Source organism: Kitasatospora albolonga, from assembly GCF_039535905.1.
In the GTDB taxonomy this organism is placed as follows: Bacteria; Actinomycetota; Actinomycetes; order Streptomycetales; family Streptomycetaceae; genus Kitasatospora; species Kitasatospora albolonga.
Genome location: NZ_BAAAYB010000149.1, coordinates 1 through 115,343 on the forward strand (window position 1 = coordinate 1; position 115,343 = coordinate 115,343).

Sequence of the window (115,343 nt, forward strand, 5' to 3'; positions counted from 1 at the left end):
CGGAACTGCAGCGCGCGCGAACGAGCCGTCAGCCCCTCCGCCTGCCCCGTCCGGCGGACGATCAATCACCGCGCCGCCGCGATGTTTCAGCGCCTGCGACGCGTGAGGCCCCCAGGCAGGCAGAAGTAGGTGGCGCGTTCCGCGCCAGCAAACCGGCGGGTTGGCCGGCGAGCCCTGCCGTGCCCCCGATCAGTAGCAGCCACCCTGAACGCATGTACGCCCGTCAGGGTCGCGAACGCCAGTGTAAGGCAGGCCCGGAACAGGCTCGGCCGCCTCACGAGTCAGCAACCCACCACCCAGCACAGCACCAATGGCGCCCCGAAACCCCCGCGACCAACGCCCGAGCCTCTCCGACCGGGAATCCCGTCCCCGCCTCCGTGCCCTCGTTCCGCCCTGCCGAGAACGCGGGCACCCACCAGAGCCCCAGTCCATCCGCGGGAGACTGTCCGTTCGTGTGATGATGTGCCCTCCGGGATAGACCCCCGTGCGCACCCTGGAACCGGCGCAAACGTGTCTGAGACCACCCTCGGAGCCTGGTAATGTTCTCGGTGTCGAACGGGGGAACACGCACCGCCTCGAGGAACTCAGACACCTAGGTCCGGATGCGTGAATGGTCAGAACGCCGCTAGCTTTGAGGTGCTATGCGCCGTTTATCGGGCGTGGGGGTTCAAAGTCCCCCCTCAGCCAAAACCACAGCATAGTAGGTCCCGTTCGGGGCATCGCGAAAGTGCCGGGGGGGTTCGAGATGATTCTCGACCGGCAATTTCGCGTTTTCGGTGCACGCCGGGCTCTGGCGTGCCCGGGTGGGCACCTCTCTCGCGGCCGGGCGAACGGCTTGCGCGGCCCGCATCACCAAAGGTCCTGTCCGCCCGTCGCACCGGGACGCGCGGGGAGCACCCTGCCACGATGTGCCGACCTACGAGGTCTTAGGGTAGACGGTGTCTAGCGGTAAGGGGACTGTCACCTGTGGACTGGGTAGGTGCTCGGGTCACCGGACGAGGGCGGGTCAACGTGGGCTCGATCGAGTGGATTGCCAGCCTGCGCTGTCGGTCGAGAGGCTCGTCCCCGACGCCGCGTCCGGTCCCGGCCGACCTGGGCAAGGACCTGCTCAAGCGCGACCCGGCCGCTTCGCCCAACGCCCGGGCGGTCTTCCAGATGCTGGCCGACCTGGAGCAGGCCGCCCGCTCGGGCAAGCCGCGCGGCACGGTCATCGGGCAGCACGTGGAGCTGCAGAACGAGCTCTACAACACCTCCTACGGGCGACTTCGCCGGCTCCAAGCCGGCCGGCTACTACTACAAGAAGGCGGCCGACATCACCGGCAAGCTGCCGGGGTTCGTCGAGACGGACCTGGGGCCGGGGTACGGGCAGTCGACCTGGGGGGTCGGCAACGAGCGGAGCTACTCGGCCGGGCGCTGGCCGTCCTGCGAGGCCAAGTGGCAGTACACCGACGACGCGGTGGACCTGCTGAAGGCGGTCTGGTCGGGCTACCCCCGTGCGGGCGGACGGCAGTTACGGGACCGGTGAGGGCGGCGCGCAGCGCAACTGCGACGGCAGCACCACGGCCCTGCCGGACAACGGCGGCGCCCCGGCCGGGATGGTCGGCATGTCCTTCCACGAGCCGTACCCGGTGCCCCGGTGAAGTCCTTCGAGAACGTGCTCTGCCGCAGCTCCCCCCGGACGACCGACCCGAAGTGGTTCGGCCGGGTGGTCGACCAGGCGGGCGGCACCCGCGAGAACAAGGCCCTGATGGAGGACCTGCGCTTCCTCGCGGACCACCTGGAGTACCTGGCCGCGCACGACGTCCCGGTGCTCTTCCGGCCGTACCACGAGATGAACAACCAGGACTGCCAGCGCAGTTTTCTGGTGGTCCGGGCAGACCGGCGCCGACTTCAAGAAGCTCTGGACGATCACCTACCGGTACCTGGTGGAGACCCGGGGGCTGCACAACCTGATCTTCGTCTGGACCCCGGTCTCCTGGGACGGTGCCCCGGGCGTCGAGCCCTGGGACTACTACCCGGGCGAGGGGTACGTCGACGTGGTCGGGGTGGACGACTACAGCGGCAGCCCGACCGACCCGATCGGCACCGGCGAGCTGTGGACCAAGCGCTACTACGACGGCCTCTCGGCGTACCGCAAGCCCCGGGTGCTGGCCGAGTCGTTCGCCGTTCCGGTGAACTCCCGTCAGCAGGACACGCTCGCGCAGACCCCGTGGACGATGTGGACGGTGTGGGGGCAGTCGCTCACCGAACGGAACGTCAGCCCCGGGCCGGTGGTGAACCGACTGTCCGACGTCAAGGACACCTACAACAGCCCGTTGGCGATCACCGGCGGGTCGGGGCGTTTCGGGGCGAACCAGGACTGGTCGGCGCTGCACTTGGACTGAGTTTCATAACGATCGCCCGGGCGACCGAACCCGGTGTCAACGGCGTCGGAACGGTGTGGCAGGCTAGCCGCATTTGACCGGCCATCACCAGGGGGGCAACCGGTGTCCTACGCGACCGAGCTCGGATACGCCGGGCGGCACGTCCGGCCGGCCGCCGTGGTGGCGGGCGGCTGGGGCGCGATCCTGCTGATCTGGGCGGCGTACAACTGCTTCGGGCAGGTGGGCTTCGTCACCTTCGTCCAGGGGATCTTCTACTACGGCGTCAGTGACGGCTCCTCGCAGGCCGAGACCAACAACCTCAACTACGCGGTGGTCTACCTGGTTTCGGCCTGGCTGATCCTCGGCGGGCGGTACTGGGCCCGGGGCGTGGTGATGGGCGTCGCCCTGGTGGAGGGGTACAACCGGCTGCGCAGCCTGACCGGCGCGCTGCTCGACGCCCCGCAGCGCGAGTGGTTCACCGGGACCGTCGAGGGCTGGCTCAAGCTGTCGACCTTCGCGGTGGGCCTCCTGGTCACGGCCGGTCTGGTGGTCGTGCTGGGCCGCTCGTTCCTCCTCGCCGACCAGCAGCGGCGGGTCGAGGAACCGATGCGCCCCGCACCGCAGTTCGGGTCGCCGCCGCAGTCGGGGTACGGTTTCCCGGGGCCGGCCCCGGGCCGGCCTCCGGTCCAGGCCGCCCCCGCGCAGGCCGTGCCGGAGCAGGGGTGGGTCCAGCAGGCCCCACCGGCCGCCCCGTACCGGCCGGAGCCGGACGAGTACCCGCTCGGGCAGCCGGCGCCCGGCCGAAGTCCCGCCGAGTGAAACGTAGTTGGAGATGACGACAGCACCTGTGCGGCCCGTGGGCACGATATCCCGTGAGGCGCAGCGACTGGCGGAACGGCACCAGGACTGGAAGCCGGGACTCCTGCCGTTCTACGTCTCGTTCCTGGTCATCTTCGGCTTCTCGCTCTGGGCCTTCGTGCCGAACCCGACGCTGCTCGGCTGGGTGATCACCATCGTCTGGTCGATGCCGATCATCGGCGTCATGATCGGCTTCCAGGGCGTGCTGATGGTCCGTCGGCGCCTGCGCAAGGTGAGCCAGATGGTGCCGCCGGCCCCGGCCGAGGACGACTACCTGATCGTGCTGGTGCCGACCATCGGCCGGCACGACACCTACCCGGCGCTCGAGCGCTCGGTGCTCTCGTACGTGGACCACCTGCCGCCCTTCTTCCCCTGGATGCGGGTGGACATCCTCACCGAGGAGGGCTGCGAGGCCGGGGAGAAGATCGACCGGCTCGCGGAGCGGAACCCGCTGATCCGGGTGGTCACCGTGCCGAAGGCCTACCAGACGCCCAACGGCACCAAGTTCAAGGCCCGGGCGAACCACTACTCGCACGAGCTGCGGATCGCCGAGGGCGAGGCCGAGGACGACGTCTGGGTCCTGCACATGGACGACGACACCGGTGTCGGGCCGGACACCGCCGCGGCCACCGCCCAGTTCGTCAACCGTCAGCGCCGGGCCGGCGACGACGCGAAGCACATGGCGCAGGGGATCCTGACGTACCCGCGCGAGAACGCGGTCAACACCTTCACCTGGCTCGCCGACGCGATCCGCCCGGCGGACGACATCGCGCGCTTCCGGGCGATGACCGGCACCGGCACGCCGACCGCCGGCGTGCACGGTGAGCTGCTGCTGATGCGGGCGTCGGTCGAGGCCACCATCGGCTGGGACTTCGGCCCGGACACCATCGTCGAGGACGCCCAGCACGCGCTGAACTTCTGCATCCGCTACCCGGGCCGCAGCGACTGGTTCAACGGCCGCTGCTACGGGGCCTCCCCGGCCGGGGTGAAGGACTTCCTGAAGCAGCGCGAGCGGTGGGCCTGGGGGCTGGTCGCCCTCTGCTTCAACCCGACCATCCCGCGGCGGTTCCGGATCTTCATCGGGATCGGCATGGTGAGCTGGGTGCTGGGGCCGCTCCAGCACGTCGGGCTGGTCATGCTGCTCGCCTGGTTCACCGGCACCATGAACACCTCGCCGGTGACCCAGTCCGTGGTCTTCATCTGGGCGGTGAACTTCGCCTACGTGATCTGGACCTACTGGGAGGGGCTGCGGCTCAACGTGATCTCCTCGGCCCAGCACCGCCGCAAGTGGTGGGAGCCGATGGCGATCGTCGCCCTCATCCCGGTGTTCTCCTTCCTGGAGGGCTGGGGCGGACTGCGGGGGCTGATCAAGTTCCTGCGGCGCGAGGAGAACAAGTTCGTCGTCATCGCCAAGCCCGCCTGACCGGCCTAGGACCCACAGTGAAGCGTCACATCATCTTCGTCGCCCCGGTCGTGATCGTCGGAGCCACCGTCGCCGTCCCGCTGGTCTTCGGCGACCACCCGATCCAGTTCGACCACGCGGTGCCGGTCGCGGCGAAGCAGGTCGTGCCGGAGCCGGGCGCGGTGACCGGTGGTCCGTCCGCCGCCCCCGTAGTGCCGTCCGCCGCCGCCACCGTGCAGGGCGGCAAGGCCGCCCCGAGCCCGGACCCGGCCGAGACCTACCGCGGGCCGAAGGTGGCCAAGCCGTGGCAGCCCGGGAGCCCGGAGTGGGGGGTGCAGGTCTACTGGCTCGACGACCCGGCCGACCCGGACAACTACGTGCAGGGCAAGGCCGACCGGATCGTGCGGTACGTGGTCGGGCTGAACGCCAACTCGATGTCGGTCTCCTTCCCCTTCTACACCAAGGGCAAGACCTCGAACCTGCTGTCGGTCGAGCCGACCACGCCCTCCCCGGACCGGGTGGCCCTGCTGATCGACGCCGCGCACCGGGCCGGACTGCGCACGGTGGTGCGGCCGATCCTCGACGAGGGCGCGCTCCAGTCGCCGCAGGGGGACTGGCGGGGGAGCATCGAGCCGTCCGACCGGAACAAGTGGTTCGCCGCGTACACCAAGCTGCTGAAGCCGTACCTGAAGATGGCGGAGGAGCACCGGGCCGCCGGATTCACCATCGGCACGGAGTTCAACTCGCTGGAGGGGGACGCGCGTTGGCAGCCGCTCATCGAGCAGGCCAAGACGCTCTACCACGGTCGGGTGGGCTACGACGCCAATTGGGACAACTACGTGAAGGGTCCGATCGGCGTGCCCGCCGAGGAGATCGGCGTGGACGCCTACTTCCCGGCGAAGAAGGCCGGGGACGACGCCCCGGTCTCCGAACTGGTGGCGTCCTGGAACTCCTGGCTGGACAAGAAGGGCAAGGGTCCGCTGCCCGGCACCACCCTCACCGAGGTGGGCATCCCGGCCCAGCAGGGCGCCTTCCAGACGCCCGGTGACTTCTACACCGTCCGGGCGAGCAACGACAGGGCGCAGCCCGCGTGGTTCACCGCGGTCTGCCAGGTGGCGGCCGAACGCAAGCTGGGCGGCGTCTACTTCTGGTCCGCGTACTTCGGGACGGACCCGGGCAAGGCGGCGAACGAGAAGACCCCGCGGATGGAGTTCGCCGGCCGCCCGTCCTCCGAACAGGCCATCCGGGACTGCTTCTCGGGCACCTACCAGGTACCCGAGAAGCAGGGCTGACCTTCCGTCAGCCGGTCGGCCGGCTGGTCGCGGTGGCCGTCCGGGAGCCGGACGGCCGGGTGGTCGGCGGCCGGGTGCTCGGCCCGCCGGGCTTGCGGGTGGCCGAGGCCGAGGGCGAGGGGGACGGGCTCGGCCCGGGGGCCGTCGGTGAGGGCGCGGCGGTGGGCTCGGGCGTGGCCGCGGGCTCGGCCGCCGGGGCGGTCAGGGCCAGGTCCAGCTGCTCCGTCAGCCAGGGGCCGACCAGCCGCTTGCCGGCGGGCGCCAGGTAGGTGCCGCTGCCGCGGGGGTTGAGCAGCGAGCCGTTCTCGTCGGTGGCGTCGCAGGCGCCCCGGGGGCAGAGCAGCTTCTCCAGGTCGAGGAGCTGGACGGCGCCGTCGGAGGCCTGGACGAAGTCCTCGACGTGGCGGTTGTAGCAGGAGCCCCACCTGAGGTTGATCGCACCGTTCCAGATGCGCTCGTTCATCAGCAGCACCTTGGCGGCGGGGGCCTGCTTGCGGACCAGGTCCACCGCGGCCTGGAGCCGCGGGTAGTAGAGCTCCCGGTACTCCGGGGCGCAGGGCGAGAGCCGGGCGCCGCCGGTGTTCTGCTCGGTGGCGTCCCAACCCACGTGGATCACCACGGCGGTCGGCGCCGCCCCGGCCAGCTGCTCGCGCCAGCGGGTCTCCCGGTCCCGGCACTCCTCGCTGGTCCGCAGCTCCTGCCCGGAGGCGACCCGGACGGAGTCCGGGCCGAACAGGCCGCAGCCGCTGATCCCGCCGTCGACCACCGTGTACCGGCTGCCGTACTGCTGGACCGAGGCGGCCAGGTCCTGCGCCAGCGAGTCGCCCAGCGCCAGCACCACGGGCCCGCCGCCCGGACGCGTCCGGGCCTCGAAGACCTGGGGCAGGTACCAGGCGCCGGCGCCGGCGGCCACGGCGGCCGCGGTGATCAGCGGCACTGCCCGGCCGATTCGCCACTCGGCCTTGCGGATCCGGTCGGTGAAGCCGTGCAGGAACCAGGCGGCCAGCCAGGAGACCGCGCCGCCGAAGCCGAGCAGCACGGCCGGGCCGGCGTTGTCGGTGTGCTGCTGGAGCACCCAGTACACCGGCAGGTGCAGCAGGAAGAGGCCGTAGGAGATCCGTCCGGTGGCCGCCAGCGGGGCGAACGAGAACACCCGGACCAGCGGGCCGCGGTCGTGGCACAGACAGACCGTCAGCACGGCCACCAGGACGGCGACCGCGGCGAGCCCGGCGTCCCGGTACAGCCAGGGCTGGTGGTACGAGGTGGTGATGACGCTCAGCCAGACCAGCCCGGCGAGCGCGGCCGTCCCCAGGACGGTGAGCACCACCGTGAGGCCGGTGGAGGAGCCGCCGCCGCGCCGCGTCCGGTGCGTGCGGCGCTGCCACTGGTGCACCAGGAGGGCGGCGGTGGCGCCGGCCAGGAAGGCCACCGCCCGGCCGTCGGTCCCGAGGTAGAGCCGGTCGCTGTTGCCGCCGTCCCAGCGCAGCGGTGCCACCGCCGCGGCACCGGCGCACAGCAGCAGGGTGAGCGCACCGGCGGCCGGCACCGACCGGCGGCACAGCAGGAGGACGCCGACCAGCAGGACCGGCCAGACGAGGTAGAACTGCGCGGTGATGCCGAGCGACCACATCGCCGCCAGCGGGTCGATCTGGGCGTAGTGGTCCCAGTACGCGCCACCCCGGTGGAGCTGGGCCCAGTTGGCCGCCTGGCCCAGCGCGGCGAGCGCCTCGGGCCGCAGGCGCCGGACCTCGTGCAGCGGACTGGTCAGCAGGGCCAGGGCCACCACCAGCAGCAGGGTGACGAGCAGTCCCGGCAGCAGCTGCTTGACCCGTCGGCGGTAGAACCGGCCGAGGGCTATTCGGCCGCTGTCGTGGAGCTCCCGCACCAGCAGCAGGGTGACCAGGAAGCCGGACAGGACGAAGAACGCGTCGACGCCGAACAGCCCGCGCTCGAACCAGTTGGTGTGGTAGAGCAGCACCGACAGGACGGCCAGGCCGCGCAGCCCGTCCACCGCCTGGTAGCGGCCGGCCGACCCGGCTGCCGCCGCGGCCGGGTCGTACGGGAGGGGGAGCGGGAGGTCGACGGCGGTACCGGCTCCGGCCGGGGACGACGGCCGACCCCCGGGCCTCCCGCATGTCCTGCAGGGTGTACGCCGGTACGGGCGTGCCGTTGTGCGGCATGTCCCCGCATTGATCCCCCTAGCTGTCCTGGTCCTCGGGCGGTGGAGGCTGCACTCCACGGCCGTCCGAGCATAGTGCGGCGTCGGCGGGCGGCTTCACCGGCCCTGGGGGCCGGACCGGTCAGAACGTCAGGCCGTAGGTCAGCAGCACCACGCCGGGGCGGACCTCCCAGTCGCGCTCCGGGGTGCGGGCGAAGCCGAGCCGCTCGTAGAGGCGGTGGGCCGCGGTCATCGACGAGCGGGTGGAGAAGGCCATCCCGGTCAGCCCGAGCTCCCGGCTGCGGGCCATCGCGGCGCGGACCAGCAGTTCGCCGACGCCGCGGCCGCGGGCGGCGCCGGAGACCGCCAGCATCCGGATCTCGCCCTCGTGCGGCCCGGCGATGTCGGCGAACGGGGTGCCGCCGGCCGCGAAGGTCACGCAGCCGAGCAGCTGCCCGTCGCCCTGGTCGGCCGCGACGAGGAGCTCGGCCTGCTCGAACCGGGGCGCGCGCGTCGAGGAGTTGGGAGGCGTAGGGGCCGTCGGCCGGGCTGTGGCCGTCACCGACGAAGGACTGGTGGGTGATGCGGCCGACGGCCTCGAGGTCGGCCTCGACGGCCGGTCGGATGACGATGTCCATCCGGTCAGTCTGCCGGAGCTCGGGTCCGAGGGGGCGGGCAGGGTGCCGCGTAGCGCCGCGCCCGGTTCGGCCTCGCGCGGATAGCCGCCGGTGGCGGTGCCAGTTGTCGCGCCCGTGGCGGGAGGTTCGGCCAGGTCGCGGCCGATCAGCAGCCGAGCAGGGCGAACGCGCCGGTCACGGCGGCGAGGGCGAGGGCGCTGTGGAGCGTCGAGGTGTCCATGGCTCCACTCTCCCGCCGGGCGCGGGCCGCCACGAGTGGCAGGAATGACCCATTGCGTCGATATCCTGCCATCGGGCAGGCTGGTCCCATGACGCTGCGCAACGTGGTCACGGTGGTGCTGGAGGAGGTCCACCCCTTCGAACTCGGGGTGGCCTCCGAGGTGTTCGGTCTGGACCGGGGTGAGGACGGCCTGCCGGTCTACGAGTTCGCGGTCGCCGGGGAGGCCCCCGGGCTGCTGCGCACCCACGCCGGGTACCGGATCGAGGTGGAGCACGGGCCGGAGAAGCTGGCCGAGGCCGATCTGGTGATCGCCGCCGCCACCCACGTCCGGGACGAGTACCCGGCGGCGCTGATCGAGGCCCTCCGGGCCGCCGCCGAGCGCGGCGCCCGCGTGCTGTCGATCTGCAGCGGCGCGTTCCTGCTCGGCGCCGCCGGACTGCTGGACGGCCGGCGCTCCACCACCCACTGGAAGCACACCGCCCGGCTGGCCGAGCGCTTCCCGCTCACCCGGGTCGAGCCGGACGTGCTCTACGTGGACGAGGATCCGGTGATCACCTCGGCCGGGACGGCGGCCGGGATCGACGCCTGCCTGCACCTGGTCCGCAAGCTCCAGGGGCCCGAGGTGGCGCGCGGGATCGCCCGCCGGATGGTGGTCGCCCCGCACCGGGACGGCGGGCAGGCGCAGTTCGTCAACCGGCCGCTTCCCGACTGCGACGAGGACTCGCTCGGCGGCCTGCTGGACTGGCTGCGCCGCCACCTGGACGGCGAACTGACGGTGGAACAGCTCGCCGCCCGGGCCCACATGTCGCCGCGCACCTTCGCCCGCCGCTTCCAGCAGGAGACCGGCACCACCCCGCACCGCTGGCTCACCAACCAGCGGCTGCTGCTGGCCCAGCGTCTGCTGGAGGGCACCAACGACCCGGTGGAGACGGTGGCCGCGTCCTGCGGCTTCGGCAACGCGGCCACCCTCCGGCACCACTTCACCCGGTGGCTCGGCACCACCCCGCAGGCCTACCGGAGGGCCTTCGGCTGACGGCGCCCGGAGAGGCCCGGCGGGGCCCGGCGGGGCCCGGCGGGCCTCAGAGGTGGTCGGTGGAGTTCCAGAGCTCCGGCGCCAGGCGGCCGCCGTGGGCGCGCCAGACGCCGGCCGAGCAGTTGGCCACCGGTGCGAGGTCCAGCAGCTGGCGCTCCGTCAGGCGGTCGAGCACGTAGCGCATCATCAGCACCGGACAGTCGTGCGAGACCACCAGCACCGGGCGGCCGTCCTCCTCCTCGGCCAGGTCGCGCAGCAGGCTGCGCACCCGCAGCGCGACGTCCAGGAAGGACTCGCCGCCGGGCGGGCGGTAGTAGAGCTCGCCCATCTTGCGGCGGCGGGCCGCCTCGGCCGGGTGCTCCTTCTCGATCGCGGCCGGGGTGAGCATCTCCAGCACGCCCAGCTCGCGGTCGCGCAGCCGCTCGTCGTGGCGGACCGTCAGCCCGACCGGCACCGCGCCCAGGCCCCCCGCCTGGGCCAGCGCGATCCGGGCGGTCTCGGCGGTGCGCACGTACGGCGAGCACCAGACCGAGCGGGGCCGGTCGGCCGGGGGCAGGGCGGCCCACCAGCGGCCGAGCGCCTGGGCCTGGGCCTGGCCGTGCAGCGAGAGCGGGATGTCGGCGTCCCGGCAGGTGATCGGGACGGCCATCGCGCCCGTCTCGGCGGCCAGCTGGAACTCGATGTTGGCGGTCGACTCGCCGTGTCTGGTGGCGATCAGCAGCGAGGGCAGGGGGGTTCGCCGGCCCTCGCCGCTGTCGGTGCGGTGCCCGTTGAGGACGGTGATGCTGCTGTGGTCCACGTGATCTCCCCGTTGGTCGTACTACCAAATGATCGCGCCGTCCTCCCAGTGTTGACCGGGAAGACGGCGCGATCACAGGGCGCGCGCGTCACGGATCGGTGCGCCGTGGCGCCGTCAGTGCGCCGCGACGGGCTCCGGGGCCTCGGGCGCACCGCTGGCCGGCTTCGGGGCCTCGGCGGTGTAGTCGGACTTGCTGGTCTCGTCGACGCCCTCGGGGGCCTTGAGGGCCTTGAACACCAGGGTGAGCACCACGGCGACCAGCACGTTGAGCACGAAGGCGGTCAGACCGATGTAGCCGATCTCGCCGACGCCGGGGATCTCGGCCGAGCTGCCGCCGAAGTGCTTGGTGGCGGCGGAGGAGACCCCGTAGGCCTTCCAGGTGCCGTAGACCATGCCGGCCGCCCAGCCCGCCAGCAGCGCCCAACGGTGGAACCACCGGGTGAACAGGCCGCCGACGATGGAGACGAAGGTCTGCAGGATCCAGATGCCGCCCAGCAGCTGGAGGTTGATGGCGAACTGCTTGTCCATCAGCAGCACGAAGGCCAGCGCGCCGACCTTCACCAGCAGCGAGGCGATCTTGGCGACCTTGGTCTCGTCCGCCGGGGTGGCGCCGGGCTTCAGGTACTCCTTGTAGATGTTGCGGGTGAAGAGGTTGGCCGCGGCGATCGACATGATGGCGGCCGGGACCAGCGCGCCGATGCCGATCGCGGCGAAGGCCACGCCGGTGAACCAGTCCGGGAACATGTTCTCGAACAGCTGCGGCACCGAGAGCTGCGGGTTGAAGCCCTTCACGCCCTTGCCGACGCCCGCCGCGATGGCCATGAAGCCGAGCAGCGCGAGCAGCCCGAGCATCAGCGAGTAGGCGGGCATGATGGCCATGTTCCGGCGCACCGTGTTGCGGGACTTGGAGGCCAGCACGCCGGTCACCGAGTGCGGGTACATGAAGAGCGCCAGCGCCGAGCCGAAGGCCAGGGTCGCGTACGTCCACTGCGCCTTGGGGCCGGTGATCAGCGAGCCGACCGGCTTGCCGGTGGCCGGGTTGACGGTGGAGAACTTCTGCGCCGCCGAGTCGAAGATGGCGCCGTAGCCGCCGAGCCGCATCGGGATGTAGATCACCGCGACGATGATCACCAGGTACACCAGGGTGTCCTTGACGAAGGCGATCAGCGCCGGGGCGCGCAGGCCCGAGGAGTAGGTGTACGCGGCCAGCACCGCGAAGGCCAGGAAGAGCGGCAGGTCCTTGACGAACCAGTTGGCGTCCGCGCTGCCGCCGACCCCGAGCACGTCCAGCACCGCCTGGATGCCGACCAGCTGGAGCGCGATGTACGGCATGGTGGCCAGGATGCCGGTGAGGGCGACCACCAGCGACAGGCCCTTGGAGCCGTACCGGCCCTTCACGAAGTCCGCCGGGGTGACGTAGCCGTGCACCCGGGAGACCGACCAGAGCCGGGGGAGGAAGAGGAAGACCAGCGGGTAGGCCACGATCGTGTAGGGCACCGCGAAGAAGCCCGCCGCGCCCGCGCCGTAGACCAGCGCCGGGACGGCCACGAAGGTGTAGGCGGTGTAGAGGTCGCCGCCGAGCAGGAACCAGGTGACCCAGGTGCCGAAGCTGCGGCCGCCGAGGCCCCACTCGTCCAGGTGCAGCGCGTCGTCGGCCCGGCGCCAGCGCGAGGCCAGGAAGCCCATCACGGTGACCAGGACGAAGAACAGCAGGAAGACCGTCAGCGCGGTCCAGTTGACCCCGGTGTGGCTCATGCGGACGCACCCTTCTCGAAGGAGGGCCCCGCGGCGGCCTTGCGGGCCTGCTCGTCACGGCGCAGCAGCAGGTAGGCCGCGACGGTGAAGACCGCCGAGAGCGGCACCCAGGCCAGCTGGTACCAGTAGAAGAACGGCACCCCGGCGATCTCGGGGGTGGCCTTGGTGTACGAGGACACCCAGAGCATCGCGACGACGGGCAGCAGCAGGCAGATCCCGGCGAGCACCCGCGCGGGGGTGACCACCGGGAGCTGCCGCGCCCCAGTGCTTTCTGACGACATGTAAGCGGCTCCTGATGAGGGGTCACCTCATGCGCCGCAACGCACGGGTATCCGCACGCCCGCCGAGCAGCACCCGGGTGATCGACTGTCAGGCGCCATCTTGGGCCCTGGCGTGACGCGTGTCACCACCCCGGTGGGAACTTTTCGGATAGCGGACGGAACCGCTCCTACTCCGTCAGGAGGCGGGTCGCTGGAGCCTGGTGATGAACTTGTAGCGGTCGCCGCGGTAGATCGAGCGGACCCATTCGACCGGGGCGCCCTCGGCGTCGAAGGAGTGCCGGGAGAGCTGGAGCATCGGCAGTCCGAGGTCGGAGCCGAGCAGGCCGGCCTCGCGCGGGTCGGCCAGGGTGGTCTCGATGGTCTCCTCGGCCTCGGCGACGGTGACGCCGTAGACCTCGCGCAGTGCGGTGTAGAGGGAGTTGTGCTTGGCGAGGTTGCGCCGCAGGGCGGGGAAGCGCTTGGCGGAGAGGTGGGCCACCTCGATCGCCATCGGGTCGCCGTTGGCGAGGCGCAGGCGCTCGATCCGCAGCACCCGGCCGCCGGGCTTGATGTCCAGGAGCGGGGCCAGCCGGTCGTCGGCGCTGATGTAGCCGATCTCGATCAGGCGGGAGGTGGGCTCCAGGCCCTGGGCCCGCATGTCCTCCGTGTAGGAGGTGAGCTGGAGGGCCTGGGCGACCTTGGGCTTGGCCACGAAGGTGCCCTTGCCCTGGATGCGCTCCAGCCGGCCCTCGACCACCAGCTCCTGCAGGGCCTGGCGGACGGTGGTGCGGGAGGTGTCGAACTGGGCGGCCAGCGCGCGCTCCGGCGGGACGGGGGTGCCGGCCGGCTGGGTCTCGGTGAGCTGGAGCAGGTGGCGCTTGAGTCCGTAGTACTTGGGGACGCGCGCGGTCGGGTCGGCCGCCGACTGCGTCGGCAGGCTCTGGGCCTCGGGTTCGGTCACCTGGGCCGTGGTGCCCCCGTCGCTGCTCATTCGGCCGTATCTCCCGCTCCTGGCGGCGCCTTCCCAGGCCCCGCCTCGTCCGTTAACGGCACACATCGTTGCACGTATGGCCTGTCAACGGGGAGCTCATCACACGATGAACGATGAGCGGTGTCGGCTTGATAACGGGTGGTCCGGTTTGCTCGGGGAGCCGTTGACACGCCCATTGGTCTAGGCCAAGCTCCAGACATCTGGTCTACACCACTGAGACCAACTCTGAATTCCCCAACCCCGTCCCAAGGGTTCGCGACACCATTCCTGCCGAAATGCACGGGTATGTCGCCTGCCCCCGGTGGGGGCAACCCGGGCATCCCTCAGGAGGATGGCGTGAAGCGTCAGCTCATCGCGGCGGTCGGCGTCGCAGCAATGGTCGTCGGTCTCGCGGCTTGTGGTTCGGACTCCAAGCCCGCCGGCGGCGACAAGGCGGAGGCCGCCCCCACCAGCCTCACCGTGTGGCTGACCGTCGACGCCCAGCAGAACTGGCCGGAGCTGGTCAAGGCCGCCGACGACGCGATCGTCGCGAAGTACCCCGGCATCAAGGTCAACCACGAGTACTACGGCTGGAAGGACAAGAACACCAAGTTCGACTCCGTCCTCGCCACCGACTCGGTGCCGGACGTCGTCGAGATGGGCAACACCGAGATGCTGCCCTACATGATCAAGGGCGCGCTGGCCCCGCTGGACGTCGCGAAGTTCGAGAACAGCTCCGCCTGGCTCGACGGCCTCAAGGCCTCCGCCACGTACAACGGCAAGACCTACGGTGTCCCCTACTACGCCGGTGCCCGCGTGGCCACCTGGCGCAAGGACATCGCCGCCGACGCCGGCGTGACCGCCGCGCCGACCACCTACGCCGAGCTCACCGCGGCGCTGGACAAGATCCAGGCCAAGCAGGGCGACAAGTTCTCCGCCTGGTACCAGCCGTCCCGTGACTGGTACGCCGCGATGTCCTTCGTGGCCGACGCCGGTGGCGCCATCGCCAAGCAGGACGGCGACAAGTGGAAGGCCTCGCTCTCCTCCCCGGAGGCGATCAAGGGTCTGACCGCGTGGAAGGACGCCGTCGGCAAGTACATGAAGGGCGACCTGACCAAGGACGACGCGGACCGCTACATCGTCTACGGCCTGGGCCAGTCCAACATGATCTACGGCGCCGGCTGGGAGGGTGGCTCCGCCGCCGACCCGAAGTTCGACAAGACCGGTGGCAAGCTCAAGGACAACCTGGTCTCCTTCGTGATGCCCGGCCCGTCCGGCAAGAACCTCTCCACCTTCCTGGGTGGTTCGGACCTCGCCGTCCCGGTGAAGTCGAAGGCCAAGACCGCCGCCGCCGAGTGGATCAACGCCTTCACCAACACCAAGGCGCAGGAGAGCCTGATCAAGGCCGGCAACCTGCCGAACAACAAGACCCAGCTCGGCCCCCTGAAGGCCGACCCGAAGACCGCGGCCACCGCCACCGCGGCCGAGATCAGCTGGTTCGTCCCGACCGCGCCGGGCTGGCTGCAGGTCGAGAAGGCGAACATCCTGCAGAACGCCCTGCAGGACATCGCCCAGGGCAAGAAGACGGTCGAGGCCGCCGCGAAGGACGCGGACACCGCGATCGACGCCGTCATCAACAAGGCCTGATCACCCGTCAGCCCGTCGGCCCCCTCAGCAACCGAGGGGGCCGGCGGGCCACGGCCGTGAGGCCCCCATCTCCATGCACGACCAGGCGTAGTTGAGGAGCACGTGATGAGTGCCGACACATCCACCGCGAAGGTGCCGCCGAAGCGGCCCTCATCATCCGTGGGCACGCCCGCCTCCGGCAGAGCCGCCAAGCCGCCGCGCGGCGGCCGGATGGGCACCGCTGCGGCCCCGTGGCTGCTGCTGGCGCCCACCATGGTCGTGCTGGCGGTCGTCCTCGGCTACCCCCTGGTCCGGCTGGTCACGCTGTCGTTCCAGGACTTCGGGCAGTCCCAGCTCTGGGGCTTCATCCCCACCGAGTGGGTCGGCTTCAAGAACTTCACCACCGTGCTCGGCGACTCGGTCTTCTGGGACGTCGTGGTCCGCACCATCCTCTTCACGGTCGGCGCGGTGGTTTTCACCATGATCGTCGGCATGCTGATCGCGATGCTGCTGGTCCGGGTCTCCGGCTGGGTGAAGACGCTGATCAACATCGCTCTGGTGGCGAGCTGGGCGATGCCCATCGTGGTCGCCGTCACCGTCTTCAAGTGGATGTTCGACAGCGACTACGGCGTCGTCAACTGGCTGCTCACCAAGGTCGGCCTGGACTTCGAGAAGCACAACTGGTTCATCGACTCCACCCAGGGCTTCACCATCATCATGGCCCTGGTGGTCTGGGGTGCGGTCCCGTTCGTGGCGATCACCCTGCACGCCGGTCTCACCCAGGTCCCCAAGGAGCTGGAGGAGGCGGCCCGGATGGACGGCGCCGGTGCCTTCAAGGTCTTCCGCTACGTCACCGTGCCGGTGCTCAAGCCCATCATCGTCATGCTGGCCACCCTCTCCGTGATCTGGGACATGGGCGTCTTCGCCCAGGTCTTCCTGATGCGCGGCGGCCACCCCGAGCCCGAGTACCAGCTGCTCACCACCTACTCCTACGACAAGGCGTTCGTGGTCAACGACTACTCGATGGGCTCCGCCATCGCCCTGCTGACCGTTCTGCTGCTGCTCGGCGTGATCGCCGTCTACATGCGCCAGATGCTGAAGATTGGAGAGGTGGAGTGACGATGACCGACACCGCCGCACCCGCCGCGTCCGAGCAGCCCGTCGCCCCGGCCCCGGCCGCCAAGCCCAAGAAGGTCAAGGAGAAGGCCCCCAAGGGGCGCCCGCTCTACAACCTGCTCGGCGTCATCACCGCCGTGGTCATGGGCTTCCCGGTCTACTGGATGGTCAACACGGCGCTCAAGCCGTCCAAGGACGCCATCTCCACCGACCCGAAGTTCCTGCCGTTCCCGCTCTCGCTGGAGAACTTCAAGCGCGCGCTGGAGGTCTCCGACTTCTGGGGCCCGGTCACCCGCTCGCTGATCATCGCCGGCTCCACCGTGGCCATCGGCCTGGTGGTCGGCCTGCTCGCCGCGCTCGCCATCTCCCGCTTCGCCTTCCGCGGCCGCAAGGTGGTCATCGTCGGCATCCTGACGGTCCAGATGGTCCCGCTGGTCGCGATGATCATCCCGGTCTTCCTGCTGCTGAACGACCTGGGCCAGTACAACAAGCTCTCCGGCATCATCCTGACCTACCTCACCTTCGTGCTCCCCTTCACGGTGTGGACCCTGCGCGGCTTCATCGTGAACATCCCGAAGGAGCTCGAGGAGTCGGCCATGGTGGACGGCTGCACCCGCACCGGGGCGTTCGTCCGGGTGGTCTTCCCGCTGCTGGCCCCCGGCATGGTGGCCACCGCGATCTACGGCTTCATCCAGGCCTGGAACGAGTACCTCTACGCGCTCCAGCTGCTCAGCCAGACCAACACCACCGCGACGGTGTGGCTCGGCAACTTCACCACCACCCGCGGCACCGAGTACGCCCCGATGATGGCCGGCTCCACGATGATGGCCATCCCCGTGGTGATCTTCTTCCTCCTGGTGCAGCGCCGGATCGCCTCCGGTCTCACCGCCGGCGCCGTGAAGGGCTGAGCCGATGAGCATCCTGACCCCCGCCGTGACCGGCAGCGACCAGCTCCACCGGGACGCCCTGACGGTCCTGCAGCCCGGCTTCGTGGGCACCGCCACCCCGCCGGACTGGGTGCGCCGGCACCTGGCCGACGGCCTCGGCTCGGTCGCCCTGTTCGGCCGCAACGTGATCGACCTCAAGCAGCTGGCGGAGCTCACCGCCCAGCTGCGCGCGGAGAACCCGGACCTGCTCATCGCCATCGACGAGGAGGGCGGCGACGTCACCCGGATCGAGGCCCCGTCCGGCTCCTCCTGGCCGGGCAACCTCGCGCTCGGCGCGATCGACGACACGGCCCTCACCGAGAACGTCGCCCGCGAGCTGGCCCGGGCCCTGGTGGCCTGCGGCATCAACCACAACTGGGCGCCCTCGGCCGACGTCAACTCCGACCCGCGCAACCCGGTGATCGGCGTGCGCTCCTTCGGCGACGACCCCGAGCTCTGCGCCCGCCACACGGCGGCCTGGGTCACCGGCCTGCAGTCGGCCGGCGTGGCCGCCTGCGCCAAGCACTTCCCCGGGCACGGGGACACCGCGATCGACTCGCACCTGGGCCTGCCGGTGGTCGACGTCGACGTGGACCTGCTGCGCTCCCGCGACCTGCCGCCCTTCCTGGCCGCGATCGAGGCCGGTGCCAAGTCCGTGATGACCGCTCACATCATGGTCCCGGCACTGGACCCGGCCCTGCCCGCCACCCTCAGCCGCTCGGTCCTCACCGACCTGTTGCGCGGTCAGATGGGTTACCAGGGCCTGATCGTGACCGACGGGATCGAGATGGGCGCCATCTCGGACACCTACGGGATGGGCAACGGCACGGTGCGGGCGCTCGCGGCCGGCGCCGACGCGATCTGCGTCGGCGGCGGCCACGACGACGAGGAGACGGTGCTCCACCTGCGCGACGCCATCGTCGAGGGCGTCCGCTCCGGCGAGCTCGCCGAGGAGCGGCTGGCGGACGCGGCCCAGCGGGTCCGCGCGCTCGGCTCCTGGGCCCGGATCGAGGCCCAGGCCGGCCAGTCCGACCCGGAGCTGGCGATCGGCCTGCGGGCCGCCCGCCGGGCCCTGAAGGTGGTCCGCGCCCCGGGCCGCCCGTTCACCCCGGTGACGGAGCGTCCGTTCGTCGCCTCGCTCTCCGCCGAGCCCAACTTCGCGGTCGGCTACGAGACCCCGTGGGGCGTCTCGGCCATGCTGGCCGACCGCTTCCCGGGCACCGAGGCCGCGAGCGTCGGCCCCGAGGACGCCACCCCGGAGGCGCTGGCGGCCACCGCCGACCGCCTGCTGGCCGGCGCCGAGGGCCGCAGCCTGGTCCTGGTGGTCCGCGACGAGCACCGCTACCCGTGGATGACGGCGCTCCTGACGAGGCTCCTGGCGGCCCGTCCGGACGCCGCGGTGGTCGAGATGGGCGTCCCCCAGGCCAAGCCCGCCGGAGCCCTGTACGTGGCCACCCACGGCGCCGCACGGGTCTGCGGACTGGCGGCCGTCGAGGTGCTCACCGGCCGGTGAGTCGAATGCAATTGACGTAACGTCAACAAAAAGCCCCCGGAAGAATTCCTTCCGGGGGCTTTTTCCGTGTTCGCGACAAGAATTCTGACGGATCATCAGGCTGCCTTAACGGAGCATTAAGGGAACCCTATGTGCCTGACCGGCAACGCATCGCACACGACTCACAACAGGTCTGCAACGTCCGTCACTTGGACACCCGGAATCCGTTGACACCGGCTTTGGTCTAGGCCAGTCTCCAGCAATCCGGTCTAAACCACAGCTTGGGCCGGGATCGATTCCAGGAGGATGGCGTGAACCGTCGGCTCATGGCGGCGTTCGGCGTCGCTGCACTGCTCGCGAGCACGGCTGCCTGCGGGAGCGGCGGTGGTTCGGGTGCCAAGAGTGGCGGTCCGAGCAGCGCGGACCCGAAGGCGATGACCGGCAGCGTCACCATCTGGCTGATGAACGAGGCCCAGCAGAACTGGCCCGAGCTGGTCCAGCAGGTCAACGACGAGTTCGCGGCCAAGTACCCCAAGATCGACCTCAAGCTGAGCTACCAGACCTGGGCCGACAAGATCACCAAGCTGGACGCGGCGCTGGCCGGCCAGACCGAGGTGCCGGACGTGGTCGAACTCGGCAACACCGAGACCATGAAGTACATCCTGAACAATTCCCTGGCCACGGTGGACAAGGCGAGCTACGACAACTCCGACACCTGGATCAAGGGCCTGGTCAAGACCTGCGAGTACCAGGACAAGCTCTACTGCGTCCCGTACTACGCGGGCGCCCGGGTCGGCATCTACAACACCGCCGCGTTCCAGGAAGCCACCGGCAGCGCCGACTTCCCGGCCACCGAGGACGAGCTGCGGGTCGCGCTCGACAAGGTGGCGGCCAAGCGCAAGGGCGACAAGACCTACTCGGCGCTCTACCTGCCCGGCCCGTACTGGTACGCCGCGATGTCCTACGTCGAGGCGTACGGCGGCACCATCGCCCGCTTCGACTCCACCGGCAAGTGGCACGGCTCGCTGCACGACGCCAAGTCCCAGCAGGGCGTCCAGCACTTCGTCGACCTGGTGAAGAAGTACAACAACGGCGACCTCACCGTGAACGAGCTCAACCAGTCCGGCGTGCTCGGCAAGCAGAAGACCGCGATGCTCTACGGCAACGGCTGGGAGATCGGCACCGCCACCGCCCCGGTCGGCGGCAACCCCGCGCTCAAGGACGTGCTCAAGGTGGTCGGCATGCCCGGCCCCAACGGCAAGCCGCTGCCCTCCTTCATCGGCGGCTCGGACCTGGCGGTCACCGCCAAGTCGCCGAACCAGGACGCGGCCAAGGACTGGATCCGGATGTTCACCAGCGCCAAGTCGCAGCAGGTGCTGGTCGACAAGGACACCCTGCCGAACAACCTGACCCAGCTCGCCCCGCTGAAGTCCAAGCCCGCCACGGCGGCGGCGGCCAACGCGGTGCCGAACGCCTGGTTCACCCCGCTGGCCCCCGGCTGGGGCGCGATCGAGAAGCAGAACGTGCTGGTGACCATGCTCACCGACATCCTCAAGGGCGGTAAGTCGGTCGACCAGGCCACCCAGGAGGCCGACGCCAAGATCGACCAGCTGATCAACCAGCCGTCCTGACGCACCGACGTCCTGACGCACCGACGTCCTGACGCACCGACGTCCTGAAGCACCGAATTCCTGACGCACCGCCAGGGCCGCCGTCCGCGCTCCACCGGACGGCGGCCCTCCGCGTGCCCGGGCCGCCGACGCTCCGTAGGCTCACCAGCGGGAAGTCCGAGGGGGGCCGACCGAGCCGGAGGCAGCGTCAGATGTCCGTCGCCGAAGGGCCCGGCCGCATCATGGCGGCGGAGACGGCCGAGCAGCCCGCCGTGCTCCGCCGGATCCTCGACGAGGGCGCCCCGGGGATCGCCGCCATCGCGGCCGAGATCGCCGCCCGCCGCCCGAGGTTCGTGCTGCTGACCGCGCGCGGCACCTCGGACAACGCCGCGCTGTACGCCAAGTACCTGGTGGAGATCCTGCTCGGCCGCCCGGCCGGGCTCAGCTCGATGTCCACCGTCACCGCCTACGGGGCGCGCCCCGACCTCACCGACGTGCTGGTGGTGACGGTCAGCCAGTCCGGCGGCTCGCCCGACCTGGTGGCCTCCACCATCGCGGCCCGGGAGGCCGGGGCCGTCACCCTGGCCGTCACCAACAACGCGGGCTCGCCGCTCGCCGAGCTCTCCGAGTTCCACGTGGACGTGCTGGCCGGGCCCGAGCGGGCCCTGCCGGCCACCAAGACCTACACCGCCGAACTGCTGACCCTCTACCTGCTGGTGCGGGGCCTGCGCGGCGAGGGCGGGGAGGCCGCCGAGGGGCTCCCGGAGCTGGCCGAGCAGGTGCTCGGGCGGCGGGACGAGGTGCGGGCGCTGGCCGAGCGCTACCGCTTCGCCCAGCGGCTGGTGCTCACCTCGCGCGGCTACGGCTACCCGACCGCCCGGGAGGCCGCGCTCAAGCTGATGGAGACCAGCTACATCCCGGCCTCGGCCTTCTCCGGCGCCGACCTGCTGCACGGGCCGCTGGCGATGGTGGACAACGTCTCACCGGTGATCGCGGTGGTGCCGGAGGGCAAGGGCGGCGAGGCGCTCCAGCCGGTGCTGGACCGGCTGCGGGGCCGCGGCGCGGACCTGGTGGTGTTCGGCGGCGAGGAGCAGGTGGCGGCCGCCTCGGCAGGGTTCGTGCTGCCGTCCGGGGTACCGGAGGAGCTGCAGCCGGTGCTGGAGATCCTACCGCTGCAGCAGCTGGCCCACGAGGTGGCCGTGGCCCGCGGGCAGGACCCGGACGCGCCGCGGGCGCTGGCCAAGTGACGGGGCGCGGGGGAGGAGCCGCGGGCGAGGGATGGGCCGACAGGGCCCGGGAAGCACTACGGGCCACGGCGCCGACACAGGACCCTCAACCTGTGCGGCACCGCAGCCCGGAGCTGTCGTCGGTCGCTCCACTGGGCCGGAGACTGTGCGGGGTCGCCGGTCCGGAGCGTCCGACCGAGGAGGCACCGCGCGCGGTCAGGGCAGTTGCGCGGGGGGTGTCTCCTTGGTGCTCTTCCATTGTGGACTAGACCAATCCTGGTTGTCCAGAGAGCTCCCGCGATCGGTGCCGACCGCTCCGGGAGGCCCCCGCCGGGCAGCTCCGGATACGCTCGCCCTGTGCCCTCGCTGAACGAACTCGTCCGCCGCCACACCACCCTGACGGGTGCCGACGTGGAGTGGCTGCACATGCTGGTCTCGGAGTGGCAGCTGCTCTCCGACCTCTCCTTCGCCGACCTGGTGCTCTGGATCCCCACCTGGGACGGCATCCGCTACGTCTCGGTGGCCCAGATGCGGCCCAACACGGGCCCCACCTCCTACCAGGACGACATGGTCGGCCACCTGGTGCCCCGGGGCCGCCGGCCGCTGCTGGACGCCGCCTACGACGAGGGGCGGATCGTCCGCGAGGGCGATCCGGAGTGGCGCGAGGAAGTGCCCGTCCGGGTGGAGTCCATCCCGGTCCGCCGGGAGGGCCGGGTACTCGGGGTGATCGCCCGCAACACCAACCTGCTGACCGTCCGCACGCCCAGCCGGCTGGAGCTCACCTACCTGCAGTCCGCCTCCGACCTGGCCCAGATGATCGCGGCCGGCAGCTTCCCCTACCCGGGCGTCGAGCAGGCCGACATGGACGCCGCCCCCCGGGTCGGCGACGGCCTGATCCGGCTGGACGCCGACGGCATCGTCACCTACGCCAGCCCCAACGCGCTCTCCGCGTACCACCGCCTGGGCCTCACCACCGACCTGGTCGGCAGTCATCTGGGCCGCGCCACCGCCGAGTTGGTGCCGCCCTCGCGCGGCGCGGTGCACGAGGCCCTGGTCAAGCTGGCCAGCGGCTGGGCGCCGCGGCAGACCGAGGTCGAGGCCCAGGGCGGCGTGGTCACCCTGCGGGCCATCCCGCTCAAGCCGAAGGGGACGCTCACCGGCTCGCTGGTGCTCTGCCGGGACGTCACCGAACTCCGGCGCCGTGACCGGGAGTTGATGACCAAGGACGCGACCATCCGGGAGATCCACCACCGGGTGAAGAACAACCTCCAGACGGTGGCCGCGCTGCTGCGGCTGCAGGCCCGGCGGATGGACTCGGAGTCCGGGCGGGCCGCGCTGGACGAGGCGGTGCGGCGGGTCGGCTCGATCGCCATCGTGCACGAGACGCTCTCGCAGGGGCTGGACGAGGCGGTGGCCTTCGACGAGATCGCCGACCGGGTGCTGGCCATGGTGATGGAGCTCTCCCAGGACGGGCGGGTGGCCACCCGGCGCAGCGGCTCCTTCGGCATCCTCTCGGCGGAGATGGCCACGCCGCTGGCGATGGTGCTCACCGAACTGCTGCAGAACGCGCTGGAGCACGCCTTCGGCCCGAGCGCCGGGGGCAACCTGGAGGTCAGCGCGCTCCGCGGGCGGGCGCCGGCCACCGGCAAGGGCTGGTCGGACAGTTGGAACACCGGGGCCAAGCCGGAGGAGTACCTGCTGATCACGGTGCAGGACGACGGCACCGGCATGCCGGAGGGCTTCGACCCGCAGACCTCGGGGAACCTCGGGCTGCAGATCGTCCGGACCCTGGCCACCAACGAGCTCGGCGGGAGCTTCGACATGGTGGCGGCGCCGGACGGGGGGACGAAGGTGATCCTGGAGATCCCGGTCCGCTGAGCCGCCGGAGGCCCGCGGGCCCAAAAGAAACGAGGCCCTGTCGACCGGGGGGGTGGGTCGACAGGGCCTCTCAACCCGTTCCGGCCGTCGGGGGGAGTCGGCCGGAACGGGGGCTCTGTGGTGTCGCGCGGCACTCGCTCGACGTGTTGCACACGGTGAGCGCCACAGCTCCACGGTATTGCTCTAAGTGAACAGTATCAAGTACCCGCAGTGCGGAAGGCCCGGCGCGCCGTACGGCGCTGCCTGACCCTTGATCGTTGGTTGATCAGGCGGGGCTGACGGTCACTCAGGCGGTGCGGGCGCGGTTGCGGGCGGCGCGGCGCTTCATCGCACGACGCTCGTCCTCGCTCATGCCGCCCCAGACGCCGGCGTCCTGGCCGGTCTCGAGCGCCCACTGGAGGCACTGCTCCATGACGGGGCAACGGCGGCACACGGCCTTGGCTTCCTCGATCTGCAGCAGAGCGGGGCCGGTGTTCCCGATGGGGAAGAACAGCTCCGGGTCCTCTTCGCGACAGACAGCGCGGTGGCGCCAGTCCATGTTCGTCCAACTCCTCCGGTCGGCAGGCTGTGGCCCGCGCGACGCAATCGATGGTGGCTTGTGAATGTGAACGCTTTCACGAATCCCGCGACAGCAAAAGGGACCAAAGGCCCCGTGGGGCCTGGGAGGTCTGTGCTGGAGGGGGTTCGGGCTATCAAGGGAGCTTGTCGCGGTATGTCCCGCTGCGACGTGTCCCGATCGCCATGTAGAGGTTCGCAAACCTCGGGCTCGGATACAACCCCCTTCGGCTGGAAATTTTTGATTCTTCGGTGTCGCCTAGCTCACAGCCCGTACTTCTATGGGGTGAAGGGGGCTTGTGCGTTCGAGAAGAAGGGCAACGGGCCCTTCTGGTCACACAATCACACGCAGTGCCCGCCGAACGCCTGTGAAACTGACGCGACTCCTGTCTCCAAGGTGGTCCCCGTCGACCTGAAACGGGGCCGGTTCCTGTGAAACCAAGGTGAAGTGTCGGACGTCGTGGTAGGAGACGAGGTGCTTGCCCGTAGGGCCGGACGGCCCTGTGCGGCCTTCCGAAGTCGTGTGCGAACGCAGAATCTGACGCACCGTTCGAGCCGTGCCGAACGCGGTCATTCGAGTGATGCCGAAGATGTCCAGGTCGGTGTCGAAGGACGCGGAGGGGGAGGGGAACACCGGTCGGCTGCCCAGGAAGGTCCAGGGCGAGGTGTTGCTGACTATGGCCAGGACGAGGCCCGGGACGGGTTCCCGGCCGTTGATTTCCAGGCTGATGGGGCCGTTGCGGCGATGATCACGCTCGGTGACGAAGTGCCGGAGCGCCTGGCTCACGTAGAGCGCGTGGGTGGACTTCTTCCCGGCCCGCCGCTGGGCCTCCACCCGGCCCACCACGCCGGCGTCGAAGCCCAGGCCCGCGGTGAAGGTGAACCAGCGGTCGGGGAGGCCCTCGGACATCGCCTTGCCCAGGCTGACCGCGCGCTCGCGGCGGTGCTCCAGGGCGTCCAGCAGGGCGCCGGTGGCCTCGACCGGGTCGTTCGGCAGGCCGAGGGTGCGGGCGAAGACGTTGGTCGAGCCGCCCGGGACGACGGCCAGCCGGGGCACCCGATCGGAGGGGCCGTGCGCGAGCAGCCCGTTGACGATCTCGTTGACCGTGCCGTCGCCGCCCAGCGAGACCACCAGGTCGAAGCCGCGCTCGGCGGCCCCCTCGGCCAGGTCGCGGGCGTGGCCCCGGTACTCCGTGTGGGCCACCTCCAGGCGGAGATCGCTGCGCAGGGCGTGGATCAGCACGTCGCGGGTGCGTCCACTGGTGGTGGTCGCCTTCGGGTTCACGACCAGGAGAGCGCGCATGGCGCTCAGCCTACGGGTCGGGGTGCGAACCGCTGCGGCTACCCTGCTGGAGTGACCACCGATTCCATGACCACCAGCCCCGCCCGGCCCACCGCGCTCGTCGTCGGCGCCGCGATCACCGCGCTGGAGGGTGCGGCGCTGGCTGGCTGGGGCCTCTACGACGTGATCGCCGGGTTCTTCTGGGACTCCCCGGCGCTGGGCCGCAGCGAGTTCGGCGGGGTGATCCTGCTGCTGCTGGGCCTGCAGCCGCTGCTGGCCGGGCGGGCCCTGCTGCGGCTGCGCCGCTGGGGTCGCACGCCGGCCGTGCTGACCAACTCGATCTGCCTGCCGGTCGCCTACTACATGTGGCAGAACGGCGGCGCGATGCAGGTGCTCGGCGTGGTGATCGGCGTCGTCGGCCTGATCGGCATCGGCGCGCTGCTCAACCCGAAGGTGACGGCGGTGCTCTACGCGCAGCAGAGCACCGCCGAGGGGTCCTGACGGAGGACGGGCCCCGAGGGTCCGTCACTCCTCGACGAGGAGCTTCTCCCGGAGCTGGGCCAGGGTGCGGGCCAGCAGCCGGGAGACGTGCATCTGGGAGATGCCGACCTCGGCCGCGATCTGGGACTGCGTCATGTTCCGGAAGAACCGCAGCACCAGGATCTTCTGCTCCCGGGGCGGGAGTTGGGCCAGCAGCGGCTTGAGCGACTCGCGGTACTCGACTCCCTCCAGCGCCTCGTCGGTGGCGCCCAGGGTGTCGGCCACCGCGGGGGACTCGTCGTCGCTGTCCGGCACGTCGAGGGAGAGGGTGGAGTAGGCGTTGGCCGACTCCAGGCCCTCCAGCACGTCCTCCTCGGAGATGCCGAGGTGCTCGGCCAGCTCGTGCACCGTGGGGGAGCGGCCGTGCCGCTGGGAGAGCTCGCTGGTCGCCGTGGTGAGCGAGAGTCTGAGCTCCTGGAGGCGGCGCGGGACGCGGACCGCCCAGCCCTTGTCCCGGAAGTGGCGCTTGATCTCGCCGACGATGGTCGGGGTCGCGTAGGTGGAGAACTCCACCCCGCGCTCGTGGTCGAAGCGGTCCACCGACTTGATCAGACCGATGGTGGCGACCTGGGTCAGGTCGTCCAGCGGCTCGCCGCGGTTGCGGAAGCGGCGGGCCAGGTGCTCGACCAGCGGGATGTGCATCCGGACCAGCTGGTTGCGCAGCTCGACCCGCTCGGGCGAACCCTCCGGCAGCTCCGCCAGCCGGACGAAGAGCGCCCGCGCGGCCTCGCGGTCCGGCGCGCCGGAGCGGTGCGCCTGGGCCGGGACGGCTCCGGCGACCGGCGGGCGCACCGGCGAGGCGGGCGGCTGGTCGTTCGTCGGGTCTGTCGGCTGGGTCATCCGATGGTTGTCCTTCGGGTGCACGTCGGCGGGGTCGGATCGGGCAGGGGGCGGGGCGGCGGCGCTCGGCTGGGCCGGCACGGTCACCTCTGCGGTGGCGGCCGGGCCCGGGCCCATGCCTGTGCGGTCGAGATCACTCACGGCGGTCACCCGTTCCGTTCCGGGAGCACTTCACTGAGGGTCGTACCGCGCTGCGGTACGGGGAGCCGTACGCGCGGCCCGGCCGCGCGCACGGCTTCGCGAGTGGACTCACACCGCGACCGGTGCTCCGCCGCGCTTCTTGTGCAGGCTGATGCTCACGGTGTTGTCCGCGCCGACCGTGGACTCCACCTCACCGGCCAGTGCGGAGAGCACCGTCCAGGCGAAGGTGTCCCGCTCGGGGGCCCGGCCGTCGGTGGTCGGGGCCGCCACGGTGACCCGGAGCGAGTCACCGACCAGGCGGAACTCGCAGCTCAGCACGGAGCCCGGGACAGCCTGCTGGAGCAGGATGGCGCAGGCTTCGTCCACCGCGATCCGGAGGTCCTCGATCTCGTCGAGGGTGAAGTCCAAACGGGCCGCGAGACCGGCCGTCGCCGTTCGCAGCACCGAGAGGTACGCCCCCGCCGCGGGCAGCCGGACTTCGACGAAGTCCTTCACTCCGGGATCGCCGTCGATCTGGGACACCCTCACCTCCTGGGTGACGCGCGGTGCTTGCGGCCGGGAGGCCGCGGCACTTCCTGTTGCTCGGTTCAACTGCTCAGCCCCAACTGTGAAGAGGGGTGGTGCGGTACGTACCGGTCATACCCATACGGGAGAGGTCGGAACGCCGCGCATCCGCCCGAGACGTTACCGCGCCGGACCGACGCTTGTCGCGATCCCCGACGTCAGTCACGGGAACGGGCGAAGGAGTTCGAACTGCCGTGGCAGGCACGGGGCTCCGCTACTCGGCGCCGAGGGCGGCCAGCGCGTCGCCGCTGAGCCGGTGCACGGTCCACTCGTCCATGCCCACCGCGCCCAGCGAGGTGTAGAAGCCGATGGCCGGCTCGTTCCAGTCCAGCACGGTCCACTCCAGGCGGGAGTAGCCGTTGCGCACGCAGATCCGGGCCAGCTCGGTGAGCAGGGCCTTGCCGTGGCCGCCGCCGCGGGCGGTGGGGCGGACGTAGAGGTCCTCCAGGTAGACCCCGTGGGTGCCGCGCCAGGTGGAGAAGTTCCGGAACCAGAGGGCGAAGCCGACCGCCTCGCCGCCGTCCTCCTCGGCGATCAGGCCGAAGACGGCGGGGTTCGCGCCGAACAGCGACTCGCGCAGCTGCTCCTCGGTGGCCACGGCCTCGTCGGGGGCCTTCTCGTACTCCGCCAGTTCGCGGATCAGGTCGAGGATCAGGGGGACGTCGGACGGCGTTGCTTCGCGGATCATACGGCGAGCCTACTCGGGCGGCCGGGGATCGCGGCTGTGGGTTTCCCGTGGCCGGACGCGCCGGTGCCCCGGCCGTTCCGTCGGGAACGACCGGGGCACCGGTGGTGGAGCGTCAGGCCTTCTTGGTCTCCCAGAAGATGCTGTCGATCTCCGCGATCAGGTCCAGCAGGGCCTGGCCGGTGGCCGGGTCGGTGGACGCCTTGGCGGCCGAGGCCGCCTTGCCCGCGTTGTTGAACAGCTCGTGCAGCTGCGGGTACTTCTCGAAGTGCGGGGCCTTGAAGTAGTCGGTGTGCAGCACCGAGAGGTGGTGCTTGACCAGCTCGGCCCGCTCCTCCTTGATGACGATGGCGCGGGCCCGGAAGACCGCGTCCTCGTTGGCCTGGTACTTCTCCTGGGTGGCCTTGACCGACTCGGCCTCGATCCGGGCCTGGGCCGGGTCGTACACGCCGCAGGGCAGGTCGCAGTGGGCGTGCGCGGTGACGCGCGAAGTGAACAGACGCATTGGGGAGTCCCTTCTGAAATCGTCTTCCCGCGCCAGAGATTACCCTTCGGTCCTGGGTTTGGCCGGACGGAGGGTGCATGACGGACCGACAGCAGCGCGACGGGCTACTGCCGTTCGGGGTGGCGCTGGTCGCCGGGCCCTCGATGCGTCCCACCCTTCGGGACGGCGACCGGGTGCTGGTCCGGTACGGCGCGGCGCTCCGCCCCGGGCGGGTCGCACTCTTCGAACATCCCCGGCACCCGGGCCTGCTGGTGCTCAAACGGGCCGTGGAGCGGCGCCCGGAGGGCTGGTGGATGGTCTCCGACAACCCCTTCGTGGAGACCGACAGCCGTCAGTACGGAGCGGTGCCCGAGGAGTTGATCCTCGGTCAGGTGCTCTGCCGGCTGGGGTGGCCGCGCCGCCAGGGCCCGGCTCAGCCCGCCGCGGCCGCCTGACGGGCCTCCTCGCGCTTGCGGGCGCGGTAGGCGGCCACGTTGGCCCGGGTGGCGCAGCGGTCGGAGCAGTAGCGCCGGGAGCGGTTGGTGGAGGTGTCCAGGTAGGAGTTGCGGCACGGCGCGGCCTGGCAGATGCCGAGCCGGTCGGCGCCCAGCTCGGTGAGGTGGATGGCCAGGCCCATGCAGGCCACCGCGGTGAAGTTGGCGGCGGCGGTCGGCGCGTTGTCGGCCAGGTGCAGGTGCCAGCGCGGGCGGCCGGCGTCGTCCAGGTAGTCGTGGCCGGAGACCAGCGGGCTGACGGGGTACTCCACCAGCAGGCTGTTCAGCAGGTCCACCCCGCGCACCTCGTCGCCCTCGGCCGCGGCCTCGAAGACCCCGCGCAGCCTGGTCCGCACCGCGCGCAGCCGCGGCAGGTCGCTCTCGTCCGCCAGCCGGGCCGCCTGCGAGGAGGGGCCGAACAGCGAGCGCACGGCCTCGACCGAGGTCAGCGAGTCGGTGCCCCGGTCGGGCTCCTCGCTGTTCACCAGGCGAACGGCGAAGTTGGCGTACGCGGCGAGCTCCACGGTTGGTCCTTCCAGGGCCGGTAACGGGTGAGCTGCTCCTAGGGTATTACCTCGGTGAACGGAAAGGGGAGCCCCGGTGAGCCGGAAGGGCTCACCGGGGCTCCCCGGGGGCGCGCCGCGTCAGAGCACGCGGGACAGGAAGGCGCGGGTGCGCTCGTGCTGCGGGTTGGTCAGCACCTCGCGCGGGTGGCCGGACTCGACCACCACGCCGCCGTCCATGAAGACCAGCGCGTCGCCGACCTCGCGGGCGAAGCCCATCTCGTGGGTGACCACGATCATGGTCATCCCGTCCCGGGCCAGCTGGCGCATGACGTCGAGGACGTCGCCGACCAGCTCCGGGTCGAGCGCCGAGGTGGGCTCGTCGAAGAGCATCAGCTTGGGCTCCATGGCCAGGGCCCGGGCGATCGCCACCCGCTGCTGCTGGCCGCCGGAGAGCTGGGAGGGGTAGTTGCCGGCCTTGTCGGCCAGGCCGACCCGGGCCAGCAGCTCCAGGCCCTGGGTCCTCGCCTCGGCCTTGCTCCGGTTCTTCACCTGGACCGGCGCCTCGATCACGTTCTCCAGCGCGGTCATGTGCGGGAAGAGGTTGAAGCGCTGGAACACCATGCCGATGTCCCGCCGCTGGAGGGCGACCTCACTGTCCTTCAGCTCGTAGAGCTTGTCGCCCTTCTGCCGGTAACCGACCAGCTTGCCGTCCACCCAGAGGCGCCCGGCGTTGATCTGCTCCAGGTGGTTGATGCACCGCAGGAAGGTGGACTTGCCGGAGCCGGACGGACCGACCAGGCAGAACACCTCGCCCTGCTTGACCTCGAGGTCGATGCCCTTGAGCACCTCGACCGGGCCGTAGGACTTGCGCACGCCCTCGGCGCGGACCAGCGGCTGGTCCGTGGCGGGCTTGTCGAAGGAGGTCATCGGGCACGCCCCAGGGAGGTCAGGTTGGCCTTGATCTTCTGCAGCGGGGTGGCCGGCAGGTTGCGGGAGGAGCCCTTGGCGTAGTGCCGCTCCAGGTAGTACTGGCCGATGCTGAACACCGTGGTGAGCACCAGGTACCAGAAGGAGACGACGAAGAGCAGCTCCATCACCGCGAGGTTGTTGGTGTAGACGTCCTTCGCCTTGGTCATCAGCTCGGGGTAGGTCACCACGTACGCCAGCGAGGAGGTCTTCAGCATGTTGATGAACTCGTTGCCGCTGGGCGGCACGATCACCCGCATGGCCTGCGGCAGCACGACCCGGTACATGGTCTTCACCCGGGACATGCCGAGCGCGTGGGCGGCCTCGGTCTGCCCCTCGTCGACCGACTGGATGCCGGCCCGGACGATCTCCGCCATGTAGGCGCCCTCGTTGATGCCGAGGCCCAGCAGGGCTGCGACGAACGGGGTGATCACCGTGTTGGTGTCCTGGCCGAACATGGTCGGGAAGATCAGGGCGAGGTTCCACCAGAGCAGCAGCTGGACCAGCACCGGCGTGCCGCGGAACAGCCAGATGTAGCCCCAGGCCACGGTCGAGGTGACCGGGTTGTGGGAGAGCCGCATGACCGCGGCGAGCACGCCGAGCAGCAGGCCGAGGGCCATCGAGCAGACGCTGATCAGCAGCGTGTGCCAGGCACCCAGGAGGGTGTCCGACTTGAACAGGTACTCACCGGTGGTGGACCAGGTGATGTTGCCCTGGGAGAAGGCGTAGACGAGCCAGGCGAGCAGGGCGATCACCACGACGGCGGAGATCCAGCGGCCGTAGTGCCGGACCGGGATCGCCTTGATCACGTGGTGCGCCGGGACCGTGCCCGGCTCGGAGGAGGGGGTACTCATGCGGAGGGCCTCTCGGGCGTGGCGAGGGGGTGGAACGGAGCCGGGCCCGCGCTGTGGTGCGGGCCCGGGCTGACGACGGGTCAGGAACCGCCGTTGACCGTCACGGAGTCCACCGCGCCGAGCTTCACGTTGTACTTGTCGAGGATCTTGGCGTACTCGCCGTTGGCGATCAGCGCTTCCAGGCCGGCCTTGACGGCGTCGCGGAGCTGGGCGTTCTCCTTGGAGACGCCGATGCCGTACAGGCCCGGGTCGATCTGCTCGCCGACCACCTCGAAGTCCTTGCCGCCGCCCGAGGTCTGCGCGTTGTACGCGGCCACCGGGTAGTCGTTCAGGTCGGCCACCGCGGCGCCGGACTTCAGCTTGAGCAGGGCCTCACCGTCGTGCTCGTAGCCCTGGATGGTGATCTCGGCCTTGCCCGCCGCCTTGCACTTGTCGGACTGCGCCTTGGCGGTGTCCTCGTTGACGGTGGCCTTCTGCAGCGCCACGGTCTGGCCGCAGAGGTCCTCCAGGGTCTTGATGCCCTTCGGGTTGCCCTTCTGGACCAGGATCGAGGTGCCGGCCTTGAAGTAGTCGACGAAGTCGACGCCCTTGCCCTGGCGCTCCTTGTTGTCGGTCATCGCCGACATGATCAGGTCGATCCGCTTGGTGGAGAGCGAGGTGATCAGGGTGTCGAAACCGGCGTCCTGGATCTGGAACTTGACGCCCAGCTGCTTGGCCAGCGCGTCGGCCAGGTCCGGGTCGATACCGGTGATCTTGCCACCGTCCTTGAACTCCACCGGCGCGTACGCGACCTCGGAGCCGACCTTGACGACACCGGCCTTCTGGATGTCGGCCGGGAGCTTCGAGTACAGCGGGGCCGAGGAGCCGGCCGCCGAGGTGTCGTCCTTCTTGTCGTCGCCGCAGGCGGTGAGCACCAGCGAGGCGGTCGCGATCAGGGCACCGGCGGCGAGGAGGCGGGTGCGCGGGTTACGGACGGTCATGGGGGGAGTCTCCTCCTGTGGGAGAGGCTGGGCGGAGCGCGCCGCGCTGGCGGCGTACACGGGGGGCCGGGGCTGTCGCCACCCTCCGCCGAGGTGGGCTGTAGCGATCCGAGTTGGTGGGAATCCTGCCACCAGGCATTCGGTAACGGACCACTATTCAGATCAAAATCGGATAACGAGGGGTCAGAGCGTCCGCTATCCGGACGAATACCGTGTCCCTGTCACTCCGTGTATAAGTATGCGGACCGAAGGGCTCCGGAGGGTCAGAACCCGCCGTTGACCACGGCGTTCTGTGCCGCGCCCGCGGAGACGTTCCACTTGGCGAGGATCTTGTCGTACTCGCCGCCGCGGATCACCCGGTCGAGCGCCTTCACCAGCGCGTCGCGCAGCGCGGTGTCGCCCTTGGTCAGCGCGATCCCGTACGGGCCGGGCTGGATCTGGGCGCTGGCCACCTCGAAGGTCCTGCCGCCGTCCTGCTGCTGGGCCACGTAGGCGGCCACCGGGAAGTCGTTCAGGTCGGCCACCGCGCGGCCGGCCTTCACCTCGGCCAGCGCCTGGTCGTCGGTGTCGAAGAGCTTGACCGTGAGGGGCTTCCCCGCCTTGGTGCAGGCGGTGGTCTGCCGGGCGATGATCGCGTCCTGGGTGGTGCCGCGCTGGAGCGCGACGGGGTGGCCGCAGAGGTCGTCGATGGACTTGACGCCCTTCGGGTTGCCCTTCTTCACCAGGATCGAGGTCCCGGCGATGAAGTAGTCGACGAAGTCCACTCCCGGATTCACCTGGGTGCCGTTGTCGTCGGTGCCCTCGCGGCGCTGGCGGTTGTCGCTCAGCGCGGACATCACGACGTCGTACTGCTTCGCGTGCAGGCCGGGGATGAGCTTGTCGAAGGGGGTGTCGACGAACTCCACCCGCAGGCCCAGCTGCTTGCCGATCGCCTCGGCGATCTCCGGGTCGAGGCCGGCGGCCTGGCCGTTGGCGTCCTTGAACTCCACCGGGGCGTAGTTGAGGTCGGAGCCGACCTTGAGCACGCCGGCCTCGCGGACGGCGGCCGGGAGCATCGAGCGCGGGTCCTCGGACGGGGCCTTCGGCGTCGATCCGGCGCCGCAGCCGGTCAGCAGGAGCGATCCTGCGGTCAACGCGGTGGCGGCGCGGGCGACATGACGGGATATGGGGGAACTGTGCTGCATGGGGGTACTGCTCCTCCTGTGGGAGAGGTCGTGCGGGTCCGGAGTGGGCCGGAGTCCGGAGTCTTCCATCCCGCCCTGCCGGGGCGGGTCTCGGATGTGTCAGAATCGGGTATCGGGTGACCCCCGATCAGAACCCCAGGCCGCCGGGTCGCGACAGACCCGGGGCGCGCAGAACCGGAAGTCGGGTACGCAGACTCCGGATTCGAGGCGCCAGCTCCCCTCCGTGTCTGGTGTTCACCTCCTGCGGGTGTGCGTGCACGATCACCAGGGTCCGAGCAGGGCCGCCGGTACTTCCGAAACCGACGGTCGTCAACTGCCCGACCTGGGGATGACGGGCACGTGAAAAGGACAAAAAGGCATAGGTGCGATGCCTCCGTCCGGCCTAGGCTCGTGGTCCGGTACCCACCGGAACCGGCCAGGGCAGACCGGCAGTACAACCGCAGAGACACCCATAAAACCCTCATTCGAGGGCGCGGCCCGACGGCAGCGCCCCGACCCCTCGTCCGGGTCCGTTTCGGCGGCCCGGGTTTTTCGGCATCCCGTCCGGGACGCCCCGAGCGGGTCCCGGCCCGTCGGTGTGCGCGCTCTCGCTGATCAAATGACGAAGAGGTCATCGTGGCAGCGGAGATCATCCACACCAGCACTGAGACCGACGACCCGGTCGACGCCGTTTTCGCGCTCCACCGGGGCGGCAAGATGGAGGTCCGGGCGACGGTTCCGGTGCGCGATGCGGACGACCTGTCCCTCGCCTACACCCCCGGTGTCGCCAAGGTCTGCACGGCCATCGCCGAGCAGCCCGAGCTGGTCAACGACTACACCTGGAAGTCCAACGTGGTCGCCGTCGTGACCGACGGCACCGCCGTGCTCGGCCTGGGCGACATCGGCCCGGAGGCCTCGCTGCCCGTGATGGAGGGCAAGGCCATCCTGTTCAAGCAGTTCGGCGGCGTGGACGCGGTGCCGATCGCGCTCGCCTGCACCGAGGTCGACGAGATCGTCGAGACCGTGGTGCGGCTCGCCCCGTCCTTCGGCGGCGTCAACCTGGAGGACATCTCCGCCCCGCGCTGCTTCGAGATCGAGAGCCGGCTCCAGGAGGCCCTGGACATCCCGATCTTCCACGACGACCAGCACGGCACCGCGATCGTCACCACCGCCGCGCTCTGGAACGCCGCCAAGGTGACGGGCCGTGAGATCGGCTCGCTGCGCGCTGTCATCTCCGGCGCGGGCGCGGCCGGCATCGCCATCGCCAAGATGCTGCTGGCCGCCGGGATCGGCGACGTCGCGGTCTGCGACCGCAAGGGCGTGGTGTACGACGGCCGGGGCGACCTGACCGACGTCAAGGCCGAGATCGCCGCCCTCAGCAACCGGTCCGGGCTCCGGGGCTCGCTGGCCGACGCGCTGGCCGGCGCCGACGTCTTCATCGGCGTCTCCGGCGGCACCGTCCCCGAGGACGTCGTCGCCACCATGGCCGAGGGCTGCTTCGTCTTCGCGATGGCCAACCCGAACCCGGAGATCCACCCCGAGGTCGCCCACCGCTACGCGGCCGTGGTCGCCACCGGGCGCTCGGACTTCCCGAACCAGATCAACAACGTGCTGGCCTTCCCCGGCATCTTCGCCGGCGCGCTCCAGGTCCGGGCCACCCGGATCACCGAGGGCATGAAGCTGGCCGCCGCCGAGGCGCTGGCCGCCGTGGTCGCCGACGAGCTGACCCCGCAGCGGGTCATCCCCTCGCCGTTCGACCCCCGGGTCGCGCCGGCGGTCACCAAGGCGGTGGCCGAGGCCGCCCGCCGCGAGGGCGTCGCGCGGATCTGACGCACTGTTCGACACCACGGGACACGGGTGTGCTGACGGGTTGGTTACCGTCGTCACACCCGTGTCCCGTTCCGGTTAGCAGTGGTTCACCGCTAGTGTCCGGTCCATGTTCGCCGCCTACGCAGCCCGCATCGACGCCGACGACCCGCTCAGCGCACTGGAGTTGGGCGAGCTCCCGGAGCCGCAGGCCCGGCCCGGCTGGAGCGTGGTGACGGTCAAGGCCGCCACCCTCAACCACCACGACCTCTGGTCGCTGCGCGGGGTGGGCCTGCCCGCCGAGCGGCTGCCGATGATCCTCGGCTGCGACGCCGCCGGGATCGACGAGCACGGCAACGAGGTGGTCATCCACTCCGTGATCGGCCAGAGCGGCCACGGCGTCGGCCCGGACGAGCCGCGCACCATCCTCACCGAGAAGTACCAGGGCACCTTCGCCCAGCGGGTCGCCGTGCCGACCTGGAACCTGCTGCCCAAGCCCGCCGAGCTCTCCTTCGCCGAGGCGGCCTGCCTGCCCACCGCCTGGCTCACGGCCTACCGGATGCTCTTCACCAAGGCCGCCGCCAAGCCCGGCCAGACCGTCCTGGTGCAGGGCGCCGGCGGCGGCGTGGCCACCGCGCTGATCGTGCTGGCCAAGGCGGCCGGCCTGCGGGTCTGGGTGACCGGCCGGGACGAGGCCAAGCGGGCCCGGGCGGTCGAGCTCGGCGCCGACGCCGCCTTCGAGAGCGGCGCCCGGCTCCCCGAGCGGGTGGACGCGGTGATGGAGACGGTCGGGGCCGCCACCTGGTCCCACTCCGTCAAGTCGCTGAAGCCGGGCGGCTCGATCGTCATCTCCGGCTCCACCTCGGGCCCCAGCCCGAAGGCCGCCGAGCTGAACCGGATCTTCTTCCTGGAGCTCAACGTCCTGGGCTCCACCATGGGCACCAAGGAGGAGCTGGCGGCGCTGCTCGCGCTCTGTGCCACCTCCGGGGTGCGGCCGGTGATCGACACCGTGCTGCCGCTCACCGAGGCCCGGGACGCCTTCGCCCGGCTCGCCAAGGGCGAGGTCTTCGGCAAGCTGGTCCTCGAACCCTGACGCCCGGCTGCCCGCAGGGCCGAGCATCGCGCTCCGCGCCCGGAGGCCCGCCAGGGCCGACAGGGGCGCGGGGAACTGCGCGCAGGGGAACGCGACGACCCGTGTGCCGGGTACGGACACTCACGTGCAAGTGGCTCTCCGTACCCGGCACACGGGTCTGCTTCTTCCGTCTCGCGCAGTTCCTCGCGCCCCTGACCGCCCTCCGGGCGCCCTGACCGCCCTCCGGGCGGTCAGCCGCGGGGGCGGCGCAGCCGTTCGGCGGCGGCCGCCAGGGTGGTTTGGGCGTCGGCGAGGCCGGCCCGGGTGACGCCGTGGTCGCGGGCGGCGTCGCGGACCTGGTCGCGGAAGCGGTCCAGCAGGCGCTCCAGCTCGCGGGCCGGATCGCCGGCCGGGTCGGTGACCGCCCAGCCGGGCAGGTCGGCGGGCTTCTCGGTGGTTCGCTCCGTGCTCCGGTCCTTGTCGAAGTCGACCCGGGAGACCTTGATGTCCTCGGCGACCGAGGTGGCGCCCCACTTGGCGGCGTCGGCCAGGCCGGAGAGCGAGCGGGTGATCTCGGACAGGCCCTCGGCCAGGCCGGTGGACCAGTCACCGCGCGAGGCGGCCTCCTTGACGTGCTGCTCGACCCGGCGCTTGATCCGCAGCGCCTCCTGCTGGGCGGCCGTCCGGGAGGCCTTGGCCTCCTCGCGCAGCCGGCGGGCCTCCGCCTCGGCGGCCTTGGCCTGCTGCTTGGCGGCCCGCTCCTGCTCCTTGGCGCGCTTGGCCTGCTCCTTGGCCTCGGCCTTGAACTGGGCGAACTCCTGCTTGGCGCGCTGCCAGGACTCCTTCTCGCCCCAGGGCCCGGCCCACGGGTCGGTGCGGGGGCCGTCCTCGCCGGCCTCCCCTTCGGAACCCGCGGACTTCGGCGCGCCCTTGGCCGCGCCCCAGATCTCCTCGCGCAGGTCCTTGGCGGTGTCCCGGACGTCCTCGCGGATCGCCCCGGCCAGCTGGGCCACCGAGTCCCGGATCTCCACCTCCAGCTCGGCCAGCTCGGCCTGACGGGCCGCCAGCTCGGTGCGTCCGGCCTCGGTCAGCCGGTACACCTTGCGGCCGCCCTCGGTGCTCTGGGTGACCAGGCCCTCCTGCTCCAGCTTGGCCAGCCGGGGGTAGACGGTGCCGGCCGAGGGCGCGTACAGGCCCTGGAAGCGCTCCTCCAGCAGGCGGATCACCTCGTAGCCGTGGCGCGGGGACTCGTCCAGCAGCTTGAGCAGGTACAGGCGCAGACGGCCGTGGCCGAAGACGGGGGTCATGTCAGCCCTCCTGGGCGGTGTCGTCGGTGGCCGGGGCGTCGGCGGGGGCGGCGGGCAGCTCCTTGGTGAAGCGCACCTGGCCGTCCTCGGTCTCGGGGCGGCGCAGCACGGTGACGGCGCCGGAGACGGTGTTCACCTGGAGCCGGCCGGTGCCGGAGCCGAGCTGGCCGGAGAGCTTGCGGGTGCCCCAGCTGCCGCCGAGGGTCAACTCCTCGAAGGTGCTGGAGAGTTCGCCGCCGGTGGTGCCGGCCTCCACCTTGGCGTCGGCCTGCGAGGGCAGCCGGACGGCGACCGGGCCGCTGACCGTGGCCACGTGCAGGTCGGTCGGGGTGGTGGCGTCCAGGTCCAGGGTGACGGAGCCGCTGACCGACTTGGCGTGCAGCTTCTCGCCACTGCCGGCCACCACGGTGAGGTGCCCGGAGACGGTGTGGACCTTCAGCTCGCCGGCCACCGACTGGGCGTTGACGTCGCCGGTCACCGAGTTCACGTCGGCCCGGCCGCGCAGGCCGACCAGGGTGGTCTCGCCGCTGGCGCCCTGCACGCCGACCCGGCCGGCCACGCCGGAGACGGTGGTGTCGGCGGAGACCGAGCCGACCTTCACCTCGGCGGCGGCCGGGACGGTCAGCGAGACCACCGCGCGGCGCTTGCGGCGCAGGCCCTCGAAGAAGCTCTTCACCTTCTCGACCGACTTGGCCGACTCCGTCAGCTCGCTCCAGGAGAGGTCCTTGTAGGTGACCGTGAGGACGCCGTCCTCCAGCGAGACCAGCAGCGGGTCCCCTTCGAGCTCGGTGACCTCCAGGCGGGCCGGGCCCTCGGCGGCGACCACGTTCACCGCGCCGGCCACCACCCGGACCTGGAGCACGTTCACCGGCTCCTCGAAGCTGATCTTCTCCGGCCCCTCGACCGTCCACTTGCCCATGGTTCCGTCCCGCCTCCCGTTGTCGGATACGCGATGTATCGCGTCCCCCTGAACAACACGATATATCGCGTGGAAGTGAAGTCAAGGACGCCTCGGGCGGTCTCAGGGGCTTCTCGGGGTTCACCCCGAGGAAGCGCTACGGGCCCGGGCGGCCGTAGCCGTCCGGGCCCGTAGGGGTCCCGCTGGAGACCCGCGGGTCAGTCCTCGTCCTCGTCGTCGAGCCGGGCCAGCCAGGTGGCCAGCCGCTCGACCGGGACCTCGAAGTCCGGGTTGAGGTCGACGAACTCGCGCAGCCGGTCGGCCAGCCACTCGAAGCTGACCTCCTCCTCGCCGCGACGGTTCTGCAGCTCCTCGATGCCTCGGTCGGTGAAGTACACGCTCTGCTCCGGTCGCTCGTGGTGTGACCGGGACAGGATAGTCCTCAGCCCTGGTGCCGGTAGTAGGTGACCGAGCAGGTGGCCATGCCGTCGGTGTCGCCCAGCGCCACCGTGCGCAGCACCGCGACCGAGCCGGTCTCCCGGTCCCGCACGCAGAACGACCGGCCGGCCGGCACCTGTTCGAACTTCACCGGCCCGGTGCCCGGCGCGCTCTCGATCCCGGCCACGCAGGCCAGGACGGTCAGCCGGGCCCCGTCGTGCGGCAGGTAGACGTCCGAGCCGGAGCTCACCCGGAACTCCGGGCCCGCGGTGGAGACCGCCCAGGAGGAGGAGTTGGCCGGGACCACGGTGCCGTCGTTCAGGTCGAAGTCGAAGGAGCCGTTCGGCGGGATGGTCAACTGCCGGTCCCGGTAACCGATCCGGAACGGACCGGTGGGCTCGTCCGGATCCGGCCAGAGCGCGACCGCGCCCAGCAGCACCGCCGCCAGGGCCACCGAGCCGACCAGCAGCGCCCGGCGGCGGCCGGACGCCGCCCGGGGCGGGGCGGGCCGGACCGGGGGCGGCGGCAGGAGCGGCGGGGGCGGCACGGCGGGCGGCGGCAGCACGGGCCGCGGCGGGGCCGGCACCGGTGCGGTGGCGGGCGCGGTCGGCACCGGCCCGGCGACCGGTCCGGTGTGCGTCCCGGTGTGTGGTCCGGTGTGCGGTTCGGGCGGTGGCCACGAGGCCGTCCCGGTGTCCGGCCCGGCCGGAGCGGACGGGCCGGTGGGCAGCGGGAGTTCGGCCCGCCGACGGAGCGCCAGGGTGACCGGGTCCGGCAGCCAGTGCCCGGTGAAGCGCAACTCGCCGCCCACCAGCGGGTGTTCGCGGGCGGCCCGGACCAGCTCGGCCGGCCCGGGCCGGTCCTCGGCCCGCTTGGCCAGGCAGGCGGTCACCAACTCCCGCAGGGCGTCCGGCACTCCGGCCAGTGCGGGCGGCTCGTGCACCACCCGGTAGAGCACCGCGGTGTCCGGACCGTCCCCGAACGGCAGCACCCCGCCGCTGACGTACGCCAGCAGCGCGCCGAGCGCGAACACGTCGGTGGCGGGGGAGACCGGCTGCCCCCGGATCTGCTCCGGGGCCATGTAGGGCGGCGAGCCGATGGTCGAGCCGGAGTCGGTCAGCACGGTGGCGTGCGCGGCCCGGGCGATGCCGAAGTCGATCACCCGGGGGCCGTCCACCGCCATCAGCACGTTGGCCGGCTTGAGGTCCCGGTGCACCACCTCGACCAGGTGGATCGCCTGGAGCGCCTCGGCGATCCCGCCGAGCAGCAGCAGCGCCGTCCGGGCCGGCAGCGCGCCGTGCTCCCGGACCACCTCCTGGAGCGAGGGCCCCGGTACGTAGGCGGTCGCCAGCCAGGGCAGCTCCTCGTCCTCCCCGGCGTCCACCACCTGCGCGGTGTACAGGCCGTGGATCCGCCGGGCGTTGGCCACCTCGTGCCGGAACCGGCGGCGGAACTCCGGATCGGCGGCCAGCCGCCGCCGCACCACCTTGACCGCGACCGGCCGCCCGCCCGGCGTGTAGCCCAGGTAGACCCGCCCCATGCCGCCGGCCCCCAGCCGGGCCGCCAGGCGGTACCCGCCCACCTCCGACGGGTCCTCCGGCTCCAACGGCCGGAACACCGGGTCCGTGGTCATGTCCTCGCTCCCCCCGCACCGACATCGGTGGGACGAACATACGGCAGCACCGCTCGGCCCGGCAGGGGAACGACCGCGGGCCCCGCCCGCCGCCGGAGCGGTGGACGGGGCCCGGGTACGGACCGACGCGGCGTCAGAGGGTGAAGATCTCCTCCAGCAGCGCCTGCTGCTCGGCGGCGTGCCGCTTGGCCGAGCCGACCGCCGGGGCGGAGGACGCGGTGCGGGCGACGCGGCGCAGGCGGGCGCCGTTGGCGGAGCGGCCGATGACGACCTGGAGGTGGTCGACCAGGTTCATGGCGATGAACGGCCACGCACCCTGGTTGGCCGGCTCCTCCTGGGCCCAGACGAACTGGACGTTCTCGCCGTAGCGGGCCAGCTCCTCCTGGAGCTCGGCGACCGGGAGCGGGTAGAGCCGCTCCACCCGGACGATGGCGGTGTCGGTGATCCCGCGCTCGGCCCGGGCGGCCTCGACGTCGTAGTAGAACTTGCCCGCCGTGATGACCACCTTGCGGACGTTGGCCGGGTCGACGGTGGTGTCACCGATGACCGGGCGGAACGAACCGCTGAGGAACTCGCTGGTGGCGGACGCCGCGGCCTTCAGGCGCAGCATCGACTTCGGGGTGAAGACGATGAGCGGCTTGTGGTGCGGGTTGTGCGCCTGCCAGCGGAGCAGGTGGAAGTAGTTCGACGGCAGGGTCGGCATGGCGACCGTCATGTTGTCCTGCGCGCACATCTGGAGGAAGCGCTCCGGGCGGGCGGACGAGTGGTCCGGGCCCTGGCCCTCGTAGCCGTGCGGCAGCAGCAGGGTGACGCCGGAGTGCTGGCCCCACTTCTGCTCGGCCGAGGCGATGTACTCGTCGACCATGGTCTGCGCGCCGTTGACGAAGTCGCCGAACTGCGCCTCCCACATCACCAGCGCGTTCGGCCGGGTGAGGGAGTAGCCGTACTCGAAGCCCATCGCCGCGTACTCGCTGAGCAGCGAGTCGTAGACGGTGTAACGGGCCTGGTCCTCCGTCAGGTACAGCAGCGGGGTGTAGTCCTCGCCGGTGTTCCGGTCGATCAGCACCGCGTGGCGCTGGCCGAAGGTGCCGCGGCGCGAGTCCTGGCCGGCCAGGCGGACGGGGTGACCCTCCATCAGCAGCGAGCCGATGGCGAGGGTCTCGCCCATCGCCCAGTCGATGGTGTTGTCCTCGACCGAGGCGGCGCGGCGCTGCAGCTGCGGGAAGAGCCGCGGGTGGACGGTCAGCCACTCCGGCAGGTTGACCTGCGAGGCGGCGATCCGCTTCACCATCTCCTCGGAGATGCCGGTCTGGATGTTGACCGGGAAGTCGGCGACCGGCTTGCCGGCGGTGGCGCCCGACTGGGCACCGGCGGCGTCCCGGACCTCGGAGAAGACCTTCTCCAGCTGGCCCTGGAAGTCCTGGAGCGCCTGCTCCGCCTCTTCCATGGTGATGTCGCCGCGACCGATCAGGCCCTCGGTGTAGAGCTTGCGCACCGAGCGCTTCTTGTCGATCAGGTCGTACATCAGCGGCTGGGTGAACGACGGGTTGTCGGCCTCGTTGTGACCGCGGCGGCGGTAGCAGATGAGGTCGATGACGACGTCCTTGTGGAACGCCTGGCGGAACTCGAAGGCCAGCCGCGCGACGCGGACCACGGCCTCCGGGTCGTCGCCGTTCACGTGGAAGATCGGGGCCTCGATCATCCGGGCCACGTCGGTGCAGTACATCGACGAGCGGCTGCTGGCCGGGGCGGCGGTGAAGCCGACCTGGTTGTTGACCACCAGGTGGATGGTGCCACCGGTGCGGTAGCCGCGCAGCTGCGACATGTTCAGGGTCTCCGCGACCACGCCCTGGCCGGCGAAGGCCGCGTCGCCGTGGATCTGGATCGGCAGCACCGGGAAGGTGGTGCCGCCCTGGTCCAGCACGTCCTGCTTGGCGCGGACGATGCCCTCGACCACCGGGTCGACGGCCTCCAGGTGCGAGGGGTTGGCGGCCAGCGAGACCTTGATGGTCTCCCCGTCCAGACCGGTGAAGGTGCCCTCGGAGCCCAGGTGGTACTTGACGTCGCCGGAGCCGTGCATCGACTTCGGGTCGAGGTTGCCCTCGAACTCGCCGAAGATCTTGCCGTACGGCTTGCCGACGATGTTGGCCAGCACGTTCAGGCGGCCGCGGTGGGCCATGCCGATGACGGCCTCGTCGAGGCGGTGCTCGGCGGCGGCGTCGATGGTCGCGTCCAGCAGCGGGATCAGCGACTCACCGCCCTCCAGGGAGAACCGCTTCTGCCCGACGTACTTGGTCTGCAGGAAGGTCTCGAAGGCCTCGGCCGAGTTCAGCCGGCGCAGGATGCGCAGCTGCTCCTCGCGCTCGGGCTTGGTGTACGGCTTCTCCAGGCGCTCCTGCAGCCACTTGCGCTGCTTCGGGTCCTGGATGTGCATGTACTCGATGCCGACCGTGCGGCAGTAGGTGTTGCGCAGCAGGCCGAGGATGTCGCGGAGCTTCATCATCTTCTGGCCGCCGAAGCCGCCGACCGCGAACTCGCGCTCCAGGTCCCACAGGGTGAGGCCGTGGTTGGTGACGTCCAGGTCGGGGTGCTTGCGCTGCTTGTACTCCAGCGGGTCGGTGTCGGCCATCAGGTGGCCGCGGACCCGGTAGGAGTGGATCAGCTCGATGACGCGCGCGGTCTTGTTGACCTCGTCGTCGTGGGTGGTGGCGACGTCGGTCGCCCAGCGCACCGGCTCGTACGGGATCCGCAGCGACTCGAAGACCTCGTCGTAGAAGTCGTTCCCGCCCAGCAGCAGCTGGTGGATCGACCGCAGGAACTCACCCGAACCGGCGCCCTGGATGACGCGGTGGTCGTAGGTGGAGGTCAGCGTCATGGTCTTGGAGACGCCGAGGCGGGCCAGCGTCTCCGGGGCGGAGCCCTGGAACTCGGCCGGGTACTCCATGGCGCCGACGCCGACGATGGTGCCCTGGTTCTGCATCAGGCGCGGCACGGAGTGCACGGTGCCGATGCCGCCGGGGTTGGTCAGCGAGACGGTGACGCCGGTGAAGTCGTCCATCGTCAGCTTGTTGGCGCGGGCCCGGCGGACGATGTCCTCGTAGGCCTGCCAGAAGCCCAGGAAGTCGAGGGTCTCGGCCTTCTTGATGGCCGCGACCACCAGCTGGCGGTCGCCGTTCGGCTTGACCAGGTCGATGGCGAGGCCCAGGTTCACGTGCTCGGGCTTCACCAGGTAGGACTTGCCGTCCTCCACCTTGTAGCTGTAGTTCATGCCCGGGTTGGCCTTGACGGCCTGGACCAGGGCGTAGCCGATCAGGTGGGTGAAGGAGACCTTGCCGCCACGGGCGCGCTGCAGGTGGTTGTTGATGACGATGCGGTTGTCGATCAACAGCTTCGCCGGGACGGCGCGGACCGAGGTCGCGGTCGGCACCTCCAGCGAGGCGTCCATGTTGGTGGCGACGGCCTTCGCCGGACCACGCAGCACGAGCAGCTCGGGGCCGGTCCCGTCGGCGGCGGGCGCGGGGGCCGGGGCGGCGGCCTTCGGCGCGGGCGGCGCGGCGGGTGCTGCGGCGAGCGGCGCGGGCGCCGGCTGGACCGGCGCGGCCGGTGCAGCGGGGGCGGGCGTCGCCGGAACGGCAGCAGGGGCAGGGGCGGCAACGGCGGTCGGCGTGGGGCCGACCTGGGTCGCGGCCTGGGTCACTGGAGTCACCTCGGTACCGGGCTTGTAGTCGGCGAAAAAGTCCCACCAGGCTCGGTCGACCGAGTTGGGATCCTGGAGGTACTGCTGGTAGATCTCGTCGACGAGCCACTCGTTGGGGCCGAAGCCAGTGGAGCTTGCCGAGCTGACGGGGGTTTCAGGGTGTGGCGACACGGGCAAACCGCCCTCTTCCGCTTCCTTTTGGGATGGTGGACAGCGGGGATTAAGGCTACGCCTACGATCACTGATCGCGCAGTCCCCCTGGGCCAGGCGTCACCCAGATCACAGTGCCGACCGGTTATTTGGCCGAAAATGTGCGTTAGAAAGTTCCAACCCCGGGGAAGCGATCGCCTCCCGAACGGGTGGAAATCCCCTCCAAGCAGGACAATACCGCAGGTCAGCGCGGTGCGGTCCGATCTGACGCAGTCCCGACCGCCGCGGCAATGTCCCAGTTCTGTGACAACTCGGCGGTAGCCGCCGGGCCGCCCGGCAGGGTGACCACGATCCGGCAGCCCCGGGCCGCCTCCGCGACCCCGATCCGGCCGCCGTGCAGGTCCACCGCCCAGCGGGCGATGGCCAGGCCCAGACCGGTGCCGCCGTCGGAGCCCGGGCCCTGGGAGGTGGCGGTGCCGCTGCGGCCGAAGCGCTCGAAGACCCGGTCGCGGTCCTGCGCCGGGATGCCGGGGCCCTGGTCCTCGACCTCCAGCACCAGTGCGCCGGACTCGTCCCCGGCCCTGGCCCGGACGGTGACCGTCCCGCCGGCGGGGGAGTGCTTGCAGGCGTTGTCGACCAGGTTGGCCACCACCTGGTGCAGCCGCTCCGGGTCGGCCCAGCCGGTCAGCCCCGCCGGGCTGACGTCCAGGGCCAGGTGGACGTCGTCGCGCCGCCCGTGGGCGCCGGCCGCGGTGGCGCCGTCGACGGTCACCCCGCGCAGCACGCCGTCCAGAAAGGGGCTGACCTCGAAGGGGCGGGTGTCCAGCGGCACCACGCCGTCGTCCAGTTTGGAGAGGTCGAGCAGGTGGGTGACCAGCCGGCCCAGCCGCTCGGTCTGCTCCAGCGCGGCGCCCAGCGTCCGGGGGTCCGGCTTCACCACGCCGTCCACCACGTTCTCCAGCACGGCGCGCAGGGCGGCGATCGGCGTGCGCAGCTCGTGCGAGACGTTCGCGACCAGCTCCCTGCGGTGGCGGTCGGCCGCCTCCAGGTCGCCGGCCATCCGGTTGAAGGTCTCGGCGAGCTCGCCGATCTCGTCCCGCGAGTTCACCTCGACCCGGATGCTGTAGTCGCCCTCGGCCATCGCCCTGGCGGCCGCGGTCATGTCGCGCAGCGGCGCGGTGAGGCCGTGCGCCAGGAACTGCATGAAGAGCAGCGAGGCGATCATCGAGAAGATCATGATGATCCGGATCTGGGTCTCGGACCGGATCGCGACCACCACCATCAGGCTGGCCAGGAAGACCGAGACGATCACCAGCAGGGTGAGCTTGCCCTTGATCGATCGGACCGGGTCCAGCGGACGCACGTCGTCCCAGAGCCGGCTGGCGGCCCGGCTGGCCAGGCCCCGGTGGTCGCCGTCGTGGTGCTGTGCCGCGCGCTTGCGCTGTTGTGGGAAGGTCATCTCGCCCTCGCGTCCTGCCCGCTGACTCCGTACGGGTGCGGCGGAGCCAGGACCCCCCGGTCCCGGCCTTGCCGTCCTCCCGGTCAGGAGAGCGGTGCCTCCAGGGCGTACCCGACGCCGTGGACGGTGCGGATCCAGCTGGCGCCGATCTTCCGGCGCAGCGCCTTGACGTGGCTGTCCACGGTGCGGGTGCCGGACGCGTCGGTCCAGTCCCAGACCTCGGCCAGCAGCTGCTCGCGGGTGAGCACCGCGCGCGGCTGGGCGGCCAGGCAGGCCAGCAGGTCGAACTCGGTCGGCGTCAGGTGGACGTCACCGGTGCCGATCCGGACCCGGCGCTGCACGTGGTCGATCTCCAGGTCCCCGAAGCGCAGGCTGCCCAGCGCGGGCGTCCGGGCGGCCTGCTGGGCCCGCTCGACCCGGCGCAGCAGCACGTTGACCCGGGCGGCCAGTTCGCGCATCGAGAACGGCTTCGTCATGTAGTCGTCGGCACCGACCCCGAGGCCGACCAGCAGGTCGGTCTCGTCGTCACGGGCCGTCAGCATCAGCACCGGCACCGGGCGCTGGGCCTGGATCCGCCGGCAGACCTCCAGGCCGTCGAAGCCGGGCAGCATCACGTCCAGCACCACCAGGTCCGGCTGCCAGGTGTGGAAGCCGTCCACCGCGCCGGGGCCGTCGTGCGCCACCGCCACCTTGAAGCCCTCGGCCCCGAGCCGGGCCGCGATGGACTCGGCGATGGTGGGCTCGTCCTCCACGACGAGCACCCGTCGCTGGGTGCCCACCGCGCTGTTGTTGTTGGTCTCCTGCTGAATCTCTGTCACGGTCACGCCACCGCCCCCAGGGCTGCGGCCCGGCTGCCTGTGGGGACAGCGGGGTCCGCTCGTAGTCGTCTTGTGTTCCGTCGGCGGGCCCGTGCCGGGGCCCGAAAAGCACCCGGACCGTCCGCCGAGGTCACGGGCTCCCGGAAGGGTGCGCAGGTGTGGTCCGCGCATCCGTTCCGCTCTGGTCGCAGCGTACGTACACCGCGAGCATCCCGGCAGGTGAACCGGGCACAACCGGCCTGTTGACCGGCCTCGCCCCGGGCCCGGGATGCGGCACGGGGCGATACCTTACCCGCCGAAAATATCGCCCGTAACGGTGCGTATGCCGTTGAAGGGATGGCAGACTCCTGGGCGGGTTCGCTACTGGTCCGTAGGCGTAGGGCTGGTCCGGACCAACGGCGGGCAGGGTTCGAACCGAGCTCACAGCGGATTCACAGGAGGCTCCCAGTACGGGGAAGTACCGTGGGCGTTCTGCGAAGTACCGTGAGCACGACAAGTCACATGGTGGCACGAGTGGACCGGAGGGCGGAATGGCTGATCTCCGGCTCCGGCTGCGCGCCCGGCTGCGGAGCGTGCTCCCCACGCCCCGCCGCAACCCCTTCGCGCTCGGGTACCTCGCACTGCTGCTCGGCACCACGCTGTTCGCCCGCTTCGGCGATCCGGCGGTCGTCGACCGGCTGCAGGCGTTCTCCAGCTCGGACGCCCACAACCTGCTGGACCACCCCGTCGGCTCCCTGCTGCTGAGCGGGACGTGGGTGGCCGGGCCGGTCTGGATGCCGTACTTCTGGGCCTTCGCCGTCACCGTGGCGCCGCTGGAGCGGCGGGTCGGCGGTCGGCGGGCGGCGGCGGTCTTCGTGGCCGGGCACGTGCTCGCGACGCTGCTCTCGCAGGCGGTGGTGCTGGTGGTCGTCGCGGCCGGGCGGTTGGACGGCGCGGCGCTCGACGGCCTGGACATCGGTGTGAGCTACGGCGTGTTGGCGTCCCTCGGGGCGCTCGCCGGTCTTCTCGCGCTCCCCGGGCGTCTGTGCGCGCTGGGTGCGGCCGGCGCCCTGATCGGTCATCAACTCCTGGACGACGCCGACCTCGTGACCGGTGTCGGCCACCCGGCGGCCCTGCTCGTGGGCGTAGCCCTCTGGCCCTGGCTGCGCCGCACCACCGGCCCGGGGCACCTCGCCCTGCGGCGGCTGGAGCCCTCGGAGGCCTGAGCCCGGGGCCGACGGACGTGGCAGCGCCACCGGGGGGACGCGAGCGTGGCTGCGCCACCGGGGGCGCGAGGAACTGCGCGCAGGGGAACGGCACCGCCTGCAACTGGCTCGCGTGCCCCGATCTCACGCTGGTCCGCCTTCCGTTCTCGCGCAGTTCCCCGCGCCCCCGGAGGGGTGGCCACTCACGTCGGGGACGGCGGCGCGTGCAACTGGCTCGTGTGCCCCGATCTCACGCTGGTCCGCCTTCCGTTCTCGCGCAGTTCCCCGCGCCCCCGGAGGGGCGGCCGCTTGCCTCAGGGGAGCTGGTGGCGGCGGGCGAGTTCGGCGAAGACGGGGCCGGTGGCGGCGGAGAGGCGGACGGGGCCTCGGGTGGCGGTGGCGCAGTCGCCGTCGGGGGTCTCCAGGAGGGTGGGCGGGCTCCAGGGGCCGGGGAGGGCGGCGCAGGCGGCCAGCAGGGCGGCGCGGACGTCCGTGGTGTCGAGCCAGGTGGGCCGGACCACGGCGGTGGGTCCGTGCGGGGCGCGGCCGGTGGTGACGGTGGCGTCGGGGGCGAGGGCGTCGACCAGTTCGCGGGCGAGCCGCTCGGCCAAGGCGGTGGCCGACGGGTCGTCGGGGTCCGCGGACCCGACGGTGACCAGCAGCCAGAGCGAGAGGTGGTCGATCAGCTCGCGGACGGCGTCCGCCGTCGTCGCCCCGGCCGGGCCGGGCTGCTCCGGCGCGGCCGGGTCGCGGCCCAGCTCGGCGTAGAGCAGTGGCCGCCCGTCGGCGTCGTCGAGCCGGGCGAAGGGTTCGCCGTCCCAGACCTCCAGGCTGGCCAGGTCGAGGCCGAGCTCGGCGGCCGGCCCCGCCAGGACGGTGCGCAGGGCCTGCTCGGTGGTGCCGCCCGGGTGCGGGGCGGCGAGCAGCAGCCCGTCCGCGTCCTCGGTGAGGGCCCGGTTGCGGAGGGCGGCGGGAAGCCTGCGGGGCTCCGGGAGGTTGACCCGGATGCCGAACTCGGTGGGCTGGATATCCACGTCCGGCACTCTGGCGCACCGCCCCCGCCTGGGGCAATGCCCTGATCGCTCAGAGCGAACAAGCTCCGGGGAACATTGGCGGCTCACCGAACCTTAGTCAGGTCAACTCAACTTCACTGACTGGGGAGAGATCATGGCATCGACGTCCACTCCGCTCACCCTGCCCGTGCTCCCCCTCGACGACGAGGTCGTGCTCCCCGGCATGGTGGTCCCGCTGGACCTGAAGGACTCCGAGGTCCGCGCCGTCGTGGACGCCGCCCGGGCCGCCGTCTCCGGCGGGGCCAAGCCGCAGGTGCTGCTGGTGCCGCGGCTGGACGGCACCTACGCCTCGGTCGGCACGCTGGCCACCGTCGAGCAGGTCGGCCGGCTCTCGGACGGTGACCCGGCGGCGCTGGTCCGCGCGGTCCGACGGGTCCGGATCGGTGCCGGGACGACCGGCCCCGGTGCGGCGCTCTGGGTGGAGACCAGCACCTTCCACGAGTCGGACGCCGGGCTGCCGGTGGCCGGCCGGGCGGCCGAGCTGGTGAAGGAGTACAAGGCGCTCTCCACCCACTGGCTGCGCAAGCGCGGCGCCTGGCAGGTGGTCGACCGGGTCTCGCAGATCGACAAGGTCGGCGAGCTGGCGGACAACATCGGGTACGCCCCCTTCGTCACCGCCGAGCAGAAGCTCAAGGTGCTGCTGGAGTCCGACCAGCTGGCCCGCCTGGAGTACGCGCTGGTCCTGCTCCGCGAGCACCTCGCGGAGGAGGAGGTCAACGACACCATCCGCAAGGACGTCGAGGAGGGTGTGGCCAAGCAGCAGAAGGAGTTCCTGCTGCGCCGTCAGCTGGAGGCGGTCCGCAAGGAGCTGGCCGAGCTGAACGGGGACCCGGCCGACGAGGAGGGCGACTACCGGGCCCGGGTCGAGGCGGCCGAGCTGCCGGAGAAGGTCCGGGAGGCCGCGCTCAAGGAGGTCGACAAGCTGGAGCGCTCCTCCGACCAGTCGCCCGAGGGCTCCTGGATCCGCACCTGGCTGGACACCGTCCTCGAACTGCCGTGGAACGTGCGGACGGAGGACTCCTACGACATCAACGGCGCCCGCGCGGTGCTGGACGCGGACCACGCGGGCCTGGCGGACGTGAAGGACCGGATCGTGGAGTACCTGGCCGTGCGCAAGCGGCGCGCGGACCAGGGGCTGGGGCAGATCGGCGGCCGGCGCGGCGGTGCGGTGCTGGCCCTGGTCGGGCCGCCCGGCGTCGGCAAGACCTCGCTCGGCGAGTCGGTCGCCCGGGCCATGGGCCGGGAGTTCGTCCGGGTGGCGCTCGGCGGCGTGCGGGACGAGGCGGAGATCCGCGGGCACCGGCGCACCTACGTCGGCGCGCTGCCCGGCCGGATCGTCCGGGCGATCAAGGAGGCCGGGTCGATGAACCCGGTGGTCCTGCTGGACGAGATCGACAAGGTCGGCTCCGACTACCGGGGCGACCCGGCGGCCGCCCTGCTCGAGGTGCTCGACCCGGCGCAGAACCACACCTTCCGCGACCACTACCTGGAGGTCGAGCTCGACCTCTCCGACGTGGTCTTCCTGGCCACCGCCAACGTGCTGGAGTCCATCCCCGATCCGCTGCTCGACCGGATGGAGCTGGTCCGCCTGGACGGCTACACCGAGGACGAGAAGGTCACCATCGCCCGCGACCACCTGCTGCCCCGTCAGCTGGAGCGGGCCGGCCTCAGGCCCGAGGACGTGACCGTCGGCGAGGACGCGCTGCGCAAGCTCGCGGGGGAGTACACCCGTGAGGCGGGCGTGCGCACCCTGGAGCGCTCGGTGGCCCGGATCCTGCGGAAAGTCGCGGCCGAAGCCGAGCTTGGGGCGCGAGAGCTCCCCGCCGCCATCGGAGCCGAGGACCTGCGGGCGCTGATCGGCCGGCCGCACCACACCCCGGAGGCGGCCCAGGAGCCGGCCGAGCGGCGCACCGCCGTCCCCGGCGTCTCCACCGGCCTCGCCGTCACCGGCGCCGGCGGCGACGTCCTCTACATCGAGGCCTCGCTCGCCGATCCGGAGACCGGCTCCACCGGCCTCACCCTGACGGGCCAGCTGGGCGACGTGATGAAGGAGTCCGCGCACATCGCGCTCTCCTACCTGCGCTCGCGCGGCGCCGAGCTGGAGCTGCCGGTCACCGGGCTGCGGGAGCGCGGCATCCACCTGCACGTCCCGGCGGGCGCCGTCCCCAAGGACGGCCCGAGCGCCGGCATCACCATGACCACGGCGCTGGCCTCGCTGCTCTCCGGGCGGAGGGTCCGCCCCGAGGTCGCGATGACGGGTGAGGTCTCGCTGACCGGGCGGGTGCTGCCGGTCGGCGGCATCAAGCAGAAGCTGCTGGCGGCCGACCGCGCCGGGATCACCACGGTGATCATCTCCAAGCGGAACGAGCCCGACCTGGACGACCTGCCGGGCGAGGTGCTGGAGCGGCTCACCGTGCACACGGTCTCGGACGTGCGGGAGGTGCTGGAGCTGGCGTTGGAGCCGGCGGCGGTGCCGGTCTCGGTCTGAGGATGTATCAGGCCCGGCAGGGCGGAGGTGGTGCCCTGCCGGGTCCCGCAGCGGGGTGCAGCTGGCTGGGTTGCCCTCAGTCGGCGAGAGGGTCTTCCGCTTCGCGCAGTTCCTCGCGCCCCTGGATGCCCCTGGCGGGGCACCAGGGGCGCGGCCCGTACCGTGAGACGGGTCTTGTGTGACGGTCCGTCAGCACGGCAGGATCCCCCGCATGGACCGCCACACGCACCTGAGCCGTCGACTCGCCGTCGACCTGGCCCGTGCGTCCTCGGCCATCTGTCACCGCGCGCTCTGATCCGCGCGGTGCCCTCCCGCCCGGCCGATCGCCGGGCTCCTCTCACGTCCCACCGGGCGGAGTGCACCCCTGTCGTGCCCCTCCTCCCGGAAACGGACCCCCATGCGCCTGCGCACCCGCGCCGCCGTGCTCGTCACCGCCGCGCTGCTGCTCTCCGCCCAAGCCCCGGCCCACGCGGCCGCCGAGCCGTACGCCCCGCTCCCGCCGGTCAACCCGTACGCGGGCCCGCCCGGGACCGCGACCATGCACGGCGACACCGGTTCCTCGGACGCCACCCCGCTGCCCGGACCGGGCGCGGGCAGCGTCGGCTCGCACCGGACGGCGCTGGCCTCGGCCTGCCCGACCGTGCTGGTCGGCGCCGACGGCCTCCCGGTGGCCCTGTGCACCGAGATCTTCGGCCGGGCTCCCACCGTCCACCTGCTCGACCCGTCCGACGGCCGCTCGCTGACCGAGCTGACCCTCGCCAAGGGCTCGCTGCTCGGCGGGGTGTACGCGTACCTGGACCACCGTGACCGGCTGGTCGTGGTGGACGGCAACCGCGACCTGCTGCGGATCGGCCACCGCCGCACGGCCTCCGGCGGCTGGCAGCTGACCGTGGACTCCCGCCTCCCGCTGGCCGGGGCCGTCCCGGACGGCGACGCGGTGACCGGCCTGTCGCCGGACTGGCAGGGCCGGGTCTGGTTCGCCACCGGCGGCGGCGTGGTCGGCACCGCCGACGACGGGAACACCGGCGCCGTCCGCACCCTGGCCCTCCCGGCCGGCGAGACGATCGCCAACTCCATCTCCACCGCTCCCGAGGGCGCGGCGGTCACCACCACCCACGCCACCTACCTGCTCACCGCCCGCCCGGACGGGACCCCCGAGGTGCGCTGGCGCCGGCCGTACGACCGGGGCCCGGGCCGCAAGCCCGGCCAGCTCAGCTGGGGCAGCGGCTCCACCCCGACCTTCTTCGGCCCGCGCACCGGCACGGACTACCTGACCGTGGTCGACAACGCGGCCCCGACCGTCAACCTGCTGGTCCACCGGACCTCCGACGGCGGGCTGGTCTGCTCCGTCCCGGTGCTCAGGGCCGGCGGCAGCGGCAGCGAGAACTCCCCGGTGGCGGTGGGCAACGCGGTCTTCGTGGCCAGCACCTACGGCTACCCGTACCCGGCCCTGCCGGACGGCGCCGGGCCCAGCGTGCCCTCCTCCGGCGCCTTCCGCGGCGGCCTCAGCCGGGTGGACGTACGGGCCGACGGCAGCGGCTGCGACCTGCGCTGGGACAACCGCACCCGGTCCGCCGCGGTGCCCCGGCTCTCCACCGCCGACGGGCTGCTGCGCACGGTGCTGCGCGAACCGGTGATCCCCGGCACCGACGGCACCTCGGCGCTCGACCCGTACCGCTACGCGGAGATCGACCCGGAGACCGGCCGCACCGTGCGGACGGCGTACCTCGGGGCCGGCTTCCTCTTCGACACGCTGCAGATGGTGGGGTCGATCGCGCCCGGCCGGGTGGTCCTCCAGGGCACCACCACGGGCGTGCTGCGGATCGCGGTGGAGTAGTCGTTCCCGGGCGGACGGTCCGAGTACCCGTGCCCCGGGGCGGCGTGCGAGACTGCCGAAATGCCGTCACCCACGCAACGGGCTCTGTCCCGAGTCCCGCACCGGGCGCGACCGTTCCTGGTCAAGCACCGCAAGCTGGTGAAGTTCCTGCTCGTGGGCGGGACCTGCTTCCTGCTCACCCTGGTGATCAACCTCAGCCTGAGGGCCACCGTCCTGAGCGCCAAGCCGGTGGCCGCGCTGACCATCGCGACCCTGATCGCCACCGTGGTCTCGTACCTGCTGAACCGGCAGTGGTCGTTCCGCGCGTACGGGCACAAGCGCGAGGCGGTGCTGTTCTTCGTGGTCAGCGGTCTGGCCATCGTGGTGAACAGCCTTCCGCTGGCGTTCTCCCAGTACGTGCTGGACCTGCGGGAACCGCACATCTCGAAGTTCGGCGAGGACGTCGCGGACTTCCTCAGCGGCATGATCGTCGGCACCCTGCTGGCGATGGTCTTCCGTTACTGGGCGATGGCCAGGTTCGTCTTCACCGACCGTCTGGACACCCGGTCGGAGCAACAGCCGGAGCCCGAGCGGGTCTGACCCGCCCGTCGTCCTCGGAAGCCCGGCCCCGTCCCGCGGGGGCCGGGCTTCCGCCGTCCGGGCCGGGCCCGGTCAGATCCAGCCCTTCTCCTTGGCCAGCAGCCCGGCCTGGAAGCGGTTGGCGGCGCCCAGGCGCTGCATCAGGTCGGCGATGTAGCGGCGGAAGGTGCGCAGCGAGACGCCCATCTCGCGGGCGGCCGCCTCGTCCTTGTCGGTGCGCGCCAGCACGTCCAGGACGCGCCGCTCCAGCGGGCCGAGCGGGGCCGGGGCGGGGGTCTCGGTGGTGGCGGCGGGGAGCTCGCGGCCGCTCGACCAGACCTGCTCGAACCAGGCGACCGTGTTCGCCACCACGCCGGCCTGACGGATCACCAGGGTGGCCCGGAGGTAGTCGTCCGGGTCCACCGGGACCATCGCGGTGCTGCGGTCCCAGACCACCATCCGCCGGATCGCCTGGTCGGTGGCGCGGACCTCGGCGCCGTGCGCGACCAGCTCGCGCAGGTAGGCCAGGGTGTCCGGGTCGGCGAGCGCCTCGGGGCCGGCCACGGTGCGCCAGCGGATGCCGCGGCGCAGCATCCGCAGGTCGGACTCGCGGGCCTGGGCGATGCTCTCCGGCTGCCAGCGGTTCGGCAGCAGGGCCATCAGCTCGCGGAAGGTGAAGAAGCCCAGCTCGGTGAGGCGTTCGCGGATGGCGTCCACCCCGTCGACCCGCTCGATGTCGCCGACCGGCGTCTCGGCCAGGCCGTGCTTGTGCTCCTCGGCCAGCGCCGGGATGGCCTTGCGGGCGGCGGCCACCTGGTCCCCGGCGAGCTTGAGCGCGCCGAGCTCCCGCTCCACCAGCCACTCCACGGCCACGGCCGGGTCGGAGACCAGCACGGTGTGCCGGTCGGAGACCCGGAGCAGTCCCTTGTCCTGAAGCTCCGTCAGGGCCCCGGCCAGTGCGGCCGGTTCGAGCCCGAAGGAGGCGGCGGCCTCCTCGGTGTCGTGCCCCGGATGTCTCAGGAAGTAGCGGTAAAGCCTCAGTTGGTCATCGGACACGCCAAGTGCGGTCAGACCCGACATTGTTCCCCGTCCCCCGTCGAGCGTGGCAACAAGCTGTCACCCCTTGCCACTTCTGACACTAGATCATCTTTCCCGCCCCCAGCAGGCTGGGGCATGCCCAAGATCCTCACCCCCTCCACCACCGCCACGGCCGAAGCCGTCCGGCTGGCCTCCGTGACCAAGGTGTACGGCCGCGGCGCCGCCGCCGTGCACGCGCTGCGCGGGGTCACCGTCGACATCCCGCGCGGCAGCTTCACGGCGGTGATGGGGCCGTCCGGCTCCGGCAAGAGCACCTTCCTGCACTGCGCGGCCGGCCTGGACCGGCCCACCGGGGGCGCCGTGACGCTGGGCGGCACCGACTTGGCCGGGCTGGACGAGACGGCGCTGACCCACCTGCGCCGGGACCGGATCGGCTTCGTCTTCCAGGCCTTCAACCTGCTGCCCTCGCTGACGGTCCTGCAGAACATCACGCTGCCGCTGCTGCTGGCGGGCCGCAAGCCCGACCGGGAGTGGCTGGAGCGGATCGTCGAGCGGGTCGGCCTCGCGGGCCGCACCGGGCACCGCCCGGCCGAGCTCTCCGGCGGCCAGCAGCAGCGGGTGGCCATCGCCCGGGCGCTGGTGACCAGGCCGGAGGTGGTCTTCGGGGACGAGCCGACCGGCGCGCTGGACACCATGACGGCCAAGGAGGTGCTCGGACTGCTGCGCCAGACCGTGGACGAGCTGGGCCAGACCGTGGTCATGGTGACCCACGACCCGGTGGCCGCCGGGTACGCCGACACCGTGCTGTTCCTGGCCGACGGCGACGTGGTGGACGCGATGCCCGCGCCCACCGCCGACCGGGTGGCCGAGCGGATGAGCCGGCTGGGGGCGTGGGCCTGATGTTCACCCTCGCGCTCTCCACCCTGCGCGCCCGCAAGGGCGCCTTCGTCGGGGCCTTCGTCGCCCTGTTCTGCGCCGCCGCGCTGGTCACCGCCTGCGCCGCGCTGCTGGAGACCGGCCTGCGCGGCCGGATCCCGACCGAGCGCTACGCCGGCACCCCGGTGCTGGTGACGGCGGATCAGGAGGTGCACTGGACCTCGGAGAAGAAGGGCAAGACCAAGGAGAAGGCCAAGCCGCTGACCGAGCGGGCCTGGCTGGACGCCGGGCTCACCGAGCGGCTGGCGGCCCTCCCCGGGGTGCGCGCCGCCGTCCCCGAACTCACCTTCCCGGCCCACCTGGTGGCCCCCGACGGCAGGGTCCGGCCGGGCGCCTCCTGGGGGCACGCCTGGGACTCCGCCGCACTGACCCCGTACGCGCTGCGCGAGGGCCGGGCCCCGGCCGCCGCGAACGAGCTGGTGGTGGACGCCGCCGCCGGGCAGCCGGTGGGCGCCACCGTCACCGTGCAGTCCACCGGCGCGCCCGCCGCGTACACGGTGGTCGGTGTCGCGGCCCCGCAGGGCCGGGTCGAGCGCCAGTCCTCGCTGTTCTTCGCCGCCGCCGAGGCCCGCCGGCTGGCGGGGCACCAGGGCCGGGTCGCCGTGGTCGGCCTGCTGACCGCCCCGGGGGCCGACCCGGCTGCCGTTCGGCGCGGCGCCGAGGCGGCGCTGGCGGGCACCACCGCCAAGGTGCGCACCGGGGACGAGCGCGGCCCGGTGGAGTTCCTGGACGCGGGCAAGGCCCGGGTCAGCCTGGTCAGCCTGGGCGCGGCGATGGGCGGCACCTCGCTGCTGGTCGCGCTGCTGGTGGTCACCGGTACCTTCGCGCTCTCCGTGCAGCAGCGCGCCCGGGAGCTGGCGCTGCTGAGGGCGGTCGGGGCGACGCCCCGTCAGCTGCGCCGGATGGTGGGCCGGGAGGCGCTGGTGGTCGGTCTGCTGGCCGGGGTGCCGGGGGCGCTGGCCGGGCTGCTGCTGGCGGGCTGGATGCACGGCCGCTTCGTCGCGGTCGGCGCGCTGCCGGACACCCTGGAGCTCACGCTCAGTGCCTTCCCGCCGCTGCTGGCCGTCCCGGCCACGCTGCTGGCGGCCTGGGGCGCGGCCCGGGCCTCGGCCCGCCGCCCGGCCCGGGTGCACCCGACCGAGGGCCTGGCCGAGGCCGCGCAGCCCAAGCCCGGCATCGGCGCCGGCCGGCTGGCCGCCGGCCTGCTGCTGGCGGCCGGGTACGGGGCGCTGGTGTACGTGCTGAGCGGTCTGCGCACCGAGGCCGCCGCCACCCCGGTGACCTTCCTGAGCGTGATCCTGGCCGCCGCCGCGATCGCCCTGCTGGGCCCGCTGGTGACCAGGGTGGCCACCTTCCTGCTGGGCCGGGCCGCCCGGCTGGCCGCACCCGCGGCGGGCTTCCTGGCCGAGCAGAACACCCGGGCGAACGCCAAGCGGCTGGCCGCCGTGGTCACCCCGCTGAGCCTGGCGGTGGCGATGGCCTCCACCATCCTGTTCACCCAGACCACGGCCTCCCACGCGGCCCGCGAGCAGGCCGTGGCCGGGACCAGCGCGCCGTACGTGCTGGCCGCCGCGGGGCCGGGCGTGCCCGGGGCGGCGGCCGAGGCGGTCCGCCGGGTGCCGGGGGTGCAGGCGGTGACCGAGGTGCTGCGCACCTCGGTGCGGGCCGGGCAGGACAAGTTCCCGGCCCAGGGCGTCACCCCGCAGGGCCTGGCCCGCACCCTGGACCCGCAGGTGGGCGCGGGGTCGCTGGACGCGATGGCCGAGGACACCGTGGCGGTCAGCGAGCTGGCCGCCGAGGTCAAGGGCGTCACGGTGGGGGACCGGCTGGAGGTGACCCTCGGGGACGGCACCGCCGCCCCGCTGCGGGTGGTCGCGGTCTACCACCGCGGTCTGGGCTTCGGGGACCTGCTGCTGCCCCGCGGTCTGGTCGCCGCGCACGTGGACGTCCCGCTGGCCTCCTCGGTCCTGGTGGCGGGCACCGCCGACCGGGCCGCGCTGGCCGCCGCCGTCCGGCCGTTCCCCGCGGTGCGGGTGCTGGACCGGGCCCAGGTGGATGCCGCCCGGGAGGCCCAGGCGGGCACCCAGGCGCAGGTCAACTACGTGGCGATGGGCCTGATCATCGCCTTCACCGGCATCGCGGTGGTGAACACCCTGGTGATGGCGACCGCCGCCCGGCGCCGTGAGTTCGCGATGCTGCGGCTGATCGGCACGACGGCCCGTCAGGTCCGGGCGATGCTCCGCTGGGAGACCCTGACGGTGGTGCTGCTCGCGGTGGCGCTCGGCACGGCGGTGGCGGCCCTGACGCTGGGCGCTTACAGCGCCGGCATGACCGGCTCGGGCACCCCGTACGCCCCGCCGCTGACCTGGCTCGGCGTGGTCGGCACGGCCGCCCTGCTGGCCTTCGCGGCCACCGCGCTGCCCGCCCGGGCCGCGCTGCGGGCCCACCCGGCGGACGCGATCGGCGCCCGGGAGTAGCAACGGCGGCGGGGCCGCACCGGGAGGGCTTCCTCCGGTGCGGCCCCGCCGCCGTGCTGACGGACGGTCAGGCCGTGGCCTGCTCCGCGCCGCGGTCCGTGCCCAGCGCCGGGATCCGCTCCCGGCCGACCCGCGGGCGGCGGACCACCGCGACCATCGTGACGGCCACGCCGACCACGGCCCAGGCCACCAGGACCAGCAGCGGGACCAGCACGTTGGTGGAGCCGAGGTAGGCGATCGAGCGGGCCACGTCGGTGCCGGCCCCGTTGGGGATCCAGGAGCCGATGGCCCGCCAGAACGGCGGCATCATCGGCGGCGGGAAGACGCCGCCCGCGCTCGGGTTGCCGAGCACCACGAAGATCAGCACCGCCACGCCGATGCCGACGATGTCGAACAGGCACTGCAGCGCCATGGTGATCGCCCCGACCGCGAACACCACCAGGCTCCCCAGGCCGATCAGCGCCCAGCTGGAGCCGGGCAGCGCGTTCAGCACCGGGCCGATGATGACGGCGCCGCCGACGCCGGCCGCCACCGAGTAGAGCGCCAGGGTGCCGAGCCGGATCACCGCGCGCCGGGCGTTGGCCGGGCGGGATCCGGCCGAGATGCCGAGGATCGAGGCGACCAGGTAGCCGCCGACGCACCAGCCGATCACCAGGTAGAAGGAGGAGAGCCCCTCCGCGTCGCCCGCGGCCAGCGGGATGACGTCCTCCACCTTCACGGTGCGGCCCTGGGTCTGGTCGACGGCGGTGACGATCTTCTCGGCGGCCGTGGCGGCGGCCGGGCCGCGGGCGTCGGCGACCAGCAGGGTGTCCTGGGTCGAGGCCGGGTCGAAGATCCAGGCCGCGTAGACCTTCTGATCGCGGATCAGGTCCTCGGCCGCGGCCCGGTCGGCGGCGGTGGTGGCCCGCACGGCGTCGTCGGGCACCTGCTCCAGCGCGCCGACCAGCTTGGGGCTGACCTGCGGCGGGGCGACCACGGCGATGGAGAGCTCGTGCGGGGTGGGGTGGTGCAGCGCGCCGACGTACGAGGTGATGAATCCGAGCTGGAGCAGTAGCACCCCGAGGACGAGCAGGAAGGCGCGCGGGGTGACCGCGTCCTTGAGCTCGGTCGCGAAGCCGCGGCGGGCCTGGTCGGCCATCGAACCTCTCCTATCGCAAAGACGGGCAAAACGGATACTTCATATCATGAAACAGTTGCCGTTCGGGGGGAGGCGCGACTGCGGGATACTGCTGCCATGGGAGCGAGTACGGCTGACGGGGTGGCGGCGGAGGCGGCGTTGGTCGCCGTGGAGCGCGAGATCGCCGTGCTGTTCCGGCGCGGCCGGGCCCGGGCGGCGGAGATGTCCCGCCAGGTGCACCCGGCGCTGGAGGGGGTCGCCTACAGCATGCTCGGCTTCGTGCTGGAGTCCGGGCAGGTCCGGCTGACCGACATCGGACTGCACTTCGGGGTCGGCAAGCCGACCATCAGCCGCCAGGTGAAGGTGCTGGAGGAGCTCGGCCTGGTCACCCGGGAGACCGATCCGCTGGACCGGCGCTCCTCGCTGGTCTCGCTCACCGAGGACGGCGCCGCCCGCTACCTGGCCGCCCGCAGCGGCCGGCTGGACCGCTTCCGGCTGATGCTGGACGGCTGGGAGCCCGAGGACCTGGCGCAGCTGGGAGCCCTGCTCGGCCGCCTGAACGACGCCCTGGGCGAGCCCAAGCTCGGCTGACCTGACGTACTGCCCCGGCGGTGGCCGGGAATCGCCGTCGTTGGTTGCCTGACACAACCATCGCGTCCTATGGTTGCCCGAGGCAACGAATCTCAGGCCTAAGGACCCCCATGAGCACAGCTTCCGACCCTGCCCCCATGAGCCACCGTCAGGTACTGGAAGCCCTCTCCGGGCTCCTGCTCGGCCTGTTCGTGGCGGTGCTCTCCTCCACGGTGGTGGCCAACGCCCTGCCGCACATCCTGCACGACCTGCACGGCGGCCAGACCGCCTACACCTGGGTGGTCACCGGCGCGCTGCTCTCGCTCACCGCCGCCACCCCGATCTGGGGCAAGCTCTCCGACCTGGTCAGCCCCAAGAAGCTGGTGCAGGCCGCGCTGGTGATCTACATCGTCTCCTCGGCGCTGGCCGGGCTCTCCCAGAACACCGGCCAGCTGATCGCCTGCCGGGTGCTCCAGGGCATCGGCGCCGGCGGCGTCACCGCACTGGCCCAGATCTGCCTGGCCGCCATGGTGCCGCCGCGCGAGCGCGGCCGGTACAGCGGTTACTTCGGCGCCGTCTTCGCGCTGGCCACCATCGGCGGCCCGCTGATCGGCGGCGTGATCGTGGACACCGACTGGCTCGGCTGGCGCTGGTGCTTCTACCTGGGCATCCCGTTCTCGCTGATCGCCATCGTGGTGCTGCAGCGCACCCTGCGGCTGCCCGTGGTGAAGCGCGAGGCCAAGATCGACTACCTCGGTGCGGTGCTGATCACCGGCGCGGTCAGCCTCCTGATGATCTGGATCACGCTGGCCGGGGACAGCTACCCCTGGCTCTCCTGGCAGACCGCCGCCATGGTCGGCGGCGGGCTGGTGCTGGCCGGGCTGTTCGTGTGGGCGGAGAGCCGGGCCGCCGAGCCGATCGTGCCGCTGGACCTGTTCCGGCACCGCACCGTCACGCTGGCCTCGATCGCCAGCGTGCTGGTCGGCATCGGGATGTACGGCGCCACCACCTTCCTCAGCCAGTACTTCCAGCTGGCCCGGAAGGAGTCCCCGACCATGGCCGGGCTGCTCACCCTGCCGATGATCCTCGGCCTGGCCCTGTCCTCCACTGTGGCGGGCAAGCTGATCACCCGTTACGGCCGCTGGAAGGCCTACCTGGTGGCCGGGGCGGGCCTGCTCACCCTCGGCTTCGCGCTGCTCGGCACCGTCCGGGACGACAGCCCGTACGGGCTGCTGGCGGTCGGGATGGCGGTGACCGGCGTCGGTCTCGGCCTGACCATGCAGAACCTGGTGCTCGCCGTGCAGAACACCGTGCCCCGGCACGAGCTCGGCACCGCCAGCTCCACCGTCACCTTCTTCCGCACCATGGGCGGCGCGATGGGCGTCTCCGCGCTCGGCGCGCTGCTCTCCCACCAGGTGTCGAAGCACCTGAACGAGAGCCTGGCCGCCGCCCACCTGCCGGCCGGGGCGACCGGCGGCGGCATCCCGGACCTCAAGGCGCTGCCCGCCCAGGTGGTCCCGATGGTCACCGACGCCTTCGGCCGCGGCGTGGCCACCGTCTTCCTGATCGCGGCGCCGTTCGCCCTGCTGGCCTTCCTGGTGGTGCTGATGATCCGTGAGGTCCCGCTGCGCACCACCCAGCAGGACGCCCCGGCCGGGGCCGCCGCCCCCGAGCCCGCCCGGAACTGACGGAGCGTACGACGAAGCCCCCGGGTCCGTTGGCGGACGGACCCGGGGGCTTCGTGCCGTTCCTGGCGGCTAGCCCGCGATCAGGTAGAGGCCGTAGCCGACCACCGAGGCGCAGGCCGCGAAGCAGAGGCCGGCGGCGCCCAGCGCCACGGTGCCCTTGCCGGAGCCGGCCGCGCCGGACTCCAGGGCGGCCTCGCGGCGGGAGAGCGCCACGATGCCCAGGGAGAAGACCAGCACGGTGGCCACGGTGACCGCGAAGCTGATGCCGGCGGTCTCGGCCAGGGCGGCCCACTTGATGCTCATGCTCATGGTTCGGTCCCTTCCGGACTCAGGCGGCGACGGTGGTCGCGGCGGGGGTGGTGGGCTGGGTCACGGGGACCTCGACCGGGGTGACGTCGTTGACGTTGCCGGCGTGCACCGGCTGGCGGCGGGAGATCAGGTACATCGCGCCGGAGCCGACCACCAGGGCCGCGCCGACCAGCAGGACGCCCCAGGTGCCCTGGTCCGCCAGGAAGGCGGCCACGCCGCCGACCGCGGCGGCGGCCGGCAGGGTCAGGCCCCAGGTGTAGACCATGCGACGGGCCATGCCCCAGTTGACCTCGGCCTTCGGGCCGCCGAGGCCGGCGCCCATGATGCCGCCGGAGCAGACCTGGGTGGTGGAGAGGCCGTAGCCCATGTGGGTGGAGGTCAGGATGACCGTGGTGGCGGCGGTCTCGGCGGCGAAGCCCTGCGGCGCCTGGATGTCGGTCAGGCCCTTGCCCATCGAGCGGATGATGCGCCAGCCGCCCATGTAGGTGCCGATCGCGATGGCCGCACCGGCCGAGACGATGACCCAGGTGGGGGGCAGCGCGCCCTTGGGCAGCGCGCCGGCGGAGACCAGGGTCAGGGTGATGATGCCCATGGTCTTCTGCGCGTCGTTGGTGCCGTGGGCCAGCGAGACCAGCGAGGCGGAGGCGATCTGCCCGGCCTTGAAGCCCTTCTCGGTGCTCTTGGCCTTGCCGCCGCGGGTGATCCGGTAGGCGAGCTTGGTGGCGCCCCAGGCGGCCAGGCCGGCCACGATCGGGGAGGCCACGGCCGGGATCAGGATCTTGGAGACCACGGTGCCGAAGTTGACGCCGTTGAGGCCGACACCGACCACGGTGGCGCCGATCAGGCCGCCGTACAGGGCGTGCGAGGAGCTGGACGGCAGGCCCTTGAGCCAGGTCAGGAGGTTCCACAGGATCGCGCCGACCAGGGCCGCGAAGATGATCGACGGTTGGATGCCCGCCTTCTCGTTCACGATGCCACCGGAGATGGTGGTGGCGACCTTCACCGAGAGGAAGGCCCCGGCGAAGTTGAGGACGGCCGCGATGGTGACGGCGACCTTCGGACGGAGGGCTCCCGTGGCGATGGAGGTGGCCATCGCGTTGGCGGTGTCGTGGAAGCCGTTGGTGAAGTCGAAGGCGAGCGCCGTGATGATCACAACGGCCACCAGGAACGTGATGTGTTCCATAACCCAAACAATCGTCGTAGTTGTCGTACTGACGCTGGTGTCACGGGCGACCGTAGGAGTGGATGGTGAACGGAAGGTGAACTGGGCGCGGAGTCGTGGTTCCGAAGGTGTCCGGGGGGTTGCGGTCAGGCCGTGGAAGGGTGGAGATCAGGCCACTGATCAGCGGTTCTGTCCGGATTGGTCCGGTCTGGTCAGGGTTTGTTGAGAGGTGTCTCACATCCCGGGTGAGATCACGCTGAGAATTCACCGAACCGTCCGGTAACCCCCTGTCTGGCCGGGCGGGCGGCGTGGCAGGATCGGGGGCGATTGCCAGGCTGAGGGGCCCGGCCGACGGCTGGGACTACGGGGAGGGCGGGCAGATGCACGCTGGGGTGCGGACCACGGACAACGGCGTGCGGCCCTGGGTGCGCGCCGCCCTGCGCTGCGGCGCGGTGCTGGCGGTCGCCGCACTCGCGCTGACCTCGGCCGGGACGGCCTTCGCCGCGCCCACCCCGCCGCCGGCGCCCTCCTTCACCGTCTCCCCGGGCCAGGACCCGCTGGCCGCCGCCAAGGCCACCCTGGGCCCGATGCTGGACCGGCTGCACGAGCTCTACCGCGAGGCCGAGGCCGCCACCGAGCAGTACAACGGCACGGTCGCCAAGCTCGCCGAGCAGCAGGCCGTGGTGGCCGACCTGAAGAGCCGTCAGACCTCGCAGCAGGCGGCCGTGGAGGCCGGCGGCGACCTGGCCTCGCTGCTCGCCGCCGCCCAGTACCGCAACGGCAACGCCTCCGAGATGGCCGAGCTGCTGCTCGCCAAGGACCCGTACGAGGCCGTCGTGCTGGCCGAGCTGCTGGCCGCGGCCGGCCGCTCGCAGAGCGAGTTCCTGGACAAGCTGAAGGCCGACCGGGCCTCGCTGACGGTGCTCCAGCAGCTGGCCGAGGCCTCGCTGGCCCAGGCCCAGGCGCTGCTCACCCAGCAGGAGGCGGCCAAGGCCGACGTGGCCAAGCGCCTCGCCGAGGTCGAACAGATGGTCAGCTCGCTGACCGGCGCCCAGCGCACCGAGCTGGAGCAGCTGGAGAAGACCCGGGCCGACGAGGCCCAGCTGGCCTTCCTGGCCTCCGGTGCGCTCGGCAAGGGCGAGCGCACCCCCTCCCAGGCCGGGCGGAAGGCGGTCGCGTTCGCGCTGGCCCAGCTCGGCAAGGACTACCTCTGGGGCGGCACCGGCCCGGACAAGTTCGACTGCTCGGGCCTCACCTCGCAGGCCTGGCTGGCCGCCGGGGTGCGGATCCCCCGGGTCAGCCAGGACCAGTGGGCCGAGCTGGCCAAGGTGCCGCTCAACCAGATGCGGCCGGGCGACCTGGTGGTCTACTACGGCGGCGCCACCCACATCGGGATGTACATCGGCGGCGGCCTGATCGTGCAGGCCCCGCGCACCGGCGCGGTGATCAAGGTCTCGCCGGTCGGCGCGATGCCGATCCTCGGTGCCGTCCGCCCCGACCCGGAGTCCGCCCCGGACGACCAGGGCGGCGCCTGGAAGGTGCCGGACATCCCCAAGGGCGCGGACGGCGTGACGCCGATCCAGCCGACAAAGCAGGAGAACCTGCCGCCCGTCCCGGTCACCCCGCAGCAGCCCGGCACCGGCTCGGGCACCACCCAGCCGCCGGCCACCGGCACCCCCTCGGGCTCCGGTTCGCCGTCCGGTTCGGGCACTCCGTCCGGCTCCGGCTCGCCCTCCGGTTCGGGTACTCCGTCGGCCTCGCCCTCGGGCACCCCGTCGGGTTCGGGCTCGCCGTCGGGCTCGGGCACCCCGTCCGGTTCGGGCTCCGCCAGCCCCTCGGCGGACGCCTCGGCCCCGGGCACCCCGTCGGCGGACGCCTCGGGGGCGGGCCAGTCCGCCTCGGCCTCCGCCTCCGGCTCGCAGAGCGCCGCGGGGGGCACCGCTACGCCGTGACCGGCTCCTCCTCCGGGAGCTGCATCTCCGGGCGGCCGGTGACCAGCAGCCAGGCCGGCAGGGCGGCGACGCAGAGCATCGGCAGCAGGGCGGTGTCCGGCACCAGCACCGCCGCCGTGAAGAGGCTCATCCAGCCCTGCCGGGTGACGGCCATCAGGACCCCGAGCACCGCGCAGGTCACCGAGAGCGCGGGTGGCACGGAGTCGAAGAGCGCGCTGAACGCGAAGCCGAGCGCCACGGCGGCGAACACGGCGGGGAAGATCCGGCCTCCCCGGAAGCCGCAGGAGGCGGCGATCACCAGGGCGACCAGCTTGACCACGGCCATGCCCAGGAGCGCGCCGAAGCTGTAGTCGGCGTACTCCAGCGCCAGCTCCTTGGCCTCGTCCAGCCCCTTGAACAGGGTGAGGTGGCCGCCCAGCGCGCCGAGCGCGCCGAGCACCAGGCCGCCGACCGTCAGCATCGCCACCGGGTGCGGGATCTGACGGAAGGTCCGGTGCACCAGCGGGAAGGCGTAGACGGCGGCCAGGCCGAAGGCGGCGCCGAGCGCGCCGATCACCAGGGACCAGCCGACGTCGGCGATCCGGGCGCCGGGGTAGCCGGGGATCTTGATGACGAACTCCTGGCCGACGATCAGCAGCGTGGTCATCGAGCCGGTGACGGCGGCGATCAGCGGGGCGAACAGCCGGTCCCAGAGCGCGCCCGGGCCGGGCAGTTCGGAGAGGATCAGGGCTGCGGCCAACGGGGTGCCGAAGAGTGCGCCGATGGTGCCGGCCGCGGCCAGCGAGACCCAGAGCGCGGGGCCGGTGGAGGGCAGGAACCGGTGGCCGATCCACCAGGCGAGCGCGATGTTGATCATCGTGATCGGGTTCTCCGGCCCGAGGCTCACCCCGCCCGCCAGGGCCAGGATGGTGGCCACCGTCAGTCCGGGCAGGATCAGCGGGGATACCGGCGGGTCGACCAGGCCGGTGGTGGCCGGGTCCGGCCCGGCGTGGCCGGGCGCCTTCCAGACCACCAGGCCGACGGCGGCGCCGGTCACCGTCAGCACCACGATGATCCACCAGGGGGTGAAGTCGCCGATGCCGATGCCGCCCGGGATGACGTCCCAGAGCAGGTGGTCCAGGCGCTCGGCGACCTCGCTGATCGCCAGCAGGACGAGCGAGGAGCCGATGCCGGTCAGGATCGCCGGGCCGATCAGCGGGACCAGCTTGGCGGCCGGGGTGGGCGGACCCTCGGTCAGCTCCCGGCCGGCGGCGCTCTCGGGCTGGTCGGTGTCGGGCACGGCGGGACCTCCGGATCGGGTGAGCTGGTGTCAGATTAGGTGCAAATCCGACATATTGGCTCACTTGACCGGAGGTGTCGCGCCGTCAGGGGGAGGAGATCAGAGCCCGCTGTCCGGCTCGAAGCGGATCACCACGGCCTTGGAGGTCGGCGTGTTGCTGATCTCGGCGGTGGAGTCCAGCGGCACCAGCACGTTGGTCTCCGGGTAGTACGCCGCCGCCCCGCCCCGGGCCACCGGGTAGTGCACCACCTGGAAGTGCGGGGCCCGCCGCTCGGAACCGTCCCGCCACTCGCTCACCAGGTCGGTGTACGAGCCCTCGGCCAGACCCAGCGCGGCCGCGTCCTCCGGGTTCACCAGGACCACCCGGCGGCCGCCCGAGATGCCCCGGTAGCGGTCGTCCAGGCCGTAGATCGTGGTGTTGTACTGGTCGTGCGAGCGCAGGGTCTGGAGCAGCAGCCGGCCCTCGGGGACCACCGGGGCGGTCAGCGGGTTGACGGTGAAGTTGGCCTTCCCGGTGAGGGTGGGGAAGGTCCGGCTGTCCCGGGGGCCGTGCGGCAGGGCGAAGCCGCCGGGCGCGCGGACCTTGGCGTTGTAGTCGTCGAAGCCCGGTACCACCCGGGAGATCCGGTCCCGGACGGTGTCGTAGTCCTCGGCGAAGCGCTCCCAGGGCAGCTCGTCCTGCTCGCCGAAGACCGCCCGGGCCAGCCGGCAGACGATGGCCGGCTCGGAGAGCAGCTCGTCCGAGGGCGGGCGCAGGCCGCCGCGCGAGGAGTGCACCATGCCCATCGAGTCCTCGACGCTGACGAACTGGGCGCCGGCCGCCGTCCAGTCCCGGTCGGTGCGGCCCAGGGTGGGCAGGATCAGCGCCCGGGCGCCGGTCACCACGTGCGAGCGGTTGAGCTTGGTGGAGACGTGCACGGTGAGCGTGCAGCGGCGCATCGCCGCCTCGGTCACCTCGGTGTCCGGGGTGGCCGCGACGAAGTTGCCGCCCATCGCGAAGAAGACCTTGACCTTGCCGTCCCGCATGCCGCGGATGGTGTCCACCGAGTCCAGGCCGTGCTCGCGCGGCGGGGCGAAGCCGAACTCCTTCTCCAGCGCGTCCAGGAAGGCCGGGGCGGGTCGCTCGAAGATGCCCATGGTGCGGTCGCCCTGCACGTTGCTGTGTCCGCGGACCGGGCAGACGCCGGCGCCCGGCTTGCCGACGTTGCCGCGCAGCAGCAGGAAGTTGACGACCTCCCGGATGGTCGGCACCGCGTGCCGGTGCTGGGTCAGGCCCATCGCCCAGCAGACGATCACCTTGCGGGAGGACAGGGTCAGCTCGGCCAGCTGCCGGATCTGCTCCCAGGGCAGCCCGGTGGCGGCCAGCACCTCCGCCCGGGTGGTGGCCGCGGTCTCGGCGGCGAACTCCTCGAAGCCGTGGCAGTGCTCCTCGACGAAGGCGCGGTCCACGCCGTCCGGGGCGGCCAGGATCATCTGGTTGAGCGCCCGGAAGAGCGCGAGGTCGCCGCCGAGGCGGATCTGCAGGAACAGGTCGGTGAGCTTGGTGCCGTGGCCGGCCAGGCCGCGGGCGTTCTGCGGGTTCTTGAAGCGCTCCAGCCCGGCCTCGGGGAGCGGGTTGACGCTGACGATCGTGGCGCCGGCCCGCTTGGCCCGCTCCAGGGCGGAGAGCATCCGCGGGTGGTTGGTGCCCGGGTTCTGGCCCGCCACGATGATCAGGTCGGCCTGGTAGAGGTCCTTGAGGCTGACGCTGCCCTTGCCGACGCCGAGCGTCTCCACCAGGGCCGAGCCGGAGGACTCGTGGCACATGTTGGAGCAGTCGGGCAGGTTGTTGGTGCCCAGGCGGCGGGCGAACAGCTGGTAGAGGAACGCGGCCTCGTTGCTGGTCCGGCCGGAGGTGTAGAACGCGGCCTCGTCGGGGGAGGCGAGCTGCTTCAACTCCTCGGCGACGATGGCGAAGGCGCGCTCCCAGGAGACGGGCGCGTAGTGGGTCGCGCCCTCGTCCAGCAGCATCGGCTGGGTGAGGCGGCCCTGCTGGCCGAGCCAGTAGCCGGAGCGCTCGGCCAGCTCCGCGACGGAGTGCTCCGCGAAGAACGCGGAGGTGATCCGGCGCTCGGTGGCCTCCTCGGCCACGGCCTTGGCCCCGTTCTCGCAGAACTCGGCGGTGTGGGTCTTGCCGGGCTCCGGCCAGGCGCATCCGGGGCAGTCGAAGCCGTCGGGCTGGTTCACCTTGGTCAGGGTGGCCAGCACCCGCTTGGGGCTCATCTGCTCGGCGGCCATCCGCAGGCTGTGCCCGACGGCGGGGAGGCCCGCCGCCGCGTGCTTCGGATCGGTGACCTTCGCCCGGTCCTGCGCGGGGTCGACCTGCGGCGGCTGCTTCGCCATGACGTCCTACTTCCTCGTACGGACCTGTCCGCCTCCCATCGTAGGTGTGGACGAATTCGGAGACACCGGGGGCGCGGGTGGTTGCGCCCCGCAGGGGCGCGAGGCTCCGCTGATCTGCGGCTCCGCCGCGCGGGCGCGCAGGGGAACGGCACCAATTAGCTGACGGAAGTGGTCACCCCGGGGGCGCGGGGCTCTGCCGATCTGCGGCTCCGCCGCGCGGGCGCGCAGGGGTACGGCACCAATTGGCTGACGGAAGTGGTCACCCCGGGGGCGCGAGGAACTGCGCGCAGCGGAAGGCGGCTCACCTGCAACTGAACCGCCGTCAGCCAGTTGCACGTGCTGCCGTTCCCCCGCGCGCAGTTCCTCGCGCCCCCAGGTCGCTGCAGCTGGACGTCGCGTCGCTAGGTGGCCGCAACCGGACGTCGCGTCGACAGCTCGGTCAGCAGCCGCCGCGCGACCGCGTCGTTCTGGCGGAAGCCCGGTGCGTTGGTGCGGGGGCGGGCGAAGGCGGTGTGGGTGCGGGCGGTGGTGAAGGGGCCGAGGGCGGTGCGGCGGGGGTGGGGGGTGCCGTCGGGGGAGAGGATGCGGGCGTCGGCGGGGTCGACCAGGAGCAGGCCGGTGGCGGGTTGGGCGGTGGCGGCTCCGGTGGAGAGGAGGCCGCGCAGGACGGGGTCGGTGGAGCGGTCCAGGGTGTGCTCGGGGAGGTAGGACTCGATCAGGGCGGTGCCGTGCACCAGGTGGCCGGGGACGGTGGGGCTGGTCGCGGTGAAGGTGCCGCGCCGTTCGTCGGTGGAGACGGACAGCTCGCCGCCGAGGAAGCGGACCACCCCCGCCTCGGCCAGTGCCACCAGCTCCCGCAGCCGGAACCCGGGCGGCCCGGAGGCGAGGAAGCTGAAGAAGCCGAACCACCACCCCTCCAGCTCCTCGGCCGTCGAACGGTCCGTCAGCCGGCCGGAGGCGACCAGCCGGGGCAGTTGGCCGAAGAGCGAGAGCAGGGCGAGGAACGCGCCGAGGTCGGCGCTGTGCGCGGGGTCGGCCCGGCGGTCGGCGTCCGCCTCGACGTACGCCAGCAGGTGCGCCTGGAACTCCTCCGGGGTGAACTCCCGCCCCGCCAGCGGCCGGTCCAGCCGTTCGAAGTCCAGCCGGTCCGCCGGGTCCGGGACGGCCTGGGCCACCAGCTCCGCCAACTCGGCGTCGTACCAGTCCAGTCGGTCGTACTCGGCGAGGAAGTCCGGCCACTCCAGGGCGACCCGCGAGGGATGGGCGTGGAAGAGCTCGTGGTAGTGCCCGAAGCCGATCTCCTTCGCCATCAACGGCCAGACGTCCCGCCGCAGTTGGAGCTCGCCGGGCAGCGCGAGCAGCCCGTCCACCGCCGCCCCGTCGAAGTACCGGGGGAGCGGGGCGGGCGGCCCCTGGAGCCGGTAGCCGGTCTTGGAGTGGTACGGGACGCCGCGCCGCGAGCCGACGTGCAGCACCGGCTCGGCGCCGGACGGCAGGTAGCGCAGCCGCCCGTCCGGGCGCTCCTCGTAGCGCCCGCCCCGGCCCTCGGTGAGCAGGACCAGCAGGTCGACGAAGGCCAGGCCGAAGCCCCGGACCAGGGTGTGCTCGCCGGGGGCGAGGCCGCTGAGGTCGGTGTCGGCGGTGAAGGCGGGCGGCAGGTGGAAGAGGCCGTGGCGGTCGGCGAAGGCGGCGAAGCGGGTGTGCCGGGGGTCGGGTTCGGCGGCCAGGTGGCCGAGGGCGAGCACCACCTGGTCGGCGGTCAGCACCCGGTCGGAGAGCTCGACCAGCTGGGGGCCGTCGGCCGGGCCGGTGACGGAGAGCACGGTGTCCCGGTGGATGGTGACCGTGACCTGTGGGGGCAGCTCGGCGAGGGCGCGGCGGAGCGCCCAGTCCAGGTAGGCGCTCTGGGCCCGGCGGGTCGGGAAGTCGGTGGGCGCCAGGGTGCGGAGTTCGGCCTCCACCGCCGCCGAGGCGACCGGCTGGTACGGGGCGAACTCCTCCTGGCGCGGGGCCCATTCGGCCAGCGAGGGCCCGGGCCGGACCGGCCCGTCGATCACCGAGCGCTCGTCGGTGAACAGGGTGACGTCCTCGGCCATCGAGTTCATCCGCAGCAGCGAGGACTGCGCGTCGCGCCAGATCCGGCCCGGGCCGGCCGGGTGCGGGTCGACCAGGTGGATGTCCAGGGGGTGGTCCGGGGGCAGCAGTCCGTCCGCGTTGGCGGCGATCCGCTCCAGCAGACCGGTGGTCCGGGGCCCGGCGCCGACGATCACCAGGGTGCTCATGCCCGTGCCCCCGCCCGGGTCGCCAGGGCCCGCAGCCGCTGGAGCGGCGTCGGTGGCAGTCCGCCCCGGCTGCTGCCGCGCGCGTAGTACCGCTCCAGGTAGTACTGGCCGACCGAGAGCAGGCTGGTCACCGCGACGTACCAGAGGGTGGCGACCAGCAGCAGCGGGATCACCTGGTAGGTCTGATTGTAGATCAACTGGGCCGAGTAGAGCAGGTCCTGGACCGCCAGCACCGAGACGATGCTGGTGCCCTTGAGGGTGCCGATCAGCATGTTCCCGGCGGTCGGCACGATGGAGCGCATGGCCTGCGGGACGACGATCCGGCGCAGCACCCGGGCCCGGCCGAGGCCGAGCGCCTGGGCGGCCTCCAACTGGCCGTGGTCGACCGAGAGGATGCCGCCGCGGACCACCTCGGCGGCGTAGGCCGCCTCGTGCAGGGTGAGGCCGATCACGGCGGTGAGGGTGGGGCCGAACAGGTTGACCGTCTTCACCGTGAAGAACTCCGGGCCGAACGGCAGGCCCAGGCCCACCGTCGGGTAGAGCGCGCCGATGTTGAACCAGAACAGCAGCTGGACCAGCAGCGGGGTGGAGCGGAAGATCCAGACGAAGCCCCAACTCAGGCTGCGCAGCAGTGGGTTGTCGGTCAGTCGGAGCACCGCCAGCAGGGTGCCGAGGGCGAAGCCGAGCACCATCACGGCGGCGGTCAGCCAGAGGGTGAGCAGCAGGCCCTGGGCGATCGCGGTGGTGGCGAAGTACTGGGCCACCACGTCCCACTGGAAGGCCCGGTTGCGCAGCACCGAGTTCAGCACCAGGGCGAGTACCAGCAGGGCCAGGGCCGAGGCGGCCCACCGGCCCGGGCGGCGCCGGGGCACGATCGGCGGGTCGTCGGCCAGTGGGGCGGCGGTGTCGGTCGGAGGGGTGAGGACAACGGTCATGGGGCGGCTCCGGATCGGCGGGCCACCGCGCCCGGCCGCGCCCCTCAACGCGTCCGGTTCCCGATCGTAGGCAGCCGACCCGTTCCCCTGTCAAGGCCGTCCCGAGCGGCCCGACGTTGCCTGCTGTGACCCGGCTGATAACAGAACATGAAGGAATCCCAGGGCAGTTGACGCCCCGTGAGGCCCGCTGTTCCACTCGAACCACCGGAGCCGCCCCCAGGGGTCGTCCGAAGCCTCCACTCCCGCCGCCGCGCGTACCCCCTCCCCTCGCACCGCCATGTCCGCACGTCCGAAAGGCCCGCCATGCCCGTCGAGTTCCTCGGTATCGCCGCCACCAACGACGGCTCGGAGACCAACCCCCGCAGCGGCGGCGCCTTCGACCGCGACTACACCCTGCGGCTGGCCCGCGCCCACGAGGACCACGGCTGGGACCGGGTGCTGTTCGCCTACGGGTCCGGCTCGCCGGACCCGGCGCCGGCCGCCGCGTACATCGCCTCCAAGCTGGACACCCTGCAGATCCTGCTGGCCCACCGGCCGAACGTCTCCTACCCGACCTTCGCCGCCAAGACCTTCGCCACCCTGGACCAGATCAGCGACGGCCGCCTGACGGTGCACTTCATCACCGGCGGCACCGACCAGGACCAGCGCCGCGAGGGCGACTACGTCACCAAGGACCAGCGGTACGACCGCACCCGGGAGTACATCGCCCTGGTGAAGAAGATCTGGACCACCACCAGCCGCTTCGACCACCACGGCGAGTACTACCGCTTCGAGGACTTCGTCGCCGACGTCTTCCCGGTCCAGCAGCCGCGCCCGCAGGTCTCCTTCGGCGGCTCCTCGGACGCCGCCTACGCGGCCGGAGCGGCCGAGGCCGACATCTTCTGCCTGTGGGGCGAGCCGCTGGCCCGCACCGCCGAGCAGATCGAGCGGGTGAAGCAGGCGGCCAAGGAGGCCGGGCGCACCGACGTGCCGCGGATCCAGGTGGCCTTCCGCCCGATCATCGCGCCCACCGAGGAGCTGGCCTGGGAGAAGGCGCACCGCACGGTGGACCGGATCCGCACCCGGGTCGCGGAGAGCGGCCTGCTGCCGCGCCCCAAGGGTGCGGAGGGCGAGTGGGCTCCCGAGAACACCGGCTCCCAGCGGCTGCTGGAGATCGCCGCCGCCGGAGAGCGCTACGACCGGGCGCTCTGGACCCCGACCGCCGCCGCGACCGGCGGGGCCGGCAACTCCAACGCCCTGGTCGGCACCCCGGAGACGGTGGCCCAGGCCCTGCTGGACTACTACGACCTCGGCGTGGACATCCTCTCCGCCCGTGGCTACGACCTGCTGGACGACGCCGTCGACTTCGGCCGGTACGTGATCCCGATCGTCCGCGAGGAGGTCGCCAAGCGGGACGCGGCCAAGGCGGCCGCCGGTGAGGCCGCCGCCGCATGACCGGCCTGCTGGAGGTCCGCCGGGTCCGCCTGGACGACCCGCTCGCCGAGCCGCTGGTCCGCGAGCTCACCCACGAGTACGTCACCCGCTACGGCCCGGGCGGCGCCCAGGAGATGACCCGCTTCCCGGCCGCCGAGTTCGCCCCTCCGGACGGCACCCTGCTGCTCCTGCTGACGGACGGTCAGCCGGTGGCCGGCGGCGCCTACCGCCGGTACGAGGACGACACGGCCGAGGTCAAGCGGATGTGGACGCACTCGGCGCACCGCCGCCGGGGCCTGGCCCGCCGGGTGCTGGCCGAGCTGGAGGCCGAGGCCGCCCGCACCGGCTACCGGCGGATGTACCTCACCACCGGCCCGCGCCAGCCCGAGGCCAAGGCGCTCTACCTGGCGGCCGGCTGGACCCCGCTGTTCGACACCGGCGCCCCCGGCCCCGACACCGGCCCGCTCCCCTTCGAGAAGCACCTGCACCTGACCGAGCCCGACCCGTTCCGGAAGGCACAGACCCCGTGAGACGCACCCCCGCCCTGACCGTCGCCGCCCTGCTGCCGCTGGCCCTGGCCACCGCCTGCGGCTCCGGTCCTGCCAACGCCCCCTCCCCAGCCGGGAGTTCGGCGCTGGCGGCGGCGAGCCAGGACGTGGTCTCCGCCGTCGCCAAGGTCGACTCGGTCGCGGCCCTGCTGCCCGAGGAGGTCCGCAAGGCCGGCACGCTCAAGCTCGGCGGTTCCTCCGGCACCCCGCCGAGCGCCTTCTACCCGGACCCGGCGGTGAAGAAGGCGGCCGGGATCGACGTGGACTTCACCGACGCGGTGGCCAAGGTGCTGGGGATCAGGATCCAGCGCGAGGAGGCCGCCTTCGAGACCATCCTCCCCGCCCTGGACAGCGGCAAGTTCGACCTGGGCACCGGCAACTTCGGGGTCACCACCGCCCGGCTGAAGACCATCGACTTCGTCACCTACATCAACGACGGCCAGGGCTTCGCGGTCCGCAAGGACGACACCGCCCGGCAGCCGGTGAAGACCATCGACGACCTCTGCGGCCTGACCATCGGCACCGGCGTGGGCACCACCTTCGAGACCACCCTGAACGCCAAGAAGAACGTGTGCACCGACGCCGGCAAGAAGACCTACGAGGTGCGCGCCTACTCCGACTCGGGCGCCACCCTGACCAGCCTCCAGCAGGGCAAGGTCGACCTGGTGATGTCGACCATCAACGGCCTGCGCCACCAGGCCGCCCAGCCCGCATCCGGCACCCGCTTCCTCAGCGAGTTCCGCCGGCTGGACGTCGGCTTCGCCTTCAAGAAGGGCTCCCCGCTCACCCCGGCCTTCCAAGGAGCCGTCAACCAGCTGATCCAGAACGGCACCTACGCCAAGATCCTGGCCAAGTGGGGTACCGCTGAGTCGGCCATCCCGGCGTCCGAGATCAGCCCGCCCGAGAGGCCCTGACCATGACCGCGACCGTGACCGAACGGCCGGCGGTGGCCGAGGACGACCTCGCCGACCTGCCCGTGGTGCCGGCCCGCCACCCCTGGCGGCTGGTGGCCGGGGTGCTGGCCCTGGTGGTGGTGGCCCAGTTCCTGCACGGGCTGGCCACCAACCCCGGCTGGGACTGGGCCACCTTCCGGGCCTTCGTCACCGCCGACACCATCCTGAGGTCCGTCGGGGTGACCCTCCAACTCACCCTCTACGGAACGGTGCTGGGCTTCGCCCTGGGAGCGGTGGTGGCCCTGCTGCGGCTCTCCCCGAGCCGCATCCTGCAGACCATCGCCTGGGCCTACGTCTGGGCCTTCCGCTCCATCCCGCTGATCGTCCAGCTGGTCTTCTGGTTCAACCTCTCGTACCTCTACAAGGAGTTCGGGATCGGCATCCCGTTCGGGCCGACCGTGGCCAGCTTCGAGACCATGGACCTGCTCGGCGCGCTCGGCGCCGCCGTGCTCGGGCTGGCCCTGCACCAGGCCGCCTACGCGGCCGAGATCATCCGGGCCGGGGTCATCTCGGTGGAGGCCGGCCAACTGGAGGCCGCCGCCGCGCTGGGCATCCCCCGGCTGCGCCAGCTGCGCCGGATCGTGCTGCCGCAGGCCATGCGCGCCATCCTGCCGAACGCCGGCAACGAGGTGATCTCGCTCTTCAAGGGCTCCTCCATCGTCTACGTGATGGCGATCGGCGAACTCTTCTACCAGGTCCAGGTGGTCTACGGCCGGACCGGCCGGGTGGTGCCGCTGCTGATGGTGGCCACCGTCTGGTACGTGGTGCTCACCACCCTGCTCTCGATCGGCCAGTACTACCTGGAGCGCCACTACGCCCGGGGCGCCGACCGCACCCCGCCGCCCACCCCGTGGCAGCAGCTGCGGTCGAGGCTCCGTCAGATCCCCGTCGCCGCAGGAGGCCGGACATGACCAGTACCGCGATGGTGGACGTCCGCGGCGTCCGCAAGTCCTTCGGCCGGCTGGAGGTGCTGCGCGGGGTCGACCTCCAGGTCGAGGCCGGGTCGGTCACCGTGGTGCTCGGCCCCTCCGGCTCCGGCAAGTCCACCCTGCTGCGGGCCATCAACCACCTGGAGAAGCTCGACCGCGGCCACGTCACCATCGACGGCGAGCTGATCGGCTACCGGCGCTCGGGCGGCAAGCTGTACGAGCTGAAGGAGCGCGAGGTGCTGCGCCAGCGCACCCACATCGGCTTCGTCTTCCAGAACTTCAACCTCTTCCCGCACCTGACCGTGCTGGAGAACGTCACCGAGGCCCCGGTCGGCGCGCTGCGCCGCCCCAAGGCCGAGGCCCGCGCGCAGGCGCTTGCCCTGCTGGACCGGGTCGGCCTGGCCGACAAGGCCGACGCCTACCCGCGCCAGCTCTCGGGCGGCCAGCAGCAGCGCGTCGCCATCGCCCGGGCGCTGGCCCTGGAGCCCAAGGTGCTGCTCTTCGACGAGCCCACCTCGGCGCTCGACCCGGAGCTGGTCGGCGAGGTGCTCGACGTCATCAAGGACCTGGCCGAGGCCGGCACCACGATGATCGTCGTCACCCACGAGATCGGCTTCGCCCGCGAGGTGGCCGACACGGTGGTCTTCATGGACGGCGGCGTGGTGGTCGAACAGGGCCCGCCCGCCGAGGTGCTGGACCGTCCGCAGCACGACAGAACCCGCAGTTTCCTCGCCAAGGTCCTCTGATCCGAATGGAGCCCGTCACCGTGTCCGCGCACCGCCGTTCCCTGCTCGCCCTGCCCGCCCTCGCCCTGCTGCTCGCCGCCTGCGGCGGCCCCGCCCCGGCGGCGGAGAGCAAGGGGAACACCGCGCCGGACGGCACCAAGGTCAACCTGACGGCCGACCAGAAGCGCGTCTCCACCGCCAAGGTGGACGCGATCGCCGCCCTTGTCCCGGAGGAGATCCGCAAGCGCGGCACGCTCAAGGTGGTCGACTCGCTCGGCACCGTCCCGCCGCTGGACTTCTACGCCGACGACAACAAGACGATCATCGGGGTGGAGCCGGACGTCGCCTTCCTGATCGGCGACGTGCTGGGCCTCAAGGTCGAGCTCAACCCGGTCTCCTGGGAGAACATCTTCGTCGGCCTGGACTCCGGCAAGTACGACGTGGGCCTGTCCAACATCACCGTCACCGAGGCCCGCAAGGAGAAGTACGACTTCGCCACCTACCGGCTGGACATCCTGGGCTTCGAGGCCAAGAAGGGCTCCGGCTGGAAGGTCAGCGGCCCCAAGGACGTGGCCGGCAAGACCATCTCGGTCTCCTCCGGCACCAACCAGGAGAAGCTGCTGGTCGCCTGGAACGAGGAGAACGTCAAGAACGGCCTCAAGCCGGTGGACATCAAGTACTTCCAGAACTCCTCCGACTACTACCTGGCGCTGGGCTCCGGCCGGATCGACGCCCACCTCGGCCCCAACCCGGTCGCCGCCTTCCACGCCGCGCAGACCGGCGAGACCGAGATCGTCGGCACCTACTCGGGCGCCGGCGCCCAGGTGCTCGGCAAGATCGGTGCCACCACCAAGAAGGACAACGGCCTGGTGAACGCGCTGCACCAGGCGCTGGACACGGTCATCAAGAACGGCACCTACGGCCAGGTGCTCAAGCGCTGGGGGCTGGAGAACGAGGCCGTGCAGTCCTCCGAGCTCAACCCGCCCGGTCTGCCGAAGACCAACCAGTAGCCCGAAGTTCTCCTCCCGGCCGCCCGGGTGTGGTGGACTCGCCTCGACGCGGGCGCACTTGGGGGAGAGCAGGATGCAGGCCGGGGACGTGCTGGACGGCAAGTACCGCTTGGTGGACGAGCTGGGCAGGGGTGGCTTCGGCGTGGTCTGGCGCGCCGAGGACACCCGGCTGGGCCGGGAGATCGCCGTCAAGGTGATCTCCGAGGCGGCCTACCGGAGCCCGGCCGACCTGGAGCGGTTCACCGACGAGGCCCGGGCGGTGGCCTCGCTGAACCACCCGCACATCGTCACCCTGCACGACCTGGGGGAGAGCGAGGGCCTGCACTTCCTGGTGATGGAGCTGGTCCGGGGCCGCCCGCTGTCCGCGCTGGCCCGCCAGGTGAAGCTCGAACTCCCGGAGGTGCTCCGGTGGTTGGGCCAGGTCTGCGAGGCGCTGGCGGCCGCCCACCGGGCCGGGGTGGTGCACCGGGACATCAAGCCGGAGAACATCATGATCGCCGACTCCGGCACCGCCAAGGTGCTGGACTTCGGCATCGCCCGGCTGGACGGCCGGGCGGCCGGGCTGACCACCGTCGGCACGGTGATCGGCAGCCCGCCCTACATGGCGCCCGAGCGCTGGACCGGCACCAAGGTGGACGGCCGCTCCGACCTCTACTCGGTCGGCTGCATCCTCTACGAACTCTGCGTCGGGAAGCCGCCGTTCGGCGCCGAGGACGTCTTCGTGGTGATGCACGGCCACGTCAGCGACCCGCCGCCGCGGCCGCGCGAGCGGGTGCCGGGCCTGCCGGCCGAGCTGGAGGAGCTGATCCTCGAACTGCTCGCCAAGGACCCGGAGCAGCGGCCGCCGGACGGGCTGACGGTGGCCCGCCGGCTGGCCGAGGTCCCGCTGACCAGCACCGCCGAGCTGCGCCGACGGGCGGACGAGGCCTGGACGCTGGCCTCGGCCGGGGCGCCGGCCGAGGCGGGCCGCCGGCTCTGGCCGCTGATCGGCGAGTTCGCCCGGGTCTGCGGTCCGCACGACCCGCGCACCCTGCGGGCCTGCCACGACCTGGCGCTCTGCCTGGCCGCCGAGGGCCGGTACCACGAGGCGGCCGGGCTGATGGCGGACGTGCTGGCCACCGGCGTCACCGGCCTGGTGGCCGAGGACGCCGCCCGGGACCTGGCCCGGTTCACCGCCCGGCTGAGCGGCCAGGCGGGGCCGGTGGGCGGTCAACTCGCCCTGCTGGTGGGCCGCTGAGCGCCTCCGGCACGCGCTCCAGCACGCCCGCGCCGAAGACCTCGTACAGCGGCAGGGTCTCCAGGTGGACGTACCCGATGTGGCAGTCGCAGACCGGCAGCGGGCAGGGCCGCTCGGCCAGGGCGGCCCGGTAGGAGCCGTCGTAGAGGTTGCCGAGCGGCGCACGGACGAAGTGGCAGCGCTGCACCGAGCCGTCGCCCATGACCGAGACCACCGAGGAGCCCGTCCGGCAGGCGTGGCCCTCGCTGGGGTGCGGGTGGCGGCTCCAGGCGAACAGCGGGTCGAGGGCCTGCCAGTCGGCCGCTTCGGCGTCGGTGTAGGTGCGGCCCTCGGCGGCGTTCACCCAGAGGTAGACCGACGGGTTCAGTGCCGCTCGCAACTCCCTTGCCGGGTCCAGGTGTTCGGGCTGGCCGACGATGCCGACGCTGTACCGGACGCCGAGCGCGTCCAGCTCCCGGCACTTGGCCAGGAAGCGGTCGAGGGCCACCTGCCCGGGGTGGTACGTCACCCAGAGGGCGAGGGCGTCCAGGTCGGCCTCGGCCAGCCAGCCGGTGCGGCAGCTGAGGTTGGTCTGGATCGCCACCCGGCGGACGTTCGGCAGCCGGCTGAGCTGCACCATCGCCCGCCGGTACCAGGAACGGACCAGCCCCTCGCCCCAGGGGGTGAAGAGCACCGAGAGGCCGGGCTGGGACGGCGCCCAGGCGGTGAAGCGCTCCAGTGCGGCCCGGTCGGCCCGCAGAGTCTGCGGGCTGTCCCGCCGCTTGGCGAACGGGCAGTACGGACAGTCGTAGTCGCAGGAGGACAGCGGGCCCCGGTAGAGGACGGTCAACTCCGGTGGCACCGGCGCCGGTTGGCCGGGCAGGCCGAGGAAGGTGGTCATCGCAGCTCGTACTCCGCCATCGCCGCCGCCACCGCCGGGGAGAACAGGGCGGGGCCGACCGCGTCCGAGTACGCCAGCCCCTCGGCGGTCAGCGCGAGTCGGCCACCGGTCTCCGACAGCCAGCCGCGCCCGTCGAAGGAGGCCAGCTCGGCCGGGAAGTCCTCGGCCGGGGTGGAGCCGAACCGACTCCGGTAGTCGTCGAGTTCGAGTCCTTCGGCCTGGAGCAGGGACTGCAGCAGGTGGCGGCGGCGGGCCTCGTCGCCGGTCATCGGGCGGCCCACCTCGGCGTGCCCGAAGTCCTCGGTGGCCACGTAGGAGTCGATGATCGAGCGCACCTCCTTCGGGTCCACCGCGTAGTCGAAGGAGTAGTGCAGCCGGGAGGTGTAGGAGCGCGCCCCGCAGCCCAGGCCCACCATGCCGTCGGTCTGGCAGCTGTACTCGCCCGCCACCTCGGCCGGAGCGTCGGCACGGCGGAACATCCGCATCGACACCTGCCGGTACCCCTGCGCCAGCAGGTGGTCCCGCCCGGTCCGGTAGAGCGCCAGGCGCCGGCCGTCCCAGTCCTGTGGGGTCTCCCGGCGGGCCAGCCCGGTCAGCGGACGGACGTAGAGCGGGTAGAGGTAGAGCTCCTCCGGCCGCCAGGCCAGCGCGGCGTCCAGCGAGCGCAGCCAGCTGGCCCCGGTCTGGCCGTCGATGCCGTAGATCAGGTCGACGTTGAGCACCGGGAAGCCGGCCGCCCGGATCCGGCCCAGCGCCGCCTCCACCTCGGCCCGCTTCTGCGGGCGGACGGCCGCCCGGGCCTCCTGGTCGTCGAAGGACTGCACGCCCAGGCTCAGCCGGGTGGTGCCGCGCTCGGCCAGCACCGCCAGCCGGTCGGCGGTGGCGGTGGCCGGGGAGGCCTCCACCGAGAGCGGCACGGCCCGCAGGTCCACGCCGGTGTGACGCTCCGTCAGGTCGCAGAGCCGCTCCAGCTCACCCGCCGTCAGGTAGGTCGGGGTGCCGCCGCCGAAGGCCGCCAGGGCGAACCGGGCCCCCTCGTCCAGGGCGGACCGGACGGCCGCGGCCTGCCGCTCCAGGGCGTCCAGGTAGGCGGTGGTCAGGCCGTCGGGGCTGCCGATCCGGGTGAAGAGGTTGCAGAAGCCGCAGCGCACCTCGCAGAACGGGACGTGCACGTAGAGCGAGAGCGCCTGCTGCGGCTCGTCCTGCCAGAGCTCGGAGAGCGCGGGGCGGTCCCGCAGCGGCCGGTAGGCGGTCTTGTGCGGGTAGGCGTAGACGTAGGACTGATAGGGCCTCATGAACGCTGCTGCTCCAAGAAACTGTGCTGTTCCAGAAAGAACTGTGCGTAGGGCACCGTCCAGACCACCTCGTGGCCGATCCGGTGGCCGGTGTAGCCGTCCTCGCCGTAGGCGGTGCCGTGGTCCGAGCAGACGACGGCGAAGCAGGGCCGCCGGGCGCTCATCGCGGCGAACAGGCGCCCGAGGTGGGCGTCCACGTACTCCAGCGCGGCGGCGTGGCTGGCCCGGGTGTCGCCGTCCTCGCGGGTGGCCCCGGGGAGGTGGAACCAGTTGGGCTGGTGCAGGGCGGAGACGTTGAGCAGCAGGAAGAGCGGCTGCTCCGGCGGCTGGGCCGCCGCGACCTGCTCGGCGCGGGCCACCTGGGCCTCGAAGGAGGTGGGCGAGGGGACGCCGAACTCCGGCTCCCAGTGGCTCTCCTGGAACATCCCGGGCAGCACCGAGCCGAGCGGACCCTGCTTGTTGAAGAAGCCGACCCCGCCGATGCAGACCGTCCGGTACCCGGCGGCGGCCAGGGCGGTGGGCAGGTCGGGCGCGTCGAAGACCCAGGTCCGCTCGGCGGTGGTCTCCGAGCCGCCGAACCGGGCCGCGAACAGGCGCGGGTGCGGCCCGTCCGGCGAGGCCGGGGTGGGCAGGAAGCCGGCCAGGATCGCCTGGTGGGCGGCGTAGGTGAAGCTGCCGGGGGAGTGCCGCCGCTCCCAACGGCCGCCCGGGAGCACGGCGGTGAGGTTCGGCAGCCGCCCGGCGGCGGCCAGCTCCTCGGCCACGTCGTAGCGGAGCGTGTCCAGGGTGACCAGCAGCAGGTCGTGGCTGCCGACCACCTCGTTCATGTCGGGGGTGTGGGGCAGGTCGGGTGTCTTCACTGTTCTCCGAGCAGCGCCGCGATCTGGGCGCCGTAGGTGTCGAGCCCGGGGGCGGGGCCCTCGGGGAGGCCGGGCAGGTTCGGCAGCAGGTCGCCGAAGGCGTTCACCTCGCCGACGTACGAGCGCCGCCAGCCGGCCGAGGGCAGCACGTCCACGCCCACCATCGGCAGGCCGGGCAGGCAGGCGGCGGCCCGTGCGCCGAGCTCCAGCAGCCCGGCCCAGTGCGGGCCGGCGGCGGCCCGCAGCTCCGCCGGCCCGCCCCGGCGGCCGCCCAGGTGGAGGTTGGTCAGCGGTCCGGCGGCGGTCCTGGCCACCACATGGGTGACCTCGCCGCGCACCACCACCAGACGCAGGTCGGCCGAGCGGCCGCCGAGCGCGGCCTTGGGCACCCACCGCTCCACGTGCAGCCCGTCCGGGGCCAGCCGGTCGACGATCGCGGCGATCTCGGCCTCGGCGGTGTAGCGGCGGACCCGGAGTGAGTTGTGCAGCCCGTCCGGGGCGAGCTCCACCGAGGTGGTGGCGTGCACCCGGCCGCGCGGGCCGAACTCCAGCGCCACCACCCCGGCGGCGGAGGAGCCGTGCGCGGGCTTCACGAAGACCCGGTTCAGCCCCGCCTCCGCCAGCCGCCGGCGCAGCCCGTCCCAGCCCTCGACCGGCCCGCCGCCGAGCGCCCGGGGCACCGGGACGCCGTGAGCCGTCATCAGTGCGTGGGTGGCCCGCTTGTCGCAGACCACGGCCACCTGGGCCGGGTCGGCCAGCAGCCGGGCGCCGGGGGCGCGGCCGACCGCCTCCGCCAGGGTGCCCAGGCCGCGCAGCAGCCCGGCGTACCAGGCGGCGCTCCCCTCCACCCGGGTCGGCGCGTACCCGGGGCCGCGCAGCAGCGCGTCCACCTCCGGGTCCTCGCCGGGGGAGTCCACCCGGACGGCGGCGCCCTCGGGGACCTCGACCGCGCCGCGCAGCACCTCCCGCCAGGGCAGCAGCACCGGCTCGGGCAGCCCGGCCGCCCGGACCGCCGCCGCGAAGAGCTCCACCCGGCGGTGGCCCGGGTGGCCGACGACCGCGTGACGGACCGTCATTCGCCGTTCGCCACGTACCGCCAGTCGTCCTCCGGGTCCTCGGCCCCCGAGAGGTCCAGCTCGACGCCGGGCAGAGCGGCGCGCAGCCGCTCCTGCGCGGCCGCGGTGAGGTAGTGGTGGTGCAGGTCGAGGCGCTTGAGGTGGGTCAGCCCGAGCAGGGCGTCCGATCCCGCGTCGGTCAGGGTGCCGAGGGCCAGGCTCAGCCCGTCCAGACGGGCGGTCAGCGGGGCGGCGGCCACGGCGGCGGCCAGCGCGTCCTGCCGCATGCCGTTCTCCAGACCGAGGTGGCGCAGGGCCGGGAAGAGCTCGCCGGAGAGCAGCGGGGCGAGGTCCTCGTCGGTGTAGCTGGCGCCGTAGTCGGAGGTGCCGAGCCAGAACTCCAGCCGCTCCAGCGCGGGCAGTTCGGAGGCCAGCACGGCCCGCACCACCTCGCCCGGCAGCCCGCCGGACTCGAAGCGCAGCGCCCGCAGGTGCTGGTGCTTCACCGGCTCCAGCCTCAGCCCGCCGTTGCCCTCGTAGTCGCCGTCGGCGCCGCGGACCACCAGCTCCGTCAGCTCCGGATAGGCCGTCAGCAGCGGGGTGACGTCGTCCATCTGGAGCCAGGAGATCTCGCACTCCTCGAAGGTGACCTCGCCGAGGAAGAGCCCCCGCAGCTGCGGGAAGCGCGCGGCGTCCGCCACCAGCGCGGTGACCACCGGGGTCACCAGCTCGTACTCCTCCTCCCACCACGGCCCGATCACCAGGGCCCGCACCCGCGTGGTGTCCACCGCCGCGGTGAAGGCCGCCCAGACCGCCGCGAAGTCCTGGCCCCCGTCGTACTCCACCTGCACCCGCCAGGCCACCGACTCCGGCGCGGGCCCGGCATCGGGCGTGCCCTCGTGGTCGGTGAAGTCGTGGACCGGGAGCCCGTGGAACTCCTCGATGTGCTTGCTGATCGCCATGGGCACCTGTCTACCAGTCAGCTCCGACGGAGCACCGGTGGCCCGCTGTCAAGCGTGCTGGACACCGAATCGGTGCTCCGGCGGCTTGGATGAATTGATAGGAATCCGCCGACTGGACACCTCTGGATCGAAGGCTCCGGCGGTTGATATACCTCGGATGCTCCTCCATGGCATGCGACGAACCAGGTGGTGATGGGCAGTGAAGCTCCTCCGAGTCGGCCCCCAGGGCGCCGAGCGCCCCGTGGTGCTCGGGCAGGACGGCACCGCGTACGACCTCTCCGGGATCACCGGCGACATCGACGGGGCCTTCCTGGCCGCGCTCGACCCGGCCGGGCTCGCCCGGGCCGTCGCGGCCGGCGAGCTGCCGGTCACCTCGATCGAGGGCGAGCGCACCGGCGCCCCGGTCGCCCGGCCGGGCAAGGTGGTCGGGATCGGCCTCAACTACCGTGACCACGCGGCGGAGGCCGGCGCGGCGATCCCGGCCGAGCCGGTGGTCTTCCTCAAGCCCTCCAACACGGTGGTCGGTCCGTACGACGAGGTCCTGGTGCCGCGCGGCAGCACCAAGACCGACTACGAGGTCGAACTGGCCGTGGTGATCGGGCGGACGGCCCGGTACCTGGACGACCACGAGGCCGCGGCCGCGGCGATCGCCGGGTACGCGGTGGTCAACGACGTGACCGAGCGGGCCTTCCAGTTCGACCGCGGCGGCCAGTGGGACAAGGGCAAGTCCGCCGAGACCTTCACCCCGCTCGGCCCCTGGCTGGTCACCCCGGACGAGGCCGGGGACCCGCAGGAGCTGGGGCTGCGCCTCTGGGTCAACGGCGAGCTCCGGCAGGACGGCACCACCGCCGAGATGATCTTCCCGGTGGTCGAACTGGTCCGCTACCTCAGCCACTTCATGGTCCTGGAGCCCGGCGACGTCATCGTCACCGGCACCCCCGCCGGCGTCACCCTCGGCCGCCCGGGCACCCCGTTCCTCCAGCCCGCCGACGTGGTCGAACTCGAGGTCACCGGCCTCGGCCGCCAACGCCAGGTCCTCGGCAAGGCCTGACGAACGGCGCACCTGGCTGACGGAAGTGGTCACACCGGGGGCGCGGGGAACTGCGCGCGGTGGAAAGGCAGCACGTGCAACCGGCTGACGGCGGTTCAGTTGCCGGTGGGCCGCCTCCCGACCCGCGCAGTTCCTCGCGCCCCTAACGGCCCAGGCGGTGCAGGAGGGCGACCGCCTGCGGGTCGCGGTCCAGGAGGGCGGTCAACACCCCTGCGGTCTGCGGGTCGTGGGCGGCGGTCGCGGCGGTCATCACCACGAACTGGTCGATCAGCCAGTCCCGCAGCGACTCCGGCTCGATCTGGCGCCCCTCGTCGAGCCAGGTCAGCGCCGAGGCCTCGACCACCGAGATCCAGGAGCGGACCAGCAGGGTCAGCCGCGGCCCCGCCGCCTCCCGCACCCCGAGGTGCCGCAGCGTCCGCCGCAGCGCGACCCGCCGCACCTCGTCCACGATCGCCCCGGTCCGCGCCGTCTCCACCACGGACCCGCCGCGCAGCAGCGCCCCGTACCCGGTGTGGTGCTCGGCCACGAACTCGAAGTACCGGTCCAGGACCGCGGCCAGCTGCTCGGTCGGCGTGCCGTCCGGCGGCACGGTGAAACGGCCCGACAGCTCCTCCGCCGCGCTGCGCAGGGCGGCCTCGTAGAGCTGCTGCTTTCCGGCGAAGTACCGGTAGACCAGCGGCCGGGAGGCGCCGGCCGCCTCGGCCACGTCGTCGAGGCTGACCTCCTCCGGAGGGCGGGAGGCGAACAGCTCCAGCGCCACCGCGATCAGCTGCTCCCGACGTTGCTGCACGGGCAGCCGCCGGTATCCGGGCCGCCGCGTCGCCGTGGCCGGGTCCGCCGGGACCTCCGCCGTGGCCGTGGCCGGAGCCGGTGCCGGTGCCGGGTCCGTGGTCGGGATCGTCGCAGTCATGGCCGTCAGGGTAGCCGCCCGCCCGGCCTCCACCCCTCCCCCGATCTGCTCCGGTTTCGGCGGGGCGGCCCGATGAAGCGGACATAACGGACCATCATGTCAGCGTCGGCCGCACCAGCGAGGGAGTCGGGTTGCAGGAGAGCGTGAACGAGCAGCCCGTGCGCCGGGGCGCGGCCGCCCGCGCGGGGCAGGCGGTCTGGCGGTACGTCAGGGCGGCGCCCGGCACCTTCACCTGGCTGCTGCTGCTGGCCTGCACCAGCTTCGTGGTGGCCCGGATCGACCCGGCCAACCTGGACTGGTTCCTGGGGAAGCGGTCCACCAACATCGACCAGCTGCGCTCGCACCCGGTGCACGCCCTGCTGGCCAGCGCGATCTGGACCGAGTCCGCCTCCTTCCCCTTCTACTTCGTGATCTTCAACGTCTTCCACGTCCCGGCCGAGCGCTGGCTCGGCACCCTGCGCTGGCTGGCCGTCGCGCTCACCGCGCACGTGCTGGCCACCTTCATCAGCGAGGGCATCGTCGCCTGGGGAGTGGACGCCGGACGGCTGCCGGAGAACATGGCCACCACGGTGGACGTGGGGGTCTCCTACGCGCTGGCCGGGGTCGAGGGCGTGCTCACCTACCGGTTCGCCGGCCGCTGGCGCTGGGTCTACGGCACCGGCCTGCTCTTCTTCTACCTCCTCCCGCTGATCACCTCGCACACCTTCACCGACCTCGGCCACTTCTGCTCGGTGCTGATCGGCCTGAGCTTCTACCGCTTCGCCCGCGGCCGCCCGGTCTGGGACCCGGTCGAGGCCCTGCGCGCCCTGCGCCGCCGTGCCGCCCCCTGACGGTCGGTCCGAACTGCCGGGGGCAGTTTCCGGCGGCGCCCCGGCATCCCTCTCCGGGGGGCTTGCAAACCGGCCCGCCTGCGCGAGGATGTCCGGATGGTTGAACCACTGATCAACTCCGACAGCGACGGCTCCACCCCGCGCCGCATCGCCGACGCGTACGTCCACGCCCTGGTCGCCCTCGACCCGCTGACCGCGGTCTACCTCGGGCTGGGGCCGCAGGACGACGACCGGCTCCCCGACCTCTCCCCGGCCGGCCAGGCCGCCGTGGCCGAGCTGGCCCGCCACACCCTGGCGCGGCTGGACGCGGCGGAGGCGGCCGGTGCGGCCGCCGACGAGGCCGAGCGCCGCTGCGCCCGGCTGCTGCGCGAGCGGCTGACCGCGGAGCTGGCCGTCCACGAGGCCGGCGAGGACTTCCGCGCCGTCCGCAACCTCTCCTCCCCGCTGCACGGCGTCCGCGAGATCTTCGACCTGCTGCCCACCGGGACCCCGGAGCAGTGGGAGCTGATCGGCCGCAGACTCGCCCGGGTGCCCGCCACCCTGGCCGGCTACCGCGAGCTGCTCGCCGAGGGCATCGAGCGCGGCCTGCTCTCGGGCCCCCGTCAGGTCACCACCGTGGTCGGCCAGTTGGAGGAGTGGCTGGAGGGCGGCCCGGGCGGCTGGTTCGGCCGCTTCGTCGAGCCGGCCCCCGCCGAGCAGCGGGAGGCCCTGACGGTGGCCGCCGTCTCCGCCGCCGAGGCCTTCGCCGAGCTGCGCGACTGGCTGCGCGACGTCTACGGCGCGGCCGCCGCCGGCCAGTCCGACACCGTCGGCCGCGAGCGGTACGCCCGCTGGGTCCGCTACTGGACCGGATCCGACCTCGACCTGGACGAGGCGTACGCCTGGGCCTGGGGCCAGTTCCACGAGCTGGACGCGCAGATGCGGGCCGAGGCCGGCAAGGTGCTGCCCGGAGCCACCCCGATGGAGGCGATGGCCTGGCTGGAGAAGGACGGCCCGGCGATCCGGGGGGAGGAGGCCGTCCGGGAGTACCTCCAGGGCCTGATGGACCAGGCGATGAGCGACCTCCAGGGCGTGCACTTCGACCTGGCCGACCCGCTGCTGCAGGTCGAGTCCCGGATCGCCCCGCCCGGCAGCGCCGCCGCCCCGTACTACACCGCCCCCTCGCTGGACTTCTCCCGCCCCGGCCGCACCTGGCTGCCGCTGCTGGGCCGGGAGAGCTTCCCGGTCTGGGACCTGGTCTCCACCTGGTACCACGAGGGCGTCCCCGGCCACCACCTCCAGCTGGCCCAGTGGACGTACTGCGCGGACAGGCTGTCGACCTATCAGGTCACCCTCGGCGGCGTGAGCGCCAACCTGGAGGGCTGGGCCCTGTACGCCGAGCGCCTGATGGACGAGCTCGGCTACCTGACCGACCCCGGCCACCGGCTCGGCTACCTGAACGCGCAGATGATGCGCGCGCTGCGGGTGATCGTGGACATCGGCATGCACGTCGGCCTGGACTTCCCGGCCGACTCGCCGTTCAAGCCCGGCGAGGCGATGCTGCCGGACGACGCCCGGGAGTTCTTCGGCCGCTACTGCGGGCTCTCGGTCGAGTTCCTGGACAGCGAGCTGATCCGCTACCTCGGCCTGCCCGGCCAGGCGATCGGCTACAAGCTCGGCGAGCGGGCCTGGCTGCGCGGCCGCGAGGCGGCCCGTGCCGCCGCCGCGGCCCGCGGCGAGGAGTTCGACCAGAAGGCCTGGCACATGGCCGCGCTCTCCCAGGGCTCGCTGGGCCTGGACGACCTGGTCGAGGTGCTGGCCGCACTGTAGCGGCGGACGGCCGCCCGGGCACCGGCCCGGGCGGCCGAATTGCCGCTCACCCGTCCGAGGGATCTCCTGGATGGAGCAGCTCGGAGAGAGCGCGCTCTCTCCGGCGTCCCCCGGAAGGCGGCCCACGGTGTCCCATCTGCACGCTCCCGAAGACCGCACGGCCGATTCCCGCCGCTGGTGGGCACTGGCCGTGATCGCCATCGCCCAGCTGATGATCGTGCTGGACGCGACCATCGTGAACATCGCGCTGCCATCCGCCCAGAAGGCCCTCGGCATCTCGGACGCCAACCGGCAGTGGGTGATCACCGCCTACACGCTGGCCTTCGGCGGACTGCTGCTGCTCGGCGGCCGGATCGGCGACCTGTTCGGCCGCAAGCGGACCTTCACCGTCGGCCTGCTCGGCTTCGCGGTGGCCTCCGCGATCGGCGGCCTGGCCACCGAGGGCTGGATGCTGTTCGCCGCCCGCGCCCTCCAGGGCGCCTTCGGCGCGGTGCTCGCCCCCTCGGCCCTCTCGCTGCTCTCCACCACCTTCACCGACCCGAAGGAGCGCTCCACCGCCTTCGGTGTCTTCGGCGCCATCGCCGGCTGCGGCGCGGCGATCGGCCTGATCTCCGGCGGTCTGCTCACCGAGTACCTGGACTGGCGCTGGTGCCTGTTCGTCAACATCCCGATCGCCCTCGGCGCCGCGATCGGCGCCTTCTACCTGCTCCAGCGCGACCACGTGGAGAAGCACCACCGGACCAGGCTCGACCTGCCCGGCGCGGTGCTCGGCTGCGGCGGCCTGCTGGCCATCGTCTACGGCACCTCGGAGGCCACCGGCCGCGGCTGGGGCGACTGGCTGGTGCTCGGCTGCCTGGTGCTCGGCGTGCTGCTGCTGGCCCTGCTGGTCGTGGTGGAGAAGCGCACCACCCACCCGCTGCTGCCGCTGCACATCATCGGCGACCGCAACCGCGGCGGCGCCGCGCTGGCGGTCGGCATGGCGATGATCGGGATGTTCGGCCTGTTCCTCTTCCTCACCTACTACCTCCAGGTGATCAAGGGGTACTCGCCGGTCATGGCCGGCGTCTCCTTCCTGCCGATGACCGGGGCGATCATCCTGGCCTCCACCGGCTTCGCGGCCCGGATGATGACCAGGGTGCCGTCCCGGAACCTGGTGGTGCCCGGGCTGCTGCTGGCCGCGGCCGGCATGGCCTGGCTGATCAACCTCAAGGTGGACAGCTCCTACCTGACGATGGTGCTGCCCAGCGAGCTGCTGCTCGGCTTCGGCATGGGCCTGATCTTCATGCCGACCATGAGCCTGGCCACCCTCGGCGTCGCCCCGAACGAGACCGGCGCCGCCTCCGCCGTCATCAACACCGCCCAGCAGGTGGGCGGTTCGATCGGCACCGCGCTGCTCAACACCATCGCGGCCAGCGTCACCACCACCTACCTGGTGAGCCGGAACGCGGCCGACCCGGCGGTGCAGGCCCAGGGCGCGGTGCACGGCTACTCGGTGGCCACCGTCGTGGCCATGGGCATCCTGATCGCGGCGGCGGTGATCGCCTTCCTGATGATCGACCACAAGCCCGTCCCGGGGGAGGCGGAGTCCGAGCGGACGGTGCACGCGGCGGTCTGAGCCCCGCCCGACGGGGCGTCAACTCCCGGCAATCCCTTGCGGAAAGATCCCGCAAGGGATTGCCGTCGTGCGGGCGCCCCTGGTTGACTCCCGCCATGACCGAGAACGACCTGCTGGTGGTCGGCGGAGCCGGCGTCGACACCATCGTCCGGGTGGACCGGCTCCACCTGCCCGACGCCGACTCGCTGCACGTCCCACCGGTGCGGGACCACGCCGCACACACCGGCACCGGGGTCGCGCTCGGAGCCCACCGGCTGGGGCTGCGCACCACCTTCCTCGACTACCTGGGCGACGACCCGCAGGCCGAACTGCTGCTGGCCGAATTCCGGCGCCACGGGCTGCCGTTCCACCACCTGGTCTCCCCGGACGGCACCCCGCGCTCGGTCAACCTGGTGGATGCCCAGGGCCGCCGGTTCTCCTTCTACGACGGCCGGCACCCGGCGGCGCTGCGGCTGCCGTCCGCCTTCTACCTGCCGCACCTGGAGCGCAGCCGGCACGTCCACCTCTCGATCACCGGCGTCAACCGCGACATGTTCGAGGACGTCCGGCGGCTCGGCCGGACCAGCTCGACCGACCTGCACGACTGGGACGGCGAGAACCCGCACCACCTGCACTACGCGCTCAACGCCGACCTGGTCTTCCTCTCGGCGGCGGGGAGCCGGGGGCGGACGGCGGACCTGATGCGGCGCGTCCTGGCGGACGGCCGGGCGCGGGTGGTCTGCGCCACCGACGGCGCGGCCGGCAGCCTGGTGCTGCTGCGCGAGGACCCCTCTGTCCTGCACCACGTCCCGGCCGTGGACCCGGGCCGCCCCGTGGTCGACACCAACGGCGCGGGCGACGCCCACGTCGCCGGCTTCCTGCACGCCTGGCTCGCGGGCCGCCCACCGCTCGACGCCGCCCACGCGGGCGCACTGACCGGGGCGTACGCCTGCACCGCCGCCGGAACGGGGCCCGTCGTACGCACGTGGTGACGCGAGGGACGTAGCGGCGATCCCGGGCGCGTGCCGGGACGTGCCCCGCAGGGGCGCGGGGAACTGCGCGCGGGGGAACGGCAGCACGTGCAACTGGCTGACGGTGGTTCAGTTGCCGGTGGGCCGCCTTCCGATTCGCGCAGTTCCTCGCGCCCCCAGGTCGCTGCCCTTCCGGGCCGAGTCCTACGTGTGGTCGTCCGGGCGGATCTCTATGTGGTCGGCCGCCAGGTCGGCCGCGACGCGGTGCTGCATGCCGAGGGCCGCCACGAACTTCGGGGGGAGCTGGACCCGGCCGGTGCGGTCGAGCATCACGTACTCGCGCTCGCTGACGCTCTCCTGGCCGTCCTCGTCGGTGACGGTGCGCCGCAGGACCTCGCTGCTGGTGCGGCCGTCGCGGATGGCGACCGTGCGGCGGACCTCGCCGGCCACCATCGGGTCGTGGGTCACGACCACCACCGTGACGCCGAGTTCGCGGTTGACGGTGCGCAGGGCCTCGAAGACGCCGGCGGCGGTCTCGGAGTCGAGTTCGCCGGTCGGCTCGTCCGCCAGCAGGACGGCCGGGTCGTTGGCCATGGCGACGGCGATGGCGACGCGCTGCTGCTGGCCGCCGGAGAGCTGGGCGGGGCGGCGTCCGGCCAACTCGCCGATCTCCAGGGCCTCCAGGAGCTCGCCGACCCGGGCGGCCTGCTGCCGCCCGGACTTCCGGGAGCCGCCGCGCAACTGCATGGGCAGGGCCACGTTCTGGGCCGCCGTCAGGAAGGGCAGCAGGTTGCGCGCGGTCTGCTGGAAGACGAAGCCGACCACCTCGCGGCGGTAGCGCAGCAGTTCCTTGCCGCCGAGGGTGAGCAGGTCGCAGCCGGCCACGGTGGCGGAGCCGGCGGTCGGGGTGTCCAGCCCGGCGAGCACGTTGAGCAGGGTGGACTTGCCGCTGCCGGAGGCGCCGACCAGGGCGACCAGGTCGCCGCGGTCGACGGTCAGGTCGAGACCCTGGAGGGCCTGGACCTCCACCTTGTCGGTGGTGAAGATCCGGACCAGCCGCTCGCAGACGATGGCGGCGTCGCCCTTGGGGGCCGCCGGGGCGGCGGCGGCCAGCGCCTTGGCCCGGAGGTCGGCCAGGCTGGGCGGTGGGGTGGTGGTCACTGGTCACCTGCTCTCAGTTCGGTGGTGATCTGGCGTCGGGCGGTGACGGCGGCCTCGGCCAGCACCGCGAGGGTGGCCAGCGCGGCCAGGCCGAGGGCCTGGGCGGCGACCGGGCCGGTGAGCAGCCGCAGGCCGGGGTCGACGGCGGTGCCGACCAGCGGGCTGAGGTCGACGGCCGGGCCGAGCAGCAGGACGGCGGCCACCGCGACCCCGGCTCCGCCGGCCGCGGCCAGCAGTACCGGGGGCAGCGATTCGGCGAGCACCAGGGCCAGGCCCTGACGCGGCATCAGGCCCATGGTGCGCAGCCGGGCGAGCAGCGCGGCCCGTTCGGGCACGGCCCGGACCAGGGTGAGCAGCACGGCGAGCACCGCGTAGAGGGCGGTGGTGGCGACGGCGGCCCAGAAGGTGCGTTCGGCGGCGGCCTGGAGCGGGTCCTCGCCGAGCGCGCGCACCGTCCCGGCGCTGGTGTGCACGCTGAAGCCGGGCTTCTGCGCGTCCGGCACCGCGGCGTCGTCGACCCGGGGGAAGCTCTTCTCGGCGAGCGCGCGCAGGGCGCCCTCGTCGACCGGGCCGGTGGCGAGCCAGCTGTTGGCCGGGCCGACCGCCGGCACGGCGGCGATCTGCACCGTCGGGATGGAGGTGCCGAGCACGGCGGGGCTCATGCCCACCGTGCCGACGGTGTGGATCCGCAGCATGCCGCCGGGCAGGTAGAGCTTGTAGTCGCCCTGCGGGATCGAGGGGCTGACCAGGGCGGGCAGCACGCCGTCCCGGGCGGGGCCGAGCAGGGCGGGGTCGAAGGTGCCGCGCCCGGCGACCGCGGCCACCTCGGCGTACGGGACGGGGTCGGCGGCCACCAGGGCGACCCGGGCCGAGCCGCCGTCCTCCGAGGTCATGGTCAGGTCGTCCTCGGTCCGCACCGGGACGGCGGTGCGGACACCGGGCAGCCGGGCGGCGGCCTCGGCGAAGCCGTCCGGGAGGGTGCCGGGCACCAGGGCCCGGACGGTGGCGTCGCCGCCGACCTGGTAGCGGGCGGAGGCGGCGCGCTCGGTGGTCACCCCCGCCAGGGCGGTGGAGCCGAAGGCGGCGCAGCCGACCGCGAGCAGCAGGGCCAGCAGGGGCAGGACCGAGGGCCGTCCGCCGGGACCGCCACGGGCGGCCCGGGCCAGGCCGAGGAAGCCCACCGCGCCGGGACGGCGGGCGGACCACCGGGCCGGCAGGCCGATCAGCAGCGGCTGGAGCCGGGCCAGCAGCACCGCGCCGGAGAGCGCGAGCAGCAGCGGGGCGGCGACCAGCAGCGGGTCGATGCCCTCGCCGACCGGGGTCACGCCCCGGCGGCGGGCCTGCGTCACGGCGGCCACCGTGGCGGCCAGGACGAGGAGTTCGGCCATCAGCCGGCGGCGGCTGCCGGGCTTCGGGGCCCGCAGGGCGAGCAGCGCCCGGACCGGGAAGGCCAGCCAGGCGAGCAGGGTGACCGTCACCGCCGCGACCAGAGCGGTGGTGTGACGGTACGTCGGGAGGAGCAGCAGGGCGGTGGCGGTGCCGAGCGCGGCGGTGGGGAGCACGGTGACGGCGCCCTCCGCGAGCAGCCGCCGGGCCAGCCCGCCGGTGCTGCCGCCGCGGGCCCGGAGCAGCCGGAGTTCGGCGCTGCGGCGGTCGGCGGCCAGCGCGGCGGCCAGGCAGAGCACCACGGCGGCCACTCCGGCGGCCCCGGCGGGGCCGACCGAGGTGAGCGTGGTGGCGGCGGTCTGCCGGGCCCGGGCCTCGTCGATCAGGGCGCGCAGCTGGGACTCCACCCGCAGGTCGGCGCGCCGGCTCTCGGAGACCACGGAGGCGGCGACCGGGCCGGAGGTGACGGTGGCCAGCGAGCCGGAGGTCTCGGCGAGCCGGTCGGCCCGCAGCGCCTCGGTGCTGACCGGCAGGCGCCAGAAGTCCATCGTGCCGGTGCCCCAGGCGCCGACCGCCTTCACGTAGTCGGGGCTGACCAGGGCGGCCGCCTGCCAGTACATGTCGTACGGCGGGGTCCGGGTGTAGGTCTGACAGGCCTTCAGCGCGCAGCCGTGGCCGATCCAGAACGGGTCCTTGGGGTCGGCGGTGAACAGCCCGGCCACCTTGACCCGGGGGGCCTCGCCGCCGAACCGCGCGTCCGCTCCGGCGTCCAGGACCTGGCCGAGGTGGATGTTCAGGGTCTTGGCGGTGGCCTCGGAGAAGACCACCGGCCAGGGCTCGCCGTCCTGCGGCCGACCGGTCGGCCACTGACCCTGCGTCAGCCGGAGGTGCTTCTCGGCCTCGTGCAGGTAGAGCAGGGTGAGCTCCGGCGGCACCCCGTCCGGAGCGGCCACCCCCGGGGTGCTGAGCCCCTGCCAGTGGACGCCGCCGGTGCCGTACACCGGGCCGCCCGGAGCGAGCGGCAGCTCGGCGCCGATCTTCTCGGTGAGCAGCTTCGCGACGGAGTCCAGCGAGGCGATCTCGTTGCCGTACCGGCCGGGAGCGCCGGCGTGCAGGCTGGTGGCGTCCTCGCCGGCACCGGCCAGGTAGCCGCGCAGCGCGCGGTCGGCGCCCCGGTCCGCGGTCAGCGGGAGGGCGGCGGCCAGGAAGGCGGTGACCAGGGCGAGCAGCGCGGTCAGCAGGGCGGCCGCGGGCATGGCCCGCAGACGGGTGCGGACCCAGGGCGCGCCGGCGGGGCGGTGCCGGGGCTCCGGCCCGTCCGGGGTGGTGGTCAGCTGAGCGGTCATGACTCCTCCGGGCGGCGCAGACCGGCGGCCGGGCCGCCTCGACGGGCGCCGCCGAGCGCGGCCGTGAGCAGCGGGAGCCCGGCGGTGGCGGCGGTCAGCGCCAGGGTGGGCCAGAGCGGCAGGCCGACCAGCACCTCGGGCAGGGGCTGCCGGGCGGCCGGGGTGAGCACCAGCAGCGGCACCACCAGCTGGACCAGGGCGGCGCCGAGCACCAGGCCGACGCCGGTGCCGAGCAGCACCAGGACGGCCTGTTCGGCCGCCACCGCCCGGGTCAGCAGCCGCCGGGGCGTGCCGAGTGCCAGCAGGACGGCGGACTCGCCGGCCCGTTCGGTGGCCGAGGCGGCGGCGGAGGCCGCGAAGCCGATCGCCGCCAGCAGCGCGGAGACCACCGCCAGCGCGGCCAGCGCGCCCTGCGGGGCGGCGCTCAGCGGATCGCGCAGCATGGCGTCGGCGCGCTCGCCGGAGAGCTCCAGCTGCTGGAGGCCGGGCCCGCCGCGCAGCGCGGCGGCGGCCACGGCCGGGGCGCGGTCGCCCGGTGCGGCGGCGGGCAGCCACCACTCCATCAGGGCGCCGGTCTCCATCCCGCGGGCGGCCAGCCGGCCGTGCACGGCCGGCAGGTCGACGGCGATCGCGGTGGCCCCGGCCACCGGCAGCGCCTCCACCGCCCGGACGACCCGCACGGGCAGCTTCACCCCGCCGACCAGGACCTCGATCCGGTCGCCGGTCTTCGCGCCGATCGAGGCCAGGTAGTCCCGGGTGGCGACGGCGGGCAGCGGCCCGTCGTCCGGGCGCCCGTCGGGCCGGGCCCCCGGCGGGGCCAGCACGACGGAGGCCAGGCCGAAGGGGGAGGCGCCGGTCGGCTGGTACCCCATCGCCAGGCCGCCCTCCGGGCCGGGCAGCACCTTGAGCGCGTCCTTCGGCGTCGACTCGCCGGGCCGGACCTCCGCCTCCTGGTGCGCCTGCCAGCCGGTGCCGGGCAGCGCCACCGGCGCGGCCGGGCCGTCGGCGGTGTCGGACACCGCGAGCCGGCGGACCGTCAGTTCGCCCTCCGGTTGGGCGTAGCTCTGGGGGAAGTTGACCAGCACGGCGGCCAGCGTGAGCGGGGTGGCGACGGAGCCGACCGGCGGGCCGGCCAGGGCGGCCAGGTCGACCCGGACGGTCCGCTCGCCGCCGGTCCCGAGCGAGGGCACCGACACCCGGTGCACCAGGCCGTACCGGTCACGGAGCATCAGCCGGAGCGAGGGGCCCTGGACCGAGTCCGGCGGGAAGGCGGTCTCCGGCATCGGGCCCAGCTTCACGTCCACGGTCAGGTCGATCCGCACCGGACTGCCGGGCAGCGGCACGCCGCCGCCGGGCGCGCCGGCCAGCGGGCCGAGCACGTCCCGGGCCGGGACGCCGTCGAACAGGTCGGGGCGGACGGGCAGTTCGCGGGCCGCCTTGGCGGTGTCGAGCAGCAGCAGCTTGCCGATCTTGCCCGCGGGCAGGCTCTGGTCCACCTGCGAGGCCGGGACGAGCCGCTCGCCGCCGGGCAGCGCGCCGTAGCGGCCGGACTGGCCGAGGACGCCGATCGCCGAACCCCAGATCCGCAGGCCGCCGCCGGTGGCGAAGTCGGCCTGGTCGTGCTGGGAGCGGCTCCAGGCGGTGTGCTGACCGAGCGCCAGCACGCCGGTGGCCACCGCCAGCACCAGCAGCAGCACCGGGCCGTTCGCCCGCCCCGGGCGGCGGGCCAGCTGCCAGCCGGCCAGCGCCGGACCGAGCCCCGTGCCGCGGGCCGCCGTCCGGGCGCCCCAGCGGGCCGCGAACGGCAGCAGTCGCAGCACCAGCAGGGTGCCCGCGCAGAGCGCCAGGGTCGGCGCCGCGACCAGCACCGGGTCGACCCCGAGCTCGCCGTCCGCGGCGGTGGACAACCCGCCGGTACGGCCTGCCAGCTGACGGTAGGCCAGCACCGCGAGCACCAGCAGCGCCACGTCCGCGCCGGAGCGCGCGGCCGTGCTCACCACCGCCTGCCGCCGGGACCGGGTGCGCTGCGCGCCGCCCCGGGGCAGTGAGGTCAGCACCACGCCGGCCAGCGCGCAGACCAGCGCCACCGGCCAGCGCTGCCACCAGCCGGTGCTGTCCAGCGCCAGCCCCGCCAGCGCCTCCTGACGGCCCAGCAGCCGCAGCACCGGGCCCGCCAGCAGGGGGGCCAGCAGCACGGCGGGCAGCGCGAGCAGCACCGACTCCACCGCCGTGTACCCGGCCAGCTGGGCCCGGCTGCCGCCGCGCGCGGTCAGCAGCGCGTTCTCGCCCGCGCGGCGCTCGGTCACCAGGTGCACCACCAGCAGCAGTGCCGCCACCGCCAGCACCACCAGCTGGAGCGCCCCGATCAGCAGCGTCGACCGGGCCACCAGCGCGGCCGAGCGCAGCTCGCCGACCAGATCGGCCAGGCCGGTCTCGGCCTGCAGCCCGCTGCGCTGCTGGAAGTCCTCCCGCAGCTGCGGGAGACGCTGCCGGAGCGACGCCATCCGCTCGGTGGTGACGGTGGAGAAGTCCGTGGTCAGCAGCCAGCTGCGGCCGCCCTGGTCCACCCGGCCGCCGGTGAACGCGGAGTCGTCCACCAGCATCGGCCCGTACGTGGTGAAGCCCTTGACCTGCACCTCGCGGGCGCCCAGCGGGTCCAGCCGCCAGTAGTCCGCGGAGCGGTCGGCGGCCCGGTAGACGCCGGTGACCAGCACGTCGAGCGGGACGTTGGTGTAGCGGTCGACGATGGTCAGCTTCGCGGGCAGCGCGGCGGCGTCCAGGCCCAGCCGGGGGAGCGCGCCCTGCGGCGCGGCCACCTCGACCGGGGCGCCCGGCCGCGGCGGCTGCGGCAGCCGGCCGCCGAGCAGCTCGACCCGGTCGGGGGAGAGGGCGGCCAGTACGGTCAAGTCCGGCTGCGCGTCGGCCGGTTGGGCCTGCTTGGCGGGCAGCCCGTACGCCTTGCTGCGGGCGACGCTGCGGGTGGTCACCGGCAGCCCGTCGAACACCTCGCGGCCGAACGCGGCCACCGCGGCGTCGTCCTTCTCGCGCGCACTCTGACGGTCGGTCCCCACCAGTACGGCGGCCCGGGGCTCCCCGGTCAGGGCACGGCGGAGGCCGGCCTCGCCGACCGTGCGGTCGAATGCCGCCAGCGCGGTCAGCACGGTGGTCGTGGTGAGCACCATGAGCAGGACCGCAGCGGCGAGCGGCAGCCGCCCACGCAGGCGCCGCAGAACGAACATGAACATTCCCCGTAAACCCCCGTCCCGGATAGCGGACGACTCTGTCAGAGATCGTTCGTTACGGGAAGGGTCTTGCGCGAATCGAGATGTTGATGGGCAGAATTCTTCCCTCGTCACACTCTCTGGGGGATGCCGAAATGACGGAGAACCAGTCCGGGCCCATGGTCCAGGTCTCTGACCTGCGACGGAGCTTCGGCAGCGGGGCCAATGAGGTGCATGCCCTTAGGGGCGTTTCCTTTATGGCCGAACGGGGGGAACTCACTGCCCTGAAGGGCAGGTCCGGTTCCGGTAAGACCACGCTGCTCAACCTCGTCGGCGGCCTCGACAGCGCCACCGGCGGAAGCATCGTCATCGACGGCACCGACCTCTCCGCGCTCGACGAGAACGGCCGGCTCGCCCTGCGGCGCGACCGCATCGGCTTCGTCTTCCAGTCCTTCGGCCTGCTGCCGGTGCTCACCGCCGCCGAGAACGTCGGCGTCCCGATGCGGCTGCGGCGGCTGCCCGCCGCCGAACGCGAGGAGCGCGTCCACACCCTCCTCGCCCTGGTCGGCCTGGCCGGCCACGCCGACCAGCTCCCCTCCGAACTCTCCGGCGGCCAGCAGCAACGCGTCGCCATCGCCCGCGCCCTCGCCAACGACCCCGCCCTGATCATCGCCGACGAGCCCACCGGCCAGCTCGACTCCGAGACCGGCCTCGCCGTCATGGACCTCCTGCGCGCCGTCGTCCACTCCCAGGGCGTCACCGCCCTGGTCGCCACCCACGACCCGACCCTGATGTCCCAGGCCGACCGCGTCCTCGAACTCCACGACGGCCGCATCGTCGAACCCGCGGTGGTGGACTGACGCCGCGTGACCGACCTCAGGTAGTCGCTCCCAGGTTCCGTCCGGGGGATTCCCAGGCTCTTCAAGGCGGTGGATCATCCGATCCTCAGAACCGCAGCCCAAGGTGGGAACCCCCGGACCCCTCTCGGCAGGAGCGCAGCCTTGAACCTCTGGCACCGCCTCGGCCTGGCCGCCGCCTTCAGCCTGCTGCTCGCCGTCACGCCCGCCGCCGCGCGCAACGCGACGCCCCCGGAGACCGCCCCCACCCCGCAGGCCCTCACCGCCGCGGAGGCGGTCACCGTCCCCGAGGCCGACCCGCCCTCCTCGCCCGCCCCCGCGCCCGTGCCCTCCCCCACCCCCGCGCCGTCTCCCGCCCCCGTCGCCGTCGTGTACGGCACCACCTCCACCGCACCGTCCGGCCCCGAGGCCGACCGCGTCGGCGTCCTCTCCTCCGGCGGCCACCACTTCTGCACGGCCAGCGTCATCGACAGCCCCGGCGGCACCCTGGCCGTCACCGCCGCCCACTGCCTGGACACCGCCGAAGGCGTCACCTTCACCCCCGCCTACCGCAACGGCGAAGCCCCGTACGGCACTTGGCGCGTCACCGCCGTCCACGCCACCGAGGCCTGGCAGGACTCCGAGGACCCGGACGAGGACTTCGCCCTGCTCGAGATCGCCCCCGACCCCACCACCGGCCGCACCATCGAGTCCGTCCTCGGCGGCACCCCGGTCGACTTCGCGGCCCCCCTCGCCGCCACCGCCCGCCTCTACGGCTACCCCGCCCGCACCGACACCCCGCTGCTCTGCACCAACACCACCACCGCCCAGTCCCCGACCCAACGCCGCATCGACTGCCCCTCCTACCCCGGCGGCACCAGCGGCGGCCCCTTCATCGACACCACCACCGGCCACCTCATCGGCATCATCGGCGGCCACCAACAGGGCGGCGACACCGAGGACACCTCCTACAGCCCCGCCCTCGGCCCCGACCTCCAGAACCTCTACCGGGAAGTCGCCGGCTGACCCCCCGTCACCGGCAGAGGAATCCGGGACACCCGCGCTGCGCGCCCCAAGACCCGGAACATGACGAAGGCCCAGACTGACCGATGGTCAATCTGGGCCTCTGTGGCACTTCTTGCGAAGTGCCCCCGGCAGGATTCGAACCTGCGCACCCGCCTCCGGAGGGCGGTGCTCTATCCCCTGAGCTACGGGGGCCTGCTGTGTCCCCTTGTGGCGACGGAGAGAACGTTACCAGGTCGGGGGAGTGGTCCGTGCACGGGTTTGGGAGGGGGCCGGCGGAAGGTGAGACGGATGTGGGGAAAAGGCCGGACGGGCGGGTGGGTGCGCGGCTACCCTCGGTGAGGTGTCCGGAGCCTCCGGGCGGGTCCTCGTGGTGGACGACAGCGAGGTGATCCGCCAGCTGATCAGAGTCAACCTGGAGCTTGAGGGCTTCGAGGTGGTGACCGCCGCCGACGGTGCGGAGTGCCTGGAGGTGGTCCGCCGGGTGGCGCCCGACGTGGTGACGCTGGACGTGATGATGCCGAGGCTCGACGGGCTGAAGACGGCGGCCCGGCTGCGGGCGGCGCCGGCCACCGCGCGGCTGCCGATCGCGATCGTGAGCGCCTGCGCCCCGGCCGAGTTGAGGCAGGGCCAGTCGGTGGGGGTGGACGGGTACCTGGGCAAGCCCTTCGACCCGGCCGATCTGGTGGCGCTGGTGCGCCGGTTGATGGCGATGAAGGTGAGCGACCCGGGCCGGCGGCAGCGGTTCGCGCACGGGTTCGGGGAGTAGGGGAAGCAGGGCGGGGCGTTCGCCGAGAGCGAACGCGGTCGCGGCGCGCACGTCTCAACCGGCAAACCAGGTGCGGCCCCCGGCCCCCTCTCGCCTAGGCTGGGGCCCGTGACACCCGCAGATCTCTCCCAGGCAGTCCAGGCCGCAGTGAGCGCCGCCATCGAGGCGGGCGAGCTGACCGTCGCCGTGCCCGAGCACGTGACGATCGAACGGCCCAAGAACAGGGACCACGGCGACTACGCCACCAACGTGGCCCTCCAGCTCGCGAAGCCGGCCGGCAAGCCGCCGCGAGCCGTCGCGGAGGCGCTGGCCGGGCGTTTCCGAGAGATCGCCGGTGTGTCGAAGGTGGACATCGCCGGTCCGGGCTTCCTCAACATCACGCTGGAGGACGCCACCCGTGGCGAGCTGGCGCGGAGCATCGTCGTGGCCGGCCCGGCGTACGGCCGGAACGACGCGCTCAAGGGTCTGAAGATCAACCTGGAGTTCGTCTCGGCGAACCCGACCGGCCCGATCCACATCGGCGGCGTCCGCTGGGCCGCGGTCGGCGACTCGCTGGCCCGGGTGCTCAAGGCGACCGGCGCCGAGGTGACCACCGAGTACTACCTGAACGACGCCGGCGTGCAGATCGGCAAGTTCGCCGCCTCGCTGCAGGCCGCCGCCAATGGCCGGCCCGCGCCGGAGGACGGCTACGTCGGCGAGTACATCGTCGACATCGCCAAGGTCCTGGTGGAGAACGTCCCCGGTGTGCTCGACCTCCCGGAGGACGAGCAGGTCCAGGTGTTCCGCACCGAGGGCCTCAACCTGATGGTCGCCGAGATCAAGCGCTCGATGGACGAGTTCGGCACCCACTTCGACACCTGGTTCTCCGAGAAGACCCTGCACGACTCCGGCGCGGTGGAGAAGTCCATCGAGCGGCTGCGCGAGCAGGGCCACGTCTTCGACCAGGAGGGTGCGATCTGGCTGCGCACCACCGACTTCGGCGACGACAAGGACCGCGTCCTGATCAAGGCCGACGGCGAGACCACCTACTTCGCCGCCGACGCCGCCTACTACCTGAGCAAGCGGGACCGCGGCAGCGAGGTCTCGGTCTACATGCTCGGCGCCGACCACCACGGCTACGTCAACCGCCTCAAGGCCATCGCCGCCTGCGCGGGCGACGACATGGACAAGAACATCGAGGTGATGATCGGTCAGTTCGTGAAGATGGTCCGGGACGGGCAGGAAGTCCGGATGTCCAAGCGGGCGGGCAACATCATCACGATCGACGACGTGGTCGAGTGGATCGGCGTGGACGCCGCCCGCTACTCGCTGGTGCGCTACCCCACCGACTCGACCATCACGCTCGACATCAACGTGCTGACCAGCCAGACCAACGAGAACCCGGTCTTCTACGTCCAGTACGCGCACGCCCGGATGTGCTCGGTGCAGCGGAACGCGGAGCAGAAGGGCATCGCCAAGGCCTCGGCCGAGGGCTTCAAGCCCGAGCTGCTCTCCACCGAGTGGGAGCGCGCCCTGCTCGGCCAGCTCGGCGAGTTCCCGCGGGTGCTGGCCCAGGCCGGCCAGTACCGCGAGCCGCACCACGTGGCCCGCTACCTGGAGGAAGTGGCCGGCGACTACCACCGGTTCTACGACAACTGCCAGATCCTGCCCAAGGGCGACGAGGAGGTCACCGACCTCACGCACGCCCGCCTCTGGCTGGCCGACGCCACGCGCACGGTCATCGCCAACGGCCTGACGCTCCTGGGCGTATCGACGCCCGAGCGGATGTAGACGCACCAACCCCCGAGAACCCAGGGGGCGGTGACGGTCCGTCAGGACGCGTCACCGCCCCTCCTCGTAAGGAAAAGCAGATGAGCCGCTCCGCCCACCCCGCCGGTCCCCGCCACGGGGACGTGCTGCCCGAGGGCCACTACCTGGCGCCCCCGGCCGACCTCAACGCGCTGGACCCGAAGGTCTGGTCGTCCACTGTCGCGCGCGGCGCCGACGGCGCCGTCACCGTCGGCGGGCTGGACGTGAAAGCGATCGCGGCGGAGCACGGCACCCCGGCGTACGTGATGGACGAGGCCGACTTCCGCGAGCGGGCCCGGGCCTGGCGGGACGCCTTCGGGCCCGGGGCGGACGTCTACTACGCGGGCAAGGCCTTCCTCTCCAAGGCGATCGTGCGCTGGCTGCACGAGGAGGGGCTGAACCTCGACGTGTGCAGCCCGGGCGAGCTGGCGGTGGCGCTGGCGGCCGGGATGCCGGGGGAGCGGATCGCGCTGCACGGCAACAACAAGACCGTCGAGGAGCTGGAGCAGGCGCTCAAGGCCGGGATCGGCCACGTGGTGCTGGACTCCTTCCAGGAGATCGAGCGGCTGGCCGCGGTGGCCGAGCGCCTGGGCGTCCGGCAGCCGGTGCTGATCCGGGTGACGGTCGGCGTCGAGGCGCACACCCACGAGTTCATCGCCACCGCGCACGAGGACCAGAAGTTCGGCCTCTCGCTGAACGGCGGCCGGGCCGCCGAGGCGGTGCGCCGCACCCTCGCCCACCCGAGCCTGGAGCTGCGCGGCATCCACAGCCACATCGGCTCGCAGATCTTCGACACGGCCGGCTTCGAGGTGGCCGCCCGCCGGGTGGTCGGCCTGCTGGCCGAGGTCCGGGACGAGCACGGGGTGGAGCTGCCCGAGATCGACCTGGGCGGCGGCCTGGGCATCGCGTACACCAGTGAGGACGACCCGCGCACGCCGGCCGAGATCGCCGCCTCGCTGGCGGACATCGTCCGCCGGGAGTGCGCGGCCGCCGGGCTGACCGCGCCGCGCCTGAGCGTGGAGCCGGGCCGGGCGATCGTCGGGCCGACCGCGTTCACCCTGTACCGGGTCGGTACGATCAAGCCCCTCGACGGACTGCGCACCTACGTCAGCGTCGACGGCGGGATGTCGGACAACATCCGCACCGCCCTGTACGACGCCGAGTACTCGGTGGCCCTGGTCTCCCGCACCAGCGAGGCCGCGCCGATGCTGGTCCGGGTGGTCGGCAAGCACTGCGAGTCCGGCGACATCGTGGTCCGCGACGCCTTCCTGCCCGCCGACCTGGCGGACGGGGACCTGATCGCCGTCCCCGCGACCGGCGCCTACTGCCGCTCGATGGCGAGCAACTACAACCACGCCCTCAAGCCCCCCGTGCTGGCCGTCAGGGACGGCTCGGCCCGGGTGATCGTCCGGCGCGAGACGGAGGAGGATCTCCTGCGTCTCGATATCGGATAGAGAAATCCTCGTCTCAGATCCTGGACCGGCCGTAGATCCGTGCGGCTGGTCCCGGAGACTGGTACGGACCGAATACCCTGCGGGCAGCGGCAACCGCCGACCATGGAGCCCGCCGGAATCCCCGAGAAAGCAGAGCGGAGTCGGATGATGCGTACGCGCCCGCTGAAGGTGGCGTTGCTGGGCTGTGGTGTGGTGGGCTCCGAGGTGGCGCGCATCATGACGACGCACAGCGCCGACCTCGCCGCGCGGATCGGCGCTCCGGTCGAGCTCGCCGGCATCGCGGTCCGCCGGGCCGGCCGGGCCCGCGCCGGGGTCCCCGAGGAGCTGCTCACCACCGACGCCGAGGCCCTGGTCGGCCGCGGCGACATCGACGTGGTGATCGAGGTGGTCGGCGGGATCGAGCCGTCCAAGAGCCTGATCCTCAAGGCCTTCGAGAACGGCGCCTCGGTGGTCTCGGCCAACAAGGCACTGCTCGCCAAGGACGGCACCGAGCTGCACGCGGCGGCCGCCGCGGCCGGCGTGGACCTCTACTACGAGGCCGCCGTCGCCGGTGCCATCCCGCTGATCCGCCCGCTGCGCGAGTCGCTGGCCGGCGACAAGGTGAACCGGGTGCTCGGGATCGTCAACGGCACCACCAACTTCATCATGGACAAGATGGACTCCACCGGCGCCGGGTACTCCGAGGCGCTGGAGGAGGCCACCGCGCTCGGCTACGCCGAGGCCGACCCGACCGCCGACGTGGAGGGCTTCGACGCCGCCGCCAAGGCCGCGATCCTGGCCGGCATCGCCTTCCACACCGAGGTCACCGCCGCGGACGTCTACCGCGAGGGCATCACCGAGGTCACCGCCGCCGACATCGCCTCCGCCAAGGAGATGGGCTGCGTGGTCAAACTGCTGGCCATCTGCGAGCGGGCCGCCGACGGCGAGTCGGTCACCGCCCGGGTGCACCCGGCGATGATCCCGCTCAGCCACCCGCTGGCCTCGGTCCGCGAGGCGTACAACGCGGTCTTCGTGGAGGCCGAGGCGGCCGGCCGGCTGATGTTCTACGGCCCGGGCGCCGGCGGCGCGCCGACCGCCTCGGCGGTGCTCGGCGACCTGGTCGCGGTCTGCCGCAACAAGCTCAACGGGGCCACCGGCCCGGGCGACTCGGTCTACAGCCAGCTGCCGGCCAAGCCGATGGACCAGGTGATCACCCGGTACCACGTCAGCCTGGACGTGGACGACCGGGCGGGCGTGCTGGCGCAGGTCGCCACCGTCTTCGCCGATCACGGGGTGTCCATCGACACCGTCCGCCAGCAGGGCCGCAGCGTGGGCGGCGACGAAGTCGCCTCCGTTGAGGGTGGTGGCGGGCGACGGGCGGGCGACGCCTCGCTCGTCGTGGTCACCCACCGCGCCACCGACGCCGCGCTGTCGGCGACGGTCGACAAGCTCCGCGCACTCGACAGCGTGCGCGGCGTGGCCAGCATCATGCGGGTTGAAGGGGAGTAGGAAGCACCATGAACGCCGTAGTCCAGAGCGGTCACACCCACCAGTGGCGCGGGCTCATCGAGGAGTACCGCGACCGTCTGCCGGTCACCGCCGCCACCCCCGTCGTCACCCTGCTGGAGGGCGGCACGCCGCTCGTCCCGGCCCAGGTCCTCTCCGAGCGCACCGGCTGCGAGGTCTACCTCAAGGTCGAGGGCGCCAACCCGACCGGCTCCTTCAAGGACCGCGGGATGACCATGGCGATCTCCAAGGCCAAGGAGGACGGCGCCCAGGCCGTCATCTGCGCCTCCACCGGCAACACCTCGGCCTCCGCCGCGGCGTACGCGGTGCGGGCCGGGATGGTCTCCGCCGTGCTGGTGCCGCAGGGCAAGATCGCGCTCGGCAAGATGGGCCAGGCCCTGGTGCACGGCGCGAAGATCCTCCAGGTGGACGGAAACTTCGACGACTGCCTCACCCTGGCGCGTGAACTCTCCGAGAAGTACCCGGTCGCCCTGGTCAACTCGGTGAACCCGGTGCGCATCGAGGGCCAGAAGACCGCCGCCTTCGAGATCGTCGACATGCTCGGCGACGCCCCGGACATCCACGTCCTGCCGGTCGGCAACGCGGGCAACATCACCGCCTACTGGAAGGGCTACACCGAGTACGCCAAGGACGGCCTCGCCGCCCGCACCCCGCGGATGTGGGGCTTCCAGGCGTCCGGCTCGGCCCCCATCGTGGACGGCGCCCCGGTGCTCAAGCCGCAGACCATCGCCACCGCGATCCGGATCGGCAACCCGGCCTCCTGGGACTACGCGCTGGCCGCCCGGGACGACTCCGGCGGCCTCATCGACAAGGTGACGGACCGTCAGATCCTGTCCGCCTACCGGCTGCTGGCCTCCCAGGAGGGCGTCTTCGTGGAGCCCGCCTCGGCCGCCTCGGTGGCCGGCCTGCTGGCCAAGGCGGAGGCCGGCCTGGTCGACCCGGGCCAGCGGATCGTCTGCACCGTGACCGGCAACGGCCTCAAGGATCCGGACTGGGCGGTGGCCGGCGCGCCGCAGCCGCAGATCGTCCCGATCGACCCCGAGGCGGCCGCCCGCCGTCTGGGGCTGCTGGACTGACACCGCGTCAACGGACGGGCCGCCCCTTTCGGGGGGTGGCCCGTCCGCGTCGTCGACGGGCTCCCGCACCTGATCGCGTGCCGTCAGGAACGGCACGCTTTCCGGCCAGATCCGGCAACACGGCAGATCGGAGGGGTGCGGGGTGTACCGCTGTGGAACCTCTCTTCGATAGTCTGGATCCAGCGGGCCGTGCCGCGTGCGGACGCGCCGCCCGCCGGGGGCGCCGACCTCAGGCCCCGCACACGTACCACCGCAGGCCCGCCCCCCAACCGGGCCGTCATCCCTCAGGAGAGTCCCACCACCATGGCTGGTCCCGCGTTCCGTGCTGCCGCCGTCCGGGTCCGGGTCCCCGCGACCAGTGCCAACCTCGGCCCCGGTTTCGACGCCTTCGGACTCGCCCTCGGCCTGTACGACGACGTGGTGGTCCGGGTGGCCGACAGCGGCCTCTCGGTGGACATCGCGGGCGAGGGGGCGGACTCCCTGCCGCGCGACGAACGGCACCTGATGGTCCGTTCGATGCGCGCCGCCTTCGACCGCCTCGGCGGCCAGCCGCGCGGCCTGGAGGTCGTCTGCGCCAACCGGATACCGCACGGCCGGGGCCTCGGCTCCTCCTCCGCGGCCATCTGCGCGGGCATCGTGGCCGCCCGGGCCGTCACCATCGGCGGCCCGTCCGCCCTGGACGACGACGCCCTGCTGGCCCTCGCCTCCGAGCTGGAGGGCCACCCCGACAACGTCGCGGCCTGCCTGCGCGGCGGCTTCACCATCGCCTGGACGGACGAGGAGTCGGCCAAGGCCGTCCGCCTGGAGCCGTCCTCCCGGGTCGTCCCGGTGGTCTTCATCCCCTCCACCGAGGTGCTCACCGAGACCGCCCGCGGCCTGCTGCCCAAGACCGTCCCGCTCGGTGACGCGGCCGTCAACGCGGGCCGCGCGGCCCTGCTCGTCGAGGCCCTGACGAACCGTCCGGAACTGCTGCTCGCCGCCACCGAGGACCGCCTGCACCAGGACTACCGCGCCTCCGCCATGCCCGGCAGCGCCGCCCTGGTGGGCGCCCTGCGCGCCGAGGGCGTGCCCGCCGTCATCTCCGGAGCCGGCCCCACGGTGCTGGCGCTGGCGGACGAGGCCGGAGCCGAGAAGCTGCTCTCCTTCGCGGGCCCGGACTTCGCCGCGCACCGGCTGGACCTGGACGCCACCGGCGCCCAGGTGCTCCCGCTGGACGGCTGAGCGGTTCGCCCGCGCGGACACGATTGACGAGAACAGGGCCGGGGAATGTGTCAGGGGGTCGGTAGTGTTAACCTCATTGCTGCACCAGATGCCCTCCGGGGTGCGGTGCGCCGCGTCCCGATCCCGCCCTCCCACAGCTGCGGCCAGTCCGCACGAGTGGGGCCGTGGCCGAACGGGACCACGATCCTCCGGGACCCCTCCGCAGCGCGTACGCAGCCTGCCTGCGCGGATGCGGCCGTATCCCGAAGCCGTGACGGCACCTGACTCCCTCCCGCGGCCTCCCACGTAGCACCGCGCCCGGATGGGGCCCGGTCGCCGTGACGCGACGGGGGCCCGGGAATCGCGGGCAGCGGGGTCGGCACGAAGCCCGGCCCGCGCCACTTCGCACCACCGTGCACATCGCAGCTCTTCCCCGATTGGCAGAGCCATTCGGGGGATCACCGCCTCGGACCGACGCAGTCGAGCGTTGGTCAGGACAGCACAACCGGTCGCCGAGCCAGACAGGCCGACGTCCGCTCCAGGGAAGGACCCTTAGTGAGCGACTCCACCGATCTGATGGGCGCGCGCCCGGACGCCGAGGCGTCGGACGCGGCCAACGCCCCCGCGGCCCCGGCGCGGCGCCGTCGTACCGCCGCCGCGGGCCTGGACGGCCTGGTCCTGGCCGAGCTGCAGAAGCTCGCCTCGACCCTCGGGATCAGCGGTACCGGACGCCTCCGCAAGAGCCAGCTGATCGAGGCCATCAAGGAGAAGAGCGGCGGAGACCCGCTGCTCGCCGGTGCCGCCGCGCCCGCCGCCGCGCCGGCCAAGCGGACCACCAAGGCCGCCGCCGCTGCCGAGGCGCCCGCCGCCGAGGCCGCTCCGGCCGCCGAGCAGGCTCCGCCGCGGGCCGCCCGCCGCACGGCCAAGGCCGCCGCCGCGGCTCCGGCCGCCGAGCCGCAGGCCCAGATCGAGATCCCGGTGCAGGCCGCCGCCGAGACCGGTGCCGCCCCGGCCCGGACCGAGCGCACCCGCCGCCGGGCCACCTCGGCCGCCGGCGCTCCGGCCGCCGAGGCCGCCGAGTCCGGCACCGTGGTCGCCGAGGCCCGGACCGAGACCCGCACTGCCGACGGCGAGGCGCGCACCGAGACCCGCCGCGACCGCCGTGACCGGCGCGACCGCCGCGAGGGTGGCGAGCGCACCGAGGTGGCCGAGGGCCAGGACGGCGAGGGCCGCGAGTCCCGCCGCGAGCGCCGCAACCGCCGGGACCGCGCCGAGCGCGGTGACCGCCAGCAGGGCGGGCAGCAGACCCAGCAGCAGGACGGCGGCCAGCAGCAGAGCCGTCAGCCCGCCGCACAGCCGCAGTCGCAGCCGCAGGTCGCCCAGGGCGGCTTCGACGACGACGAGTTCGGCGACGGCCGCCGCGGCCGCCGGGGCCGTTACCGCGACCGCCGCGGCCGCAGCGGCCGCCGCGACGGCTTCGAGGCCGGCCCGGCCGAGGTGCAGGTCAACGACGACGACGTCCTGATCCCGGTCGCGGGCATCCTGGACATCCTCGACAACTACGCCTTCGTCCGGACCTCCGGCTACCTGCCGGGGCAGAACGACGTCTACGTCTCGCTCGCCCAGGTCCGCAAGAACGGCCTGCGCAAGGGTGACGCCATCACCGGTGCGGTGCGCCAGCCGCGCGACGGCGAGCGCCGCGAGAAGTTCAACGCCATGGTGCGGCTGGACTCCGTCAACGGCACCGACCCGGACCAGGCGCGCAACCGCCCGGAGTTCGGCAAGCTGACCCCGCTCTACCCGCAGGAGCGCCTGCGGCTGGAGACCGACCCGGGCATCCTGACCACCCGGATCATCGACCTGGTCTCGCCCATCGGCAAGGGCCAGCGCGGTCTGATCGTCGCCCCGCCGAAGACCGGCAAGACGATGATCATGCAGTCGATCGCCAACGCGATCACCACCAACAACCCCGAGTGCCACCTGATGGTCGTCCTGGTCGACGAGCGTCCGGAAGAGGTCACCGACATGCAGCGGTCGGTCAAGGGCGAGGTCATCTCCTCGACCTTCGACCGCCCGGCCGAGGACCACACCGTCGTCGCCGAGCTGGCCATCGAGCGCGCCAAGCGCCTGGTCGAGCTGGGCCACGACGTGGTCATCCTGCTGGACTCGATCACCCGCCTCGGCCGCGCCTACAACCTGGCGGCGCCGGCCTCCGGCCGCATCCTGTCCGGTGGTGTCGACTCGACCGCGCTCTACCCGCCGAAGAAGTTCTTCGGCGCCGCGCGCAACATCGAGAACGGCGGCTCGCTGACCATCCTCGCCACCGCCCTGGTGGAGACCGGCTCGCGCGCCGACGAGGTCGTCTTCGAGGAGTTCAAGGGCACCGGCAACATGGAGCTCCGGCTCGACCGCAAGCTCTCGGACAAGCGCATCTTCCCGGCCGTGGACGTGGACGCCTCCAGCACCCGCAAGGACGAGATCCTGCTGGGCAGCGAGGAGCTCGCGATCACCTGGAAGCTCCGCCGCGTGCTGCACGCGCTCGACTCGCAGCAGGCCATGGAGCTGCTGCTGGACAAGCTCAAGCAGACCAAGAGCAACGCCGAGTTCCTGATGCAGATCGCCAAGAGCACGCCGGGCTCCGGCGACTGACGATCCGCACTCCGAGGACCCCGGGACGCAACCGCGACCCGGGGTCCTCGCGTCTTCTCAGGCAGTTCTAAGAAAGGGACTTATCGGTATTCGGTTCGCTTATGCTCGGATTGAGGTCATACCGACCAGAGCCCCCCTGAGAGTGAGGACGAGAGGCGATATGGCCGAGCACCGACGCAGGGTCGTCTCCCGCAAGGTCCGACTACGACGGACCGTGGTGTGCAGCGTCGCGGGGCTGCTGGTGCTGGGCGGCGGCGCCGCCGGGTACGCGTACTGGAAGCTGAACGGGAACATCAAGGGCGTCGACATCAACGCCCAGCTGGGCGCCTCCCGCCCGCCCGCCTCGACCGACGGCTCCTTCAACGTCCTGGTGCTGGGCTCCGACTCCCGGGGCGGCGCCAACGGGAACCTCGCGGGCGGGAACACGGACGGCACCGCCCGTTCCGACACCGCGATGGTGGTCCACGTCAACCAGGACCACACCGCCGGGCAGGTGGTCTCGATACCCAGGGACACCCTGGTGTCCCGCCCCGCCTGCACCGCCAAGGACGGCAAGACCGTCCCCGCCGCGAAGAGCGCGATGTTCAACTCCGCCTTCGAGGCGGGCGGCCCGGCCTGCGCCGTGAAGACCACCGAGCAGCTCACCGGGCTGCGGATGGACCACTACGTCGAGATCGACTTCGCCGGCTTCGCGGGCCTGATCGACGCGATCGGCGGGGTGGACGTGACCACCACGGTGCCGATCGACGACAAGGACAGCGGCCTGCACCTGGAGGCCGGTGCCCACCACCTGGGCGGCGAGCAGGCGCTGGCCTTCGTCCGCACCCGGCACGGGGTCGGCGACGGCAGTGACCTGGGCCGGATCGAGCTGCAGAAGCAGATGGTGAAGTCGATCCTCGCCCAGACCAAGAGCCTGGGGCTGACCACCAACCCGGCCAAGCTGTTCTCGGTGGCGGACAAGCTCACCAAGTCCGTCACCACCGACTCCGACCTGGCCTCGGTGAGCGCGCTGACGGGCCTGGCCGAGAGCCTCAAGGGCATCGGCCCGGACGAGCTGAGCATGGTCACCCTGCCGGTCGTCACCGCCCCCAGCGACCCGAACCGGGTGATCCCGGCCGAGCCCCGGGCCGCCCAGCTCTGGACGGCGCTGAAGAACGACCAGCCGGTGCCCGCGTCGGTCCTGGCCGAGCAGCCCGCCAACCCGGCCCAGGCCACCCCGTCCGCGACCCCCAAGGCCTCCCGGGCCAAGCGCTGAGGCCTTCCCGGCGGAGCCGGAATACCCGGGGGTGCAACCCGGTTTGGGAAGATGCGCCCAGTCCTGGCAGACTGGTCCGTCGGTCCCGGTTCACGTGCGGCTGTCAGCCGCCGACCCGGTGCCCTCCCGATCACTAGGAGATCCCCTTGAAGCCCAACGTTCACCCCGAGTACGTGGTCACGCACGTCACCTGCACCTGTGGCAACGAGTTCACCACTCGTTCGACCGAGACTTCCGGCGTCATTCGCGCCGAGGTCTGCTCCGCGTGCCACCCGTTCTACACCGGCAAGCAGAAGATCCTGGACACCGGTGGCCGTGTCGCCCGCTTCGAGGCCCGCTTCGGCAAGAAGCTCTCGGTCAAGCAGGACGACTAGCGTCCGTACGGCGCCGGTTCCGGTCGCGCCCCTTCGGGGGTGCGTCCGGACCGGCGCCGTTCGCGTCCCTCCCCTTCTCGCAGCATCCCCCACCACCCGGAAGTAGGCCCACCCGATGTTCGAGGCAGTCGAAGAGCTCCTCGTCGAGCACGCCGGCCTCGAGGCGAGGCTGGCCGACCCCGCCGTCCACGCCGACCAGGCCAACGCCCGCAAGCTGGCCAAGCGGTACGCCGAGCTGACCCCGATCACCCGGACGTACCTGGCCTGGAGGCAGGCCGGCGAGGACATCGTCGCGGCCCGTGAACTGGCCGCCGAGGACTCGGACTTCATCGCCGAGGTGAAGGCGTCCGAGGTCCGCCAGGGCGAGCTGACGGAGGAGCTGCGGCTGCTGCTGGTGCCGCGCGACCCCAATGACGACAAGGACGTCATCCTGGAGGTCAAGGCCGGCGAGGGCGGCGAGGAGTCCGCGCTGTTCGCCGGGGACCTGCTCCGGATGTACCTGCGGTTCGCCGAGCGGGTCGGCTGGAAGACCGAGATCATCGACGCCAACGAGTCCGACCTCGGCGGCTACAAGGACGTCTCGGTCGCCGTGAAGACCAAGGGGAACGCCGAGCCCGGCCAGGGCGTCTGGGCCCGGCTCAAGTACGAGGGCGGCGTGCACCGGGTGCAGCGCGTCCCGGCCACCGAGTCGCAGGGCCGCATCCACACCTCGGCGGCGGGCGTGCTGGTCACCCCGGAGGCCGAGGAGGTCGAGGTGGAGATCCACGCCAACGACCTGCGGATCGACGTCTACCGCTCCTCCGGCCCGGGCGGGCAGTCCGTCAACACCACCGACTCGGCGGTCCGGATCACCCACCTGCCGACCGGTATCGTGGCGTCCTGCCAGAACGAGAAGAGCCAGCTGCAGAACAAGGAGCAGGCCATGCGCATCCTGCGTTCGCGGCTGCTCGCCGCCGCGCAGGAGGCGGCCGAGCAGGAGGCCTCGGACGCCCGGCGCAGCCAGGTCCGCACGGTGGACCGCTCGGAGCGCATCCGGACGTACAACTTCCCGGAGAACCGCATCTCGGACCACCGCACCGGCTTCAAGTCGTACAACCTGGACCAGGTGCTGGACGGCGAGCTCAACGCGGTGATCCAGTCCTGCGTGGACGCCGACGCGGCGGCCAAGCTGGCCGCCGCGCAGGAGAACTGACCCGAGGGGTGTGGACGGATGAACCTGCTGCTCGCCGAGGTGGCCCAGGCCACCCAGCGGTTGGCCGCGGCCGGGGTGCCGTCGCCGCGCTTCGACGCGGAGGAGCTCGCCGCCCACGTCCACAACGTCAAGCGCAGCCAGCTGCACACGGTGAAGGACGGCGACTTCGACGCCCGGTACTGGGAGGCCGTCTCGCGCCGTGAGGCGCGCGAGCCGCTCCAGCACATCACCGGGCGGGCGTTCTTCCGCTACCTGGAGCTGGAGGTCGGCCCCGGGGTGTTCGTGCCCCGGCCGGAGACCGAGACCGTGGTCGAGTGGGCCATAGACGCCGTCCGCGACATGGACGTGGCCGAGCCGCTGGTGGTCGACCTGTGCACCGGCTCCGGCGCCATCGCGCTCGCCCTGGCGCAGGAGCTGCCGCGCTCCACCGTGCACGCCTTCGAGCTGGACGAGGGCGCACTCGCCTACACCCGGCGCAACGTCGAGGCCAGCTCCGACCGGGCCCGCGTGGTGCTGCACCAGGGCGACGCCACCCGCGCCTTCGAGGACGACCGCTCCTGGGACGGCCGCTTCGACCTGGTGATCTCCAACCCGCCGTACATCCCGCTCACCGAGTGGGAGTACGTCGCACCCGAGGCCCGCGACCACGACCCGCAGATGGCGCTGTTCTCCGGCGAGGACGGCCTGGACGCGATCCGCGGCATCGAGCGGGTGGCCGCCCGCCTGCTGCGGCCCGGGGGAGTGGTGGTCATCGAGCACGCCGACACCCAGGGCGGCCAGGTGCCGTGGGTGTTCCGCGAGGAGAGCGGCTGGACCGACGCCGCCGACCACCGGGACCTCAACAACCGGCCACGCTTCACAACAGCCCGAAGGGCGTCGTTGTGACAGTCGGGCACAGCACAACAGCCCGAAGGGCGTCGTTGTGACCATCGAGCACGGCACCACGGCCCGCAAGGCCTCGCTGTGACGCCGCTTTTGACGACCTGTCAGCTTTCCGAGAGGGGACCGCACCGATGAGCCGCCGCTACGACTGCGCAGACGCAGCCGACCGCGAGACCGGGCTGCGCGAGGCCGCTTCGGCGGTCCGCCGGGGCGAGCTGGTGGTGCTGCCGACCGACACGCTCTACGGCATCGGCGCGGACGCCTTCAGCCCGGAGGCGGTCTCGCACCTGCTGGACGCCAAGGGCCGCGGCCGGAACATGCCCTCCCCGGTGCTGGTCGGCTCGCCGACCACGCTGCACGGGCTGGTCACCGACTTCTCCGAGCAGGCCTGGGAGCTGGTCGACGCGTTCTGGCCGGGCGGGCTGACCCTGGTCGCCAAGCACCAGCCCTCGCTGCGCTGGGACCTGGGCGACACCCGGGGCACGGTGGCCGTCCGGATGCCGCTGCACCCCGTCGCGCTGGAGCTGCTGAACAACGTCGGCCCGATGGCCGTCTCCAGCGCCAACAAGACCGGCGGCCCCTCGCCGTCCACCTGCGACGACGCCTACAACCAGCTCGGCGACTCGGTCGCCGTCTACCTGGACGGCGGCAACGCCGACTTCGGCCAGGCGTCCAGCATCGTCGACGTCACGGGCAAGGTCCCGGTCCTGCTGCGGGCCGGCGCGATCAGCGCCGAGCAGCTGAGGGAGGTCGTCCCCGACCTGGAGGCCGGCAGTTGACAGCGGCCTCGCTGTACGGGGCCGACGCCGCCATACCCGGCGGTGCGCTGCCCGGGCCCGGCTACGTCACCGTCGCGCCCCGGCCGCTGGACACCTTCCGCATCCTCTTCGTCTGCACCGGCAACGTCTGCCGCTCGCCGATCGCCGAGCGGCTGACCCGGCACGAGCTGGACGCCCGGCTGGCCGCGGTGGC

Annotated in this window: 93 protein-coding genes, 1 tRNA gene and 3 pseudogenes (1 of these 97 running past the window's edge); 54 read left to right on the forward strand and 43 right to left on the reverse strand. The window is 72.6% G+C overall.

Translation table 11 applies throughout. The annotated features are described in order from the left end of the window. The first annotated feature begins 1,493 nt into the window (after nt 1–1,493). The 6 genes and pseudogenes from ABD946_RS36485 to ABD946_RS36505 all read left to right on the forward strand — a co-directional run bounded on the left by ABD946_RS36485 (nt 1,494) and on the right by ABD946_RS36505 (nt 5,915). Nucleotides 1,494–1,640: a hypothetical protein gene (locus ABD946_RS36485; protein WP_345290002.1), complete on the forward strand. Its 147-nt coding sequence runs from the start codon at nt 1,494–1,496 to the stop codon at nt 1,638–1,640. Nucleotides 1,641–1,705: 65 nt separating this feature from the next. After that, a pseudogene (locus ABD946_RS43200) lies at nt 1,706–1,825 on the forward strand (hypothetical protein); the annotation flags it as partial. Nucleotides 1,826–1,868: 43 nt separating this feature from the next. After that, nucleotides 1,869–2,384 (forward strand): annotated as a pseudogene (locus ABD946_RS36490) (glycosyl hydrolase); the annotation flags it as partial. A 102-nt stretch (nt 2,385–2,486) separates the two neighbouring features. Continuing rightward, a complete protein-coding gene (locus tag ABD946_RS36495; RefSeq protein ID WP_345290003.1) occupies nt 2,487–3,182 on the forward strand; it encodes a hypothetical protein in 696 nt (231 codons plus the stop codon). A 37-nt stretch (nt 3,183–3,219) separates the two neighbouring features. Beyond that, nucleotides 3,220–4,644: a glycosyltransferase family 2 protein gene (locus ABD946_RS36500; RefSeq protein ID WP_345290004.1), complete on the forward strand. Its 1,425-nt coding sequence runs from the start codon at nt 3,220–3,222 to the stop codon at nt 4,642–4,644. A 17-nt stretch (nt 4,645–4,661) separates the two neighbouring features. Next, nucleotides 4,662–5,915, forward strand: a complete 1,254-nt coding sequence (locus ABD946_RS36505) for a glycoside hydrolase family 113 (RefSeq protein ID WP_345290005.1) — start codon at nt 4,662–4,664, stop codon at nt 5,913–5,915. Between the two features lie 7 nt (nt 5,916–5,922). Here ABD946_RS36505 and ABD946_RS36510 read toward each other — a convergent pair whose 3' ends face one another. Together ABD946_RS36510 and ABD946_RS36515 are read right to left on the reverse strand one after the other, a co-directional pair. After that, complete coding sequence (locus ABD946_RS36510; RefSeq protein WP_345290006.1) at nt 5,923–7,926, reverse strand: SGNH/GDSL hydrolase family protein; 2,004 nt, start codon at nt 7,924–7,926, stop codon at nt 5,923–5,925. Between the two features lie 289 nt (nt 7,927–8,215). Beyond that, nucleotides 8,216–8,635: a GNAT family N-acetyltransferase gene (locus ABD946_RS36515; protein ID WP_345290007.1), complete on the reverse strand. Its 420-nt coding sequence runs from the start codon at nt 8,633–8,635 to the stop codon at nt 8,216–8,218. 384 nt (nt 8,636–9,019) lie between these two features. Here ABD946_RS36515 and ABD946_RS36520 point away from each other — a divergent pair, with 384 nt between their 5' ends. Continuing rightward, on the forward strand, nt 9,020–9,964 hold the full coding sequence (locus ABD946_RS36520; RefSeq protein WP_345290008.1) for a helix-turn-helix domain-containing protein: 945 nt from the start codon (nt 9,020–9,022) through the stop codon (nt 9,962–9,964). Between the two features lie 46 nt (nt 9,965–10,010). Here the strand turns inward: ABD946_RS36520 and ABD946_RS36525 are convergent, their stop codons facing one another. From ABD946_RS36525 to ABD946_RS36540, 4 genes are all read right to left on the reverse strand, one after another. Beyond that, nucleotides 10,011–10,763 (reverse strand): histidine phosphatase family protein, encoded by a 753-nt coding sequence (locus tag ABD946_RS36525; protein WP_345290009.1) that lies wholly within the window; start codon nt 10,761–10,763, stop codon nt 10,011–10,013. A gap of 114 nt (nt 10,764–10,877) precedes the next feature. Next, complete coding sequence (mctP, locus tag ABD946_RS36530) at nt 10,878–12,518, reverse strand: monocarboxylate uptake permease MctP (protein WP_345290010.1); 1,641 nt, start codon at nt 12,516–12,518, stop codon at nt 10,878–10,880. Continuing rightward, nucleotides 12,515–12,799 carry a DUF3311 domain-containing protein gene (locus tag ABD946_RS36535; protein ID WP_345290011.1) on the reverse strand — a complete coding sequence of 95 codons (285 nt, stop codon included), beginning with the start codon at nt 12,797–12,799 and terminating at the stop codon, nt 12,515–12,517. The genes mctP and ABD946_RS36535 overlap by 4 nt, the downstream gene beginning before the upstream one ends. A 175-nt stretch (nt 12,800–12,974) precedes the next feature. Further along, a complete protein-coding gene (locus tag ABD946_RS36540) occupies nt 12,975–13,769 on the reverse strand; it encodes a GntR family transcriptional regulator (protein WP_345290013.1) in 795 nt (264 codons plus the stop codon). Between the two features lie 336 nt (nt 13,770–14,105). Between ABD946_RS36540 and ABD946_RS36545 the strand changes: the two genes are divergently transcribed. From ABD946_RS36545 to ABD946_RS36575, 7 genes are all read left to right on the forward strand, one after another. Then, nucleotides 14,106–15,395 (forward strand): extracellular solute-binding protein, encoded by a 1,290-nt coding sequence (locus tag ABD946_RS36545; protein WP_345290014.1) that lies wholly within the window; start codon nt 14,106–14,108, stop codon nt 15,393–15,395. A 102-nt stretch (nt 15,396–15,497) separates the two neighbouring features. Next, on the forward strand, nt 15,498–16,493 hold the full coding sequence (locus ABD946_RS36550) for a carbohydrate ABC transporter permease (protein ID WP_345290015.1): 996 nt from the start codon (nt 15,498–15,500) through the stop codon (nt 16,491–16,493). Nucleotides 16,494–16,633: 140 nt separating this feature from the next. Then, nucleotides 16,634–17,398 (forward strand): carbohydrate ABC transporter permease, encoded by a 765-nt coding sequence (locus tag ABD946_RS36555; RefSeq protein WP_345290242.1) that lies wholly within the window; start codon nt 16,634–16,636, stop codon nt 17,396–17,398. Between the two features lie 4 nt (nt 17,399–17,402). Further along, a complete protein-coding gene (locus ABD946_RS36560) occupies nt 17,403–18,929 on the forward strand; it encodes a glycoside hydrolase family 3 protein (protein ID WP_345290016.1) in 1,527 nt (508 codons plus the stop codon). 290 nt (nt 18,930–19,219) lie between these two features. Then, a complete protein-coding gene (locus tag ABD946_RS36565; protein ID WP_345290017.1) occupies nt 19,220–20,539 on the forward strand; it encodes an extracellular solute-binding protein in 1,320 nt (439 codons plus the stop codon). Nucleotides 20,540–20,730: 191 nt separating this feature from the next. Then, the gene (locus ABD946_RS36570; protein WP_345290018.1) at nt 20,731–21,765 is read left to right on the forward strand and encodes an SIS domain-containing protein; all 1,035 of its coding nucleotides are present in this window, start codon (nt 20,731–20,733) and stop codon (nt 21,763–21,765) included. Nucleotides 21,766–22,101: 336 nt separating this feature from the next. Further along, nucleotides 22,102–23,622: a sensor histidine kinase gene (locus ABD946_RS36575; RefSeq protein WP_345290019.1), complete on the forward strand. Its 1,521-nt coding sequence runs from the start codon at nt 22,102–22,104 to the stop codon at nt 23,620–23,622. Nucleotides 23,623–23,908: 286 nt separating this feature from the next. On the opposite strand, the gene ABD946_RS36580 is transcribed toward ABD946_RS36575, so the two are convergent. Beyond that, nucleotides 23,909–24,160: a WhiB family transcriptional regulator gene (locus ABD946_RS36580; protein ID WP_014138019.1), complete on the reverse strand. Its 252-nt coding sequence runs from the start codon at nt 24,158–24,160 to the stop codon at nt 23,909–23,911. A 351-nt stretch (nt 24,161–24,511) separates the two neighbouring features. After that, nucleotides 24,512–25,480 (reverse strand): diacylglycerol/lipid kinase family protein, encoded by a 969-nt coding sequence (locus ABD946_RS36585; RefSeq protein ID WP_345290020.1) that lies wholly within the window; start codon nt 25,478–25,480, stop codon nt 24,512–24,514. A gap of 51 nt (nt 25,481–25,531) precedes the next feature. On the opposite strand from ABD946_RS36585, the gene ABD946_RS36590 reads away from it, so the two are divergent. Further along, a complete protein-coding gene (locus ABD946_RS36590) occupies nt 25,532–25,960 on the forward strand; it encodes a hypothetical protein (protein WP_345290021.1) in 429 nt (142 codons plus the stop codon). A 24-nt stretch (nt 25,961–25,984) separates the two neighbouring features. Here ABD946_RS36590 and ABD946_RS36595 read toward each other — a convergent pair whose 3' ends face one another. From ABD946_RS36595 to sodN, 4 genes are all read right to left on the reverse strand, one after another. Continuing rightward, nucleotides 25,985–26,839, reverse strand: a complete 855-nt coding sequence (locus tag ABD946_RS36595) for an RNA polymerase sigma factor SigF (RefSeq protein ID WP_345290022.1) — start codon at nt 26,837–26,839, stop codon at nt 25,985–25,987. 249 nt (nt 26,840–27,088) lie between these two features. Continuing rightward, nucleotides 27,089–27,502 (reverse strand): ATP-binding protein, encoded by a 414-nt coding sequence (locus ABD946_RS36600; protein WP_345290023.1) that lies wholly within the window; start codon nt 27,500–27,502, stop codon nt 27,089–27,091. Nucleotides 27,503–27,758: 256 nt separating this feature from the next. Continuing rightward, on the reverse strand, nt 27,759–28,232 hold the full coding sequence (locus ABD946_RS36605) for a GNAT family N-acetyltransferase (protein WP_345290025.1): 474 nt from the start codon (nt 28,230–28,232) through the stop codon (nt 27,759–27,761). 112 nt (nt 28,233–28,344) lie between these two features. Then, nucleotides 28,345–28,734, reverse strand: a complete 390-nt coding sequence (gene sodN, locus ABD946_RS36610; protein ID WP_345290026.1) for a superoxide dismutase, Ni — start codon at nt 28,732–28,734, stop codon at nt 28,345–28,347. Nucleotides 28,735–28,811: 77 nt separating this feature from the next. Here sodN and sodX point away from each other — a divergent pair, with 77 nt between their 5' ends. Beyond that, nucleotides 28,812–29,168, forward strand: a complete 357-nt coding sequence (sodX, locus tag ABD946_RS36615) for a nickel-type superoxide dismutase maturation protease (RefSeq protein ID WP_345290027.1) — start codon at nt 28,812–28,814, stop codon at nt 29,166–29,168. On the opposite strand, the gene ABD946_RS36620 is transcribed toward sodX, so the two are convergent. From ABD946_RS36620 to ABD946_RS36640, 5 genes are all read right to left on the reverse strand, one after another. Next, complete coding sequence (locus ABD946_RS36620) at nt 29,147–29,731, reverse strand: CGNR zinc finger domain-containing protein (RefSeq protein WP_345290029.1); 585 nt, start codon at nt 29,729–29,731, stop codon at nt 29,147–29,149. The two genes, sodX and ABD946_RS36620, sit on opposite strands and share 22 nt — an antisense overlap. Before the next feature lie 120 nt (nt 29,732–29,851). Continuing rightward, nucleotides 29,852–30,640: an amino acid ABC transporter ATP-binding protein gene (locus ABD946_RS36625; RefSeq protein ID WP_345290030.1), complete on the reverse strand. Its 789-nt coding sequence runs from the start codon at nt 30,638–30,640 to the stop codon at nt 29,852–29,854. Next, nucleotides 30,637–31,533, reverse strand: a complete 897-nt coding sequence (locus ABD946_RS36630; protein ID WP_345290032.1) for an amino acid ABC transporter permease — start codon at nt 31,531–31,533, stop codon at nt 30,637–30,639. Before ABD946_RS36630 ends, ABD946_RS36625 begins: the two co-directional genes overlap by 4 nt. An 80-nt stretch (nt 31,534–31,613) precedes the next feature. Then, on the reverse strand, nt 31,614–32,513 hold the full coding sequence (locus ABD946_RS36635) for an ABC transporter substrate-binding protein (protein WP_345290033.1): 900 nt from the start codon (nt 32,511–32,513) through the stop codon (nt 31,614–31,616). A 263-nt stretch (nt 32,514–32,776) separates the two neighbouring features. After that, nucleotides 32,777–33,697, reverse strand: a complete 921-nt coding sequence (locus ABD946_RS36640; protein WP_345280474.1) for an ABC transporter substrate-binding protein — start codon at nt 33,695–33,697, stop codon at nt 32,777–32,779. A 615-nt stretch (nt 33,698–34,312) separates the two neighbouring features. Here ABD946_RS36640 and ABD946_RS36645 point away from each other — a divergent pair. Beyond that, entirely contained in the window at nt 34,313–35,506 is a 1,194-nt protein-coding gene (locus ABD946_RS36645; RefSeq protein WP_345290034.1) for an NAD(P)-dependent malic enzyme, read from the forward strand. A 106-nt stretch (nt 35,507–35,612) separates the two neighbouring features. Then, nucleotides 35,613–36,575: a zinc-binding dehydrogenase gene (locus ABD946_RS36650; protein ID WP_345290036.1), complete on the forward strand. Its 963-nt coding sequence runs from the start codon at nt 35,613–35,615 to the stop codon at nt 36,573–36,575. A gap of 230 nt (nt 36,576–36,805) precedes the next feature. Here ABD946_RS36650 and ABD946_RS36655 read toward each other — a convergent pair whose 3' ends face one another. From ABD946_RS36655 to ABD946_RS36685, 7 genes are all read right to left on the reverse strand, one after another. After that, nucleotides 36,806–37,861, reverse strand: coding sequence for a PadR family transcriptional regulator (locus tag ABD946_RS36655; RefSeq protein ID WP_345290037.1), 1,056 nt, complete (start codon nt 37,859–37,861; stop codon nt 36,806–36,808). 1 nt (nt 37,862) lies between these two features. Further along, entirely contained in the window at nt 37,863–38,780 is a 918-nt protein-coding gene (locus ABD946_RS36660; protein ID WP_345290038.1) for a DUF4097 family beta strand repeat-containing protein, read from the reverse strand. A gap of 197 nt (nt 38,781–38,977) precedes the next feature. Further along, complete coding sequence (locus ABD946_RS36665; RefSeq protein ID WP_345290039.1) at nt 38,978–39,157, reverse strand: DUF6104 family protein; 180 nt, start codon at nt 39,155–39,157, stop codon at nt 38,978–38,980. A gap of 44 nt (nt 39,158–39,201) precedes the next feature. Further along, nucleotides 39,202–40,830 (reverse strand): serine/threonine-protein kinase, encoded by a 1,629-nt coding sequence (locus ABD946_RS36670; protein ID WP_345290040.1) that lies wholly within the window; start codon nt 40,828–40,830, stop codon nt 39,202–39,204. A gap of 133 nt (nt 40,831–40,963) precedes the next feature. Beyond that, nucleotides 40,964–44,698: a multifunctional oxoglutarate decarboxylase/oxoglutarate dehydrogenase thiamine pyrophosphate-binding subunit/dihydrolipoyllysine-residue succinyltransferase subunit gene (locus tag ABD946_RS36675; RefSeq protein WP_345290042.1), complete on the reverse strand. Its 3,735-nt coding sequence runs from the start codon at nt 44,696–44,698 to the stop codon at nt 40,964–40,966. A gap of 223 nt (nt 44,699–44,921) precedes the next feature. Then, entirely contained in the window at nt 44,922–46,136 is a 1,215-nt protein-coding gene (locus tag ABD946_RS36680; protein ID WP_345290043.1) for a sensor histidine kinase, read from the reverse strand. 83 nt (nt 46,137–46,219) lie between these two features. Continuing rightward, the gene (locus ABD946_RS36685; RefSeq protein WP_345290044.1) at nt 46,220–46,954 is read right to left on the reverse strand and encodes a response regulator transcription factor; all 735 of its coding nucleotides are present in this window, start codon (nt 46,952–46,954) and stop codon (nt 46,220–46,222) included. Nucleotides 46,955–47,484: 530 nt separating this feature from the next. Here ABD946_RS36685 and ABD946_RS36690 point away from each other — a divergent pair. Then, nucleotides 47,485–48,159, forward strand: coding sequence for a rhomboid-like protein (locus tag ABD946_RS36690; RefSeq protein WP_345290045.1), 675 nt, complete (start codon nt 47,485–47,487; stop codon nt 48,157–48,159). Nucleotides 48,160–48,452: 293 nt separating this feature from the next. On the opposite strand, the gene ABD946_RS36695 is transcribed toward ABD946_RS36690, so the two are convergent. Next, nucleotides 48,453–49,172 carry a hypothetical protein gene (locus ABD946_RS36695; protein WP_345290047.1) on the reverse strand — a complete coding sequence of 240 codons (720 nt, stop codon included), beginning with the start codon at nt 49,170–49,172 and terminating at the stop codon, nt 48,453–48,455. A gap of 133 nt (nt 49,173–49,305) precedes the next feature. On the opposite strand from ABD946_RS36695, the gene lon reads away from it, so the two are divergent. The 3 genes from lon (at nt 49,306) to ABD946_RS36710 (ending at nt 54,115) form a co-directional block, all read left to right on the forward strand. Further along, on the forward strand, nt 49,306–51,699 hold the full coding sequence (gene lon, locus ABD946_RS36700) for an endopeptidase La (protein WP_345290048.1): 2,394 nt from the start codon (nt 49,306–49,308) through the stop codon (nt 51,697–51,699). A 397-nt stretch (nt 51,700–52,096) separates the two neighbouring features. Beyond that, nucleotides 52,097–53,536 carry a hypothetical protein gene (locus ABD946_RS36705; RefSeq protein WP_345290049.1) on the forward strand — a complete coding sequence of 480 codons (1,440 nt, stop codon included), beginning with the start codon at nt 52,097–52,099 and terminating at the stop codon, nt 53,534–53,536. A gap of 138 nt (nt 53,537–53,674) precedes the next feature. After that, nucleotides 53,675–54,115 (forward strand): GtrA family protein, encoded by a 441-nt coding sequence (locus ABD946_RS36710; protein ID WP_345290050.1) that lies wholly within the window; start codon nt 53,675–53,677, stop codon nt 54,113–54,115. A 72-nt stretch (nt 54,116–54,187) separates the two neighbouring features. On the opposite strand, the gene ABD946_RS36715 is transcribed toward ABD946_RS36710, so the two are convergent. Then, on the reverse strand, nt 54,188–55,150 hold the full coding sequence (locus ABD946_RS36715) for a helix-turn-helix transcriptional regulator (RefSeq protein ID WP_345290052.1): 963 nt from the start codon (nt 55,148–55,150) through the stop codon (nt 54,188–54,190). A 117-nt stretch (nt 55,151–55,267) separates the two neighbouring features. Between ABD946_RS36715 and ABD946_RS36720 the strand changes: the two genes are divergently transcribed. Together ABD946_RS36720 and ABD946_RS36725 are read left to right on the forward strand one after the other, a co-directional pair. Further along, the gene (locus ABD946_RS36720; protein ID WP_345290053.1) at nt 55,268–56,032 is read left to right on the forward strand and encodes an ABC transporter ATP-binding protein; all 765 of its coding nucleotides are present in this window, start codon (nt 55,268–55,270) and stop codon (nt 56,030–56,032) included. Then, a complete protein-coding gene (locus ABD946_RS36725) occupies nt 56,032–58,545 on the forward strand; it encodes an ABC transporter permease (protein WP_345290055.1) in 2,514 nt (837 codons plus the stop codon). Before ABD946_RS36720 ends, ABD946_RS36725 begins: the two co-directional genes overlap by 1 nt. A gap of 67 nt (nt 58,546–58,612) precedes the next feature. Here the strand turns inward: ABD946_RS36725 and ABD946_RS36730 are convergent, their stop codons facing one another. After that, nucleotides 58,613–59,683, reverse strand: coding sequence for an ABC transporter permease (locus ABD946_RS36730; RefSeq protein WP_345290056.1), 1,071 nt, complete (start codon nt 59,681–59,683; stop codon nt 58,613–58,615). A gap of 96 nt (nt 59,684–59,779) precedes the next feature. Between ABD946_RS36730 and ABD946_RS36735 the strand changes: the two genes are divergently transcribed. After that, nucleotides 59,780–60,253 carry a MarR family winged helix-turn-helix transcriptional regulator gene (locus ABD946_RS36735; protein ID WP_345290057.1) on the forward strand — a complete coding sequence of 158 codons (474 nt, stop codon included), beginning with the start codon at nt 59,780–59,782 and terminating at the stop codon, nt 60,251–60,253. A 137-nt stretch (nt 60,254–60,390) separates the two neighbouring features. Beyond that, a pseudogene (locus tag ABD946_RS36740) lies at nt 60,391–61,911 on the forward strand (MDR family MFS transporter); the annotation flags it as partial. Nucleotides 61,912–61,989: 78 nt separating this feature from the next. Here the strand turns inward: ABD946_RS36740 and ABD946_RS36745 are convergent. Together ABD946_RS36745 and ABD946_RS36750 are read right to left on the reverse strand one after the other, a co-directional pair. Further along, complete coding sequence (locus ABD946_RS36745; RefSeq protein WP_380150126.1) at nt 61,990–62,229, reverse strand: hypothetical protein; 240 nt, start codon at nt 62,227–62,229, stop codon at nt 61,990–61,992. Between the two features lie 19 nt (nt 62,230–62,248). Further along, complete coding sequence (locus ABD946_RS36750; RefSeq protein WP_345290060.1) at nt 62,249–63,412, reverse strand: inorganic phosphate transporter; 1,164 nt, start codon at nt 63,410–63,412, stop codon at nt 62,249–62,251. Between the two features lie 359 nt (nt 63,413–63,771). Between ABD946_RS36750 and ABD946_RS36755 the strand changes: the two genes are divergently transcribed. Continuing rightward, complete coding sequence (locus ABD946_RS36755) at nt 63,772–65,343, forward strand: C40 family peptidase (RefSeq protein ID WP_345290061.1); 1,572 nt, start codon at nt 63,772–63,774, stop codon at nt 65,341–65,343. Here the strand turns inward: ABD946_RS36755 and ABD946_RS36760 are convergent. From ABD946_RS36760 to ABD946_RS36775, 4 genes are all read right to left on the reverse strand, one after another. After that, nucleotides 65,333–66,622: an ion channel protein gene (locus ABD946_RS36760; protein WP_380150125.1), complete on the reverse strand. Its 1,290-nt coding sequence runs from the start codon at nt 66,620–66,622 to the stop codon at nt 65,333–65,335. The genes ABD946_RS36755 and ABD946_RS36760 overlap by 11 nt on opposite strands. A 99-nt stretch (nt 66,623–66,721) precedes the next feature. Next, the gene (locus ABD946_RS36765; protein WP_345290063.1) at nt 66,722–69,004 is read right to left on the reverse strand and encodes an FdhF/YdeP family oxidoreductase; all 2,283 of its coding nucleotides are present in this window, start codon (nt 69,002–69,004) and stop codon (nt 66,722–66,724) included. A gap of 401 nt (nt 69,005–69,405) precedes the next feature. Then, the gene (locus ABD946_RS36770) at nt 69,406–71,286 is read right to left on the reverse strand and encodes an FAD/NAD(P)-binding protein (RefSeq protein ID WP_345290064.1); all 1,881 of its coding nucleotides are present in this window, start codon (nt 71,284–71,286) and stop codon (nt 69,406–69,408) included. Then, on the reverse strand, nt 71,283–72,221 hold the full coding sequence (locus ABD946_RS36775) for an amino acid ABC transporter permease (RefSeq protein ID WP_345290065.1): 939 nt from the start codon (nt 72,219–72,221) through the stop codon (nt 71,283–71,285). Before ABD946_RS36775 ends, ABD946_RS36770 begins: the two co-directional genes overlap by 4 nt. Nucleotides 72,222–72,524: 303 nt before the next feature. On the opposite strand from ABD946_RS36775, the gene ABD946_RS36780 reads away from it, so the two are divergent. From ABD946_RS36780 to ABD946_RS36810, 7 genes are all read left to right on the forward strand, one after another. After that, nucleotides 72,525–73,655, forward strand: a complete 1,131-nt coding sequence (locus ABD946_RS36780; protein ID WP_345290066.1) for an LLM class flavin-dependent oxidoreductase — start codon at nt 72,525–72,527, stop codon at nt 73,653–73,655. Continuing rightward, entirely contained in the window at nt 73,652–74,164 is a 513-nt protein-coding gene (locus ABD946_RS36785; protein ID WP_345290068.1) for a GNAT family N-acetyltransferase, read from the forward strand. The genes ABD946_RS36780 and ABD946_RS36785 overlap by 4 nt, the downstream gene beginning before the upstream one ends. Further along, complete coding sequence (locus ABD946_RS36790; protein WP_345290069.1) at nt 74,161–75,096, forward strand: ABC transporter substrate-binding protein; 936 nt, start codon at nt 74,161–74,163, stop codon at nt 75,094–75,096. Before ABD946_RS36785 ends, ABD946_RS36790 begins: the two co-directional genes overlap by 4 nt. A gap of 2 nt (nt 75,097–75,098) precedes the next feature. Continuing rightward, entirely contained in the window at nt 75,099–76,046 is a 948-nt protein-coding gene (locus ABD946_RS36795; RefSeq protein WP_345290070.1) for an amino acid ABC transporter permease, read from the forward strand. After that, nucleotides 76,043–76,810 (forward strand): amino acid ABC transporter ATP-binding protein, encoded by a 768-nt coding sequence (locus ABD946_RS36800; RefSeq protein ID WP_345290071.1) that lies wholly within the window; start codon nt 76,043–76,045, stop codon nt 76,808–76,810. Before ABD946_RS36795 ends, ABD946_RS36800 begins: the two co-directional genes overlap by 4 nt. Nucleotides 76,811–76,830: 20 nt before the next feature. Continuing rightward, nucleotides 76,831–77,799 (forward strand): ABC transporter substrate-binding protein, encoded by a 969-nt coding sequence (locus tag ABD946_RS36805; RefSeq protein WP_380150124.1) that lies wholly within the window; start codon nt 76,831–76,833, stop codon nt 77,797–77,799. Between the two features lie 73 nt (nt 77,800–77,872). Further along, on the forward strand, nt 77,873–79,036 hold the full coding sequence (locus ABD946_RS36810; RefSeq protein WP_345290073.1) for a serine/threonine-protein kinase: 1,164 nt from the start codon (nt 77,873–77,875) through the stop codon (nt 79,034–79,036). Here ABD946_RS36810 and ABD946_RS36815 read toward each other — a convergent pair. Genes ABD946_RS36815 through ABD946_RS36835 form a run of 5 tightly spaced genes read right to left on the reverse strand, consistent with a single transcriptional unit; the run spans nt 78,969 to nt 84,088 of the window. Beyond that, nucleotides 78,969–79,916, reverse strand: a complete 948-nt coding sequence (locus ABD946_RS36815) for an STM4011 family radical SAM protein (protein ID WP_345290074.1) — start codon at nt 79,914–79,916, stop codon at nt 78,969–78,971. The genes ABD946_RS36810 and ABD946_RS36815 overlap by 68 nt on opposite strands. Further along, complete coding sequence (locus tag ABD946_RS36820; protein WP_345290075.1) at nt 79,913–81,211, reverse strand: STM4012 family radical SAM protein; 1,299 nt, start codon at nt 81,209–81,211, stop codon at nt 79,913–79,915. The genes ABD946_RS36815 and ABD946_RS36820 overlap by 4 nt, the downstream gene beginning before the upstream one ends. Next, a complete protein-coding gene (locus tag ABD946_RS36825) occupies nt 81,208–82,038 on the reverse strand; it encodes an STM4013/SEN3800 family hydrolase (protein ID WP_345290246.1) in 831 nt (276 codons plus the stop codon). Before ABD946_RS36825 ends, ABD946_RS36820 begins: the two co-directional genes overlap by 4 nt. A 29-nt stretch (nt 82,039–82,067) precedes the next feature. Then, nucleotides 82,068–83,147 (reverse strand): STM4014 family protein, encoded by a 1,080-nt coding sequence (locus ABD946_RS36830; protein WP_345290077.1) that lies wholly within the window; start codon nt 83,145–83,147, stop codon nt 82,068–82,070. Then, the gene (locus tag ABD946_RS36835; RefSeq protein WP_345290078.1) at nt 83,144–84,088 is read right to left on the reverse strand and encodes an STM4015 family protein; all 945 of its coding nucleotides are present in this window, start codon (nt 84,086–84,088) and stop codon (nt 83,144–83,146) included. Before ABD946_RS36835 ends, ABD946_RS36830 begins: the two co-directional genes overlap by 4 nt. A 199-nt stretch (nt 84,089–84,287) precedes the next feature. On the opposite strand from ABD946_RS36835, the gene ABD946_RS36840 reads away from it, so the two are divergent. Then, entirely contained in the window at nt 84,288–85,139 is an 852-nt protein-coding gene (locus ABD946_RS36840) for a fumarylacetoacetate hydrolase family protein (RefSeq protein WP_345290079.1), read from the forward strand. Between the two features lie 142 nt (nt 85,140–85,281). On the opposite strand, the gene ABD946_RS36845 is transcribed toward ABD946_RS36840, so the two are convergent. Further along, the gene (locus ABD946_RS36845; protein WP_345290080.1) at nt 85,282–86,049 is read right to left on the reverse strand and encodes a TetR/AcrR family transcriptional regulator; all 768 of its coding nucleotides are present in this window, start codon (nt 86,047–86,049) and stop codon (nt 85,282–85,284) included. 143 nt (nt 86,050–86,192) lie between these two features. On the opposite strand from ABD946_RS36845, the gene ABD946_RS36850 reads away from it, so the two are divergent. The 4 genes from ABD946_RS36850 (at nt 86,193) to ABD946_RS36865 (ending at nt 91,274) form a co-directional block, all read left to right on the forward strand. Beyond that, a complete protein-coding gene (locus ABD946_RS36850; RefSeq protein ID WP_345290081.1) occupies nt 86,193–86,879 on the forward strand; it encodes a rhomboid-like protein in 687 nt (228 codons plus the stop codon). A gap of 96 nt (nt 86,880–86,975) precedes the next feature. After that, nucleotides 86,976–88,688 (forward strand): DUF885 domain-containing protein, encoded by a 1,713-nt coding sequence (locus tag ABD946_RS36855; RefSeq protein WP_345290082.1) that lies wholly within the window; start codon nt 86,976–86,978, stop codon nt 88,686–88,688. 70 nt (nt 88,689–88,758) lie between these two features. Beyond that, the gene (locus tag ABD946_RS36860; protein WP_380150123.1) at nt 88,759–90,303 is read left to right on the forward strand and encodes an MFS transporter; all 1,545 of its coding nucleotides are present in this window, start codon (nt 88,759–88,761) and stop codon (nt 90,301–90,303) included. 95 nt (nt 90,304–90,398) lie between these two features. Beyond that, nucleotides 90,399–91,274, forward strand: a complete 876-nt coding sequence (locus ABD946_RS36865) for a carbohydrate kinase family protein (protein WP_345290083.1) — start codon at nt 90,399–90,401, stop codon at nt 91,272–91,274. 183 nt (nt 91,275–91,457) lie between these two features. Here the strand turns inward: ABD946_RS36865 and ABD946_RS36870 are convergent, their stop codons facing one another. The 3 genes from ABD946_RS36870 to ABD946_RS36880 are packed head-to-tail and all read right to left on the reverse strand — an operon-like array spanning nt 91,458 to nt 98,385. Continuing rightward, entirely contained in the window at nt 91,458–92,414 is a 957-nt protein-coding gene (locus ABD946_RS36870; RefSeq protein ID WP_380150122.1) for an ABC transporter ATP-binding protein, read from the reverse strand. Then, nucleotides 92,411–95,146, reverse strand: coding sequence for a hypothetical protein (locus tag ABD946_RS36875; RefSeq protein WP_345290085.1), 2,736 nt, complete (start codon nt 95,144–95,146; stop codon nt 92,411–92,413). The genes ABD946_RS36870 and ABD946_RS36875 overlap by 4 nt, the downstream gene beginning before the upstream one ends. Further along, on the reverse strand, nt 95,143–98,385 hold the full coding sequence (locus ABD946_RS36880) for an FtsX-like permease family protein (protein WP_345290086.1): 3,243 nt from the start codon (nt 98,383–98,385) through the stop codon (nt 95,143–95,145). The genes ABD946_RS36875 and ABD946_RS36880 overlap by 4 nt, the downstream gene beginning before the upstream one ends. 137 nt (nt 98,386–98,522) lie before the next feature. On the opposite strand from ABD946_RS36880, the gene ABD946_RS36885 reads away from it, so the two are divergent. Both ABD946_RS36885 and ABD946_RS36890 read left to right on the forward strand, forming a co-directional pair. Next, nucleotides 98,523–99,227, forward strand: a complete 705-nt coding sequence (locus ABD946_RS36885) for an ABC transporter ATP-binding protein (protein ID WP_345290087.1) — start codon at nt 98,523–98,525, stop codon at nt 99,225–99,227. A gap of 141 nt (nt 99,228–99,368) precedes the next feature. Beyond that, nucleotides 99,369–100,229: a trypsin-like serine peptidase gene (locus ABD946_RS36890; protein ID WP_345290088.1), complete on the forward strand. Its 861-nt coding sequence runs from the start codon at nt 99,369–99,371 to the stop codon at nt 100,227–100,229. A gap of 120 nt (nt 100,230–100,349) precedes the next feature. Here ABD946_RS36890 and ABD946_RS36895 read toward each other — a convergent pair. Further along, nucleotides 100,350–100,421 (reverse strand) — tRNA-Arg (locus ABD946_RS36895). Nucleotides 100,422–100,569: 148 nt separating this feature from the next. Between ABD946_RS36895 and ABD946_RS36900 the strand changes: the two genes are divergently transcribed. The 13 genes from ABD946_RS36900 to ABD946_RS36960 form a co-directional block, all read left to right on the forward strand. Continuing rightward, nucleotides 100,570–100,995 carry a response regulator gene (locus ABD946_RS36900; RefSeq protein WP_345290089.1) on the forward strand — a complete coding sequence of 142 codons (426 nt, stop codon included), beginning with the start codon at nt 100,570–100,572 and terminating at the stop codon, nt 100,993–100,995. 108 nt (nt 100,996–101,103) lie between these two features. Then, entirely contained in the window at nt 101,104–102,765 is a 1,662-nt protein-coding gene (argS, locus tag ABD946_RS36905; RefSeq protein ID WP_345290090.1) for an arginine--tRNA ligase, read from the forward strand. An 80-nt stretch (nt 102,766–102,845) separates the two neighbouring features. Next, the gene (lysA, locus tag ABD946_RS36910; RefSeq protein ID WP_345290091.1) at nt 102,846–104,237 is read left to right on the forward strand and encodes a diaminopimelate decarboxylase; all 1,392 of its coding nucleotides are present in this window, start codon (nt 102,846–102,848) and stop codon (nt 104,235–104,237) included. A gap of 147 nt (nt 104,238–104,384) precedes the next feature. Next, nucleotides 104,385–105,725: a homoserine dehydrogenase gene (locus ABD946_RS36915; protein WP_345290249.1), complete on the forward strand. Its 1,341-nt coding sequence runs from the start codon at nt 104,385–104,387 to the stop codon at nt 105,723–105,725. Between the two features lie 8 nt (nt 105,726–105,733). Further along, entirely contained in the window at nt 105,734–106,819 is a 1,086-nt protein-coding gene (gene thrC / locus ABD946_RS36920; RefSeq protein WP_345290093.1) for a threonine synthase, read from the forward strand. A gap of 303 nt (nt 106,820–107,122) precedes the next feature. Continuing rightward, a complete protein-coding gene (thrB, locus tag ABD946_RS36925) occupies nt 107,123–108,040 on the forward strand; it encodes a homoserine kinase (protein WP_345290094.1) in 918 nt (305 codons plus the stop codon). A 534-nt stretch (nt 108,041–108,574) separates the two neighbouring features. Then, a complete protein-coding gene (rho, locus tag ABD946_RS36930) occupies nt 108,575–110,668 on the forward strand; it encodes a transcription termination factor Rho (protein WP_345290095.1) in 2,094 nt (697 codons plus the stop codon). A 160-nt stretch (nt 110,669–110,828) separates the two neighbouring features. After that, nucleotides 110,829–111,923, forward strand: coding sequence for an LCP family protein (locus tag ABD946_RS36935; protein ID WP_345290096.1), 1,095 nt, complete (start codon nt 110,829–110,831; stop codon nt 111,921–111,923). 146 nt (nt 111,924–112,069) lie between these two features. Continuing rightward, entirely contained in the window at nt 112,070–112,297 is a 228-nt protein-coding gene (rpmE, locus tag ABD946_RS36940; RefSeq protein ID WP_345290098.1) for a 50S ribosomal protein L31, read from the forward strand. Between the two features lie 115 nt (nt 112,298–112,412). Beyond that, on the forward strand, nt 112,413–113,489 hold the full coding sequence (gene prfA / locus ABD946_RS36945; protein ID WP_345290099.1) for a peptide chain release factor 1: 1,077 nt from the start codon (nt 112,413–112,415) through the stop codon (nt 113,487–113,489). Between the two features lie 18 nt (nt 113,490–113,507). Then, on the forward strand, nt 113,508–114,374 hold the full coding sequence (gene prmC / locus ABD946_RS36950; protein ID WP_345290100.1) for a peptide chain release factor N(5)-glutamine methyltransferase: 867 nt from the start codon (nt 113,508–113,510) through the stop codon (nt 114,372–114,374). Between the two features lie 128 nt (nt 114,375–114,502). Next, nucleotides 114,503–115,150, forward strand: a complete 648-nt coding sequence (locus ABD946_RS36955) for an L-threonylcarbamoyladenylate synthase (RefSeq protein WP_345290101.1) — start codon at nt 114,503–114,505, stop codon at nt 115,148–115,150. A gap of 47 nt (nt 115,151–115,197) precedes the next feature. After that, nucleotides 115,198–115,343, forward strand: partial view of an arsenate reductase/protein-tyrosine-phosphatase family protein gene (locus tag ABD946_RS36960; protein WP_345290250.1) — the 5' end (the start) only. The gene runs 496 nt beyond the window's last position; only the first 146 of its 642 coding nucleotides appear in the window; its start codon is at nt 115,198–115,200; the stop codon falls past the right edge of the window.

Bases quoted from the DNA above. Each gene is read 5' to 3' on its own strand.
- ABD946_RS36810 (WP_345290073.1), top strand. From the start codon at position 77,873: ATGCAGGCCGGGGACGTGCTGGACGGCAAGTACCGCTTGGTGGACGAG.
- ABD946_RS36795 (WP_345290070.1), top strand. From the start codon at position 75,099: ATGACCGCGACCGTGACCGAACGGCCGGCGGTGGCCGAGGACGACCTC.
- ABD946_RS36705 (WP_345290049.1), top strand. From the start codon at position 52,097: ATGCGCCTGCGCACCCGCGCCGCCGTGCTCGTCACCGCCGCGCTGCTG.
- lon (WP_345290048.1), top strand. From the start codon at position 49,306: ATGGCATCGACGTCCACTCCGCTCACCCTGCCCGTGCTCCCCCTCGAC.
- ABD946_RS36535 (WP_345290011.1), bottom strand. From the start codon at position 12,799: ATGTCGTCAGAAAGCACTGGGGCGCGGCAGCTCCCGGTGGTCACCCCC.
- thrB (WP_345290094.1), top strand. From the start codon at position 107,123: ATGGCTGGTCCCGCGTTCCGTGCTGCCGCCGTCCGGGTCCGGGTCCCC.
- ABD946_RS36655 (WP_345290037.1), bottom strand. From the start codon at position 37,861: ATGACCCCCGTCTTCGGCCACGGCCGTCTGCGCCTGTACCTGCTCAAG.
- ABD946_RS36670 (WP_345290040.1), bottom strand. From the start codon at position 40,830: ATGACCACGGACCCGGTGTTCCGGCCGTTGGAGCCGGAGGACCCGTCG.
- ABD946_RS36580 (WP_014138019.1), bottom strand. From the start codon at position 24,160: ATGGACTGGCGCCACCGCGCTGTCTGTCGCGAAGAGGACCCGGAGCTG.
- ABD946_RS36865 (WP_345290083.1), top strand. From the start codon at position 90,399: ATGACCGAGAACGACCTGCTGGTGGTCGGCGGAGCCGGCGTCGACACC.
- ABD946_RS36640 (WP_345280474.1), bottom strand. From the start codon at position 33,697: ATGCAGCACAGTTCCCCCATATCCCGTCATGTCGCCCGCGCCGCCACC.
- ABD946_RS36560 (WP_345290016.1), top strand. From the start codon at position 17,403: ATGAGCATCCTGACCCCCGCCGTGACCGGCAGCGACCAGCTCCACCGG.
- ABD946_RS36625 (WP_345290030.1), bottom strand. From the start codon at position 30,640: ATGACCTCCTTCGACAAGCCCGCCACGGACCAGCCGCTGGTCCGCGCC.
- sodX (WP_345290027.1), top strand. From the start codon at position 28,812: ATGACGGACCGACAGCAGCGCGACGGGCTACTGCCGTTCGGGGTGGCG.
- ABD946_RS36935 (WP_345290096.1), top strand. From the start codon at position 110,829: ATGGCCGAGCACCGACGCAGGGTCGTCTCCCGCAAGGTCCGACTACGA.
- ABD946_RS36785 (WP_345290068.1), top strand. From the start codon at position 73,652: ATGACCGGCCTGCTGGAGGTCCGCCGGGTCCGCCTGGACGACCCGCTC.
- ABD946_RS36880 (WP_345290086.1), bottom strand. From the start codon at position 98,385: ATGTTCGTTCTGCGGCGCCTGCGTGGGCGGCTGCCGCTCGCCGCTGCG.
- lysA (WP_345290091.1), top strand. From the start codon at position 102,846: ATGAGCCGCTCCGCCCACCCCGCCGGTCCCCGCCACGGGGACGTGCTG.
- ABD946_RS36770 (WP_345290064.1), bottom strand. From the start codon at position 71,286: ATGAGCACCCTGGTGATCGTCGGCGCCGGGCCCCGGACCACCGGTCTG.
- ABD946_RS36860 (WP_380150123.1), top strand. From the start codon at position 88,759: ATGGAGCAGCTCGGAGAGAGCGCGCTCTCTCCGGCGTCCCCCGGAAGG.
- ABD946_RS36825 (WP_345290246.1), bottom strand. From the start codon at position 82,038: ATGAACGAGGTGGTCGGCAGCCACGACCTGCTGCTGGTCACCCTGGAC.
- ABD946_RS36595 (WP_345290022.1), bottom strand. From the start codon at position 26,839: ATGACCCAGCCGACAGACCCGACGAACGACCAGCCGCCCGCCTCGCCG.
- ABD946_RS36830 (WP_345290077.1), bottom strand. From the start codon at position 83,147: ATGACGGTCCGTCACGCGGTCGTCGGCCACCCGGGCCACCGCCGGGTG.
- ABD946_RS36540 (WP_345290013.1), bottom strand. From the start codon at position 13,769: ATGAGCAGCGACGGGGGCACCACGGCCCAGGTGACCGAACCCGAGGCC.
- ABD946_RS36800 (WP_345290071.1), top strand. From the start codon at position 76,043: ATGACCAGTACCGCGATGGTGGACGTCCGCGGCGTCCGCAAGTCCTTC.
- ABD946_RS36855 (WP_345290082.1), top strand. From the start codon at position 86,976: ATGGTTGAACCACTGATCAACTCCGACAGCGACGGCTCCACCCCGCGC.
- ABD946_RS36765 (WP_345290063.1), bottom strand. From the start codon at position 69,004: ATGGCGAAGCAGCCGCCGCAGGTCGACCCCGCGCAGGACCGGGCGAAG.
- ABD946_RS36820 (WP_345290075.1), bottom strand. From the start codon at position 81,211: ATGAGGCCCTATCAGTCCTACGTCTACGCCTACCCGCACAAGACCGCC.
- ABD946_RS36635 (WP_345290033.1), bottom strand. From the start codon at position 32,513: ATGACCGTCCGTAACCCGCGCACCCGCCTCCTCGCCGCCGGTGCCCTG.
- ABD946_RS36915 (WP_345290249.1), top strand. From the start codon at position 104,385: ATGCGTACGCGCCCGCTGAAGGTGGCGTTGCTGGGCTGTGGTGTGGTG.
- ABD946_RS36835 (WP_345290078.1), bottom strand. From the start codon at position 84,088: ATGGCGATCAGCAAGCACATCGAGGAGTTCCACGGGCTCCCGGTCCAC.
- ABD946_RS36605 (WP_345290025.1), bottom strand. From the start codon at position 28,232: ATGATCCGCGAAGCAACGCCGTCCGACGTCCCCCTGATCCTCGACCTG.
- thrC (WP_345290093.1), top strand. From the start codon at position 105,734: ATGAACGCCGTAGTCCAGAGCGGTCACACCCACCAGTGGCGCGGGCTC.
- ABD946_RS36630 (WP_345290032.1), bottom strand. From the start codon at position 31,533: ATGAGTACCCCCTCCTCCGAGCCGGGCACGGTCCCGGCGCACCACGTG.
- ABD946_RS36585 (WP_345290020.1), bottom strand. From the start codon at position 25,480: ATGCGCGCTCTCCTGGTCGTGAACCCGAAGGCGACCACCACCAGTGGA.
- ABD946_RS36680 (WP_345290043.1), bottom strand. From the start codon at position 46,136: ATGACCTTCCCACAACAGCGCAAGCGCGCGGCACAGCACCACGACGGC.
- ABD946_RS36815 (WP_345290074.1), bottom strand. From the start codon at position 79,916: ATGACCACCTTCCTCGGCCTGCCCGGCCAACCGGCGCCGGTGCCACCG.
- ABD946_RS36570 (WP_345290018.1), top strand. From the start codon at position 20,731: ATGTCCGTCGCCGAAGGGCCCGGCCGCATCATGGCGGCGGAGACGGCC.
- ABD946_RS36520 (WP_345290008.1), top strand. From the start codon at position 9,020: ATGACGCTGCGCAACGTGGTCACGGTGGTGCTGGAGGAGGTCCACCCC.
- ABD946_RS36780 (WP_345290066.1), top strand. From the start codon at position 72,525: ATGCCCGTCGAGTTCCTCGGTATCGCCGCCACCAACGACGGCTCGGAG.
- sodN (WP_345290026.1), bottom strand. From the start codon at position 28,734: ATGCGTCTGTTCACTTCGCGCGTCACCGCGCACGCCCACTGCGACCTG.
- ABD946_RS36755 (WP_345290061.1), top strand. From the start codon at position 63,772: ATGCACGCTGGGGTGCGGACCACGGACAACGGCGTGCGGCCCTGGGTG.
- ABD946_RS36750 (WP_345290060.1), bottom strand. From the start codon at position 63,412: ATGGAACACATCACGTTCCTGGTGGCCGTTGTGATCATCACGGCGCTC.
- ABD946_RS36650 (WP_345290036.1), top strand. From the start codon at position 35,613: ATGTTCGCCGCCTACGCAGCCCGCATCGACGCCGACGACCCGCTCAGC.
- ABD946_RS36555 (WP_345290242.1), top strand. From the start codon at position 16,634: ATGGGCTTCCCGGTCTACTGGATGGTCAACACGGCGCTCAAGCCGTCC.
- ABD946_RS36775 (WP_345290065.1), bottom strand. From the start codon at position 72,221: ATGACCGTTGTCCTCACCCCTCCGACCGACACCGCCGCCCCACTGGCC.
- ABD946_RS36660 (WP_345290038.1), bottom strand. From the start codon at position 38,780: ATGGGCAAGTGGACGGTCGAGGGGCCGGAGAAGATCAGCTTCGAGGAG.
- ABD946_RS36955 (WP_345290101.1), top strand. From the start codon at position 114,503: ATGAGCCGCCGCTACGACTGCGCAGACGCAGCCGACCGCGAGACCGGG.
- ABD946_RS36885 (WP_345290087.1), top strand. From the start codon at position 98,523: ATGACGGAGAACCAGTCCGGGCCCATGGTCCAGGTCTCTGACCTGCGA.
- ABD946_RS36745 (WP_380150126.1), bottom strand. From the start codon at position 62,229: ATGAGCATGAGCATCAAGTGGGCCGCCCTGGCCGAGACCGCCGGCATC.
- ABD946_RS36845 (WP_345290080.1), bottom strand. From the start codon at position 86,049: ATGACTGCGACGATCCCGACCACGGACCCGGCACCGGCACCGGCTCCG.
- ABD946_RS36735 (WP_345290057.1), top strand. From the start codon at position 59,780: ATGGGAGCGAGTACGGCTGACGGGGTGGCGGCGGAGGCGGCGTTGGTC.
- prmC (WP_345290100.1), top strand. From the start codon at position 113,508: ATGAACCTGCTGCTCGCCGAGGTGGCCCAGGCCACCCAGCGGTTGGCC.
- prfA (WP_345290099.1), top strand. From the start codon at position 112,413: ATGTTCGAGGCAGTCGAAGAGCTCCTCGTCGAGCACGCCGGCCTCGAG.
- ABD946_RS36875 (WP_345290085.1), bottom strand. From the start codon at position 95,146: ATGACCGCTCAGCTGACCACCACCCCGGACGGGCCGGAGCCCCGGCAC.
- ABD946_RS36720 (WP_345290053.1), top strand. From the start codon at position 55,268: ATGCCCAAGATCCTCACCCCCTCCACCACCGCCACGGCCGAAGCCGTC.
- ABD946_RS36690 (WP_345290045.1), top strand. From the start codon at position 47,485: ATGGCTGATCTCCGGCTCCGGCTGCGCGCCCGGCTGCGGAGCGTGCTC.
- ABD946_RS36730 (WP_345290056.1), bottom strand. From the start codon at position 59,683: ATGGCCGACCAGGCCCGCCGCGGCTTCGCGACCGAGCTCAAGGACGCG.
- ABD946_RS36725 (WP_345290055.1), top strand. From the start codon at position 56,032: ATGTTCACCCTCGCGCTCTCCACCCTGCGCGCCCGCAAGGGCGCCTTC.
- mctP (WP_345290010.1), bottom strand. From the start codon at position 12,518: ATGAGCCACACCGGGGTCAACTGGACCGCGCTGACGGTCTTCCTGCTG.